The 112,833-nt window shown below is 71.5% G+C and carries 108 protein-coding genes and 2 pseudogenes; 56 read left to right on the top strand and 54 right to left on the bottom strand.

The genetic code is table 11. The features are described from left to right. The first annotated feature begins 1 nt into the window (after nt 1). Genes SD460_RS44655 through SD460_RS44640 form a run of 4 tightly spaced genes read left to right on the top strand, consistent with a single transcriptional unit; the run spans nt 2 to nt 4,867 of the window. Nucleotides 2-751 carry an ABC transporter ATP-binding protein gene (locus SD460_RS44655; protein ID WP_290051956.1) on the top strand — a complete coding sequence of 250 codons (750 nt, stop codon included), beginning with the start codon at nt 2-4 and terminating at the stop codon, nt 749-751. Further along, the gene (locus tag SD460_RS44650; RefSeq protein WP_318307714.1) at nt 751-3,195 is read left to right on the top strand and encodes an ABC transporter permease; all 2,445 of its coding nucleotides are present in this window, start codon (nt 751-753) and stop codon (nt 3,193-3,195) included. The genes SD460_RS44655 and SD460_RS44650 overlap by 1 nt, the downstream gene beginning before the upstream one ends. Before the next feature lie 32 nt (nt 3,196-3,227). After that, nucleotides 3,228-4,130: a CPBP family glutamic-type intramembrane protease gene (locus SD460_RS44645; RefSeq protein WP_318307713.1), complete on the top strand. Its 903-nt coding sequence runs from the start codon at nt 3,228-3,230 to the stop codon at nt 4,128-4,130. Between the two features lie 23 nt (nt 4,131-4,153). Beyond that, on the top strand, nt 4,154-4,867 hold the full coding sequence (locus SD460_RS44640; RefSeq protein ID WP_290062144.1) for an alpha/beta fold hydrolase: 714 nt from the start codon (nt 4,154-4,156) through the stop codon (nt 4,865-4,867). Nucleotides 4,868-4,916: 49 nt separating this feature from the next. On the opposite strand, the gene SD460_RS44635 is transcribed toward SD460_RS44640, so the two are convergent. After that, complete coding sequence (locus SD460_RS44635; protein ID WP_318307712.1) at nt 4,917-5,849, bottom strand: AraC family transcriptional regulator; 933 nt, start codon at nt 5,847-5,849, stop codon at nt 4,917-4,919. A gap of 135 nt (nt 5,850-5,984) precedes the next feature. Here SD460_RS44635 and SD460_RS44630 point away from each other — a divergent pair, with 135 nt between their 5' ends. Together SD460_RS44630 and SD460_RS44625 are read left to right on the top strand one after the other, a co-directional pair. Then, the gene (locus tag SD460_RS44630; RefSeq protein WP_290062140.1) at nt 5,985-6,728 is read left to right on the top strand and encodes an SDR family NAD(P)-dependent oxidoreductase; all 744 of its coding nucleotides are present in this window, start codon (nt 5,985-5,987) and stop codon (nt 6,726-6,728) included. 78 nt (nt 6,729-6,806) lie between these two features. Continuing rightward, on the top strand, nt 6,807-7,598 hold the full coding sequence (locus SD460_RS44625; RefSeq protein ID WP_290062138.1) for a hypothetical protein: 792 nt from the start codon (nt 6,807-6,809) through the stop codon (nt 7,596-7,598). Here the strand turns inward: SD460_RS44625 and SD460_RS44620 are convergent. The 5 genes from SD460_RS44620 to SD460_RS44600 all read right to left on the bottom strand — a co-directional run bounded on the left by SD460_RS44620 (nt 7,548) and on the right by SD460_RS44600 (nt 12,683). Further along, complete coding sequence (locus SD460_RS44620; RefSeq protein WP_290062136.1) at nt 7,548-8,555, bottom strand: ornithine cyclodeaminase family protein; 1,008 nt, start codon at nt 8,553-8,555, stop codon at nt 7,548-7,550. The genes SD460_RS44625 and SD460_RS44620 overlap by 51 nt on opposite strands. Then, nucleotides 8,552-9,451 (bottom strand): ABC transporter substrate-binding protein, encoded by a 900-nt coding sequence (locus SD460_RS44615; protein WP_290062134.1) that lies wholly within the window; start codon nt 9,449-9,451, stop codon nt 8,552-8,554. Before SD460_RS44615 ends, SD460_RS44620 begins: the two co-directional genes overlap by 4 nt. A gap of 19 nt (nt 9,452-9,470) precedes the next feature. Then, complete coding sequence (locus SD460_RS44610) at nt 9,471-10,877, bottom strand: MFS transporter (protein ID WP_318307711.1); 1,407 nt, start codon at nt 10,875-10,877, stop codon at nt 9,471-9,473. A gap of 133 nt (nt 10,878-11,010) precedes the next feature. Beyond that, on the bottom strand, nt 11,011-11,646 hold the full coding sequence (locus SD460_RS44605) for a GntR family transcriptional regulator (protein ID WP_290051651.1): 636 nt from the start codon (nt 11,644-11,646) through the stop codon (nt 11,011-11,013). A 62-nt stretch (nt 11,647-11,708) separates the two neighbouring features. Then, nucleotides 11,709-12,683, bottom strand: coding sequence for an NAD(P)-dependent alcohol dehydrogenase (locus SD460_RS44600; protein ID WP_290051649.1), 975 nt, complete (start codon nt 12,681-12,683; stop codon nt 11,709-11,711). A gap of 129 nt (nt 12,684-12,812) precedes the next feature. Here SD460_RS44600 and SD460_RS44595 point away from each other — a divergent pair, with 129 nt between their 5' ends. Both SD460_RS44595 and SD460_RS44590 read left to right on the top strand, forming a co-directional pair. Continuing rightward, entirely contained in the window at nt 12,813-13,133 is a 321-nt protein-coding gene (locus tag SD460_RS44595) for an ArsR/SmtB family transcription factor (RefSeq protein ID WP_290051647.1), read from the top strand. Beyond that, nucleotides 13,130-14,320 (top strand): GNAT family N-acetyltransferase, encoded by a 1,191-nt coding sequence (locus tag SD460_RS44590; protein ID WP_318307710.1) that lies wholly within the window; start codon nt 13,130-13,132, stop codon nt 14,318-14,320. Before SD460_RS44595 ends, SD460_RS44590 begins: the two co-directional genes overlap by 4 nt. 5 nt (nt 14,321-14,325) lie before the next feature. Here the strand turns inward: SD460_RS44590 and SD460_RS44585 are convergent, their stop codons facing one another. After that, the gene (locus SD460_RS44585) at nt 14,326-14,787 is read right to left on the bottom strand and encodes an ArsI/CadI family heavy metal resistance metalloenzyme (protein WP_290051643.1); all 462 of its coding nucleotides are present in this window, start codon (nt 14,785-14,787) and stop codon (nt 14,326-14,328) included. Nucleotides 14,788-14,860: 73 nt separating this feature from the next. Here SD460_RS44585 and SD460_RS44580 point away from each other — a divergent pair, with 73 nt between their 5' ends. The 3 genes from SD460_RS44580 to SD460_RS44570 are packed head-to-tail and all read left to right on the top strand — an operon-like array spanning nt 14,861 to nt 16,678. After that, nucleotides 14,861-15,223 carry a metalloregulator ArsR/SmtB family transcription factor gene (locus SD460_RS44580; RefSeq protein WP_290051642.1) on the top strand — a complete coding sequence of 121 codons (363 nt, stop codon included), beginning with the start codon at nt 14,861-14,863 and terminating at the stop codon, nt 15,221-15,223. Continuing rightward, entirely contained in the window at nt 15,220-16,287 is a 1,068-nt protein-coding gene (gene arsB / locus SD460_RS44575) for an ACR3 family arsenite efflux transporter (RefSeq protein WP_290051640.1), read from the top strand. Before SD460_RS44580 ends, arsB begins: the two co-directional genes overlap by 4 nt. Continuing rightward, on the top strand, nt 16,271-16,678 hold the full coding sequence (locus tag SD460_RS44570) for an arsenate reductase ArsC (protein WP_290051638.1): 408 nt from the start codon (nt 16,271-16,273) through the stop codon (nt 16,676-16,678). Before arsB ends, SD460_RS44570 begins: the two co-directional genes overlap by 17 nt. On the opposite strand, the gene SD460_RS44565 is transcribed toward SD460_RS44570, so the two are convergent. Together SD460_RS44565 and SD460_RS44560 are read right to left on the bottom strand one after the other, a co-directional pair. Further along, on the bottom strand, nt 16,675-17,193 hold the full coding sequence (locus SD460_RS44565; RefSeq protein ID WP_290051636.1) for a DinB family protein: 519 nt from the start codon (nt 17,191-17,193) through the stop codon (nt 16,675-16,677). The genes SD460_RS44570 and SD460_RS44565 overlap by 4 nt on opposite strands. Before the next feature lie 364 nt (nt 17,194-17,557). Then, complete coding sequence (locus SD460_RS44560; RefSeq protein ID WP_290051634.1) at nt 17,558-18,505, bottom strand: LysR substrate-binding domain-containing protein; 948 nt, start codon at nt 18,503-18,505, stop codon at nt 17,558-17,560. A 110-nt stretch (nt 18,506-18,615) separates the two neighbouring features. Between SD460_RS44560 and SD460_RS44555 the strand changes: the two genes are divergently transcribed. The 6 genes from SD460_RS44555 to SD460_RS44530 are packed head-to-tail and all read left to right on the top strand — an operon-like array spanning nt 18,616 to nt 25,488. Next, nucleotides 18,616-19,422: a cyclase family protein gene (locus tag SD460_RS44555; protein ID WP_290051633.1), complete on the top strand. Its 807-nt coding sequence runs from the start codon at nt 18,616-18,618 to the stop codon at nt 19,420-19,422. A 2-nt stretch (nt 19,423-19,424) separates the two neighbouring features. After that, nucleotides 19,425-21,068, top strand: a complete 1,644-nt coding sequence (locus SD460_RS44550) for a thiamine pyrophosphate-binding protein (protein ID WP_318307818.1) — start codon at nt 19,425-19,427, stop codon at nt 21,066-21,068. Then, complete coding sequence (locus SD460_RS44545) at nt 21,041-22,216, top strand: thiolase family protein (RefSeq protein ID WP_290051629.1); 1,176 nt, start codon at nt 21,041-21,043, stop codon at nt 22,214-22,216. Before SD460_RS44550 ends, SD460_RS44545 begins: the two co-directional genes overlap by 28 nt. Further along, nucleotides 22,213-22,524, top strand: coding sequence for a zinc ribbon domain-containing protein (locus tag SD460_RS44540; protein ID WP_318307709.1), 312 nt, complete (start codon nt 22,213-22,215; stop codon nt 22,522-22,524). The genes SD460_RS44545 and SD460_RS44540 overlap by 4 nt, the downstream gene beginning before the upstream one ends. Continuing rightward, complete coding sequence (locus SD460_RS44535; protein ID WP_290051626.1) at nt 22,521-24,122, top strand: ATP-dependent acyl-CoA ligase; 1,602 nt, start codon at nt 22,521-22,523, stop codon at nt 24,120-24,122. Before SD460_RS44540 ends, SD460_RS44535 begins: the two co-directional genes overlap by 4 nt. A gap of 46 nt (nt 24,123-24,168) precedes the next feature. Then, on the top strand, nt 24,169-25,488 hold the full coding sequence (locus SD460_RS44530; RefSeq protein WP_290051624.1) for an MFS transporter: 1,320 nt from the start codon (nt 24,169-24,171) through the stop codon (nt 25,486-25,488). 29 nt (nt 25,489-25,517) lie between these two features. Here SD460_RS44530 and SD460_RS44525 read toward each other — a convergent pair whose 3' ends face one another. The 4 genes from SD460_RS44525 to SD460_RS44510 form a co-directional block, all read right to left on the bottom strand. Continuing rightward, nucleotides 25,518-25,871: a hypothetical protein gene (locus SD460_RS44525; RefSeq protein WP_290051623.1), complete on the bottom strand. Its 354-nt coding sequence runs from the start codon at nt 25,869-25,871 to the stop codon at nt 25,518-25,520. 77 nt (nt 25,872-25,948) lie between these two features. Then, the gene (locus SD460_RS44520; RefSeq protein WP_290051622.1) at nt 25,949-26,062 is read right to left on the bottom strand and encodes a GP88 family protein; all 114 of its coding nucleotides are present in this window, start codon (nt 26,060-26,062) and stop codon (nt 25,949-25,951) included. Between the two features lie 163 nt (nt 26,063-26,225). Next, a complete protein-coding gene (locus SD460_RS44515) occupies nt 26,226-27,134 on the bottom strand; it encodes an MBL fold metallo-hydrolase (RefSeq protein ID WP_290051620.1) in 909 nt (302 codons plus the stop codon). Further along, the gene (locus SD460_RS44510; RefSeq protein WP_290051619.1) at nt 27,131-28,342 is read right to left on the bottom strand and encodes an MFS transporter; all 1,212 of its coding nucleotides are present in this window, start codon (nt 28,340-28,342) and stop codon (nt 27,131-27,133) included. Before SD460_RS44510 ends, SD460_RS44515 begins: the two co-directional genes overlap by 4 nt. A 406-nt stretch (nt 28,343-28,748) precedes the next feature. On the opposite strand from SD460_RS44510, the gene SD460_RS44505 reads away from it, so the two are divergent. Genes SD460_RS44505 through SD460_RS44480 form a run of 6 tightly spaced genes read left to right on the top strand, consistent with a single transcriptional unit; the run spans nt 28,749 to nt 33,948 of the window. After that, on the top strand, nt 28,749-30,221 hold the full coding sequence (locus SD460_RS44505; protein ID WP_290051617.1) for a 2-hydroxymuconic semialdehyde dehydrogenase: 1,473 nt from the start codon (nt 28,749-28,751) through the stop codon (nt 30,219-30,221). Continuing rightward, nucleotides 30,218-31,012 carry a 2-keto-4-pentenoate hydratase gene (locus tag SD460_RS44500; RefSeq protein ID WP_290051616.1) on the top strand — a complete coding sequence of 265 codons (795 nt, stop codon included), beginning with the start codon at nt 30,218-30,220 and terminating at the stop codon, nt 31,010-31,012. Before SD460_RS44505 ends, SD460_RS44500 begins: the two co-directional genes overlap by 4 nt. After that, nucleotides 31,009-31,449 (top strand): RidA family protein, encoded by a 441-nt coding sequence (locus SD460_RS44495; RefSeq protein ID WP_290051614.1) that lies wholly within the window; start codon nt 31,009-31,011, stop codon nt 31,447-31,449. Before SD460_RS44500 ends, SD460_RS44495 begins: the two co-directional genes overlap by 4 nt. Further along, a complete protein-coding gene (locus SD460_RS44490; RefSeq protein WP_290051612.1) occupies nt 31,446-31,973 on the top strand; it encodes a 3-hydroxyanthranilate 3,4-dioxygenase in 528 nt (175 codons plus the stop codon). Before SD460_RS44495 ends, SD460_RS44490 begins: the two co-directional genes overlap by 4 nt. A gap of 4 nt (nt 31,974-31,977) precedes the next feature. Further along, nucleotides 31,978-32,976, top strand: coding sequence for an amidohydrolase family protein (locus SD460_RS44485; protein WP_290051611.1), 999 nt, complete (start codon nt 31,978-31,980; stop codon nt 32,974-32,976). A gap of 30 nt (nt 32,977-33,006) precedes the next feature. Continuing rightward, nucleotides 33,007-33,948 (top strand): LysR substrate-binding domain-containing protein, encoded by a 942-nt coding sequence (locus SD460_RS44480; protein ID WP_290051609.1) that lies wholly within the window; start codon nt 33,007-33,009, stop codon nt 33,946-33,948. Between the two features lie 24 nt (nt 33,949-33,972). On the opposite strand, the gene SD460_RS44475 is transcribed toward SD460_RS44480, so the two are convergent. Next, the gene (locus SD460_RS44475) at nt 33,973-34,875 is read right to left on the bottom strand and encodes an alpha/beta hydrolase (protein ID WP_290051608.1); all 903 of its coding nucleotides are present in this window, start codon (nt 34,873-34,875) and stop codon (nt 33,973-33,975) included. 92 nt (nt 34,876-34,967) lie between these two features. Here SD460_RS44475 and SD460_RS44470 point away from each other — a divergent pair, with 92 nt between their 5' ends. The 3 genes from SD460_RS44470 (at nt 34,968) to SD460_RS44460 (ending at nt 40,126) form a co-directional block, all read left to right on the top strand. Then, nucleotides 34,968-35,375, top strand: coding sequence for a MarR family winged helix-turn-helix transcriptional regulator (locus SD460_RS44470; RefSeq protein WP_290051606.1), 408 nt, complete (start codon nt 34,968-34,970; stop codon nt 35,373-35,375). A gap of 172 nt (nt 35,376-35,547) precedes the next feature. Beyond that, nucleotides 35,548-39,126: a polymorphic toxin-type HINT domain-containing protein gene (locus tag SD460_RS44465; protein WP_318307708.1), complete on the top strand. Its 3,579-nt coding sequence runs from the start codon at nt 35,548-35,550 to the stop codon at nt 39,124-39,126. Next, a complete protein-coding gene (locus tag SD460_RS44460; protein ID WP_290051603.1) occupies nt 39,119-40,126 on the top strand; it encodes a hypothetical protein in 1,008 nt (335 codons plus the stop codon). The genes SD460_RS44465 and SD460_RS44460 overlap by 8 nt, the downstream gene beginning before the upstream one ends. 383 nt (nt 40,127-40,509) lie before the next feature. On the opposite strand, the gene SD460_RS44455 is transcribed toward SD460_RS44460, so the two are convergent. From SD460_RS44455 to SD460_RS44405, 11 genes are all read right to left on the bottom strand, one after another. Further along, entirely contained in the window at nt 40,510-40,686 is a 177-nt protein-coding gene (locus tag SD460_RS44455; protein WP_290051602.1) for a hypothetical protein, read from the bottom strand. 3 nt (nt 40,687-40,689) lie between these two features. After that, nucleotides 40,690-41,955: an ATP-grasp domain-containing protein gene (locus tag SD460_RS44450; RefSeq protein ID WP_290051600.1), complete on the bottom strand. Its 1,266-nt coding sequence runs from the start codon at nt 41,953-41,955 to the stop codon at nt 40,690-40,692. Next, nucleotides 41,952-43,241, bottom strand: a complete 1,290-nt coding sequence (locus SD460_RS44445) for an MFS transporter (protein ID WP_290051599.1) — start codon at nt 43,239-43,241, stop codon at nt 41,952-41,954. Before SD460_RS44445 ends, SD460_RS44450 begins: the two co-directional genes overlap by 4 nt. Next, nucleotides 43,238-44,401 (bottom strand): hypothetical protein, encoded by a 1,164-nt coding sequence (locus SD460_RS44440; protein ID WP_290051598.1) that lies wholly within the window; start codon nt 44,399-44,401, stop codon nt 43,238-43,240. The genes SD460_RS44445 and SD460_RS44440 overlap by 4 nt, the downstream gene beginning before the upstream one ends. A gap of 28 nt (nt 44,402-44,429) precedes the next feature. After that, entirely contained in the window at nt 44,430-45,053 is a 624-nt protein-coding gene (locus tag SD460_RS44435; RefSeq protein WP_290051596.1) for an aspartyl/asparaginyl beta-hydroxylase domain-containing protein, read from the bottom strand. 169 nt (nt 45,054-45,222) lie between these two features. Then, nucleotides 45,223-46,764, bottom strand: coding sequence for a 2,3-diaminopropionate biosynthesis protein SbnA (sbnA, locus tag SD460_RS44430; protein ID WP_290051593.1), 1,542 nt, complete (start codon nt 46,762-46,764; stop codon nt 45,223-45,225). Nucleotides 46,765-46,792: 28 nt separating this feature from the next. After that, nucleotides 46,793-47,578 carry a sulfotransferase-like domain-containing protein gene (locus SD460_RS44425; protein ID WP_290051591.1) on the bottom strand — a complete coding sequence of 262 codons (786 nt, stop codon included), beginning with the start codon at nt 47,576-47,578 and terminating at the stop codon, nt 46,793-46,795. Then, complete coding sequence (locus SD460_RS44420) at nt 47,571-49,352, bottom strand: FAD/NAD(P)-binding protein (protein ID WP_290051590.1); 1,782 nt, start codon at nt 49,350-49,352, stop codon at nt 47,571-47,573. Before SD460_RS44420 ends, SD460_RS44425 begins: the two co-directional genes overlap by 8 nt. Next, nucleotides 49,349-50,350, bottom strand: a complete 1,002-nt coding sequence (sbnB, locus tag SD460_RS44415; RefSeq protein WP_290051588.1) for a 2,3-diaminopropionate biosynthesis protein SbnB — start codon at nt 50,348-50,350, stop codon at nt 49,349-49,351. The genes SD460_RS44420 and sbnB overlap by 4 nt, the downstream gene beginning before the upstream one ends. Then, nucleotides 50,351-51,562 (bottom strand): MFS transporter, encoded by a 1,212-nt coding sequence (locus SD460_RS44410; protein WP_290051586.1) that lies wholly within the window; start codon nt 51,560-51,562, stop codon nt 50,351-50,353. A gap of 67 nt (nt 51,563-51,629) precedes the next feature. Next, nucleotides 51,630-52,892, bottom strand: a complete 1,263-nt coding sequence (locus SD460_RS44405; RefSeq protein ID WP_290051585.1) for an ATP-grasp domain-containing protein — start codon at nt 52,890-52,892, stop codon at nt 51,630-51,632. 154 nt (nt 52,893-53,046) lie between these two features. Here SD460_RS44405 and SD460_RS44400 point away from each other — a divergent pair, with 154 nt between their 5' ends. Continuing rightward, complete coding sequence (locus SD460_RS44400; protein ID WP_290051584.1) at nt 53,047-53,955, top strand: 2OG-Fe(II) oxygenase family protein; 909 nt, start codon at nt 53,047-53,049, stop codon at nt 53,953-53,955. A gap of 193 nt (nt 53,956-54,148) precedes the next feature. After that, nucleotides 54,149-55,474, top strand: a complete 1,326-nt coding sequence (locus SD460_RS44395) for a cation:proton antiporter (protein ID WP_290051582.1) — start codon at nt 54,149-54,151, stop codon at nt 55,472-55,474. On the opposite strand, the gene SD460_RS44390 is transcribed toward SD460_RS44395, so the two are convergent. The 4 genes and pseudogenes from SD460_RS44390 to SD460_RS44375 all read right to left on the bottom strand — a co-directional run bounded on the left by SD460_RS44390 (nt 55,471) and on the right by SD460_RS44375 (nt 60,787). Then, the gene (locus tag SD460_RS44390) at nt 55,471-56,076 is read right to left on the bottom strand and encodes an RNA polymerase sigma factor (protein WP_290051581.1); all 606 of its coding nucleotides are present in this window, start codon (nt 56,074-56,076) and stop codon (nt 55,471-55,473) included. The genes SD460_RS44395 and SD460_RS44390 overlap by 4 nt on opposite strands. Before the next feature lie 291 nt (nt 56,077-56,367). Beyond that, a pseudogene (locus tag SD460_RS44385) lies at nt 56,368-57,440 on the bottom strand (IS1380 family transposase); the annotation flags it as partial. 66 nt (nt 57,441-57,506) lie between these two features. Beyond that, nucleotides 57,507-58,631, bottom strand: a complete 1,125-nt coding sequence (locus SD460_RS44380) for a nucleotide disphospho-sugar-binding domain-containing protein (RefSeq protein ID WP_290051580.1) — start codon at nt 58,629-58,631, stop codon at nt 57,507-57,509. Nucleotides 58,632-58,804: 173 nt separating this feature from the next. Continuing rightward, nucleotides 58,805-60,787 carry a WD40 repeat domain-containing serine/threonine protein kinase gene (locus SD460_RS44375; protein WP_290051578.1) on the bottom strand — a complete coding sequence of 661 codons (1,983 nt, stop codon included), beginning with the start codon at nt 60,785-60,787 and terminating at the stop codon, nt 58,805-58,807. 146 nt (nt 60,788-60,933) lie between these two features. Here SD460_RS44375 and SD460_RS44370 point away from each other — a divergent pair, with 146 nt between their 5' ends. Further along, entirely contained in the window at nt 60,934-61,176 is a 243-nt protein-coding gene (locus tag SD460_RS44370) for a hypothetical protein (RefSeq protein ID WP_290051576.1), read from the top strand. A gap of 22 nt (nt 61,177-61,198) precedes the next feature. Here the strand turns inward: SD460_RS44370 and ligM are convergent, their stop codons facing one another. Then, the gene (ligM, locus tag SD460_RS44365; protein WP_318307707.1) at nt 61,199-62,599 is read right to left on the bottom strand and encodes a vanillate/3-O-methylgallate O-demethylase; all 1,401 of its coding nucleotides are present in this window, start codon (nt 62,597-62,599) and stop codon (nt 61,199-61,201) included. Nucleotides 62,600-62,708: 109 nt separating this feature from the next. Between ligM and SD460_RS44360 the strand changes: the two genes are divergently transcribed. The 8 genes from SD460_RS44360 (at nt 62,709) to SD460_RS44325 (ending at nt 69,102) form a co-directional block, all read left to right on the top strand. Beyond that, nucleotides 62,709-63,518 (top strand): methylenetetrahydrofolate reductase, encoded by an 810-nt coding sequence (locus SD460_RS44360; protein ID WP_318307706.1) that lies wholly within the window; start codon nt 62,709-62,711, stop codon nt 63,516-63,518. Next, a complete protein-coding gene (locus SD460_RS44355; RefSeq protein WP_318307705.1) occupies nt 63,515-63,859 on the top strand; it encodes a protocatechuate 3,4-dioxygenase in 345 nt (114 codons plus the stop codon). Before SD460_RS44360 ends, SD460_RS44355 begins: the two co-directional genes overlap by 4 nt. Further along, nucleotides 63,852-64,697, top strand: coding sequence for a class III extradiol dioxygenase subunit beta (locus tag SD460_RS44350; protein WP_290051572.1), 846 nt, complete (start codon nt 63,852-63,854; stop codon nt 64,695-64,697). Before SD460_RS44355 ends, SD460_RS44350 begins: the two co-directional genes overlap by 8 nt. Continuing rightward, on the top strand, nt 64,694-65,392 hold the full coding sequence (locus SD460_RS44345) for an alpha/beta hydrolase (RefSeq protein ID WP_290051571.1): 699 nt from the start codon (nt 64,694-64,696) through the stop codon (nt 65,390-65,392). Before SD460_RS44350 ends, SD460_RS44345 begins: the two co-directional genes overlap by 4 nt. A gap of 10 nt (nt 65,393-65,402) precedes the next feature. Further along, nucleotides 65,403-65,696, top strand: a complete 294-nt coding sequence (locus tag SD460_RS44340; RefSeq protein WP_318307704.1) for a muconolactone Delta-isomerase family protein — start codon at nt 65,403-65,405, stop codon at nt 65,694-65,696. A gap of 99 nt (nt 65,697-65,795) precedes the next feature. After that, the gene (locus SD460_RS44335; protein ID WP_290051568.1) at nt 65,796-67,130 is read left to right on the top strand and encodes an MFS transporter; all 1,335 of its coding nucleotides are present in this window, start codon (nt 65,796-65,798) and stop codon (nt 67,128-67,130) included. Between the two features lie 53 nt (nt 67,131-67,183). Beyond that, nucleotides 67,184-68,449, top strand: a complete 1,266-nt coding sequence (locus SD460_RS44330; RefSeq protein WP_290051567.1) for a GAF domain-containing sensor histidine kinase — start codon at nt 67,184-67,186, stop codon at nt 68,447-68,449. Beyond that, the gene (locus SD460_RS44325) at nt 68,446-69,102 is read left to right on the top strand and encodes a response regulator transcription factor (protein WP_290051566.1); all 657 of its coding nucleotides are present in this window, start codon (nt 68,446-68,448) and stop codon (nt 69,100-69,102) included. Before SD460_RS44330 ends, SD460_RS44325 begins: the two co-directional genes overlap by 4 nt. Nucleotides 69,103-69,107: 5 nt before the next feature. On the opposite strand, the gene SD460_RS44320 is transcribed toward SD460_RS44325, so the two are convergent. The 6 genes from SD460_RS44320 to SD460_RS44295 all read right to left on the bottom strand — a co-directional run bounded on the left by SD460_RS44320 (nt 69,108) and on the right by SD460_RS44295 (nt 75,073). Next, complete coding sequence (locus SD460_RS44320) at nt 69,108-70,052, bottom strand: fumarylacetoacetate hydrolase family protein (RefSeq protein WP_290051565.1); 945 nt, start codon at nt 70,050-70,052, stop codon at nt 69,108-69,110. Continuing rightward, the gene (locus tag SD460_RS44315) at nt 70,052-71,002 is read right to left on the bottom strand and encodes a VOC family protein (protein WP_290051563.1); all 951 of its coding nucleotides are present in this window, start codon (nt 71,000-71,002) and stop codon (nt 70,052-70,054) included. Before SD460_RS44315 ends, SD460_RS44320 begins: the two co-directional genes overlap by 1 nt. After that, entirely contained in the window at nt 71,002-72,012 is a 1,011-nt protein-coding gene (locus tag SD460_RS44310; protein ID WP_290051562.1) for an amidohydrolase family protein, read from the bottom strand. The genes SD460_RS44315 and SD460_RS44310 overlap by 1 nt, the downstream gene beginning before the upstream one ends. Further along, nucleotides 72,009-73,133: an FAD-dependent monooxygenase gene (locus SD460_RS44305; protein WP_290051560.1), complete on the bottom strand. Its 1,125-nt coding sequence runs from the start codon at nt 73,131-73,133 to the stop codon at nt 72,009-72,011. Before SD460_RS44305 ends, SD460_RS44310 begins: the two co-directional genes overlap by 4 nt. Further along, nucleotides 73,130-74,062, bottom strand: a complete 933-nt coding sequence (locus SD460_RS44300) for a fumarylacetoacetate hydrolase family protein (protein WP_290051558.1) — start codon at nt 74,060-74,062, stop codon at nt 73,130-73,132. The genes SD460_RS44305 and SD460_RS44300 overlap by 4 nt, the downstream gene beginning before the upstream one ends. Before the next feature lie 105 nt (nt 74,063-74,167). Beyond that, complete coding sequence (locus SD460_RS44295) at nt 74,168-75,073, bottom strand: LysR substrate-binding domain-containing protein (RefSeq protein ID WP_290051557.1); 906 nt, start codon at nt 75,071-75,073, stop codon at nt 74,168-74,170. Nucleotides 75,074-75,160: 87 nt separating this feature from the next. Here SD460_RS44295 and SD460_RS44290 point away from each other — a divergent pair, with 87 nt between their 5' ends. After that, entirely contained in the window at nt 75,161-76,090 is a 930-nt protein-coding gene (locus SD460_RS44290; protein ID WP_290051556.1) for an MBL fold metallo-hydrolase, read from the top strand. A gap of 11 nt (nt 76,091-76,101) precedes the next feature. Here the strand turns inward: SD460_RS44290 and SD460_RS44285 are convergent, their stop codons facing one another. Then, nucleotides 76,102-77,310, bottom strand: a complete 1,209-nt coding sequence (locus SD460_RS44285; RefSeq protein ID WP_290051555.1) for an FAD-dependent oxidoreductase — start codon at nt 77,308-77,310, stop codon at nt 76,102-76,104. Between the two features lie 109 nt (nt 77,311-77,419). Between SD460_RS44285 and SD460_RS44280 the strand changes: the two genes are divergently transcribed. Next, nucleotides 77,420-78,058 carry a TetR/AcrR family transcriptional regulator gene (locus SD460_RS44280; protein WP_290051554.1) on the top strand — a complete coding sequence of 213 codons (639 nt, stop codon included), beginning with the start codon at nt 77,420-77,422 and terminating at the stop codon, nt 78,056-78,058. Nucleotides 78,059-78,257: 199 nt separating this feature from the next. Next, on the top strand, nt 78,258-81,671 hold the full coding sequence (locus SD460_RS44275; protein WP_318307703.1) for a S8 family serine peptidase: 3,414 nt from the start codon (nt 78,258-78,260) through the stop codon (nt 81,669-81,671). Between the two features lie 61 nt (nt 81,672-81,732). On the opposite strand, the gene SD460_RS44270 is transcribed toward SD460_RS44275, so the two are convergent. Beyond that, nucleotides 81,733-82,389, bottom strand: coding sequence for a TetR/AcrR family transcriptional regulator (locus tag SD460_RS44270; protein WP_318307702.1), 657 nt, complete (start codon nt 82,387-82,389; stop codon nt 81,733-81,735). Between the two features lie 50 nt (nt 82,390-82,439). On the opposite strand from SD460_RS44270, the gene SD460_RS44265 reads away from it, so the two are divergent. Together SD460_RS44265 and SD460_RS44260 are read left to right on the top strand one after the other, a co-directional pair. Beyond that, a complete protein-coding gene (locus SD460_RS44265) occupies nt 82,440-83,570 on the top strand; it encodes a glycosyltransferase (protein ID WP_290051549.1) in 1,131 nt (376 codons plus the stop codon). Continuing rightward, on the top strand, nt 83,567-84,016 hold the full coding sequence (locus SD460_RS44260) for a nitroreductase family deazaflavin-dependent oxidoreductase (RefSeq protein ID WP_290051548.1): 450 nt from the start codon (nt 83,567-83,569) through the stop codon (nt 84,014-84,016). Before SD460_RS44265 ends, SD460_RS44260 begins: the two co-directional genes overlap by 4 nt. A 215-nt stretch (nt 84,017-84,231) precedes the next feature. Here SD460_RS44260 and SD460_RS44255 read toward each other — a convergent pair whose 3' ends face one another. From SD460_RS44255 to SD460_RS44245, 3 genes are read right to left on the bottom strand one after another with little or no spacing between them, the layout of a single operon-like run. Next, entirely contained in the window at nt 84,232-85,257 is a 1,026-nt protein-coding gene (locus SD460_RS44255) for an alpha/beta hydrolase family protein (protein ID WP_318307701.1), read from the bottom strand. An 11-nt stretch (nt 85,258-85,268) separates the two neighbouring features. Then, nucleotides 85,269-85,619: a hypothetical protein gene (locus tag SD460_RS44250; protein ID WP_318307700.1), complete on the bottom strand. Its 351-nt coding sequence runs from the start codon at nt 85,617-85,619 to the stop codon at nt 85,269-85,271. 14 nt (nt 85,620-85,633) lie between these two features. Further along, nucleotides 85,634-86,134, bottom strand: coding sequence for a TetR/AcrR family transcriptional regulator (locus SD460_RS44245; protein ID WP_318307699.1), 501 nt, complete (start codon nt 86,132-86,134; stop codon nt 85,634-85,636). A 161-nt stretch (nt 86,135-86,295) separates the two neighbouring features. Here SD460_RS44245 and SD460_RS44240 point away from each other — a divergent pair, with 161 nt between their 5' ends. From SD460_RS44240 to SD460_RS44220, 5 genes are read left to right on the top strand one after another with little or no spacing between them, the layout of a single operon-like run. Next, complete coding sequence (locus tag SD460_RS44240) at nt 86,296-87,642, top strand: RraA family protein (RefSeq protein WP_290055587.1); 1,347 nt, start codon at nt 86,296-86,298, stop codon at nt 87,640-87,642. After that, nucleotides 87,642-89,063 carry a TRAP transporter large permease subunit gene (locus SD460_RS44235; RefSeq protein WP_318307698.1) on the top strand — a complete coding sequence of 474 codons (1,422 nt, stop codon included), beginning with the start codon at nt 87,642-87,644 and terminating at the stop codon, nt 89,061-89,063. Before SD460_RS44240 ends, SD460_RS44235 begins: the two co-directional genes overlap by 1 nt. Before the next feature lie 16 nt (nt 89,064-89,079). Then, entirely contained in the window at nt 89,080-89,346 is a 267-nt protein-coding gene (locus tag SD460_RS44230) for a hypothetical protein (protein WP_290055589.1), read from the top strand. After that, nucleotides 89,339-90,316 (top strand): cyclase family protein, encoded by a 978-nt coding sequence (locus SD460_RS44225; protein ID WP_290055590.1) that lies wholly within the window; start codon nt 89,339-89,341, stop codon nt 90,314-90,316. The genes SD460_RS44230 and SD460_RS44225 overlap by 8 nt, the downstream gene beginning before the upstream one ends. Nucleotides 90,317-90,347: 31 nt before the next feature. After that, entirely contained in the window at nt 90,348-91,094 is a 747-nt protein-coding gene (locus SD460_RS44220; protein ID WP_290055591.1) for an IclR family transcriptional regulator, read from the top strand. A 25-nt stretch (nt 91,095-91,119) separates the two neighbouring features. Here SD460_RS44220 and SD460_RS44215 read toward each other — a convergent pair whose 3' ends face one another. Next, nucleotides 91,120-91,509, bottom strand: a complete 390-nt coding sequence (locus SD460_RS44215) for a Rossmann-fold NAD(P)-binding domain-containing protein (protein ID WP_290055592.1) — start codon at nt 91,507-91,509, stop codon at nt 91,120-91,122. A 20-nt stretch (nt 91,510-91,529) separates the two neighbouring features. Between SD460_RS44215 and SD460_RS44210 the strand changes: the two genes are divergently transcribed. Beyond that, nucleotides 91,530-91,859, top strand: coding sequence for a DUF8817 family protein (locus tag SD460_RS44210; protein WP_318307697.1), 330 nt, complete (start codon nt 91,530-91,532; stop codon nt 91,857-91,859). A 564-nt stretch (nt 91,860-92,423) separates the two neighbouring features. Then, nucleotides 92,424-93,266: a hypothetical protein gene (locus SD460_RS44205; protein WP_290062449.1), complete on the top strand. Its 843-nt coding sequence runs from the start codon at nt 92,424-92,426 to the stop codon at nt 93,264-93,266. Nucleotides 93,267-93,327: 61 nt separating this feature from the next. On the opposite strand, the gene SD460_RS44200 is transcribed toward SD460_RS44205, so the two are convergent. The 4 genes from SD460_RS44200 to SD460_RS44185 form a co-directional block, all read right to left on the bottom strand. Next, nucleotides 93,328-93,594, bottom strand: coding sequence for a DUF6510 family protein (locus SD460_RS44200; protein ID WP_290062447.1), 267 nt, complete (start codon nt 93,592-93,594; stop codon nt 93,328-93,330). 1 nt (nt 93,595) lies between these two features. Continuing rightward, nucleotides 93,596-94,318: a ferredoxin reductase gene (locus SD460_RS44195; RefSeq protein ID WP_318307696.1), complete on the bottom strand. Its 723-nt coding sequence runs from the start codon at nt 94,316-94,318 to the stop codon at nt 93,596-93,598. Further along, on the bottom strand, nt 94,288-94,884 hold the full coding sequence (locus tag SD460_RS44190) for a sulfite oxidase-like oxidoreductase (protein WP_290062442.1): 597 nt from the start codon (nt 94,882-94,884) through the stop codon (nt 94,288-94,290). Before SD460_RS44190 ends, SD460_RS44195 begins: the two co-directional genes overlap by 31 nt. Nucleotides 94,885-94,997: 113 nt before the next feature. Continuing rightward, a complete protein-coding gene (locus tag SD460_RS44185; protein ID WP_318307695.1) occupies nt 94,998-98,411 on the bottom strand; it encodes a S8 family serine peptidase in 3,414 nt (1,137 codons plus the stop codon). Between the two features lie 174 nt (nt 98,412-98,585). Between SD460_RS44185 and SD460_RS44180 the strand changes: the two genes are divergently transcribed. Next, on the top strand, nt 98,586-99,554 hold the full coding sequence (locus tag SD460_RS44180; RefSeq protein WP_290058408.1) for a helix-turn-helix transcriptional regulator: 969 nt from the start codon (nt 98,586-98,588) through the stop codon (nt 99,552-99,554). Between the two features lie 8 nt (nt 99,555-99,562). On the opposite strand, the gene SD460_RS44175 is transcribed toward SD460_RS44180, so the two are convergent. The 3 genes and pseudogenes from SD460_RS44175 to SD460_RS44165 form a co-directional block, all read right to left on the bottom strand. Further along, entirely contained in the window at nt 99,563-99,799 is a 237-nt protein-coding gene (locus tag SD460_RS44175) for a hypothetical protein (protein WP_290058434.1), read from the bottom strand. A gap of 49 nt (nt 99,800-99,848) precedes the next feature. Continuing rightward, nucleotides 99,849-100,340 (bottom strand): annotated as a pseudogene (locus SD460_RS44170) (aminoglycoside phosphotransferase family protein); the annotation flags it as partial. A gap of 162 nt (nt 100,341-100,502) precedes the next feature. Further along, entirely contained in the window at nt 100,503-101,231 is a 729-nt protein-coding gene (locus SD460_RS44165; protein WP_290058409.1) for a mycothiol-dependent nitroreductase Rv2466c family protein, read from the bottom strand. A 77-nt stretch (nt 101,232-101,308) separates the two neighbouring features. Here SD460_RS44165 and SD460_RS44160 point away from each other — a divergent pair, with 77 nt between their 5' ends. After that, nucleotides 101,309-102,106 (top strand): TY-Chap domain-containing protein, encoded by a 798-nt coding sequence (locus SD460_RS44160; RefSeq protein ID WP_290058410.1) that lies wholly within the window; start codon nt 101,309-101,311, stop codon nt 102,104-102,106. An 11-nt stretch (nt 102,107-102,117) separates the two neighbouring features. Here SD460_RS44160 and SD460_RS44155 read toward each other — a convergent pair whose 3' ends face one another. Both SD460_RS44155 and SD460_RS44150 read right to left on the bottom strand, forming a co-directional pair. Then, on the bottom strand, nt 102,118-102,951 hold the full coding sequence (locus tag SD460_RS44155; protein ID WP_290058411.1) for a hypothetical protein: 834 nt from the start codon (nt 102,949-102,951) through the stop codon (nt 102,118-102,120). 151 nt (nt 102,952-103,102) lie between these two features. After that, nucleotides 103,103-104,026: a LysR family transcriptional regulator gene (locus SD460_RS44150; protein ID WP_290058413.1), complete on the bottom strand. Its 924-nt coding sequence runs from the start codon at nt 104,024-104,026 to the stop codon at nt 103,103-103,105. 83 nt (nt 104,027-104,109) lie between these two features. Here SD460_RS44150 and SD460_RS44145 point away from each other — a divergent pair, with 83 nt between their 5' ends. The 5 genes from SD460_RS44145 to SD460_RS44125 are packed head-to-tail and all read left to right on the top strand — an operon-like array spanning nt 104,110 to nt 109,035. Then, nucleotides 104,110-105,264 (top strand): acyl-CoA dehydrogenase family protein, encoded by a 1,155-nt coding sequence (locus SD460_RS44145; RefSeq protein WP_290058414.1) that lies wholly within the window; start codon nt 104,110-104,112, stop codon nt 105,262-105,264. Continuing rightward, complete coding sequence (locus SD460_RS44140; RefSeq protein WP_290058415.1) at nt 105,261-106,049, top strand: HpcH/HpaI aldolase/citrate lyase family protein; 789 nt, start codon at nt 105,261-105,263, stop codon at nt 106,047-106,049. Before SD460_RS44145 ends, SD460_RS44140 begins: the two co-directional genes overlap by 4 nt. 24 nt (nt 106,050-106,073) lie before the next feature. Next, nucleotides 106,074-107,219 (top strand): CaiB/BaiF CoA transferase family protein, encoded by a 1,146-nt coding sequence (locus SD460_RS44135; RefSeq protein ID WP_290058416.1) that lies wholly within the window; start codon nt 106,074-106,076, stop codon nt 107,217-107,219. Continuing rightward, complete coding sequence (locus SD460_RS44130; protein WP_290058418.1) at nt 107,216-108,013, top strand: HTD2 family dehydratase; 798 nt, start codon at nt 107,216-107,218, stop codon at nt 108,011-108,013. The genes SD460_RS44135 and SD460_RS44130 overlap by 4 nt, the downstream gene beginning before the upstream one ends. Next, nucleotides 108,010-109,035 carry an alcohol dehydrogenase catalytic domain-containing protein gene (locus SD460_RS44125; protein ID WP_290058419.1) on the top strand — a complete coding sequence of 342 codons (1,026 nt, stop codon included), beginning with the start codon at nt 108,010-108,012 and terminating at the stop codon, nt 109,033-109,035. Before SD460_RS44130 ends, SD460_RS44125 begins: the two co-directional genes overlap by 4 nt. Here the strand turns inward: SD460_RS44125 and SD460_RS44120 are convergent, their stop codons facing one another. The 3 genes from SD460_RS44120 to SD460_RS44110 are packed head-to-tail and all read right to left on the bottom strand — an operon-like array spanning nt 109,036 to nt 112,673. Continuing rightward, a complete protein-coding gene (locus tag SD460_RS44120) occupies nt 109,036-110,322 on the bottom strand; it encodes an MFS transporter (RefSeq protein ID WP_290058421.1) in 1,287 nt (428 codons plus the stop codon). It abuts the gene before it with no gap. Nucleotides 110,323-110,334: 12 nt separating this feature from the next. Next, nucleotides 110,335-111,477, bottom strand: a complete 1,143-nt coding sequence (locus SD460_RS44115; RefSeq protein ID WP_290058422.1) for a M20 family metallopeptidase — start codon at nt 111,475-111,477, stop codon at nt 110,335-110,337. After that, nucleotides 111,474-112,673 (bottom strand): dipeptidase, encoded by a 1,200-nt coding sequence (locus SD460_RS44110; RefSeq protein ID WP_290058423.1) that lies wholly within the window; start codon nt 112,671-112,673, stop codon nt 111,474-111,476. Before SD460_RS44110 ends, SD460_RS44115 begins: the two co-directional genes overlap by 4 nt. Nucleotides 112,674-112,833 lie beyond the last annotated feature (160 nt).

Below are 112,833 nucleotides of genomic sequence, written 5' to 3'. Positions count from 1 at the left end.
GATGACAGCGATCGCGCACGGGCTCGAATTCGCGGTGCGAATGGAATCGGTGGCCAAGACCTACGGCAAGGGGGACGCCGCCGTCCACGCGCTCAAGGGCGTCACGCTCGATCTGCGGCGGGGGAGCTTCACCGCGATCATGGGCCCCTCCGGGTCGGGCAAGAGCACGTTCCTGCACTGCGCCGCCGGTCTGGACCGGCCGACGTCGGGCCGCATCACGCTCGGCGACGTCGAGCTGACCGGACGCCGCGAGTCCGAGCTGACCGCGTTGCGCCGGGAACGGATCGGGTTCGTCTTCCAGGCCTACAACCTCCTGGACGCATTGACGGTCGAGCAGAACATCGTGCTCCCGCTGCGCCTGGGCAACCAGCGGTTCGACCCGGCGTTCCTCGCCGAGATCGTCCGCTCGGTCGAGCTGAACGTCCCGCTCGACCGCCGCCCGAGCAAGCTCTCCGGTGGCCAGCAGCAGCGCGTCGCGATCGCGCGGGCGCTGGTCACCCGGCCCGAGGTGGTGTTCCTCGACGAGCCGACCGGCGCGCTGGACACCCGCACCGCGAGGCAGGTGCTCGGCACGCTGCGGCAGGCGGTGGACCGCTGGGGCCAGACGGCGCTGATGGTCACGCACGACCCGGTCGCGGCGTCCTACGCCGACACCGTGGTGTTCCTGGCCGACGGCCGGATCGTCGGCGAGCTGACCGGCGCGACGCCGGAGCGCATCGCCGAACGCATGACGCACCTCGGGGAGTGGTGATGAGCCTGTTCGCACTGGCGCGGCAGAACATCCGCGCCCGCAAGACGACGTTCGCCGCCGCGTTCGTCGCGGTCTTCGCCGGGTCCGCGCTGATCACCGCGAGCGGTGTCCTGCTCGACTCCGGTCTGCGCGCCGGGATCCCGCCGCAGCGCTACGCCCCGGCCGCGGTGGTCGTCACCGCACCGCAGACGGAGTCCACATCGGACGACGTCGACCAGCGGTTCACCGAGCGTGTCCCGCTGGCCGTGGCGAGGGCGGGCGAGATCGCCCGCGTGCCCGGGGTCGCCGCGGTGGTGCCCGACGTGAGCGCGACAGTCGTGCTGCGCGGCCGCGGTCCGCTCGTCGCCCACGGCTGGTCCTCGACGCGGCTCGAGGCCGTCACGCTGACCGCGGGCCGGGCGCCGGAACGTCCCGACGAGGTGGTGCTGGACGGGGCGCGCGTCGGCGACGTGGTCGACGTCGCGGTGGGCGGGGTCGCGTCCCCGTACCGCGTGGTCGGCACCGTCACGACCGGGCAGCCGACGGCGTTCCTCACCGACGAGCAGGCCCGCGTCGTCGCCGGGCGGCCGGACGCGGTGGACGCCGTCGCCGTCCTGGCCGAGCCGGGCGCCGACGCGGCCGGTCTCGCCCAGCGGATCGGGCAGGCCGTGCCGGGCGTCGCGACGGCCACCGGCGACGACCGGGCCGGCGCCGAGCTCCTCGACGTCGGTGCGGCGCGGTCGTTCCTGACGCTCGTCGCCGGCTCCTTCGGCGGCACGATGCTGGTGATCGTGCTGCTGGTGGTGGCCAGCACCCTCGGCCTGGCCAACCAGCAGCGCCGCCGCGAGTTCGCGCTGCTGCGGGCGATCGCGGCCGGGCCGGGGCACATCTACCGCCTGATCGGCATCGAGACGGCGCTGGTGGCCACGGTCGCGGCGGTGCTCGGCGCGATCCCCGGGGTCGGCCTGAGCCTGCTGCTGCACGGGGTGTTCGTCCGGCTCGGCTCCATCCCCGCGGGCTTCAGCTTCGTGCTCGGCCCGGTGCCGGTGCTCGCCGCGGTCGCCGGATCCGTGGTGGCGGCGGTGGCGGCCGGGCTGATCACCGCTCGCCGCGCGGCGCGGATCAGCCCGGTCGACGCGCTCGGCGAGGCCGCGGTGGAGCCGCCCCGGCTCGGCCGCGGGCGGGTCGTCACAGGCTGGGTGCTCGCGATCGCCGGGACGGCCGCGGGGATCGCGTTCCCGCTGATGATCGCCGGCACCGCCGGTGCGGCCGGTGCCGCGGGATCGGCGTTGCTGCTGGTCACCGCCTTGGCGTTGCTGGGACCGCGGCTGCTCACCGCGACGGCGTCGGTGCTGGGCAAGCTCGGGTTGAGCCGCCCGGCGTCCGGCTTCCTCGCCGGCGCCAACACCCGTGCCCGGTCCCGCCGGCTCGGCGCGGCGACCACCCCGCTCATCATGGGCGTGGCGCTGGCGGCGGTGCAGATCTTCACCCTGACCACGACCGCCGCCGCGGCGCAGCGGCAGGCCGAGGCCGGTCTGCTCGCCGATCAGGTGCTCGTCGCCGACGGCGGCGTCGCGTCCACAGTGGCCGATGCGGTCCGCCGGACGCCCGGGGTGACGGCGGCGGTTTCCGTGGTGCACACCCAGGTTCTGGTGACCGCGCCGATGTTCGGCGAGCCGGCGACCGAGGCCTACGCCGCGCAGGGCGTCACCGCCGAAGGGCTCGGCCGCGTCCTGAACCTCGACGTCCGCCGGGGTGACCTGGCCGGCCTCACCGGCGACGCCGTCGCCCTCAGCGAGAGCGCCGCCGGGACGTTCGGCGTGGACCTGGGCGGGACGGTGGCGATGCGCCTCGGCGACGGCACCCCGCACACCGCCCGCGTCGTCGCGGTCTACGGCAACGGCCTCGGCTACGGGGACCTGACGCTGCCCCACGAGGCCGTCGCCGGCCACACCACGAGCGGGCTCGACGACGAAATCCTGGTCGCGGGGAAGGTAACCGTCGCGTTCCCGGAAGTCCACGTCACCGACCGGCGGACGTTCATGACGGCGCGCGACGACGCGGCGGGCGCGCAGTCGGCGGTGACCCTGGTGCTCAACCTCGTGCTGATCGCGTTCATCGCGATCGCGGTGGTGAACATCCTGGTCCTCGCCACCGCGGCCCGGGTGCGCGAATTCGCGCTGCTGCGGCTGGTCGGGGCGAAACCCCGCCAGGTCCGCGCCATGACGCGCGCGGAGGCCGCCGTCGTGGTCGTGGCCGCGATCGTGCTCGGGTCGCTGGCCGCGCTGCCGCCGCTGATCGGAGTCAGCCTCAGCCTCACCGGAACCGCGCTGCCCACCGTGCCGCCCCTGATCTACGCCGGGATCCTCGCGGCCGCCGCCGTCGTCGGCTGGGGCGCGATCGCCATCCCGGCCCGGTTCGCCCTGCGCCCGGCCGCCGTCACCGCCATGCGCGTCGGCGAATGACCGTTCGCGTTCAAGAAAGGAAAGTCCTCACCATGCAAGAGAAAACCGGGGTGCGAGGCCTGATCGCCCGCTACCCGCTTTCGAGCTTCTTCGTCCTCGCGTTCGCGTTGAGCTGGATCGCGTGGACACCGTACGTCCTGGGCCGCAACGGTCTCGGCGTCGAGCCGGAGTTCTCCTTCCCCGAGATCGCGGGCACGACGCAGCTGCTGGGGGTGCTGCCGGGCGCCTACCTCGGCCCGATCCTGGCCGCGTTCCTCGTCACGGCGGCCGCCGAAGGCCGGCCGGGTCTGCGGCGCTGGGCGCGCCGGCTGCTGAAGTGGAACGTGAACTGGCGCTGGTACGCCGGTGCGATCCTGGGTGTCCCGGCGGCCCTGATCCTGACGGGCGCGATCCTGAGCGGCGGTGACGTCCACGTCCCGGGTGCTGCGGTGTTCGTCGCGCTGGTGCCGGGCCTGGTGTTCCAGATGGTGACGACGGGCCTGGCCGAGGAGCCGGGCTGGCGTGACTTCGCGCTTCCTTATCTGCAGCCGAAGTTCGGCCCGCTGCGCGGAACGCTGCTCCTCGGCCCGCTGTGGGGCCTGTGGCACCTGCCCCTGTTCTTTTCGGAGTGGGGGCACTGGCCGGACGTGACGGTCTGGACGATCGTCACGTTCGTCGCGACGACCACGCTGTTCAGCATCCTGATGACGTGGGTGTTCAACCGCAGCGGCCAGAGCCTCCCGATCGCGATGCTGGTCCACACGGGCGTGAACAACACGATTTCGGTGGCGTGGGCGGACATGTTCCCCAACGCGGGCGTGAACGACGTGGCCCTGGTGTTCCTGGTGGCTGCCGGCATCGCGGCGGCGGTGGTGCTGATCGCGACCCGTGGGCGGCTGGGGTACCAGCCCGAAACCGTGGCGTCGCCGAGTACCCCGGCGCAGGTGTCCCGATGACCGGAGCAACAGAGGGAGAATCGGTGGACTACGTCTTCGTACCGGGCGCGTGGCACGGCGGGTGGGCTTGGCACGCGGTGGCGCGGCGGATCGCCGGTGCGGGCCACCGGGCCGTCGCGCTGACGATGCCCGGCATGTCGGCGGGGGACGACCCGCGCGAGGTGCGGCTGGCGGACGCCGTGGCGCACCTGGTCGCCGAGGTCGAGCGGCGGGACCTGACCGACGTCGTCCTGGTGGGCCACAGCTGGGGTGGCATCCCGATCGCCGGCGCCGCCCGAAAGCTGGGCAAGCGGCTGGGCGCCATCGCGATGGTCAGCGCGTTCGTGCCGCGGGCGGGGGAGTCGATGGCCGAAGCCATGGGGCCCGAGGTCGGCGCCTACCTCCGCGCGACGATCGAGGCGTCGGCGAACTTCGCCTTCGAGCTGGACTTCGCCGCGTTTCGCGAGTCGCTCATGCAGGACGAGCCCGAGCCGGTGCAGCGGCTCGTCCACGAACTGCTGGTGCCCCAGCCAGGCGGCTACATGCTCGACGCGCTCGAAGAGGTCGGTTTCGCCGGCCTCGACGTGCCGATGACTTACCTCCTCGCCGAGCGCGACCAGGCACTCGCCCTCCCCGGCGCGGACCTGGCCGCCCGGCTCGGCGTCGAGCCGGTACTGGTGCCGGGAACGCACGAGGCGATCATCACGCACGCCGACGACGTCGCGAAGGCACTCTTGGCCAGGTCCTGGGTGCGGTGACCGCTTCGCGTGCCGAGCTGCACATCGGCACCGCGTCGCGCGCATCCGGTCAGCCTGGTGTCGAGCCGATCAGCCCCCGTGCACCGGCTCGCACGCGGTAGCGGCCGGGGGAGCAGCCGCGCGCGCGGACGAACGCGCGGCTGAAGGCGGCCACGGAGCCGTAGCCGACCGCGGCGGCGACCGCGTCGAGGGAGTCCTGCGTGTCGCGCAGCCGGGCGGCCGCGAGGTCCATCCGCCACTGCGCGAGGTAGGTCGCCGGACCCGAACCGATCGCCTGCACGAACCGGCGCGAGAGCGTGGCGCGCGAGACCGCGGTCGCCTGGGCGAGCGACTCGGTCGTCCACGGCCGGGCCGGATCGCGGTGGATGAGCTCGAGGGCGGCGCGCACGAGCGAGTCGTCCAGCACACCCAGCCAGCTCCGCTCATGCGTCGACGGCCGGCTGGGCAACCAGGCGCGCAGGATCTGGATCAGCATGATGTCGATCAGGCTGTCGAGGACGGCGGTCGTCGCGATCTGGGGATCGGACAACTCGCGGCCGAGCATCCGGACGGTGTCGTCGAGCGACGGCACGCCGTTCCTCGGGCCGACGTGCACCAGGTCCGGCAGAGCGTCGAGCACCTGGGTGTGCGCGTCGTGGTCGCAGTCGTAGTGGATCACCATGATGCGGGTCAGCCAGGGGGGAGTTCCCAGCCGGAGCACCTGGCCGTCCGGCTCGGCGGGCCCGGGACGAGTCCGGAGGTCAGGAGCGCCGGCCAGCCTGTGCTCCTGGTTCGCCGGCAGCAGCACGACGTCCCCCGCCGCGAGCTCGCGGGGATCGCAGCCGGGCCGGTGGAGCCAGGCCCGGCCCGCTGTGACGACGTGGACCGTGGCCCCCGGGTGGTCGCCGCAGTCCCTCTCCCAGTCCTCGCCCGCCTCGATCAGCGTCCCGAGCGAGGTCCGGACGCCGGAGACCCGCAACACCTGGCTGACGAGATCGACCATCCGGCGACCGTAGCAGCGGGGTGGATCAGGTGAGTCATACGGTCAACAAATCGCGCCTGATAGTCATCGACCGAGTCAGGTGCCGCGCCGTACGGTGGGGTTATCAAGTCTGGAACCGCGAACGACTGGAGAATCATGAAGCTGCACGGAGCCACCGCCCTCGTCACAGGAGCCGGCGGTGGCGGTCACGGGCGTCACTTCGTCGAGCAGCTGATCGAACGCGGCGCCGCGAAGGTGTACGCCACCGCGCGCCGCCCGGAACTCGTCGAGATCCCGGGAGCGGAGGTGCTGCGGCTCGACATCTCGGATTCCGCGTCGGTCGCCGCCGCGGCCGCCCACGCCGGCGACGTCGATCTGCTCGTGAACAACGCCGCGGTATCGCCGGGGGTGAACCTCGTCGACGGCGACCCGGACACGATCCGCTCCACAATGGACACCAACTTCTACGGCACCCTCGCCATGGCGCGGGCCTTCGCTCCCGTCCTCGCCGGCCACGGTGGCGGCGCCATCCTCAACGTCCTCTCGGTCATGGCCTGGTCGAGCTACGACGGTGCGAACGCCTACGCCGCGAGCAAGGCCGCCCAGTGGGGGCTCACCAACGCGCTCCGCCTCGAGTTGGCCGGCCAGGGCACCCTGGTGAGCACGCTGATGATCGGCATGGCCGCGACTCCGACGATGAAGGCCTACGCGGCGGCCACCCTCGGTGCCGGGATGCTGCCCGAGGGCCTCCTCAGCGACCCGGCGGACAACGTCAGGGCCGCGCTCGACGGGATCGAAGCCGGAGAGATCGAGATCCTCGCCGACACGATGGCGATCGAGGCCAAGGCCGCCCTCGCCGGCGCCCCTCGCTCGTTCGACCCGTTCACCGGGGTGGCGTGAGAGCACACGGACGTCGGTGCGACGATTCGTGCTCGTCGGACGCACGATCCCCTTTCCGGCCCGAGGATTGGATGCGCAGTGGGACGCTCGTCGGTGTTCACCTTCCAGTACATCGCCATCGACACCGAGGCCGGTGTCACGCCGGAGGAGTTCGAGGCCTTCGTGCGTGGTGAAGGCGTGCACCTGCCCGTGTACCCGGGGTGGCGGTGGACTCTGCTGCGCGGGTTGCGCGGCGAGCGGACCGGGCAGTACCTGATGTTGTACGAGATCGACAGCGCCGAGCAGCGCGACCGCTACGTCACGGCCCGGGGTGAGCAAACCGAGCTGGCCCAGGCGTTCTGGGCGGCGCACCCGGAGGCGGAGGCGGTGCTGGCGCGGTGGCGGCGGCTGGGCACGTTCGCTGAGCTGCCGACGTTGTTCACCGACTACCGGCTGCTGGCCGACAACCCGCGGAGCACGGTCACACCCGGCCCCCGCTACCGCGACCGTCCGGGGGAGGAGCCGGTCGCGCGGGTGGTCGGGATCCACAACCTGGCGTTGCGCGCGGGGGTGACCGAGGAGGTGTTCGACCGGTTCATCGCCGAGAACCACCACCGGATCGACGACTACCCGGACTGGCGGTTCCACGTGCTCAAGGGCGAGCGGGGCAACCGCCTCGACCAGTACGTGATGATGATGGAGATCGCGAGCCTGGACGCGCTGGACGTCTTCTACCCCGAGCCCGACATCGCCACGGGTGAGGCCGCGGTGTTCGCGTCGGCTCATCGTGACACCAAGCAGATGTACGAGGAGTGGAAGCAGCTGGCTTCGTTCTCCGGTTCACCGCAGATCTACACGGATTACCTCGCTGTCGCGGAGAACCCGGCGTGAGCCGGCTTGCAGGGCCAGCGCGGCGAAGGCCAGGTCCTGCAGGGCGATACCGACCGAGTTGAACAACGTGATCTGTCCGCTTCCGGCCCGGCCCGGTATCAGCCCGGCCAGTACCGCCCCCAGCTCCTGCCGGAAATCGTCTTCGGTGGTCGTGCCGTCCTGCACCGACAGCACGGCTTCGCCCGACTTCCGCAGCTGGACGGCGGTGCTGTCGACGAAGACCGTCGCGCGGGCCATTCCGGCGGAGTCGATCTCGCGGTGGTCGGGCCGGGGTGGTGCGCCGACGGCGTTGACGTGCAGCCCCGGCCGGAACCACGCGCCCTCGACGACGGGGACGCGGGACGGTGTCAGGGTGCAGAGCACGTCGGCCGCTTCGACCACGCCGCGCGGTCCGAGAGCCGTGGTCACGGCGAGGGCCGGGACGCCGTCGGCGTGTTCCCGGCGCCGCAGCGCGCGGCGGAACTCGGCGACGCGGGCGGCCGAGCGGGACCAGACGACGACCTCGCCGATCGCCCGGACCGCCCGGATCGCGGCGACGTGCTCGACGGCGAGCGGTCCGGCCCCGACGAGCCCGAGGACCCGGGAGTCGCTGCGGGACAAGGCATCCGTGGCGACCGCGCTGGCGGCGGCCGTCCGCATCCGGGTGCCCGTCCCGCCGTTCATGACGGCCAGCCGGGCGCCGGTCCGGGCGTCCAGCACGACCAGGGTGGACTGCTGGACGGGGACACCGGAGTTGCCGGGCGCGTCGGTCAGCACCTTGACGACGGTCAGCCCGAGGCGGTGGGAGGTCGCCACCATCGGCAGCACGATGGTGGCGCCCGCCGTGGGGGTGATCGCCGGGACCGGCTGTTCGGCCCGCCCGAGGGCGAGGTCGATGTGCGCGGTCCGGACGGCGTCGATCAGGTCGCCGAGGTCGACGAGTTCGGCCAGGGCGTCGTCGCGGAGCACGAAAGTCACCGGTAGGCCTTCATGAAGCTGTCGTCGGCCAGTTCGTCGTAGGCGGGGACGCGCGTGAGCATGGCGCTTTCGGCGAGCATCCGCATCCACCGGTCGCTGCCCGCGGGGTCGATCGCGACGGTCTCCCAGACCGCGCTTTCGGTCATCTGCCGGGTGGCCTCGCGCAGGATCCCGAGGTCCTTGCCCGGCCAGCGGGCCGTGAGGATCCCGTCGATCGCCGCCGCCGGGGTGGCGGGAAGGTGCGTCATCGCCGCGTCGATGCAGCCGACGAAGCGAGTGAAGCGCTCGCGCAGCTCTTCTACGCGGTCGGTGCGGCAGTAGTAGACGCTGTTGGGCATGATCCCGCCCTCGTCGAGGTTGTGGAACACGATCCGTCCTCGGCCGGTGGCTTCGAGTTCGAGCGCCGAGACCAGGTCCAGGATGATCGCGTCGCCGAGCCCGGCGCCGAACAGTTCGACCAGCATCGGTGTCGAGAGGTCCCGGACGAAGGTGACGTCGCCGGGGTCGGCGCCCGCCTCCCGGAGCAGCCCGGCGGTGACGGCGTAGGGTGCGCTGCCCCCGATGCCGGGCGCGAGGACGACCTTCCCCGCGAGGTCGCCGAGGGTGAAGGTGCCCGGGGCACCGCGGTGCACGATCGCTTTGGGCGCTTGGTGGTTGAGCTGGCAGACGACGGTCAGCGCGCGGGTGCTGCCGGCGTACATGCCGGGCACCCAGAGCCCGCCGAGCGCGAGGTCGGCGTCGCCGGAGGCGAGGTCGTCCAGGACTCCGGTCCACGGGTCGCAGGCGCGGGCGGTCACCGACAGGCCCGCGTCGGGGAAGAGGCCGGTCGTGCCGGCGAGGTATTCGGGCAGGTAGTTGAGACCGTTGGCGGTCGCGGAGATGCGCAGGGTTTCCAAGGGGTCCTCCGATTCGTGGTCAGGCGTCTTCGTTGATCTGTTCCAGCGTCCGGGCGCGGGTCTCGGGAGCGAACCGCGAGGCCAGCACGAGCAGGGCGTACATGACCGCGGCCATGCCGAACACCCCGGCGAGGCCGAACGCGGCGAAGAGGGCGACGGCGAGGAACGGCATGACCGCGCCGGCGATGTTGCCGATGCCGTTGACGATCGAGGTACCGGTCGCGCGGATCGACGTCGGGTACAGCTCCGGCGACCAGACCGCGAGCGTCGTGTTGGTGATCATCGTGAAGAACTGGAACAGGGCGCCGAGGGCGAGGATCAGGGCCGTCGAGTCCCCGAAGGCCGCGAACGCGGCCGCGGTGACGCAGCCGAGCGCGCCCGCGCCGCCCACCACGCCGCGCCGGCCGACCCGGCCGGCCAGCCACGCCGCGGCGCAGGCACCGAGCAGCGAGCCGGCGTTCATGATCATGGTGAACAGCAAGCTGTCCGAAATGGAGTAACCGCGCTCCACGAGCAGGGTCGGCATCAGGAAGTTGAGCGTGACCTGCGCGCCGAAGGCCATCCAGGACGCGGCGCCGATCGAGAGCGTGCGGGGCAGGACGGCGCGGGCGAACACGGCCGCCGGGGAGGACTTGAGCTGCCGTGCGGGGATGTCCGCCGCCGTCAGCGGCCCACCGATCGCGGTCGTCGGCGACGGCTTGAGGGAGCCCGACGCCAGGATGGCCAGCGACCGGTTGGCGTCCTCGACGCGGCCCTGGGAGAGCAGGAAGCGCGGGGTTTCCGGGAGGCGGCGCCGGTAGAGGATGACCAGCAGCGCCGGGAGCGCGAGGAACAGGAACGTCCAGCGCCACACGAGGTGGTCGCCGCCGAGTACCGGCGCGAGCGGGCCGAGGAGCAGGAAGAACAGCCCGTAGGAGAGGAAGTTGCCGACACCGCCGGAGCCGATGTTGAGCGTCGCGACCAGCGCGCCGCGGTGGCGGGTGGCGACCATCTCGGCGAGCATGGCGATGCCGATGGTGAACTCGCCGCCCAGCCCGATGCCGACGACGAAGCGGCTGGCCAGCATCATGTCGTAGTTCACGGCGACGGCGCTGAGCAGGCCGCCGAGGGTGTAGAGCAGCAGGTTCAGCGACAGGGCCGCGCGGCGGCCGTACCGGTCGGCGAGCCACCCGCCGGCGAGCCTGCCGACGAGCCCGCCGAGCACGGTGGCGGTGTTGATCGCGGTCAGCTGGGTGTCGGTGATCGCGAGCGCGGCCTTGAGGTTCGCGCCCATCGCGCCGACGGAGTTCTGTTCGAGGGTGTCGAAGAACATCCCGGCGAGGATGAGCATGAGCACCCAGAACTGGGCGCGGGTGAAGCCGATGCGGTCGAGGTGGCGGGCGAGGGTGCCGGAGGCGGTGCGCTCCGGGGTGTGGGCCGAGGTCATGGGCTGGGCTCCCATCGGGAGAGGCGACCAAGCAACGAACCTCTGTTTTGTATACGAGAAGTGTTGCTTCGACGTTACCAGTCATGCCAAACACGTGAACAGCCCAGGACGGTGTCGATCTTTTGTATACGAATCAGCGTGCTGGGGACGCTTGACGCCGGTAGATCAGTTCGTCCTTGAGGATGTGCTCGCCCATCAGGTAGCCCGCCTGCACCGGGGAGCCGCCGAGGATCGCGGTGGCGATCGCGGCGTGGTCGGCCCACGAGGTGTCGATCCGGTCCTCGATCTCGAGCTCGAAGCCCCACGAAATCCGGCGCAGCAGCCCGTCGAGCACGCGGGCGAGCTCGGTGTTGCCCGATGCGCGGGCGACGACCTCGTGGAACTCCATGATCAGCGGCGGGAGGTCGGCCACGGCGCCGTCTTCGCCGGCCTGGCGACCGCGCGCGACGACCGCCCGCAGGGCGTCGGCCTGGTCACCCCCGTGCGCCTCGGCCGCGAGCGAGGCGGCGAGGACCTCCAGGCCGCGCCGGATCTGCATCAGCTCGACGACGTCGTGCTGCGAGCGGGCGGAGACGGTCGCGCCCTTGTACTTCTCGGTGGTGACGAAGCCTTCGCTCTCCAGTTGCAGCAGGGCCTCCCGGATGGGCACCCGGGACACCCCGAAGCGGGTGGCGATGGCCTCTTCCTTCAGGCGTGTCCCGGCCGGGATCGCGCCGGCGATGATCTCCGCACGCAGCTCCGTCACGACCGAGTTCGACTTGGCAACCACGATGGGAGGATATGGCAACCACCGGGTGCGCGCGGCCGAGCAGCACCGCCGCCCGGCGTTGATCACTCACGAACCTGCGCGATGGTGACCACGACGTTGCCGATTTTCTGTCCGCTCTCCACGTACCGGTAGGCGTCGACGATTTCGTCCAGTGCATACACGCGGTCGACGACCGGGGTGAAGTCCCCGGACTCGATCAGCTCTCGCAGGTGGCGCACGACGGCCTGGTTGTCGCGCGGGAACGCGAACTTCACCTTTCTGCCGCGCAGCAGCGGGGTGACCAAGGCCAGCACGAGGTTCTGCGCCCAGGGCCCCAGCTCCGAGGACAGGTACACCCCACCGGGTTTGAGCAGTCGCTTGCAGCGGCCGAACGTGCTCTTGCCCACCGCGTCGAACACCGCGTCGTAGGTTTGCTCGTCCTCGGTGAAGTCTCCCGCCGTGTAGTCGACGACCCGGTCCGCGCCCAGGTTTTCCACCATTGCCAGGCTTTCCGTGGCGCACACCGCGGTCACGGTGACGTCGAGACTCTTCAGCAGCTGCACCGCGGCCGAGCCGATCCCGCCGGTCGCGCCGTAGACGAGGACGTCCTGTCCGGCCCGGGTCCCCGCGTGCCGGATGCACGCGAGCGCGTAGTGCGCGCCCTCGGTACCGGGAGCGACCTGTTCGAAGGTCATGCCCGGCGGCACGGTCGCGATCGAGCCGCCCTCCGGCACCGAAAGGTACTCGGCGTGCGCGCCGAACGCGCCTTCGTTGTACCCGAACACCCGGTCGCCGATCGAGAAGGACGTGACACCACGGCCGACCGCCTCGATCTCGCCGGCGAACTCGGTGCCCATGATCGTCCGCCGAGGCCGGGTAATGCCGGTGAGCAGTCGCATGAAGAAGGGCCTGGCCGCGCGGTAGGCACAGTCGGTCCGGTTCACCGTCGTCGCGTGCACCCGGACGAGCACGTCCCGGTCCCCGACCGCCGGCCGGTCGACCTCGCGGATGTGAACGACCTCCGGCGGGCCGTACCTGGTGTGCACCGCAGCTTTCATCCGAGGCCCCCCTTACTGTGTAAGGTAACCATGGATTGCGAGGTGCCGGCAAGGGTTGAAGAACGTCCCTCGTAACTTCCGTCGAGCGGCTCCATCGTCTATCGTCGATGAGCGATAGAAGGGGCTGAAGTGCTGGATCGAGAGACCGCCAAGACCTACGCCGAGTGGTTCCGGACGCTCGCGGACCCCACGCGGGTGCAGATCCTCAACCTGCTCGCCGAGGCCGGCGACCCGATGGCGGTGGGGGAGATCGTCGAGCGGGTCAGTGTGGGGCAGTCGACCGTCTCCGCCCATCTCAAAGTCCTGGCCGACACCGGGTTCGTGCTGGTCGAACCGCGGGGGACCGCTCGGCTCTACCGCGTGAACGAAGAATGCGTGTCCTGCTTCCCGAGCGCGGCGGACGTCGTCATGGGGCGCGGGATCCGGTCGTTCGCCGAGGAGGCGCGATGAATCCCGATCGTGACGCCGTCCGCGACCGCTACGCCACCGCCGCTCGGCGGGCTCTGGCGGGGGAGGGGACCGGACTGCTGGCCGGCGAAGGGGACGCCGAGCGGCTCGGCGCCGTCCACTACGCCGGCGCGGAGGTTCCGGTCGAGGTGACCGCGACCAGCCTTGGCTGCGGCAACCCGGTGGCCGTCGCCGAGGTGAAGGCCGGTGAGACCGTTCTCGACCTCGGGTCCGGTGGTGGGCTGGACGTTCTGCTGTCCGCGCGCCGCGTCGGGCCGGGTGGGCGGGCCATCGGGCTGGACATGACCGACGACATGCTCACCCTCGCCCGCCGGCACGCCGAGCGGGCCGGCGTGACCAACGCCGAGTTCGTCAAGGGCACCATCGAGCAGATCCCGCTGCCGGACGCCTCGGTCGACGTCGTCATCTCCAACTGCGTCATCGCCCTGTCGTCGGACAAGCCCGCGGTGTTCGGCGAGATCGCTCGCGTTCTACGACCCGGCGGCCGCCTTGGCATCACCGACATCCTCACCGACGCCGAACGGGCGGCGAGGGCCGGATCGGTCGAGTGTCTCGGCGGCGCGCTCACCGCCGAGAGCTACCGGAAGCTGCTGCGGGACGCCGGACTCAGCGGTGTCGAAGTTCAGCTCACGCACCAGACCGGCGACAAGCTGTACTCCGCGATCATCCGGGCCACCAAGCAAGTCGTGGCCATGACGGCCGAGCACGCCGGCCAGGTGCTCGCGATCTACCAGGCCGGGCTGGACACCGGCCAGGCCAGCTTCGAGACCACCGCTCCCGCCTGGGAGGCCTGGGACGCGGCGCACCTGCCGGAACATCGACTGGCCGCCGTCGACTCGGCCGGGCGGGTCATCGGCTGGGCCGCGGTCTCCGCGGTGTCCTCGCGGTGCGTGTACGCCGGGGTCGTCGAGCACAGCGTCTACGTCGATCCGGCGGCGCAAGGCCGTGGCGTCGGGCAGGCGTTGCTCGCCGCGCTGATCGCCTCGACCGAGGACGCGGGGATCTGGACGATCCAGAGCGGCGTGTTCCCCGAGAACACCGCGAGCCGGGAACTGCACCGACGCGCCGGGTTCCGGGAGATCGGAATCCGCGAGCGCGTCGGGCAGCACCATGGTCTCTGGCGCGACGTCGTCATGATCGAGCGCCGCAGCTCGCGAGCCGGCGCCTAGAAGGCTCAGTTGCAGCAGCCCTCCGGCTTGGCGGTCTCGGCGTCCGGCGTGCAGCACGTCGCCGGGGTGGCCTGCGCGGCGCTGTCGGTGCCGAACGTCGTCGAGTCGCCCTTCACCGTGTAGACCTCCCACGGCTCCTTGCCCGGCCCGTGCACCCACACCTTGTCCTGCACCGCGTAGCAGCACGTGGTGTCGTCCTCGGTGAGCGTCTCGAGTCCTTCGCCGGTCAGCCGCTGCGTTGCCGCGTTGACCTGGTCGGTCGACTCGACCTCGACGCCGAGATGGTCCATCACCGTCTCCTGGCCCGGCTCGCCCTCCAGCAGCACCAGCTTCAACGCGGGCTCCTCGATCGCGAAGTTCGCGTAGCCCGGCCGGAGCTTCGCCGGCTCCGTCCCGAACAGCTTCGAGTAGAAGTCGATCGATCCCGCCAAGTCCCCGACCCGCAGGGCCAGCTGTACCCGTGACATCCCCGCCACCTCCTTGAATAGACGTTGGTCTAAGCAGATTGCCGTCTATATGTGAATCTGTCAATATAGAGAGATGTCGAAGCAACTGCCGCTCGTCGCGATGGACGCCTGCTGCGCGCCCCTGGCTCGGGAGCCGCTGACGCAGGATCAGGCGGTCGAGCTGTCGCACCTGTTCAGGGCGATGGCCGACCCGGTCCGGCTGCGGCTGCTCTCGCTGATCGCCTCCCACGCCGGCGGCGAGGCGTGCGTGTGCGACCTGACGGACGCCTTCGACCTGACCGGCCCGACCATCTCCCACCACCTGAAGGTGCTTCGCGAGTCCGGGCTGATCACCGGCGACCGGCGTGGCACCTGGATCTACTACCGCGTGCACCCCGAGGTGCTGGCGCGGCTTTCGGCGGTGCTCACGACCACGGGCGAAGCGGTCACCGCGTGACGACGGTCGAAGCGCCGCCGCGACTGTCCACTCTGGACAAGTTCCTGCCGGTCTGGATCGCGGCCGCGATGGTCGCCGGGCTGTTGGCCGGGCGAGGGATACCCGGTTTGAACACCGCGCTGTCCGCGGTGCAGATCGACGGGATTTCGCTGCCGATCGCCCTCGGACTGCTGGTGATGATGTACCCGGTCCTGGCCAAGGTCCGCTACGACCGGCTCGGCACCGTCACCCGCGACCGTCGGCTGCTGTGGCCGTCGTTGGTGCTGAACTGGCTCGTCGGCCCGGCGCTGATGTTCGCCCTCGCCTGGCTGCTGCTGCCCGACCTGCCCGAGTACCGGACCGGGCTGATCATCGTCGGCCTCGCCCGCTGCATCGCGATGGTGATCATCTGGAACGACCTCGCCTGCGGTGACCGTGAAGCCGCCGCCGTGCTCGTCGCGCTGAATTCGGTGTTCCAGGTGCTCGCGTTCGGGCTGCTCGGCTGGTTCTACCTCTCGGTCCTGCCGGGTTGGCTCGGTCTTCCGCAGGCCGACCTCGCCGTGTCCGGGTGGCAGATCGCCAAGAGCGTGCTGATCTTCCTCGGTATCCCGCTGGTCGCCGGCTACCTGACCCGCCGCATCGGCGAACGCGCCCAGGGCCGTGACTGGTACGAGAACAAGTTCCTGCCGAAGGTCGGGCCGGTCGCGCTGTACGGGCTGCTGTTCACCATCGTCATCCTCTTCGCCTTGCAGGGTGACCAGATCACCAGCCGCCCCCTCGACGTCGCGCGGATCGCGGTGCCACTGCTGGTCTACTTCGGACTGATGTGGGCCGGCTCCTACGCGCTCGGCAAGGCCGTCGGGCTGAACTACGAACGGACCACCACGCTCGCCTTCACCGCCGCGGGCAACAACTTCGAACTCGCCATCGCCGTGGCCATCGCGACCTTCGGCGCGACGAGCGGGCAGGCGCTCGCCGGGGTCGTCGGCCCGCTGATCGAAGTTCCCGTGCTCGTCGCCCTCGTGTACGTCTCCCTCGCGCTACGGCGCCGCTTCACCAGGAGCACTCGTGACGCCCAAGCCTGAAGTTCTCTTCGTCTGCGTGCACAACGCCGGTCGCTCGCAGATGGCCGCCGCGCTGCTCGCCCACCACGCCGGCGGCGCGGTCGACGTCCGCTCGGCCGGCTCCGCGCCCGCCGACAGCATCAACCCAGCCGTGCGCGAGGCGATGGCCGAGATCGGGCTCGACCTCTCCCGCGAGGTGCCGAAGAAGCTGACGACGGACGCGGTTGAGGCCGCCGACGTCGTGATCACGATGGGCTGCGGCGACGCCTGCCCGATCTTCCCCGGCAAGCGGTACCTGGACTGGCAGCTGGACGACCCCGCGGGCAAGGGCGTCGAGGCCGTCCGGCCGATCCGGGACGAGATCGATCGCAGAGTGCGGGAACTGCTCACCGGGCTCTTGGCTGGGTCCTAGTCGAGGGGCACGGTCAGCTGGCCGCGGTGGAAGTCGAAGTGCCGGGTGGGGAACCGGTACACGTCGGCCAAGGTCATGTAGTCCTGGAAGAACGGGTCCCACCGGGTCGGGTAGTGCATCCCGCGGGCGAGTTCGACGTCGCTCTCGCCGTCCAGCCGGCGGTGCAGTGCCGCGATCGTCCGGTCGAACAGCGCCAGCATCCAGGAACGCGGCATCACCGTGCCGCCGAGCCAGGAACCGGCGAAGTTGACGGCGTCGAACGGCACGGTGCCCGCGTTGAGCAGCCGGGCATACCTGCGGCTGGCTCCGTCGGGCAAACGGCCGAACACCCGCACCAGCCTGAGCAACGCGCGGATGATCAGGTAGCCGAGGAGCATGTGGAACAGCAGCTGACGGTTGTTCCACCGCGTGCCGGCGCTGGCACGCCGAAGGTCGCTTTCGCTCGCCGCGTCGAGCAGCTCGTGGAAGCTTTTGCGCGCTCGCTCCATCTCCGCGTGAACGGCTGCTTTGTCCACCGTCGAAGTGTCCGCCAAAGGTTTCGGGAACGCCATCCCCGCGTGGTCGGTCAAGAATGAGTTTGCGGAGGCAGATCACGGAGCAGGCCGGGGTGAGGATGGCTCGGTGCACGTCGGCTCGTCGTTCGGTCCGGATGCCCAGGCGGCAGTATTCCGCTGACGGGTCGATATGGGTTCGCATGTCAGTCCGGGACAATGGGTTCGACACCGTCTCGCAACTCGTGGACATCGCGGTCAGCAAACAAAAAGCCTACTCGTCCGACGGCTCCCGTGAGCTGATGATGTGCCAGGCTGATGCTCCCGCACTGCCAAGTCGCTGAGCCCACGCAGCTCGATCCAGGACGGGCAGACGAGCACGCTCCCCTCACCGCTGTGCCTCCAGCAGCACGGGGTCGGTGCCCCGGGCCACCGCGACGATCTCCTTGATCAGGAGCCGGGTGCTCGCGGACGGCGGCCGGTCGGCGATCGTGGTGATGCCGATTTCGCGCGGCACCGTGTCGAGCCCCAAGGGCAGCACGGCGAGCTGCGGGTCCCGTGCGCCGATCAGCATCGGGAGTGGGGCGACGGCGTCGGTTTCCACCAGGACCGCCCGCAGCGTGAGGATCGTCGAGCACTCGATGATGTTCGCGGGGAGGGGCAGGCCCCGGCGGTCGAAGAGTTCGTCGATCTCCTGACGCAGCTGGCTGTTGCGGCCCGGCAGGATCCACGGCAGGTCCATGAGGTCCTCGATGCCGCTGGTGGGTGTGTCGAGGCAGGGGTGCTCGTGCCGGACGACGAGGCGGACCGGTTCCTCGTAGAGCCGTACGTGACGCAGAGTGGCGCGCGAGGTCGACGGCTGGAGCCGGCCGACCAGTACGTCCACCTCACCTCGGGAGAGTTGCAGGCCGAGTTCCTCGGGCATCGCCTCGACGACCGAGACGGTGAGGTGCGGGTGGGCCTTTTTGAGCCGGATCAGGGTCTGCGGCAGCAGGGAGTACGCGCCGGCGAGGATGGTTCCGACCCGTACCGGCTCCATGCCGAGACGCTGGAGCCCGTCGATGCGTCCGGCCGCGGCTTGCAGAGTGCCCACCACCGCGCGGGCGTGCTCGATGAGGATGTCGCCGTACTGGGTCGGGCGGACGCCGCGGGGGCCCCTGGCGAAGAGTTCGACGCCGATGATCGCCTCGATCTCCTGCAGGCTCCGGGTCACGGCCGGCTGGGTGACGTGCATTGCCTTGGCGGCGCCGACCAGGGTGCCCTCGTCGGCCACGACGGTCACGAGAACGAGGTGACGCAGCTTCAGCCTGCCGTCCAGGATGTGGTCCACGTTCATGTCTCGACATCTCTCTGTAACATAGCGTTGGGCCCCGGTATACCCAATCATGCATAGCGCCGACCGGAGAAGCATTAGTCAAGGCCGGATCTCTGCCAAATGATGTGGCCATGTCTTGGACACCCACCGCAGAGAGCCCGCTGGGCGGCCTGACGTCCGCGCTGGCGTCCGGCGGCGTCGAGGTGGTCGACCTGACCGCCCTCTTGTCGCCGTCGACGCCGGTGCTCGACCTCCCACCGGACATGGTGCCGATCCCCCGCTTCGAGCTGGAGGAGCTGGCCCGGTACGACGAGCGGGGGCGCACGTCCTACCAGAACGCCATCCACACCGGTGAGCACGTGGGCACCCACTTCGACGCGCCGTGCCACTGGATCACCGGCGCCGAGCAGGGGGACGTCGCGCACGTACCGGTCCGGCACCTGGCCGCTCCCGCCGTCGTGATCGACAAGTCCGCCGAGTGCGCCGCCGACCCGGACTTCCTGCTGACGGTCGAGCACCTCGAGGAGTGGCAGCACCACCACGGCCCGCTGCCGGAGGGCGGCTGGCTGCTCTACCGGACCGGCTGGGCCGCGCGCTCGCACGACCAGCAGCTGTTCCTCAACGCCGACGAGAGCGGGCCGCACACGCCCGGCATCACGGCCGGATGCGCGCGCTGGCTGGCGGACGAGGCACCGATTGTCGGGCTCGGGGTGGAGACGGTCGGGACCGACGCCGGGCAGGCGTTCACCTTCACCCCGCAGTTCCCGGTGCACCACCACCTGCTGGGCGCGGGCAAGTACGGCGTCACCCAGCTGCAGAACCTCGACCGGCTGCCCGTCACCGGCGCCGTCCTGATCGTCGCCCCGCTCCGCATCGCCGGTGGGTCCGGCAGTCCGGCGCGAATCCTGGCCCTCGTAGAGAACGGAGACGTCCAGTGACCATGCTCGTCCACGAGGCCATCGGCCGGCAGCTCACCGACCTCGGAGTCCGTGCGGTCTTCGGGGTGGTCGGCAGCGGCAACTTCCACTTCACCGACGCGATGGTGCGCGGCGGCGCCCGCTTCGTCGCCGCTCGTCACGAAGGCGGCGCGGCCACCATGGCGGACGCGTACGCCCGGATGTCCGACGAGGTCGCCGTGCTCTCCCTGCACCAGGGCTGCGGTTACACGAACGCCCTCACCGGCATCACCGAGGCCGCGAAGAGCCGGACGCCGCTGCTGGTGCTGACCGCCGAAGCCACCGACCCCAAGTCGAACTTCGCGCTCGACCAGGCGGCGATCGCCGTCGGGATCGGGGCGGTCGCCCTGCGCGTCCGGTCTCCCCGGACCGCCCTCGACGATGTGGCCCAGGCCTTCGCGATCTGCCGCAACCAGCGGCGCACGGTCGTCCTCAACGTCCCGCTCGACGTGCAGGACGCGCTCCTGGAAGCGGAGGGTTCGGCCCGGGAGCACCGCCGGGTCGTCGAACCGCGGCCCGACGACAGCGAGATCGCCACGTTCGCGCAGCTGCTGGAACGCGCCGAACGGCCGGTCTTCGTCGTCGGACGCGGCGGCCGGTCCCCGGGCTCCCGGGACGCCGTCCGCGAACTGGCCGCTGAAGCGGGCGCGCTCCTCGCCACCTCCGCCGTCTCGCGCGGGATGTTCAACGGCGACGACTGGAACATCGACGTCTCCGGTGGCTTCTCCTCGCCACTGACGGCCGAACTCATCTCCGGCGCCGACCTGCTGGTGGGCTTCGGTTGCGCACTGAACATGTGGACCATGCGGCACGGCAGGCTCATCGCGCCGGACGCGACCGTGGTCCAGATCGACCTCGACCCGGAGGCCATCGGCGTACACCGGGACGTGGACCTCGGTCTGTGGGGCGGGGTCGCGGGAACGGCACGGGCGACGGCCGCGTGGCTGCGGGCGAACTCGCCCGGCGGGCGCACGGGTTACCGCACACCGGAGGTGGCCGAGCGGATCCGGTCCGGCCTGCGCTGGAACCAGATCGGCTTCGAAGACGCGTCGGGGGACGGGCGGGTCGACCCGCGCGGCCTGACCGCCGCGCTCAACGACATCCTGCCCGCCGAGCGGATCGTTTCCGTGGACTCGGGCAACTTCCTCGGCTACCCGAGCATGTACCTCGACGTGCCCGACGAGTACGGGTTCTGCTTCACCCAGGCGTTCCAGTCCGTCGGCCTGGGCCTGGCGACCGCGATCGGGGCCGCGCTGGCGCGGCCCGACCGGCTGCCCGTGGCCGGCTGCGGTGACGGCGGCTTCCTGATGGGCCTCTCGGAGCTCGAGACCGCCGTCCGGCTGGGTCTGCCCATGGTGATCGTCGTCTACAACGACGCCATGTACGGCGCCGAGGTGCACCACTTCGGGTCCGACGCGAGCGGCGTCGACTCGGTGACCTTCCCCGACGTGGACATCGCGGCGCTCGCCCGGGGACACGGGTGCGAGGCGCTGACCGTCCGGCGGCCCGAGGACGTCCACGCGGTGAAGGAGTGGCTGTCGGCCGGTCCCGTCCGTCCCTTGGTGCTGGACGCCAAGATCACCTCGGATGGGGGGTCCTGGTGGCTGCAGGAAGCCTTCGGGCACTGAGGCGTCCCGACGGCGTCTCCGTCATCGGCGCCGGGGAGTCGCCCTACACCCGGCATCCGGCGTCCGGTACGACCACGGACGGGGTGCTCGCCGACGCCGTCCGCCGCGCTCTCGCCGATGCGAACATCCAGGCCTCCGAGGTCGACGGCTTCGGGGCCTGCAGCTTCACCCTCGGTCCGGACCACGCCGTCGACCTGGCCTGGCGGCTCGGTCTGCGGCTGCGCTGGCTGATGCAGGACACCAACGGCGGGGCGAGCGCGGGCACGATGCTGCAGCACGCCGTGCGGGCCGTGGAGTCCGGCGACGCCTCGGTCGTGGTGCTCGTGGCCGGCGACCTGATGGACCAGCAGGTGCACCTCAAGATGGTGGCCGAATACAACCGGGCGACCGCCGAGCAGCTGGTGCCGCTCGACATGCTCGGCCCGAACGCCCTCTTCGCCCTGCTGACCCAGCGTCAGATGGCCGCCGAGGGGCTCACCCGTACCGACTACGGGCGGCTCGCGGTGGCTCAACGGGAATGGGCATCGCTCAACCCCGGGGCCGTCTACCGCCAGCCACTGACGCTCGACGACTACCTGAACGCGCCCATGGTCGCCGAACCCCTCGGCCGGTACGACTGCGTCCCGCCGGTCACGGGTGCCGACGCCGTGGTGGTCGCGGCCGACGAACGGGCCGCGGGCATGCGACGAGCCAGGGTGCTGGGCGTCTCGGCCCGCTACAACACCGATGACCAGACCGGCGACGGACTGGTCACCGGCTTGGCCGACTGCGCGCCCGAGCTGTGGGCGGCCGCCGGCCGTGGGCCCGCCGACGTCGACGTGGTCAGCGTGTACGACGACTACCCGGCCATGGCGCTGGCCCAGCTCAAGGATCTCGGCCTGGTCGCCGGGGGTGAGCTGCCGGCTTTCGTCGCCGAGCGGCTCGCCACCCGCGAGCTCGCGGTCAACACCTCCGGCGGGCAGCTCTCGGCGGGCCAGCCGGGTTCCGCGGGAGGCATGCACGGACTCGTGGAGGTCGTGCGACAGCTGCGCGGCCAGGCGGGGGAGCGGCAGGTCGCTGCCCGGCTCGGTCTGTTCAGCGGATACGGGATGGTGCTCTACCGCTACGGCGCGTGTGCCACCGCCGGGCTCCTGGAGGCAGCCGGATGAGCGTGCTCGTGCAGAACTGCCGGACGTGCGGTGGCCGATGGTTCCCCGCCCGCCTGATGTGCCCCCGCTGCGGGGGCGCCGACCTGGTGCCGGTCAGCGTCGAGCGCGGGGTGGTCGAGCAGCTGACCCACCTCGGCGACGTCGTCATCGCGTCGGTGGCCTGTGACCCCGAACCGCTGCTCGTGGCCAGGCTGCACGGCGCGGTCGAGCCCGGGGACGTCGTGGAGCTCACCGACGACCCCGGCGCGTCCGGCCGTCCCGTCGCCTTCGTACCGCCGATCAGCCTGCCCCGAGAGGAGATGTCATGAACCTCAGCCGTGCGAGCGTCTCCGGACTGCTGCGCTGGCGCGCGGAGTCCACCCCGGACAGCGTGCTGCTGCGCTGCGGGGACACGCAGCGGACCGCCGCGCAGATGCTGGAGCGCGTCGCCGTCGCGGGCGGCCTGCTGCGCGACCACGGGGTGGAGCGGGGAGACCGGGTGGCGCTGATGGCGTCCAACCGGGTCGAGCTGCTGGATCTCATTCTGGGCTGCGCGTGGATCGGGGCCGTCGCGGTGCCGATCAACACCGCCGCGCGGGGCGAGCAGCTCCACCACATCCTGAGCAACTCGCAAGCGGAACTGCTGGTGCTGGAAAACCCTTTCCTCGCCCAGGTGGAGGCGCTGCCGGGCACCGCCGAGCTGCGCCAGATCTGGCTGCTGGACAAGAGCGAGGTCGCCTCGGTGCTACCGGTTCCCGTCGACCTGATCCCGGACGGCGACCGCGCCGTGGAGCCGGCGGCGGTCGGCCCGGGCGATCCCGCGGTGATCCTCTACACCTCGGGCACCACCGGGGTCTCCAAGGGAGTCGTCTGCCCGCACGCCCAGTTTTACTGGTGGGGCCGCAACGTCACCGCGCAGCTCGGCATCACCTCGGCCGACGTGCTGCACACCTGCCTGCCGCTGTTCCACACGAACGCGCTCAATGCCTTCAGCCAGGCGCTGGTCAGCGGGGCCGAGTACGTCATCGGCCCGCGCTTCTCCGCCTCCGGCTTCTGGTCGGACGTGGCGGCCAGTGGGGCGACCTTCACCTACCTGCTGGGTGCCATGATCAGCATCCTGGCGGGCCGGGCGCCCGGAGAGCGCGACCGGGCGCACCGGGTGACCGCGGCACTGGCGCCGGCCACCCCCGCCGGGCTGCTCCGGGAGTTCGAGGAGCGGTTCGGTGTCGTCCTCATCGACGGCTACGGCTCGACCGAGACCAACGCCGTGATCTCCGCGAGCCGGACCGAACAACGGCCGGGTTTCGTCGGACGCCTCCAGGAGGGGTTCTCCGCCCGGATCGTCGACGAGCACGGACTCGACGTTCCCCCCGGCACACCGGGGGAACTGCTGCTGCGCAGCGAACAACCCTTCGCCTTCGCCTCCGGTTACCACCGCATGCCCGAGGCCACCGTCGCCGCGTGGCAGGACCTGTGGTTCCACACCGGCGACCGGATGGTGATCGAAGCGGACGGCTGGATCAGGTTCGTCGACCGCATCAAGGACGTGATCCGCCGTCGCGGCGAGAACATCTCCTCCGTCGAGGTCGAGAGCGTCCTCGCGCAGCACCCCGGCGTCCGTGACGTCGCGGTGTACGCGGTGGACTCCGAACTCGGCGAGGACGAGGTGATGGCCGCCGTGGTCCCGGCCGAGGGGCAGCAGATCGACTTCGCCGAGCTGGTGTCCTTTTGCGAGCCCCGGCTGGCTTACTACGCGATTCCCCGTTTCGTGGCGCTGTGCCCGGAACTGCCGCTGACCGAGAACGGCAAGGTGCGCAAGACCTTGCTGCGGGAGTGGGGAGCCGACCGCGCCGACTGGGACCGCGAGGCGGCCGGCGTCGTCCTGCGGCGAAACCAGCACACCGCGGGCCCCGTTCCCGGCCCTTGATATCCGCCACCGAACCTGACCACCGTCTTCATCCAGAGGTGACGAGATGAGCCCCACCGCACCGCAGTCCATCCGCAAGGTCGCCATCGCCAGCCTGACCGGAACCGCACTCGAGTGGTACGACTTCTTCCTCTACGGCACCGCTTCCGCCCTGGTGCTCGGCACCCTCTTCTTCCCCCATGCCAGCCCCCTCGCCGGCACCCTGGCCTCCTTCGGCACCTTCGCCGTCGGCTTCGCGGCCCGCCCCCTCGGCGGGATCATCTTCGGTCACTTCGGCGACCGGCTGGGCCGCAAACCCATGCTCGTGATCACGTTGATGGTCATGGGCTTCACCACCTTCCTCATCGGACTCCTGCCCACCTACGCGCAGATCGGTGCGTGGGCGCCGATCCTGCTCATCCTGCTGCGCCTGCTCCAGGGCATCGCGGTCGGCGGCGAGTGGGGCGGAAGCGTCCTCATGATCACCGAGCACGCCCCCGCGGGACGCCGCGGCTTCTATTCGGCCTGGAGCCAGGTCGGCATCAACCTCGGCTTCATCACCTCCGCCGCGGTCTTCGCCGCGGTCCAGACGCTGCCCGACGAGGCGTTCCTGTCCTGGGGCTGGCGGCTGCCCTTCCTCCTCGGAGCCGTTCCCGCACTGGTCGGCCTCGTCATCCGCCTGAAGATCGAGGAGACACCGGAGTTCCGGAGCGTCCAGCACAAGGGCGACAAGCAACGGCTGCCGATCCTGCACGCCCTACGCACCCACCCGCGTGCCATCCTGATCACGATGGGCGCCCGCCTGGCGGAGAACGGCTCCTCGTACATCTTCCTGGTCTTCTCCCTCGCCTACGGCAAGCACATCGGGGTCGGCAACGGCCTGCTGCTGACCGGGATCATCGTCGCGAACATCGTGGAAGCCGCCTCGATGGTCGGCTTCGGTGCGTTGTCCGACCGCATCGGCCGCCGCCCGGTCTACATGGCCGGAGCGGCGACCCTCATCGTCTTGGCGTTCCCGTTCTTCTGGCTGCTGGACACCGGAACCCCCGCGCTCGTCTGGCTGGCCTTCATCACCGCCATCGGCATCGGCCACGGAGCCATGATCGGCACCCAGCCGAGCTTCTTCACCGAGCTGTTCGGCAAGACGTCCCGCTACAGCGCCATCGCCCTGGGCCACGAGTTCGCGTCGGTCTTCGCCGGCGGCCTTTCGCCGCTCATCGCGACGGCGCTTTTGGCGGCCACCGGCGCCTCCTGGCCCATCTCGCTGTACCTCGTTTTCCTGGGCTGTATCACGCTTGTCTCGGTTTACTTCGCCCGCGAGACGGTGCGGCGGGACGCCGTTTCTACGCCGGACCTGAAGCTGCCGTCGGCCGGAGTACGCGAATAGCGCTCACCCGGTGCGCCGGTGCTCGTCGGTCACCTGTTGGTGGCCGACGAGCGGTCTGCCTGATGGAGGGAAAGGCCGGGGCTCCCTCGGTCTGGCGGTGCCGGCCCGAGCGGGGTGAGCTCATCCTCGACACGGGCGACATGCACTTCAGCGGCAACGTGGTTGACCGCGATCCGGTTGACTTGCGAGGTCTCGTGCGGCTCGTCGAACAGGACGGACCGCGGCACACGCGCAGGAGATACCACCGCCTGGCGGGCATTGAAGTGCGCGATGTCGTTCGCCGGGAGCCGAACGGGTGCCGGCCCGAGCACGCGCCGGCAGATCGAACTGCTCTTGCGAATGCCAACCGGCGGCGGCGATGGAGTCATCGTCAGGAAACACATCGGTTCGATGCGGAGTCCTGGGTGTCGCCGTCGGAGTAGACCCAGTGGAAGTTCCGCGGCGGGTTCGGCTCGACCAGCTACCGGAATGCCACGACTTCCTCGGTGTAGGCGTAGAACCGGGTGCGCATGATCTCCAGCCACGCGGAGAGTAGGGGGCGGCAGTAGAAGCCGCTGCTGTCGTGGATCCGCACCCACGTGTCTAGGAACTGCCAGCATTCAGTCCGTCCGTCAGCGCGCGGCGGCGGGACGACCACCTCGGCGATATACATGGTGGCGGGTGGCCGACGAGCGGATCGCCCGTGAAGTCAGGCCATCGAGGTGGCCAGGCACTCAAGGCGGTTCCGCGGAGGCGGGTTACCCGGCCGCGGGCCCGCCGGCCACCACGTACCGGCCCGGGCGGTGGAGATCGACCGCGGGGGCGAAGGTGAATCCGGAGCCCTCGCGGTCGACCCGGCCGGCGGAAGGGGCGGCGAAGTGCGCGGGGATCATCGCGGTTCCGGTGTCGGCCAGCCAGTCCAGCGTTCGCCGGCGGGTGCGTGCCGAGAGCGCCGGGTCGACGCAGTACCGAGTGCTGGCGTCCGGGTCCATCAGCTGGAGCGGGTGGTGCAGGACGTCGCCGGTGAGCAGGAGGCGGGCCCGGGAGCCGGTGACCAGGACGGCCGTGTTGCCCGGGGTGTGGCCCGGGGCCGGGTACAGCCGCACGTGGGGGCTGAGGTCGGCGTCCGGGGGCGTCAGGTCCAGCAGTCCCGCCTCGGCGACCGGTTCGATGCTGTCGGCCAGGTAGTCGCCGGTCCGGGTCATCGCCGCGGCGCCCGCCGCGGAGCGCCAGTAGTCGTACTCCGGGGCGGTCAGCACGTGCCGGGCCTTCGGGAAGGCCGGGCGCCAGTGCCCGGCCGACCACCGCGTCGCCCAGCCGATGTGGTCCACGTGCAGGTGGCTGAAGACCACTGTGGACACATCGGCGGCGGACAGCCCGGTCGCCGCGAACCGGTGCCACCAGCCGCTGTCCAGGCGGTCGAACTCCGGCCTGGCGCGGTGTTTCCCGTCGCCGACGCAGGCGTCGACGAGGATCCGTTCGTGCGGCGTGACGACCAGGAACGCCTGCATGGTGAAGACCAGCCGCCCTGGTTCGGACCACGGCTCCTCGGCGGCCCAGCCGGAGAGGACGTGCCCGGGGAAGAACTCCGCCGGATCGATGAGCAGCCGCGGGGTCTCCACGATCGGCACCACCGCGACGTCACCGAGATCGAACCAGCCACTCATCGCCGCGCCACCTCCTTGGCCTCGACGGCCGCGCGGGGCAGGCGCCACAACACCGCCGCGCTCACGGCCGCCACGACCACCGGAATCGCGGTCAGCAACACGATGTCTTCGCCAGGCAGCGAGAGCGCGAGCAGAACACCCGCCGTGGCCGGGCCCACGATCGAGCCGACCCGGCCCAGCGCCGCGGCCCAGCCCACTCCGGCGGTCCTGGTAGCCGGGGAGTACATCGCCACCGCGAGGGTCAGCTGACCGATCTGGCTGGCCGTGACGCCCGCACCGGAACCGGCGAGGGCGAGCAGCAGCGCGGTGTGGTCCGTTCCGACCGTGGCCGCGACGACCATCGACACCGCCCCGATCGCCGGCATCACCATCAGGGCGAACGTGATTCCCTTGCGGGCAGCCAGCAAGAGGAGTACGACGCCACCGATGACTCCGCCGAAGCTCAGGAAGGCGAGGCCGATCGGGGCCTGCGACGGGGAGAAGCCGTACCCGGTCAGCAAGGTGGGCACCCAGGACTGGAGCGTGTAGCTGGCGATGAAGACCAGGAAGGCGAAGGTCCACAGCAGTAGGGTGGCGGCGCGCAGTCCGGGAGCGAACAGCGCGCCGACGCGCGCCGCGGACGCGGCCACGGACGCCGGTGCGGCCGGCAGCCACCGGCCCATCACCACGGCCAGCAGCAGCGGCAGTCCACCGCCGATCCAGAACACCCCGGTGGCCCCGACCGACGCCAGCAGGCTGCCGCCGAAGACACCGGCGACCGTTCCGCCGAAGGCGAGCCCGAGGGTGACCGTGACGGAGACCGTCTGCCGTCGCCCGTCCGGGTGGTGCGCGGTGGCGAGGGAGACGGCGCCGGGCAGCACCACGCCGAGTCCGAGCCCGGTGATCAGCCGGACCGTGCTCAAAGCGGTCAGTGACTGCAGGGGAAGCACCAGGGCGGTGGCCAGCGAGCCCGCGGCGAACAGCACGGTGCCGGCGATCAGCATCCGCCGCAGGCCCAGCCGCACCGCGAGCCGGCCCGAGGCGAGGTAGCCGAGCACCACGCCGATGTTGGTCAGCACCACCGCCGGGGTGAACGCGGCCGAGGTGACGCCCCACTGCCGCGCCAGGGACGGCAGCACGAAGGAGAGCGACGCGGAGTCGAACCCGTCGAGCAGCACCGCGAGGAAGGCGAGGCCCACCACGCCGAAGCGCATCCCGTTGCCGGTCATCGGGTGCCTCCGAAAACGACCTGGTGTGCGGCTCCGAACAGCTCCGACGTCGGGTCGGCGAAGGCGGTGGCGGTGCCGGTCAGGGCACCGGCGGTCGGCCCGGCTTGCCGACAGAAGCCCGGCCAGTCAGGGTGGTAGTCCTCCGGGCGCTGACAGGTGAAGAACTCACTGCTGTCCGCCGGACGGACGGCATGACCTGCGGCCATGGGTCCTCCTCGTCATCGCCGGGCGCCCTGGCGGCTCCGGTCGTGCAGTGATCATCACCAGGCCCGCGGCACCTCGGGTAATGCCTACTTCGTCGGCACCCATCGCCGTCCGGTCATACCGGAGGCTATGCCCATTCAGCTATAACCCGAGCCCGGATCGGCATTGGACGGGCATGGAAAGCCGACCGTACGGTGCCCTCATGAGTGCCGATCCGCCCCCCGTTCAGCTCCGGAACTTCGTCGACGGAAGCTTCGTCGACGGCGCGGACACGTTCGACAAGATCAGCCCGGTCGACGGGGCCCGCGTCGCCGTGGTGCACGAGGCCGGGCGGGAGACGGTGGACGCCGCCGTCCGGGCCGCGCGCCGGGCCTTCGACGGCCGCTGGGGCCGCAGCACCGACCGGGACCGAGCCGCCCTGCTGAGGCGGATCGCCGACGGGATCGAGGCGCGGTTCGAGGAGTTCGTGACCGCCGAGATCCGTGACACCGGCAAACCGGTGGCGCTGGCCCGCGAACTGGACGTGGCCCGTGCGGCGGCGAACTTCCGGTCCTTCGCCGACACGATCTCTTCCGCCGGCCTCGATTCGTACCTGACCGACACGGGCGGGGGCCCCAGTGCCCTCAACTACGCGGTGCGCCGTCCGCTCGGCGTCGTGGCCGTCATCGTGCCCTGGAACCTTCCGCTGCTGTTGCTCACCTGGAAGGTCGCCCCGGCGCTGGCCTGTGGCAACGCCGTGGTGGTCAAGCCGTCCGAGGAGACCCCGTCGACGGCGACCCTGCTGGCGGAGGTCATCGCGGAGGCGGGCGCGCCGAACGGCGTGTACAACGTCGTTCACGGCTTCGGCCCGGGCTCGGCGGGGGAGTTCCTCACCCAGCACCCGGGGATCGACGGGGTCACCTTCACCGGTGAGTCCTCGACGGGGGCGACGATCATGAAGGAGGTCGCGCCGCGCGTGGTGCCCGTCTCCTTCGAACTGGGCGGAAAGAACGCGGCCGTCGTCTTCGACGACTCCCCGCTGGAGCGGACCCTCGACGGGCTGACCCGGTCGCTGTTCCTCAACACCGGCCAGGTCTGCCTGTGCACCGAGCGGGTCTACGTCCAGCGCGGTCTCTTCGACGAGCTCGCAGCCGGGATCGCCGAGCGGGCCCGGGGACTGCGCCTCGGCCGCCCGCACGACCCCGGCACGACGACCGGCCCGCTGATCTCCCGGGGCCATCGGGCCAAGGTGCTGTCGTACCTCGACCTCGCCGTCCAGGAAGGCGCGAAGGTCCTCGCCGGGGGCGGCATCCCCGATCTCGGCGAGGACCTGGCGGGCGGCGCCTGGATCGAACCGACGGTGTGGACCGGCTTGGACAACTCCTGTCGCACCGTGCGCGAGGAAGTCTTCGGTCCGGTCGCCGCGCTGATCCCCTTCGACACCGAAGAGGAGGCGATCGGCCTCGCGAACGACACCGAATACGGGCTGGCAGCCTCGGTGTGGACCAGCGATCTGACCCGGGCCCACCGGGTGGCGCAGGCGATGGACGTCGGCCTCTCCTGGGTCAACACCTGGTACCTGCGCGACCTGCGCGCCCCCTTCGGGGGGACGGGCCGCTCCGGCATCGGCCGCGAGGGCGGGAAGCACTCGCTGCACTTCTACACCGAGACGACGAATGTGTGCGTGGCGCTATGACTCTTTCCCGATACGCCTCGGCCCTCGACGAGGCCGTCACCGCCAAGCGGGCCATCGCGCAGCTGAGCCGGACCGCCACCCTCACCCTGGACGACGCTTACCGCGTGCAGGCCCTCGGCGCCGAGCTGCGGGCGGCCCGTGGTGACCGCCTCGCCGGGGTGAAGCTGGGGTTCACCAGCAAGGCCAAGGCACGGCAGATGGGCGTCTCCGACGTCATCTTCGGCCGGCTGCACGCGCGCGGCGAGTACGCCGACGGCGGCTGCGTCGCCCTGGCGGACTACATCCATCCGCGCGTCGAGCCGGAGGTCGCCTTCCGGCTCGGCACGCGGTTCGACGCGCGTGCCTCGGCCGACCCCGAGGCCGACCTGCGCGCCGCCGTCGACGCGGTCGCCCCCGGCCTGGAGATCATCGACAGCCGCTACGCGGACTTCCGGTTCTCCCTCACCGACGTCGTCGCCGACAACACCTCGGCGGCCGGGTTCGTGACCGGAGCCTGGCAGCCGGCCGATCTCACCGCCGCCGGCGTCCGGTTCGACGAGCGGCCGGTGACCCTGGAGATCGACGGCGCGGTCGTTGCGACCGGGAGCACCAGCGACATCCTCGGCGACCCGGTGCTCGCCCTGCCGGCGATCGCCCGCATGGCCGCCGCCCACGGAGTCGTCCTGCCCGCCGGTTCCGTGCTGCTGGCCGGGGCCGCGACCGCCGCGGTCGCCCTCCCGGGCGGGGTCACGGTCCACGCGACCGTCGCGGGTCTCGGCTCCGTCCACGTCACCACCACGGAGGAGCGATGAGCGACGAGTCCCTTGTGGTCGAAGGGAAGGCCACGCCCCGCGGCCGGTTCCCGCACGTCAAGGTCGTCGGTGACCTGGTGTTCGTCTCCGGGACCAGCAGCCGCCGCCCCGACAACACCTTCGCCGGGGCCAGTGCCGACGCGATAGGGGTGACCGACCTCGACATCGAGGCGCAGACCCGGGCCGTGCTCGAGAACATCCGCGACGTCCTCGCCGCCGTGGACTGCACGCTCGACGACCTGGTCCAGGTCACCTCCTACCTCGTCAGCATGAACGACTTCGGCGGCTACAACCGCGTCTGGGACCAGTACTTCGACGCCTCCGGCCCGACGAGGACCACCGTCGCGGTCCACCAGCTGCCCCACCCGCACCTGCTCATCGAGATCCAGGCCGTCGCCGTGCGCCGGCCCGGCCGCACCGCCAAGGAGAACTCATGACGTCGTCCCTGCCGCCGGTCTTCAACTTCCCGAAGTGGCTCGCCGAGCACGAGCACCTGCTGAAGCCGCCGGTCAACAACAAGGCGATGTGGGACACCAGCGGCGACTTCATCGTGCAGGTCGTCGGCGGCCCCAACCAGCGGCTCGACTTCCACTTCGAGCCGTTCGAGGAGTACTTCTACCAGGTCAAGGGCTCCATGCACATCAACGTGATCACCGACGACGGTCCGCAGCGCGTGGACATCGGCGAAGGCGACATGTGGCTGCTGCCCGGCAACACCTGGCACTCGCCGCAGCGGCCGGAGGAAGGATCCATCGGCATCGTGGTGGAGCGCGTCCGCCCCGAGGGGACGACGGAGCAGTTCGGCTGGTTCTGCCGGGAGTGCGGCACGAAGGTGCATTCGGTGGAGCTGCAGGTGCGGGACATCGTCGCCGACCTGCCGCCGGTGTTCGAGGCCTTCCACGCGTCCGTCGAGCAGCGCACGTGCGGGAACTGCGGCGCGCTGCACCCCGGTAAGGGCTGATCCGGTGTCCGACTTCATCGACGTGCACACCCATTACGTCCCGGCCGGCTGGCCGGACCTCGGCCCCGGGCAGCCCTGGCTGCGGGTGGAGTCCGAGCGCCAGGCGATGATCATGGTGGGAGAGACGGAGTTCCGGGCCATCGATTCGTCCTGCTGGGACGCCTCAGCCCGGCTGGCCGACATGACGGCCGACGGGGTGCAGGCTCAGGTCGTCTCGCCGACACCGCTGTTCTTCGGGTACGACCTGAGCGGGGCCGAGGCGGTCAAGGTCTGCCGGATCTTCAACGATCTCGCCCTGGAGATCTGCGCCCCCGACCGGGAGCGCTTCATCCCGTTCGCCCAGGTGCCGTTGCAGGACCCCGACGCGGCCTGCCGCGAACTCGACCGCTGCCTGGACGCCGGGCACGTCGGCGTGGAGATCGGCAACCACGTCGGCGACCAGGACCTCGACTCCGAAGGCGTCGTCACCTTCCTCCAGCACGCGGCCTCGCGCGGCGCGCCGGTCTTCGTGCACCCCTGGGACATGCCCACCTCGCCGCGGCTGGACCGCTGGATGGCGCGGTGGCTGACCGGGATGCCGGCGGAGACCCACCTGTCGGTGCTCGCCATGATCCTCGGCGGGGTGTTCGACCGGGTGCCGGAGTCGTTGCGGATCTGCTTCGCGCACGGCGGCGGGTCGTTCGCGTTCTGGCTGGGGCGCCTGGAGAACGCCTGGCACCGCCGCCCGGACCTCATCGCCACCTCGCAGCGGCCGCCCTCGGCCTACGTCGGCCGGTTCAGCGTGGACAGCGTCGTCTTCGACCCGGTGGCGCTGCGCACGCTGGTCGACACGCTCGGCGCGGACCACGTGATGCTGGGCAGCGACTACCCCTACCCGCTGGGCGAACGGCCCGTCGGCCAGGTGCTCCGGAAGGCGGACTTCCTCAGCGCCGCGGAGCGCGAGGCGATCGCCGGCGGCAACGCGCTGCGCTGGGTGGGGCGCGACCAGCAGGTATGTCCGTAGTAGGGAAGCAAGGCGGTCTACCGTCCTCGTATGGAAATACCGCGGATGCTGGACGGGCGGCTGAAGTTCCGCCACCTCCTCCTGGTCGAGGCGCTCTCCGGTCAGGGGAGCGTGGTCGGCGCCGCGGCGGCGCTCCACGTCACCCAGCCCGTGGTCACCCGCAGCCTCCAGGACCTCGAACGCATCCTCGGCGTCACCCTCTACGAACGCGGCCCGCGGGGGATCCAGCCCACCGAGTTCGGTGACGCGTTCACCGAGTACGCGCGCTCGGCGCTGGCCCAGATGAACCAGGCGAGCCGGCACCTCCAGGAGATCGCCGACGCCACCCGCGGCCACGTGGTCATCGGCACCCACCTCGCGGGCTCCAACCTCCTGCTGCCGCGGGCCATCGCCCACCTCAAGCAGGACCGCCCGGCCCTGCGGATCGTCGTGCGCGAAGCGACGCCCGGGGCGCTGCTCGAAGACCTCGTCGCGGGCAAGATCGACTTCATCGTCGGCCGCCTGGCGACGGTCCCGCCGGAGGGAACGGTCCAGCAGACGCTGCACGCGGAGACCATCCGCGTGACCGCCCGCAGCGGCCACCCGCTCGCGGCCCGCACCGAGATCCCGCTCGACGAGCTGATCGCCTACCCGTGGATCCTGCCGGGGGTGGAGACGGCGCTGCGCACGGAACTCGAGGAGTTCTTCCACCGCAACGACGTCCCCCTGCCCCCGAACCGCGTCGAGACGACCGCGTTCCTCACGATTCGCCAGCTCCTCGTGGAGACCGACATGGTGGCCGCGCTCCCGGAACTCATCGGCGCGAGCGATCCTCGGCTCGCTGCGCTGCCGATCTCGCTCGACCTCGTCGGCGCCCGCGTCGGGATCACCCTCGCGGCCGGACGTCGGCTGAGCCCGGCTTCGGAGGCGATGATGCAGTCGCTGGTCGCGGTCGCGGATTCCGTGCAACCGCGGCCGGCTGGATCCGGCTGAGTTCCGGCCGCGCCCCGAGCCGGCTCAGAGGTGGTCGGCGTAGAAGCCGGCGAGCCGGTCGGCAGCGGCGTCGACGTACTCGGGCACGTCGTACATTTCGTAGTGCCCGGCGCCGTCGATCACCATCAGGTCGACCGGGTTGGGGGCCAGCTTCCAGAGTTTCATCCCGGCTTCGTACGAGCCGGTGGAGCCGATCCGGCCGGCGAGGATGACCTGCAGGGGCTGGGTCATGAGCTCGTCGACCAGGTGGAAGGCGTCGTAGCCCAGCAGCAGCGCGTCGCCGCGGGAGAGGCGGCGGTTGGTCGAGTTCTCGTGGCGGCCGCGTTCGGTGCGGTAGTAGGTGATCGCCTGGGTGGTGTCGAGGTCGGTGGGGCTCGCGTCGTCGAGGGTGTCGGGGAGCCAGTTGTCGCGGTGCAGCGCTCCGGTGAGGTTCTCCTCGGTGCGCGCGGCGGCCATGGCGTCGAGCGCGGCGGCCGGGCCTTCGGGCTGGAAGCCGCGGAACGAGGTGCCCATGTTGCCCGGCACGACGGTGCCGACCGCCTTGATGCGGTGGTCGGTGCGGGCGGTGTGCACGGCGTAGCCGCCGCCGGCGCAGATGCCGAGGACGCCGATGCGGTTCGGGTCGATGCCGGGCATCGTGTCGAGCGCGTCGATGGCGTAGGAGATGTCTTCGCCGCGGCGGTAAGGATCCTCGAGGTCGCGGGGTTCGCCGCCGCTCGCTCCTTGGTGGGCGGGGTCGAACACGAGCGCGGCGATGCCTCGGGCGGCGAGGCGGGACGCGTAGTTGGCGCCGATCTGCTCCTTGACGCTGCTGCCGGGGGTGGCGAGCACGACCGCACGCAGCGGCTCGCCGGTGGCGACGTCGGGCAGGTGCAGTTCGGCGGCGAGCTCGATCGGCCCGCGGGGGATCGTCAGGTGCTGGCGCACGCAGGTGACCACCTCTCGCGTAGAGTTTGTTCGATGACCCAGCTAGTACGAAACTAAACTAGTTCCGAACTGTACCATCCGAGGAGAGTCGCGTGCCGGTTGACGCCGCCCAGCTGTGGACGCTGAACCACCGCTTGCTGACCGTCGTGCTGGACGCCTGCGGCGGTGAGCTCGGTGCGCTCGGGCTGGATCCGAAGGAGTTCTTCGTGCTCGCCGAGGTCCCGGCTTCGCCGTATCCGGCCGAGCTGGCGACGGCGCTGGTGATCCCGAAGGCGAGCGTGACGGTGTACGTGCGCAACCTTGTCGCGAAGGGGTTGGTGCGCCGTGAGATCGACGACGCGGACCTGCGACGCCACCGGCTCGTCCTGACCCCCGAGGGGGAAGTGGCCCGTGCCCGCGCGCTGTCGGCGCTGGCGGCGGAGTTCGACCGCCGGCTGGCGAAGATCGCGCCGGGTGACCGCGTCGAGCTGCAGCGGATCCTGCTGGAGCTGCTCGGCTAGGTGTTCTGTCCGGGTGAACCGGAAATTCTTTTTTGAAACGCCCGGTGGCAGCGGCGGTGACGGTCGGACAACGGCGTGGTGATGCGGTGCGTGAAATGGTGTCCGGTTGGTGGCTGAGTGAGTGTCCGCGGACGGGGGTGCGGACCGTGCGGCGATCGGGGAACTGGTTGAGATGCTGGTGCCGGCGAAAGCTCCGAGATCGTCATCGCCCGCCCTGGTGATGGCACCCGCTCCGGCGGTGGCAGGGACGCGGGCACGGGGTGTGCAAAACGCAGGATCGGACCGCGAACCAACTCGGAAAAAGGATGCCGGTGCGGACCGGTTGCCAGCCGGGAACGCGGCGACCGGGGCGGTGCTGAGTGGGTCGCTGCCGGGTTCGTCGATGCTGGCGGACCAGGTGCTGGTGACCGGCCAGAACATGGTGGGAAACGCTGCGGTGGCGAGTCGCGCGCTCAGCCGTCCGCCTGTTCCGCTGGCGTCGAAACAACCGGCGAGGCCGGAAGCGGGCCGGACCGAGCCACCGCTCACCGGGGGAGCGCCGGGCTCAGGACCGGCGCTGATAGCAGCGGAGGGAGCGAGGGCTGCGCCGCTCGCGGTGCCCCCGCCCAGCAAAGCGGTGGCTGAGACCCGGCACGAGGCGGTGCACGGCGGAGCCCTCGATGACACCCGTGGAACCGCGCCGGCTGAGAGCGAGACGCCCGCGGGGTCGGCGAGTCCGGCCATACCGAATCTCGCGTCCAAGAAGCTCACCGCGGCCGCCAGGCAGATTCAGCACGTGGCGAAGACGCAGAAAGCGATGATTCGCGCGTCGAGCCGAAGTCAGCAGCGCGAGGTCAGCACCGAGGCGAATCGGAAAGCCGCGGCGATCCAGCAGGCCGGTTCGGCGAAAGCCGCCGCTTTGCTGCTCATGATCGCGCGGAAGCGTACGGCGATCTCGAGGGCGTTCACCCAAGCGCGTGCCCAGGTCAAGGCCAAGGCTGCCGCGCAGAGGAGGGTCGCCCAGGACGCGGGCACCAAGGCGCTCGCCGATCTGCGCACGTTGATCGACGCCAAGAAAAAGGCCGCCAAGGACGGTGCCGAGAAGCAGGCCGCGGCGCTCGAAGCCACCGGCCGCACCGAGGCCGGCCGTGCGCGCACCGAGGCGGAGACCACGGTCACCGCGATCACCAACGCCGCGAGCGCCGCCGTCGGCAGGGCCGGCGACGATCCCGAGGTCCGGTCCGCCGTCGAGAAGGCGGTCGATGACGCGAAGACCGACGCGATCGGCAAAGCACGGAAACAGGGCGGGGACGTCGCCGCCAAAGCCGAGAACGACGCCAAGGACGCGGCGCAGAAGATCCGCGACGGCGGCACCAAGCTGGCCGACGAGGTCGGCGGCAAGAGCGCCGACGTCGAGAAATCGATCACCGACGCGACGAACGCGACGAGCCGGCGGATCGCCACGATCGAGCAGACCAACGTGCGGCAGCTCGATCAGCTGGAGCGTCAGAGCCTGGCCGGACTCGGCCGGCTCAAGGCCAGGGTGACGCCGCCGATCACCGCGGCCGCGCGTTCGGCGGCGAAACGGGTGCGGCGGGCAGGCCGGCAGACCTCCGGTGCCGTGCGGAAAGCCGGTGCCGCGCGGTGCCGCGCGATCGACGACGCGGCTCGTCAAGCGCACCGCAAGCTGGCGGCGTTACCCAAGCGGAGCAGCGTCGACGATGCGAAGCTCAACCGCGCCGTGACGGCGATTTCGGCATCGTTGACGCGGATCCACCGCGAAGGATCGGCGGCGGTTTCGGCCGAAGTGCGCAAGGTGCGGACCCGGTTCGGGCGGCTGCACCAGGGGTTGACCACGAATCTGAACCGGGTGGCGGCCCGGATCACGTCGCAGGTCGACCGCGCGGTGTCGAGCGCTCACCGGGGCGCGGCGCAGGCCGTGACCACGGCCGGCGAGGACATCGAGACCGCGCTGACCGACCTGCGCCAGGCACACACCAAAGCCCTCGGTGATTTCGGGAAGCAGCTGCAGGACAAGATCGACGCTGGTGACAAGCGCTGGGTCGATCAGCGCACCGATCACGAAACCACGATCCGCGCCGACGTCGACCACGGTCTCAAGGGTGTCATCGACGTGCGCGGTGAGATCGGCCCCAAGCTCGACGCCATCGCCGACAAGGCCAAAGCCGAAAAAGAAAAGCCGTGGTGGAAGAAGGCGCTGTCGGGCATCTGGGAAGGCATCAAGAGCTTCGCCGTCGGCCTGCTGGTGTTCATCGTGGCCGTGCTGATCGTCGCGCTGATCGTGCTGCTCTTCGTCAGCGGGATCGGCGAAGCGCTCCTGATCGCGGCCGAGATCGTCGGCGTCATCTTCCTGGTCGTCGGGTTCGTCATGGCCTTGGTCAGCCGATGGGGCGAACTGATGGCGCGGCTCGGCGCCGGGGACTATCCGTGGTACGCGGCGTTCGGGCTCGGCGCGCTGACCGTGCTGGCGGCCGCGGGCGACGTCTTCGGCGTGACGCCGCTGGTCGAGTCGATAGTCGGCTACGACGCCGTGAGCTGGCAGCCGCTGTCGGCGGAGGAACGCTGGAAGCGCGGCACGGTCGGCGCGCTGACGCTGATCACACTCGGCCTCCTGCGGCGCGCCGGGTTCGGTGAGCGAGGCACCGCCGGCGACGAGGTGCCCGGCGGGGGCAGGCCGCCGGGCGGCGAAAAGGTGCCGGGCGAAGAGACGACACCAGGCAGCGAAAAGGTGCCGGGCGAGAAAAAGACGCCGGGTGAAGACCCGGCTCCGGGCAAGGGCAAGACACCGGGTGGCGGCAAAACACCCGGCGGGGACAAGACGCCGGGCGAAGACACCACTCCAGGCGAGAACAAGACACCAGGTGAGGACAAGAAGCCCGGCAAGGACACGACACCGGGTGAAGACAAGTACGTCGCCTGCTTCCTGCCGGGCACCCCGGTCCTGACCGTCGACGGGCCCCGGCCCATCGAAACCGTCGTGCCGGGTGACCAGGTGTACGGCCGCCCGGCCACCGGGCCGGGGGCGGCGGCACCGCGCCGGGTGACCGACGCGTTCGAGGGGTCCGCTTACCGCGCGCGGCGGCTCCGGGTGGCCGGTGGGGACCTGCTGGTGACCCGGGCCCACCAGTTCCGGCTGGGGACGGGCGCTTGGAAGCGGGCTCGCGACCTGGTGGCGGGGGACGAACTGGAGACGTTCGACGGCGCCCCGGCCTACGTCGAATCGGTCACGGACCTGGTGTGGCCGGACGCGGTCGCGACCCACAACCTGACGGTCCCGGAGGTCGCCACGTACTTCGTGGCCGTCGGCGACGTCGCGGTGCTCGTCCACAACGCCGACCCGCCCAAGCCGCTGCCCGACTTCGAGCGGGCCCTGTTGTGGATCTTCGGCAACAAGCCCCAGGTCCGGCCGACCGACACCGATGGCAAATCGATGTGGAGGACGAACTCCAAGGCCGACGTGGACAAGATGTTCGAGGCGCGGGTGAACGTCGACGGTCGTTCGCAGAGCGACGCGCACATCTTCTACGACCACGCAGATGTGGAACGTGCCGGTATCCACCTACCGGAGACGCCCGGCCAAGGCGGTGCCGCCGATGCCGGCCTCACGCACATCAGTGCCCGGCCGCCGAGTGCCGACCCGAACCCCGCGGTCAACCTCACCCCGGCACAGCAGGCCGAACTGCAGACGAAGCTCGAAGGACTGTCCAGTACTAAGGTGACCCCGAAGATGCTGAAAGGAACCTGTGGCTGAGAAGACTGTGCCCGGCGTGGACATCGCCGTTCTCGGTCAGGCGGACGCGCGGCTCACCGCACTCGCGGCGGCCGGCGACGTCCTGGCCACCTGCGTGGGCCGGCGCGTGGAGGTCAGCACCGGCCTGGACGCCGGCCGCCTGGTACCGAACAGCTCCTGGGTGCAGCCGGACGATGTCGGCACACTCTCCGTCGCGCCCTCCGGCCGGTTCCTGCTGCTGCGCTCTGCGGCCGGCGATGCGATCGAGGTCCGGCCGACCGACGGAGCCCCGCCGCTGGTCCGGCTCGCCGGCGACCTTCCCGGCCGGCCGACCACCGCCGCCGCGATCGCCGCGACACCCGACGGCGAACTGCTGATCTCCTCGACCGAGCGGAATCGCCTGCAGGTCCGGAGGCTGGCCACCGGCGAACTGCTGCGCGACGAGCTGGTGCGGGAACCCCGCGGGTTCTTCTTCAGCTCCCTGGTTCCGATGCTGGACGGGGACACCGTCATCGCGATCGGTTACTACGCCGACGAGACGAAGGACTCGCTGGTCGCGTTGTCCCTGCGGCGTCTGCTCACCGAGGACGGCTACCTCTTGCCCACGTTCCACCGCCCGGCGCTGCAGGACTACGCCTACCGGCTGGCGGCCGGCCCGTGCGGTCCCGCCGTAGCGGCGTTCTACCGGGATCCCGAAGACGACGAGGACCCCGAGGACGACGACGAAGACGATCCGAACCGGCTCGACGTCGCCGGCATCCGGGGCCTGTACCTCCGCCGGCTGAGCGACCGTGCTGTTCTCGGGACCGCTCCGGTCGATCTCGCCGTGCCGACCGGCGTCACTCTGGCCGGCACCGAGCACCACGTCGTGCTGGCGCTCTCCGAGGGCGCGCTCGTGGTGCCTCGGTCCGGTGCGGCCGGCACGCTCGTGCCCGCCGCACACGTAGCCGTGGACCCCCGGAGCGGGCGAAGTGTGTTGGCCGCCACGGACGGCCGGCTCAGACTGCTGACTCTTTCCTGAGCCCCGCACTCGGCGGGACGTGCGCGGGGAACGAGCATCCCGAGGGGCATGGCAAGCCGCCGGTGCGGCGGTTCTGATCGGTCCGGGGAAACCAACCGCTCCGGTCTTCCCGAGCGACGAGCACGAGCCGAATCGGTCCTCGATGGGCAGAGAGCACGATGACGCCCGAATGGCTCACCGCGGTGGTCGTCGCCTACCTGCTGCTGCTGATCACGCTGGTCGCGGCGATCGCCGTGCTCGACCGCGATCACCGCCGCGCCGACCGCGCCGTTCGTGTCCGGCGAATGCGCGGCCCGCGTACTTCGGATCGTTCCGCAACGTCTGTTCGATCTCGTCGAGGGCCTGGTTGTTACCCGTCTGCCCCGTGCGTTCCGGGTTGTTGTTCACATCGTCACGCAGTTCGTCCCAGGTCCACTTTCCCGTTTGCCCGGCGGGACGTCCTCGTGCAGGTAGTTGTCGCGGATGTCGCCGCCAGGCGTTTTGTTTTCGTTGTTCAGGACGTTGTGGTCGAGGATCTTGTTTTCGGTGTTGTCCGCGCGAATACCGTGCTCCTCCTGCATGAATCAGTACGAAACGGTCAACTGGGCCCGGGCGGCTTCAGCGCGTGCCGACGCCTCGGCCGGTGTGCCGCCCACCGCGATGACGTGGCCGATGCGGTGGTGGCTGTTGCTCGGCCAGCTCGTGCTGTCGCCGGGGCCGACGCGCAGTGCCACCTCGGCCACGCCGGCCACCCGGTAGGCGTCTTCCACGCCGCAGACCGCGGTGACCACGCCTTCGCGTGCGGTGAGGAACCGGATCGCGGCGGCGCGGGTGGTGGTCGGGGTCAGCTGCGGCGTGGCACCCGCGTGCATGGCCACGTACTGCTCGAGCAGGCCCACCCCGGTCGCGTGCCGGACCAGGGCCGGGATGTGGTCCCCGGGAGTGCGCGGGTTGATCTCGATCAGCACCGGGCCGTTCGCGGTGAGCTTCACCTCGGTGTGGGCGGCGCCGAAGTCGAACCCGATGGCGTCCAGTGCGGCCACCGCGACCGCCGCGGCCGGTTCGGTGACCGGCGCGGGCAGCGCGGACGGAAAGGTGTGGCCGGTCTCGACGAACCACGGGACTTGGCCGACCGACTTGTCGGTGACTCCCAGCACGGTGTGCCTGCCTCGGTGGGTCACGGTTTCCACGCTGATCTCCGGGCCGAAGACGCACTGCTCGATCAGGCCGCCCGGCACGTGCGCCTGCCCGCGCGAGTTGCGGTCCGACGACGCCAGCTCCGCGACCCGGGCGGCCACCTCCTGCTCGGTGCGGCACAGGGAGACGCCGACGCTCGCCGACTCGTCGGTCGGCTTGACCACACAGGGCAGCCCGGTCTCGGCCAGCACCGCGGCCGTCGTGGCCTCGTCGACGGCGAACCCGAACGCGGGCACCGGCAGTCCCGCGGCGGCGCAGGCGTGCCTGCTGTCGAGCTTGTCGCGCGCCAGGCGGGCCGCCGACGGCGACAGACCGGGAAGGCCCAGCCGTGCGGCGACCTCGGCGGCGACCGGCACGTAGTATTCGCCCACGGTGAGCACGCCGACCAGTTCGTCCCGGTAGTCCAGCAGCCGCTTCTCCACCAGGTCCGGGTCGATCGTGCCGGGGCACTCGACGATCACGTCCGCGCATTCGGCGATGACCTTCGCCGCCGCCGCGTCCCTGGTGTACGTACTGATGTCCGCGGTGACGAACAGCGTGCGCCAGCCGGACCGGTGCGCGAACCGCAGCGCCCGCATGCCGGTTCCGGTCAGGTTGCTCTCCACGAACGCGAGGCTGCCCCGCACTTCGCGGCCGTCGATTCCACCGATCATGCCGAGCTCTCCCTCTTGCCGCTTCCCACCAACGATTCGGTCTGCTCGCGCAGCTCCGGTGCCGCCTTCAGCAGAGCCCGCAGCCGCGTTGCGAAGACGGCCCAGCCGGCCACCAGCGCGGCCACCGCGATCCACAACGTCGGTTCCAGGCCCAGCCACTCGCCCAGGCCACCGCCGACCAGCGCACCGACCCAGATCGTGCCGAACGCGACGAACCGGAACGTCGCGGTCACCCGGCCGAGCCGGTCCTTCGGAGTGATCAGCTGGCGCATCGACACGCTGAACACGTTGAACACCGCGAGGCCGAAGCCGTACAGCACGAACGACAGCCCGGCGATCGCCGCCGGCGCGCGCACCACCGCCGCCGCCGCCGGGATCAAGGCAGGCGCCGCGCTCGCCGCGAACATCCCGGCCACCAGAACGCGGCGCATCCCCAGCGCCCGGCCGAACCGGCGGGCGAGCCCGGAGCCGAGCACCGCGCCAGCCGCGCCGACGCCCATGCTCGCGCCGAGCTCGACGAGGGACAGGTGCAGGGTGCGCACGGCGAACACGAGGTAGGCCGTGACAACGGCCTGCTCGAACAGGTTGAACCAGGCCGCTTCCGCCGCCAGCAGCCGAAGCATCGGTGTCCTGGCGAGGAACCGGGCGCCGGCCACGGTGTCCCGCACCAGCCGCCCGCGGGTGTTTTCGGGGCGGATGAAGCCCTCCGGCGTCCTGATCAGGAACACCGCGGCGCCACCGGCCAGGTACAGCACGCCGGCCAGCGCGACCGACCAGGTGCCGCCCAGCGTGCCGATCAGCAGGCCGCCGAGGCCCGGTGCGGCGACCTGGGTGAGCGAGCTGACCACCTCGAGCCTGCTGTTGGCCGCGACGAGGTGGGCAGGCCCGACCAGCGTCGGCACGTACACCGGGTACGTGACGTCCGCCAACGCGGTGAGCGTCCCCGCCGTGAACGCGATCGCGCTGAGCAGCCAGACTCCGGAGCCGCTGCCGTCCGCGAACGCCAGCACCGGCACGGCCAGCAGCAAGGCCGCGGCCCGCGCGTTGTGCGCCACCAGCAGGTTCGGCCGCCGCGCGTGGGTGTCGAGCCAGGCGCCGGAGAGCAGCGTGAAGAGGAACAGCGGTACCGCCTGGGCGGCGTTGACCAGCCCGACCTGCCCGGGTGTCGCGTCGAAGGACACCACGGCGAGCAGCGGCAGCACGATCGCCGTGCTCTTGGTCGCCGTCTGGGTGATCGCGTGGCTGAGCCAGATCTTGGCGAACGCCGGTGGCAGGCCCGCTGTCATGACGGCTCCGCCGCGGACGGGACGCCGAAGTCCTCGCACTCCGGTCCCGGCTGCCACGCCGTGCGCACGGCGGGGGCCGACCCGACGATCTTCGCGGTCTGCCCGGCGTTCGCGGCGCGGACCGCGTCGTCCTGGCCGTCGAGCACGCTGTCCGCCGACAGGTCCAGCATCCACAGTGGACGGAGCAGGGCGCCGCGCAGGGCTTTCGCCTCGCTTGCTTCGACACCGGCGTGGATCCAGCGCGCACCCGCGGCGGCGGCGATCCGCACCGGCAGGTAGTAGACGAGGTTGAAGTACTCGGCGGCGTTGCGCAGCCGTTCGTAGTCGAAGCCCGCCGACCGCAGGAAGAGCGTGTCACCCCAGAGGTAGTAGAGGCAGTAGCCGAGCGGTGGCTCGCCGGGCGGCGCGCACAGCAGCACGCGGGCCGCCGGGCCCAGCCGCTCGGCCTGCCTGCGCAGGAACGCCCGGCGCCCGGCGGGATCGGGGGAGTGCCCGTACCGCGCCTCGGTGTTGCTCAGCAGCCGGCCCGCGACGTCGGTCCAGCCGGCCAGCGAGTGCTCCGTCACCTCGTAGCCCGCCTTGGCGAACTTGCGCACCTCCCGGCGCACCAGCTCCGCCCGGCCGCGGCTGGGCAGCGACGCCAGCCACGTGTCCCAGTCGCCCTCGGGCACCGGGAGCCACGCGTCCGGACGCAGCAGCACGGGCATCGCGGCAACACCCGCCGAGCGCAGCGCCACCACGGACGCGGTGTCGAGGAACATGGCGACTCTCGGTGCGCCTGCGTCGATGCCGTCGAGGTCGGCGAGTCCGGCGAGCACCGCCTCGGCCGCGGCCACCGGGTCGGCGCCCGGTGGGGTCAGCAGATGCGTCTGGTAACCGCGGCGCGGCCCCGCCAGCACCCCGGACGGTGCCGGCGAGGCGAGCCCGCGTGCGGTCAGCTCGTCGTGCCAGCGGTAGAACGGGTTCGGCTCGTCGGCGACGACCGTGACCGGCATCGCTGCGAGCTGTCCGCCCGGCGTGTGGCCGTGCACTGCTCCCGTCGCCGTCCCGTCCTGGGCGAGCAGGCCGAGCCACTGGTGCGACGAGTACAGCCGGTTCGCCGAGATGCCTTCCCAGTCCATTGCGGACAGTCCGCCCAGTGCGTCTTCGAACGCGCTCATCCCACCCCTTCCCGCCGGCACGCCGCGGTCAGCGTGGCGTCGATCCCGCCACCGGCACGGTCAGCTCCCGCACCGAGCGGCCCTGCCTGGTCCGCAGCACCACGCCGGCGCCACCCGGCAGGATCTGGATCGTGCGCTCCTCGGTCCACCCCGCGAACCGGAACTCCCCGTCCCCGACGTGGGTCAGCGCGAACCGCGGCGACCGCCCGACGGTGAGCACGAGCCTGCCGCCCGCCGCCTCGACCGCGACGCGCACGGTCGGCTGGGGGAGCAGGAATTCCCCGTCGGCCTCTTCCCAGTCGGTGAAGGCGACGGGGACGTCGAACGCGCAGCGGTACGGCCGGAGGTCCGCCACCGGGACCTCCGGTCTGATGAACAGGACGTCGTCGCCGGACAGCCGGTCCAGGAACGACCGCGGGAACAGCTTCAGCAGGTCCGCGGTGAGGAAGCTGTCGATGATCAGGTGGATGCGGACCTGGTCGCCGTCGTTGGCGACCTGGTGCCAGCGGGAGAAGTCGCCGAACCAGAACGAGCCCGGCTGCCACCGGTGCACGACGTCGTCGATCATCAGCGTGGCACCGGGGTTGGTGATGATCGGCACGTGCAGCCGGACGTTCGCCCACGGCAGGCCGATCTTGGTTTCGAAATGCACCTTGCTCCGCGCGCCGGCGCCGAGCGCGAGCAGCCGGACCGTGCGCAGCGGCCGAAGCTCGGCGGTTCGAGCACCTGCCGGTACGCCGGGGGCTGGGTCTCCACGTCACGCCTCGCTTCCGGATTGTTGAAGTCCTCTGTGGACAGAGTCCTGTCGGTGGCGGGCCGCGTCACAGCAGGCCCCAGTTCTTCATCTCCGCCAGCAGGCGGGCGGTGGAGCCCTCGATGCTTTCCTCGTGCGCGTCGAGCTTCAGGTCGGGATCGCGCGGCACCTCGTAGGGGTCGTCCACCCCGGTCAGCCCGCTGATCACGCCGTTGCGCTGCTGGGCGTACAGCCCTTTCACGTCCCGCGCGGAGCAGACCTCTACGGGCGTGGCGACGTGCACCTCGCGGTACGGGGTCCCCGCGTTGAGGTGCTGTTCCCTGATCGCCGCCCGTGCGTCGGCGTACGGCGCGATCACCGGCACGAGCACCGTGACGCCGTTCCGCGCGAGCAGCTGGGCGACCCAGCCCACGCGGTAGACGTTGGTGTCCCTGTCCTCGCGGGAGAACCCCAGTCCGGCGGACAGCTTGGCGCGGAACTCGTCGCCGTCGAGCACTTCGACGCGATGACCGGCGGCCCGCAGCCCGGCGGCGGCCGTGCGCGCGATGGTCGACTTGCCGGAGCTCGGCAGGCCGGTCAGCCAGACCGTCGCGCCGTGGTGCCCGGCGGGCGCGGCCCGAACCTCGGTGCTCATCTTCTTTTCCTCCCATGGGTACCGCGGTGGCGAGAGGCAGCCGGGGAACCGTTCCTCGACCCAGGACCGGTCGTAGAGCGTGTCGAGGTAGCGGTCACCGAGGTCCGGCGAGATCGCCACCGCGGTCACGTCGTCCGGCAGGTCCTTCAGGTAGCGCTCGGCGGCGCTGAGCACCGTCCCCGTGGAGGCGCCGAACAGGAACCCGCTTCCGGCGAGGCGGTGGCACATCCGCACGGCCGAGGGCTCGTCCTGCAGGACGACGTCGTCGACCACCGACTCGTCGAAGAGTTCGGGCCGTCGGCTGGTGCCGAGACCCGGCAGGAACCGGGGCCGGGGCTCACCGCCGAAGGTGACCGATCCGACGCTGTCGACGGCGACGACCTTCGCCTTGTGCCCGGTGTCCTTCAGATAGCGGGCGCACCCCATCAGCGTCCCGGTGGTGCCCGCGCCGATGAACACGTAGTCCACCGAGGGGAACTGCCGGACCAGCGCCGGAGCGGTGTGCCGGTAGTGGGCACGCCAGTTCTCGTCGTTCGCGTACTGGTTCAGCCAGAGATACCCGGGGTTGCGCTCGCACAGCTCCTGCACGGTGCGGATCCGGCTGCGGAGGTACCCGCCGGTCTCGTCGAGCCGGGTGACCACGACGACCTCGCCGCCCATGCTCTCCACCAGCCGCCGGACGCCCGGGTTCGCGCGCGGATCGAGCACGCAGACGAACCGGTGGCCACGGCTGGCGGTGAGCATCGCGAGTGCGATCGCGAGGTTGCCCGACGACGACTCCACGATCACGGAGTCCGGCGTGACGACGCCCGCGCGCTCCGCCGCGTCCAACATGGACCGGGCCGCCTTCAGCTTCACCGATCCGGCGAAGTTGAAGTTCTCGCACTTGAGGTAGAGCTCGCGGCCGAAGAACGGCCGCAGATCGACGTAGACGTCGTCGACGACGAGGTCCTCGGCCGCGGTGACGATGGGCACGGCATTCCCCCAATACCCCTGGGTCCGGTCAGGTGCGGGCGCTACCGGCGCCGGTGGGGACGAACTGCCGCCCCTGGCGCAGGCGCTCGTACTGCTCCAGCGCCCAGCGCACGTGGTCGCGCAACCCGCCCGTCTCCGGGAAGTCCGCCACCGGCAAGGGGACCTCGACCGGCAACTCGAGGCCCGTGCTGTTCAGCACCCTGGTGAAGAAGTGGTCGACGCCCCCGACGCGGTAGTTGCTCAGCTCCAGCCGGGGCCGCGGCTCCCAGCTCAGCTGCGACTCGTCGAACGCGAGCCCCCACGCGGCGAACATCCGCTCGAAGATCGGCGCGGGCGTCACCCGGAAGTCGAAGCTGTCCAGCACGAGATGCGGGATGTCGTTGGCCTGGCAATAGCCGATCTGCTCGACGAGCGCCTGCCAGCCGGTCTCCGCCAGCGGGAAGTCGAGAGGCCGGCCCTGCCGTTCCCTGACCCGGCGGCGGGAATCGATCGCCAGCCGCGGGTCGCGCAGCAGGAACACCACGGGGTGCGCGGTCCGCGTGAGCAAGTGCGGTAGCCGCTCGCCCAGCTGGAAGCTGATTTCCTTGACCAGCAGGCCGGTTCCGGCCTTGGCGCCCACCACGGCGGAGAGGTCGATGGGGTGCCGCATCGCCGCATCCGCCTCGGTGGTGCCGAGTCCCTTGAAGTAGGCCGACTCGTACGGCTCGTGCGAGTAGTAGCGCACGCCGGGGTGGTTCCAGATGACCCGCGACAGCGCGGTCGACGCGCTGCGGGGCGGACCGACCACCAGGTAGGTGTGCTGCGGATCAGTCATTCGTGCCTCCTCCGGCAGGCTTGGTGCGCGATTCCGGTGCGTCGGCTCGGCGGTCGGACCCCGCCAAGGCCGCTCGGACGACCCGGTCCGCGTCGGCCGTCGCGCGGGATCGGGCACCGGGAGAAGTCACGTAGTGGTTGTAGTAGCTGGAGCCCTCCGCCAGCGGGCCGAGAACGGCGAGGGTCGGCTGCACGGTCCCGCGCACGTCGACCGCGTACCCGTCGCCGTCGACCTCGGCACCCAGCTCGGTGCCACCGCAGACGACCGGCCGCACCCTGCCCGCCGCGTGCAGCCGGCGCAGCACGGGGTTCGCCGAAGCGCTGATCGACGGTGGCGGGAAGTACCCGCACACCACCCGGTCGAGCACGGCCGAGCCGGGTTCCGCGAGTGTGGTGGACTCGAGCAGCCAGCGGCCGTCCGACCAGGTCAGCCTGCTCGCCGGGCCGAAACCAGGGCTCAGCAAGCCCGCGCGGACCAGCGCGACGAGTTCCTCGTTGCGTTCGAGCTGCGGCCCGATGACGTTGCGGTTGACGGCCGCGGCGAAGGTGCCGAAAAACTCCGCTCGCGATTCCCGGTCCATTCCGCGACCGTCGACGGCCCGGCGCAGCACCTGGCGCAGATCGCGGTGGACCTCGAACGCGGCCTTGAGCGGACTCCCGTCGAGCCCGAGGTGGGCCTCGGCGAGATCCCGCTCCACCTGCCGCACGAACCACTCGTGGTAGGAGTCCGCGCAGCGCAGTGCCTCGACGGGCACGGCACCGTCCCACGCCGCGAGGACCCGTCGGGTGACGCGGCGCGCATCGCGGGGGTCGGGCACCATCGAGCCGATCCGGTGCCGCATTTCGGCCCGCACCAGCGGGAGCACGTCCTGGCGGAAGTCCAGCCTGCCGTCGGTCTTCCCGGCGCGGATTTCCCGCAACGCCGTCGCCGTCAGGTGCCGCGGCGCGATCTGACCGGACCGGTAGGGCCGCGGACGGGCGCGGGACGGCAGGCCGGTGCGCGTCACGAGCACGATCTTCGGCTCGGTCCCGCCGGGCAGGTAGCGCAGCCCGTCCCCGCTCCGGGCGTAGCGGCCGCCGCGCCCGACAGTGAGCTCGGCGATCACGTCCATCGCGGTCAGCCCGCCGCCGAGCACGCCGACCACGTCGGTCGCGCCGATCCTCGCCAGTGCGCCCGCCGGGTACGGGTTTCCGACCCAGGCGAAATCCGGCGCGGCCGGATCAGGGGCCGGTGGCGCCGGCGTGCCGGTGTGGCCGACGCACAGCAGCACCGCGTCGACGTCGACGGTGGTGCCGCCTTCGATCGCGACCTGCTCGCGTCCGTCCGGCAGGGGGTGCACCGCGGTCGCGGCGCCCGCGTGCGGCCGGATCTCCAGCCAGGGTGGGCAGACCTCGAGCAGCCGGCCGAACGCCCAGGCCAGGTACTCGCCGAGCAGCCTGCGCGGCAGGTGGTCGGCCGGCCGGACCGCCCGCACCTCACCGGTGTTCGAGGTGACCCGGACACCGCGCCGCAGCGCCCATTCGTACAGCGAAGGTCCCCGGACGCCGCCGCTCTCGATCATCTCCTCGTCGACGAACGTGGTCAGCTGGGACGCGATCGTGTTGAGCAGGTGGTGGTCCGGGCTCGCCGCGTGGATGCCGGGGCCCGCCGGGCCGGGATCGACGACGTGCAGGACGACCGGCCGCCGGTGCGGGTCCCGGTGCGCGTGGAAGACGAATCGCTCGAGCACGTTCATCCCGCGCGGTCCGCAGCCGATCAGCGCGAACGCGGTCACCAGCGGGCCTCCTCGCCGATGAAGTTCTCCACCGCGATGGCCGTGCCGGCTTCCCTGGCCCTCTCCAGCACGAACGCGCCGACCGCTATGTCGAGTACGCCGAGCCCGAACGGGGAAAATATCGTGGCTTTGCCGGGGTCCAGCCCGACTTCGCCGCGCACCACGCCGCCGATGGTGCCGTCGACGAACTCCCGGCCACCGGAAAGACGTTCCGCCAGATGGGGTGAAGTGCCGGCTTTGAGGCAGTGGTCGATGTCGTCGAGAACGTTGTTCGAACGCAGCAGGACTTCCGGCGCGATGTCTCGCAGCGAAATGTTGAGTACCAGTTGTCCGGGCCGGAATTCCCGGGCCGCCGTCACATACGGAGTGGAGGCGGTGGTGGCGAAAACGACGATGTCGGCGTCCAGTGCCTCGTCGAGTGCGCCGGTGAACCTGGCGGCCAGGGAATGTTCCTCCTCCGCGTACCGGACGAGATGCGCGCCGCTTTCCGCCACGAGGTCGTGGACGATCGCCTCTTCGAGTTCCGGGACCGCGGTCACGAGGTAGCCGGCGATGGTCCGGGCGATCACGCCGGCCCCGACGAAGGAGACCGTCCGGGGCGCGGCCGGCTTCATCAGCGTGGCCGCCAGCGCCGCCGAGGCGGCGGTGCGCGCGGCGCTGATGCCCGCGGCCTCGAGGCAGGCGAGCGGGTAGCCGGTCGCGTAGTCGTTGAGCAGCAGTACGGCCGACGCGCGCGGCTTGCCCGCGGAGACGTTGCCTGGGAAGCCGGCGATCCACTTCAGGCCGATCTTGTCCACGCAGCCGCCGAGGTAGCCGGGCAGCGCGATCACCCTGGAGCCGGGCTTTTCCGGGAAGCGGAGGAAGCAGCTGTCCGGGTTGACGCTGCCGCCTGCCTCGTGCAGCAGGTACGTGGCGCGCACGAGCTCCGAGACCCTGGCCCGGGACGTGCGCAGGACCTTGTCGGCCGCGGCACCGGGTACGACGAAGAACTGAGACACCTACCGGCCTCCTCGCTCGGATGTGCTGCATCGAGCCCGCGATCGCGTGCGCCCGACGGTGACGAGCCCCGTCGCGCCGGCCAGCAGCAGCATCGCGCCCAGCGGCCAGAACCACGTCCGGCCGGTGCTCGAGCCGTCCAGCAGCAGGCCGGACAACAGGCCCGCCACTACCGCGCCGAAGCCCCAGGACATGGTCATGTAGCCCAAGTAGACGCCGGTCGCGCCGTCGGGAGCCAGCTCGGACGCGACGACGTCGGCCGCCACGATCAGCGCGAGCTCGCCCAGCGTGACCACCAGCATTCCGGCGTAGAACCAGGGCGTGCCCATCGGCAAGCAGAGCAGGCAGCCGGCTGCCATCGCCAGCGACCCGGCGCCCAGCAGGACCCACCGCCGGGACATCGGCCAGCCTTCCGTCAGCCGGCCCGCCACCTGGCCGAGCGCGACGACCACCAGGGCGTTCAACGAGTTGATCACCCCGACGTCGAAGTACTGCAGCCTGCGGTGTTCGGCCTCCAGCGGCACCGCCGAGACGAACAGGGAGACGCCGAACCACATCGGGACCGTCAGCGCGCAGTGTCCCAGGAAAAGCTTGTCGCGCAGTGGTTCGGCGAACGCGGTCCACAAGGTGTTCGGGCGGCGGGTGGGCGGAGTCCGGTCGACCGTGCGGTACCGGAGGAGCGCCCCGGCCGCCGCGCCGGAGTAGGCCACCGCCGACAGGACGAGCACCAGGCGAGGCGAGCCACCGGTGCTGACGACACCGGCGGCCAGCGGCCCGATCAGCGCACCGAGCTGTGTCGCGACGTAGAAGCCGGCGAAGGAACGGGCGCTGCTGCCGTCGTCCCTCGACACCTGGGCGAGGACGACCCGGCCGGCGGAGTTGTACGCGGCCCCGCCGGCCCCGTCGACGACCAAGGCGGCCAGCCAGACCGGGAACGTGATCGAGGACGCCAGCAGCGCGTAGCCGCCGGCCTCGGCCAGCAAGCCGAGCACCAGCACGCGCTCGGCCCCGTGCCGGTCGCAGATCACCCCGACGGGCAGGGCCAGGCAGCGCCGGAAGACCGCGTGCACGGCCACGAGGGTGCCCACCTCGAACGGGCTCATCGCCCCCGCGCGGAGCGCGACCACGCCCAGCAACGGGATCGTGAGGTAGTAACCCAGGCTCGTGACGACCCTGGTGACGCCGATGAACCGCTTCGTCGAACGCGTGCGCATGGACCGTCCCTTCCCGGCGCGGGCTCGGGCGGCCCACGGGATCGCCGGGGCCGTCCGAGGTCTGGGGTCAGGCGATCTCGAGCCGGATCGTCTTGACGAGCCGGTCGAACACGTCGCCGAGGCCGGACACCGTGTCCGCCGTGAAGACGACGTGACCGTGTGCCTGCCCGGCGTCCGGCGGGACGTCGACCACGTCGCCGACGGAGCGGTACAAGGCGAGCTCGCGCACGCAGGGATCGCCGGTCGTCTCGTCCACACCGTGGATGGCCTTGATCCGCCCGGCTTTCTCCGCGAAGAACAGGTAGAAGCCGGTCGGGGTCGGCTCCGGCCGCGGGGTGAGGTCCGGCTGCTCGCCCCGCGCCAGATCCAGCACGCCCGCCACCATGTCCACGCCGGTGCTCAGCAGCAGCGACTGGTAGACCGGGCCGCCACCCAGCCGGGCGCCCGTCTCGAGGATCATCGGCTCCGCGCCGTCCTGGATGCGGAATTCGGTGTGCGTGGCGCCCATGCGGATGTCCAGGGCCCGGTGCGCGAGGGCGGTGATCTCCCGGACCCGGTCCTCGACCTCGGCGGGCAGCCGGCTCGGCGTGGTGTAGCAGACTTCTTCGAAGTACGGGCCGTTCATCGGAAGCGGCTTGTCGTGGATGGCGACCACGTGCGTCTCGCCGCCGACGACGAGGGACTCGACGCTGAACTCGGAGCCGTGCTGGTAGGCCTCCAGCAGGATGGCGCCCCGGTACTCCGCGAGTGCCGATTCGTGGAGCGGGTCGTAGCCGAAGGCGTCCCACGCCCCCTGCTTGATCGGTTCGAAGTGCTCGGCCAGCTCGGCGACGTCGTCGACCCGGCGCACGTACATGCTCCCGCCGCCGATCAACGGCTTCATCACGAGCGGGAAGCCGATGCGCCGCGCCGTGGTCCTGGCCTCGTCCAGGGTGGCGGCCAGGCCGAACGCCGGCTGGGGCACGCCCCAGGCCGCGAACGCCCGGCGCATCGCGTACTTGTCCCGCGCGACTCGCGCGGTCCGCTCGCTGACGAACGGCAACCCGAGGGCCGCGGCCACCGCGGCCGCGGCCGGCACGCTGTGTTCCACGAACGTCACCACGCCGCGGAGGGCCTCCTGCTCGTCTTCGGCGAGTGCACGTGCGGCGGCGACGATCGTGGCGATGTCCGAAGTGTCGGCGGCGACCACGCGGTCGGCGAATTCCCTCTCCCAGCCCGGGTTCTCCATGATCAGGATCAGTCGTTCGCCGTGCTGCTTCGCGTACGCGGCCGCGCGGGCCAGATGCCTGCGCCGGCTGGCGTTCGACGTGTGCAGGATCAAGATGCTCATACGTCGTGTCCCCTCGGATGGTCCCGTGCTCCTTCTGCAAGAGGACGCCGGCCGCCTCGGCTGATACCCGGCCCACCGGGTATCAGGCGAGACGGCCGGATTCCTCTTGGTGGTGACGAGTGCGTTCGAAAGGCCTCGCGATGGGAGACGCAGAGTGCTCGACAAGCGATTTCACCTGGAGGAAACCCAGGTTCGGGAATTCAGGGAGAAGGGCTTCACCCTGCTGAGGGGGTTCTACAGCGAAGACTTCACGGACTACCTGCAGCGCACCATGGGGAACATCCTCGAGCGCCCGACCGACAAGTACCAAAGCGGGTTCAACCGGCTGGCGTTCGACATGTACGACGGGGACGAAACGCTGATCTCCCTGCTGAGGTGCGAGGAGTTCAGGGCTGCGATGCACCGCCTGACCGGGTGCGGCATGTTCTTCGCGCAGGCGCTGTCCTTCGAGCTGCGGAAGCTGAAGGACAAGGGCTTTCCCTGGCACATCGGGACCCAGAGCTTCGGCTACCAGCACGCCGACGACTACGGCTGCACCATCTGGGCGCCACTGGCGCCGATCGACTCGAGCGGCCAGCGAGGAGGCATGGCCTACGTCCCGAAGAACGTGATCTCCGGCAGCTTCATGTACGCCGACGTCGATCCGGCTTCGTTCCGCCTCCTGAAGGAACACGTGGATGCCGACGCCGACATCACGCTCGAAGAGTTCGTCCAGCTCAGGGACGGCCCGCTGAACGATCCGGCGATGAAGCGGCTGCTGGACCACTTCTCCGTGGAAGACGACTTCGAGATCGGCGACGCCCTGATCTTCGACAAGAACGTCATCCACCGGAGCGTCCTGCTGGAGGACGGCCCCCTCGACAGCCGGATGGCGTTCGTCATGCGCTTCTTCTCCGGCGAGAGCACCTACGACAAGACCCGGGCCCACGACCTCGAAGTGCCCAGAAGGCGATTCTCCTATGCCGGGCCGACCACCTTCCACCTGGAGGTCGCCGAGGAAGACGGCGAACTCCTTTCGGAAAGCCCGCTCTTCGCCGGACAGGACTACCGCGCACTGAAATAGGTGCCGGAGTCGTCTGCCGATCCAGCCGGTGCACCGTCCGGCTGGATCGGTGGAACCGATTTCCGGCCCCCTCGCCGTCATTCCGCACCCAGGAGTCGAACGATCGATGAAGGCAGCCGAATCCCGCGAGGCGCTCCGGAGAGAACCATCAGGTCCGCCGCGGCGCGGTGCGCCACTACGCACTTTCGCCGCCGTGGTCGTGATCTCGGCGCTGATCGCACTCGGCCTGGTGCACGCCGTTCCCCAGGTCGGGAAACTGGGAAAGCTCGCGGACGGGGGCTGGTTCCGCGTCGCCGGATTCCTCGTCGCGATCGCGGTGATCGTCGGCGCAGGCCGCCTGGGTGGCTGGGTCGCGGCCCGCTGCCGCCAGCCACGCGTCGTCGGTGAGATGGCGGCGGGAATCTTCCTCGGTCCCGCGTTGCTCGGCCAGTTCGCACCGAAGCTGCAGCGCACGTTGTTCCCGGCGGACCTGGTCCCGCACCTCAGCCTGGTCGCCCAGCTGGCGATCGTCTGCTTCGTGTTCCTGCTCGGCGCGGACCTGCCCGTGGAACTCCTGCGCGGATCGGGCCGCCGGGTGACCGCGCTGGCGGCGGGCATGGTGGGCGTGCCGCTCGCCTGCGGGCTCCTGCTCGGCGCGGGCTTGGCCGGGACGTATCGGCCGGCCGGAGTGACCCTCGTGCCGTTCGTGCTGTTCATCGGTACTTCGATGAGCGTCACCGCGTTCCCGGTCCTGGTCCGGATCCTCGCCGAACGCGATCTGATCAGAACGAGGATCGGCACGCTCGGCCTGGCCACCGCCGGCACCGGCGACGCCGTCTCGTGGTGCCTGCTGGTCGTCGTCGTCGCGACGGCCCGCGGCGACTCGGCCGCCGCGGCCATCCCGACCGCCGCGTTGCTCATCGCGTTCGCCGCGGTGACCTTGATCGTTCTCCGCCCGGCATTCCGCCGCATCCTTGCGCTGGCCGGGAAAAACACCGCACTGCGCCGGTGCGTGACCGCGATCGTCCTGCTCAGCGCCGTGTCCGGTGCCTACATCACCGACTGGATCGGTGTTCACGTGATCTTCGGGGCGTTCATGGTCGGCCTGGCCATGCCGCGGGACAACGCGGTGGCTCACCGCCTCGGGCGCACCATCGGACGCGGGGTCACCGTCGTGCTTCCCCTGTTCTTCGCGGTGATCGGATTCAGCCTGCAGGTCGCTTTCCTGCGGAATCCGCGGGATCTCCTCCTGGCCGCACTGGTGATCGGCGTGGCCACGACCAGCAAACTGGGCGCGACGACACTGGTCGCCCGGCTGACCGGACTGAACTGGCGGGAGTCCGCGGGCCTCGGCGTCATGGTCAACTGCCGGGGCCTGACCGAGCTCGTGGTCGTTTCCGCGGGGTTGTCTCTGGGCATCATCGGACCGGACCTGTTCGCGGCGTTCGTGGCGATGACCCTGGTGACGACCATCATGACCGGGCCGCTGCTCCGACGGCTCAAGCTCGAGCCGGCCGTCGAAAGGGGCGGCACCGCTTAGGAAACCATGGCCAGATCGAGCCCACGCTCCTCGATCATGCGCCGGAGCTGCCGCAGGGCACGCGTACGTGTCGGACCGATGCTTCCGGTGGGAATACCGAGGTCTTCGGTGATTTCCGAGTAGGACCGCGGGACGTCGATGTAGAGCGCGTTGACGAGGCTGCGCCAGCGCGGCGGCAGTTCCTCGACGAGGGACCGGATCGCCTGCGCGTTGTCCGAATCGATCACCCGCTCGTCGACGCCGCTCGCCGGATCGGCGGAATCGCCGAGGTCTTCGACGCTGTCCGGAAGACGCGCGGTACGCCGCGAGATGCGCAGGCATTCCCGTCGAGCCGTCGTCTTCAGCCAGCCTCCCAGCCGTTCGGGGTTTTCGATGTGGCTGTGGTGCTCGATCAATCTCAGCCAGGTCAGCTGTACCGCGTCACCGGCATCGGCCGGTTGCAGCCGGAAGGAACGCGCGGTGGCCCAGAGAAGGCCGCCGTATCTCCGTACGATCTCTTCCCACGCCCCGGTATCCCCGGCACCAGCCGCGCGGAGCGGCTCGACGCTGACGGCTGATTCCTGGCTCGGACCGATCCCCGGCGGTAGTTGCAGCTCATCCATACGTTAGGACTATCGACGAAACCGTCGACAGTCGGTCGACAATGCGTCAACACCGCAGCTCGTCAACAGGCGCGTGGTCGCGCGGGTGAGGGCCTCGCCCGCGCGCCGCGGCGTTGGCGGCTCGGTGACCTCTTTTTTGTGTCCGGGGTAGGCGGGTTTTGCCCCTCTGTCGACTGGGGTGTCGCCGAGTTCGACGTGTCCGGTGGTGGTGCTTGTCGGTAGGGACGGTTTCGGGCTGGTCAGGTCGGTGCGGGCAGGGTGGTCGGGCGCTGGTGGGCGGTGAGGGCCAGGTTGGTTGTGGGCGAATCCGTGCAGGGGCAGGTTCGATAGTCCGGTGGCTTTGGCGGCGCGGATACGGTCCTCGGCGCGGGCGCGGCGGCGGTGCCGTAGTTCGAGGTCGGCCAGTTGGCCGCGGCCGGTGTTGGTGGCGAACGCGGTCAGGCGGTTGCCGTCGGCGTCGGTGAACCGCAGTTGCGCGCCGGGATGCGGCCGTTCCTTGCGCACGATGACCCGCATGCCGGATGGCCGGCCGGCGAGGTCCAGCACGCCGGTGGCCTCGGCCACCCAAGCGCCGTCGCGGGGTGTGCGCTCGTCGTCGTAGGCCGGGGTCCACGCCTGGTCGGGGATCTGGGCGATGCGCTGCACCGCGTCATCGGGCAGGGGGAACCCGAGCGAGTAGCCCAGTTTCCGTGCGTGCAGCCAATCCACGAACTCGTGGGTGCCGCCACCGGAGTCGGCGCGGATCAGCACCTTGCGGCCGATCCGGCCGCCCTTGCCGGTGAACGGCAATTGCCGCAACGCATCCCGCGCCACGCTGATGTGATCTGCCGTCGTGTTCGAGCCGGCGTTACCCGGTCGCAGCAGGTTGGATAGGGGTTCCCCGGTGCCCTCGGCACCGTGATCGACAAACGCGCACAGCGGGTGGAAGCCGTAGCCCCGCTTGAACGTCGGCGCCGCCTTCTCCTTGTCCGAATGCGCGGTCACCAACGTCGCGTCCACATCGACGATCACCGGATGATCGCCACTGATGTCACGGTCCGGGGCGTGCGCACCAGCCAGCTTCCACGCCCCGGCACGTGCCCTCGCACGGGCGGCGGCGATCGCGGCCAGCGCCCTATCAATCAGCCGCGACACCGTCGGATCCGAGGCAACCAGGCCGAACACCGCCGGCTCCGCCCGCACGGTCGCGATGTCGGCCAGGCAATCGCCGCCCCGGCCACCGCGATCGCCAGAGCACCGACGATCTTCCCCGGGTCGTGGATCGCGGTCGGCCGACACCACCGGCCCAGTGCCGCCGACAACGCACGATCAAGCCCGACCCTGGCCATCGTCGCCACCAGCAGCCTCGCGCCCGCATTCGACACCCGTCACACCAAACCGTCATGGATGCGGCGGGTTAGTGCACGCCACGGTGTGCACCCCTGGCAAAGTCAGGCGAGGCCGGCGATTTTCGGCACGAGGTCGGCGGGCCTCGGCAGCGTCGCGATCTCGTCGGCCACCTCGGAGGCGGCCCGGCCCAGCCCCGGGTCGGTGAGCAGGCGGTCGATCAGCTCCGCGTCCACCTGATCCGGCTCCGAACGCAGACCGAGCCCGCGCCGCGCCACGGCGTCCGCGTTCACGTACTGGTCGGCGCCGTGCGGCAGCACCAGCTGCGTGACTCCGGCGTCGATCGCGGTCAGCGTCGAGCCGGCTCCGCCGTGGTGCACCAGCGCCGCGCAGGTCGGCAGCAGCGCGGACAGCGGCACCCACCCGGCCGCCCGCACGTTGTCCGGCAGTTCTCCCAGTGGCGACGGGTCCGCGTCGCCGAGGGCGAGTACGAACTCGACGTCCAGATGCCGTGCCACGTCGACGAGTTTGGTCAACGACGTGAGCGCGCCGACCTGGGTCAGCACTGTGCCGAGTGTCACCGCGACGCGCGGGCGCGCGGGCCGTTCGAGCACCCACTCGGGCAGCACGCCGCCACCGTTGTACGGCACGTACCGCATCGGCCAGCCGCGCACCGGCCGGTCGACCATGCTCGGCGGCGCCACGTCGATCGACTCGCGCACCTCGGGAAACCCTTGCACGCCATGCCGTTCGCGTTCCTCGACCATCTTCTTGAAGATCACCTCGGTCATCGACGCCTCGTCGGCGAACCCGAAGCCGTGCGACACGGCAGGCACGCCGAGCTTCGCGGCGACCAGTGGCCCGGTGCCCTCCATCGACGAGTACACGACCACGTCCGGCCGCCACGATTCGGCCGCCGACACGGCCAGGTCCACCGACACGCCGGACAATTTGGCGAAGATCGCGCCGACGAACTCCAACCCCTTCTCGGTGTCGACGTCCGTGCTGTAGTCGAACTCCTCGGATTGCTCGCTGGCCGCCTGCTGGAACACCGCGCCGATGTCGACACCCGGCGCGGTGTCCACGACGTGCAGGCCGGCGTTCGCGGCCTCCTTGCCGCCCGCGGTCGCCACCAGCACCTCGTGGCCGGCGGCACGCAGCGCATGTGCCAGGGAGATCGTCGGGAACACATGGCCAAGACCGGGGGAGGTCGCGAAGAGTGCGCGCACGATTCCCACTTAACACGCGATCGGCGATGTTGTCGAACGTGACGGAACGGTGCTCCTCAAACTACGAGCGATACGACCTTCGACAAGCCGTATCATCGCTCAGAGCACCATTCTCCTTTCACGGCACGCCGTCAGACCCGCACCGCCGTGAAAACCCCGGGCTGGTCCGCCGGTCAGGCGGGTGGGTGCCAGAGGCGGACGGGGCCGTCCGTCCCCAAAGTGGCGATGGTCCGTCCGTCCGGGCTGAACCTCGCCCAGTGAACACCGGCGAGAGTGGCGATCACGTGGTCGTCGGCCGTGTCGGTGAGCGTGAGCTTGGCGTCGGACAATGTGACCAGCTGCTTGGCGTCCGGGCTGAGCTGCGCTTGGTTGTCCGCGGCCGGCGGGATCGTGAACGGGGTGCGGGTCTGGTTGTGGGTGACCGGGTCCCAGAGCCGGATGTAGGTGGTTTCCGCCGTTCCGTCGACTGTGACCAGGTATCGGCCACCCGGGGCGAAGGAAACCCAGCGGTACGTGTCGTCTTTCTGCAGCGTGATGGCGGACCCGTGTTGCTGCCGGGTGGTGGCGTCCCACAGGGTGAGTGGGGCGGAGGCGCTGTCGGCGGCCCAGTCCCGGATGGCCAGGGTGTGGCCGTCCTCGCTGAAGGCGACCTGCTCGACGTTGGGCGAGGTGTCGACGAACCAGGTTTGGCGGCGGCCGGGGATGTCCCAGAAGTAGACGCCCGACTTGTAGTCGGTGTCGTCGTCGGCCACGGCGAGGGTGCGTCCGTCGGGACTGAGCGTCGGGTACAGGATCCGGGTGTCGACCCGGCCGGCGTCGAGCAGCGGGGCCGCCGGACTGCCGGTCGCCACGTCCCACTGCTGCACGACCGCGTGATCGCCGTCGATCTTCGTGGTGACGAGGGTGCGACTGTCAGCGGTGAAGGTGAAGTCACCCGGCCCGTTCTCGCCGAATGGGCCGAGGAGCTGGCCGATCTGACGGCCGGTGCGCACGTCCCGAAGCTGCAGGGTCCCGTCGGTGTTCTCGACCGCGAGCACCCGGCCGTCCGGGCTGAACTGTCCCCAGCGCGCCCGCTCGGTCCCCGCGACGGTCCCGGCCAGGACGAGCTGGGGTGGGGCCGGCGGAGGTGTCGGCGAGGGCGTTGTCTGTGGCCAGAGCCTCCAGGCCGTGACGCCGCCGACGGCGAGCACGACGACGATCGCCGCGGCGACCAGGCGCCGCCGGGGCGGGGCGAAAACGGTGGTGGCCTGCCTGGTCGGTGCGGGCGGCGCAACGCGGGTCGTCGCGTCCGGAGTTCCGCCGGCCAGCCTCGCGACGACGGCGTGCCGTTGCCGGATGAGCTCTTCCACCTCGGGCGGCCACGGGCGCGGTGAGGGTGCCTGCGGGCCGATCGACTCGAGGACTTCCGCCGCGGTGGGCCGCTTGCCGGGGGTGGCGGCCAGGCACGGCCGGACGATCTCCCGGATCGACGGTGGCAGCGGGCTGAGGTCGGGGTCGGCCAGGACAACATTGTTCAGGGTCTGCAACGTGTTCCCACCGGCGAACGGGCTGGCGCCGGTCCAAGCGGCGACGAGCACGGCGCCGAAGGAGAAGATGTCCCCGGCCTGCGTCGCCGGTTCGCTGCGCGCCTGTTCCGGCGACATGAACGCGGGCGAGCCGATCAGCCAGCCCGACCGGGTGATGCCGGGCCGGTCGTCGGTGGCGCGGGCGATGCCGAAGTCGATGACACGCGGCCCGTCGTCGGTGAGGAGCACGTTGGACGGCTTGAGGTCTCGGTGCACGAGGCCGGCGCGATGGATCTGGCGCAGAGCGCTGGCGAGCCCGGCGGCCAGCCGCAGCACTGCGGCTTCGGGCAGCCCGCCGAGCGCGACGAGGGTCTCGTCCAGCGACGGCCCCGGGATGTGAACGGAAGCCAGCCACGGGGTCTCGGCATCGGGATCGGCGTCGACCACAGCCGCGGTGTAGGCACCGGACACTGCTTGCGAAGCACGGACTTCTTCGCGGAACCGGGCGCGGAAGCCCGCGTCTTCGGCGAGGTGCCGGTGCACGAGCTTGAGCGCCACAAGCCTGCCGTCGGGCCCGCTGCCGAGCACGACCCGGCCCATGCCGCCACTGCCCAGCTCGCCGAGGATCCGGTATGGCCCGATGGTGCGCACTAGCTGCCCGACCGGGCGGCGCGGTGGTCGATGGTGTCCTCCAGAAGCCGTGATCACGCCGACCTTGGCACATCGGCGGTGGCTGGTGGAGTCGTTGGCAGGAACTGGTCACCTGCCGGTCTCGCGGCGCGCAGGCCGGGCCGGACTTGGGTGAAGGCTTCGCCGGGCTGGAGGGGGCGGTCCGATCGATCACGGCCGGCGCCTTCGACCTTCCCTTGACGATCACCCGGCCCGAGCCTGTGGCGACTCTCGGCACGTTCGCCGGGGAGTGGGGCGGGCATACTCGCTCGCTGACCATCACCGCCGACGGCCGCGCAACCGAGCACGTCGACGACCGCGTGATGAAGTCGTCGACGCGACACCAGTCTGGCTCGTGGCCGGTGGAGTGACCCGCCGCCGGGTGCGAGGACTTCAGATCGTCGCCGTGCGCCAGCCCTGGTGGTAGGTCTCGCGGGCCGTGACCGAGTACGGGGCCGGGCTCACCACCGCGCGGACCGGGAACTGCTCGTGCGGCTCGACCGTCGTCTTGCGGCTGCCTCCGCCGGGCTCGCCCCACAGGACCCGGACCTCGGCGCCGAGCGGGACGTCCGGGTTCACCGTGGCGAGCGACAGTGCCCGGCGCTCGTTGGCGCTGTAGCCGGTGAACAGGGACAAGCCGACCAGGGTGCCGCCGGCGTCGAGGACCGAGTCGAAGTTCGACGATCCGTAGTTGGCGTTGGGCAGGTCGAAGAACTGGTACTGCGGGCCGTCGAGGTCGACCGGGTTGGCCAGCAGCCTGCCGACGTCCTCGGCGTTCCAGGCCAGGGTGACCTTGCGGCGCTGGGTCGCCGGGTCGAGGGCGGCCAGTGCGTCGCGGCCGACGAAGTCGTGGTCGAACTTGACGAACGAGCCGTAGCCGAGCTCCCACGGGTTGAGGTAGTAGTCCTCGATCCGGTCGGCCACGAAACTGCCCGCGAGCGCGTTGTTCGCCTCGTACCCCTGGGCCGGCAACCACTCGCGGTAGGCGCGCAGCTCTTCGCCCGTGTAGACCGCGGGCAGCGGGGACGGGATCCAGCCGGATTCGAGGGTGTTGCAGGAATACGCCCGGGCGCCCGCCGGCTCCAGCCCGAACTCGCGGCCGGCTTCGAGGATGGTGTCGCGGACCTTGTCGTAGGTCTCGTACGGGCCCCACAGCTCCAGGCCCGGGGCGCCCGCCATGCCGTGCCGGAGGGTGCGGACGCGCTCGCCGCCGACGTTCAGGTGACCCATGCGGAAGAACCGCACCTGCTCGACCGGGCCACCGTTGACCTCCTCCAGCACCGGCCACGCGTTCGGGCCCTGGATCTGGAACCGCCACAGCTCGCGGGTGACCGGCTTGCCGTACGGGCGAGACGGCGAACGCTCGTCGCGGCGGATGTCGACGTCGTAACCCTGCCCCGCGCGGAAGGTCAGCCAGTTCGCCGCCGGGGCGCGGCCGACGAACACGAACTCGTCCTCGGCGAGCCGGAACAGGATGCCGTCGCCGATCACGCCACCGCCGGGGGACACCGGGACGAACTGCTTGGCCGAGTCGACCGGGAACTTGGCCATGCTGTTGATCCCGGTGTCGGACAGCAGCTTCAGCGCGTCCTTGCCCGAGACGAACAGGTTGACCATGTGGTGGGTCTGGTCGAACAGCACCGCGGTGCGCTGCCAGGCCTTCACCTCGCGGCGGAAGTTGGTGAACTCCGCCGGGACGACCGGGTAGATGAAACTGCCGAGCTGGGAGCCGCGGAGCAGCTCGACCGTGGTGTCCGCGTGGTCCAGCACGTCCTGGAGGGTCTTCGCGTTCATCGCTGCGACGCTAGGAGCCCGCGGGCCGGGCCGGATCGTCGTGACGTCGGGTCCCGGCTACGTCATTCGTCGCGGGGAAACCCGGGCCCGGCTCGGCTCTACTGGTGGGGTGAGCAACTTCGCCGAGCTGGTGCGGAACATCAGCTACGAGGTGATGCCGTTGCGCGGCACCGAGGACGCCGTGCTCGCCGACGTGCCGGCCGACGTGCCGCTGACGGTCACGGTGACCGAGTCGAAGGGCCTCGACGCGACCCTGGAGCTCAGCGAGCGCCTGCACGGGCACGGGTACGCCGTGGCGCCGCACCTGGCGGCCCGGCAGTTCGCCGACGCCCGGCACGTCGAAGACGTGGTGGCCCGGCTGCGCGAGGCCGGCCTGCGCTCCGTCGTCGTCGTGGGCGGCGACGCGCCGCGGCCCGCGGGCCCGTTCCCCGACGCCTTCACGCTGCTGCAGACGATGGAGGCGCTCGGGCACCCGTTCGACCGGATCGGCGTCGGCGGCTACCCGGAGGGGCACGCCACGATCCCGCGCGACGCGCTCGACCTGGCGCTGAAGCAGAAGGCGCCGCTGGCCACCCACGTCATCTCGCAGATCTGTTTCTCCGCCGCCACGACGTCCTCGTGGGCGGCCGGGGTGGTGGGCCTGCCCGTGTACGTCGGCCTGCCGGGGCCGGTGAACCGGCAACGGCTGGTGCGGATCTCGGCGAACATCGGGCTCGGCCGGTCCGCGCGGTTCGTCCGCAAGCAGCGCGGCCTGCTGTGGCGGCTGCTGCTGCCGCGCGGTTACCGGCCGACGCCGCTGGTCAGGCGGCTCGGTGCGCGGGCGCCCGCGAACGTCGCCGGGCTGCACATCTTCACGTTCAACGAGCTGCGCCGGACCGAGGCGTGGCGGCAGCGTCTGCTGGCCACGGTGACCTCATGACCAGGGCGCGCGACGACTACCCGCTCGACCTGGCGGCGGTCCGGCGGGGCTACCGGCTCAACCGGCTCTGCGGTTCCCTCGCGGACGCGGCGAACCGGCGCCGGTTCGCCGAGGACGAGGCCGCCTACTGCGACGCGTACGGCCTGACGCCGGCCCAGAAGACAGCCATCTTGACGCGGGACTGGATCGCCATGCTCGACCTCGGCGGCTCGATCTTCTACACCTACAAGCTCGCGATGGTCGACAAGCTGTCCATGCAGCACCTCGGCGGTGTCTTCACCGGCATGACGGTCGAGGAGTTCACCGCGGTGATGCGCTCGGGAGGGCGGAAGCTTGGCTGAAGTCAGCTGGGGCCTGGCCACCTCGCACGTGCCCTCGATCGGCGCGGCGATGGACCACGGGCAGACCGGCCAACCGCACTGGAAACCCCTGTTCGACGGCTACGCGCCGGCGCGGGAATGGATGGCCGCGCATCCGCCGGACGTGGCCGTGGTCATCTACAACGACCACGCCAACGCCATCGGGCTGGACCTGGTGCCCACGTTCGCGATCGGCACCGCCGAGTCCTACCCGGTGGCCGACGAGGGCTGGGGCCGGCGGCCGGTGCCGGACGTCGACGGCGCGCCGGAGCTGTCCGAGCACCTCGTCACCGAGCTGGTCGACGCCGGGTTCGACATCGCCACCTGCCACCGGCTCGACGTCGACCACGGGCTGACCGTGCCGCTGTCGGTGTACTGCCCCGATCCCGGTGACGCGTGGCCGTGCGCGGTGGTTCCCTTGCTGGTCAACGTGATCCAGTACCCGCAGCCCACCGCGGCGCGCTGCTACGCGCTCGGGCGGGCGCTCGGCCGGGCGATCCGCTCGTTCCCGCCGGCGCTGAAGGTCGCGGTGTTCGGCACCGGCGGCATGTCCCACCAGCTGGCGGGCTCCCGCGCGGGGCTGATCAACACCCCGTTCGACCGGATGTTCCTCGACGCGATCGAGCACGACCCGCAGCGGCTGGCCGCGTTGTCGCGGGAGGACTACATCCGGCAGGCGGGCACCGAGGGGATCGAGCTGATCATGTGGCTGGTGATGCGCGGCGCGCTGAGCCCCGGCGTCAAGCGGATCCACGAGACCTACCACGTGCCGGCGTCCAACACCGCCGCCGGGCTGGCCCTGTTCGAGGACCTCGGATGACCACGTTCGTGCTGCTGCACGGCGCCTGGCACGGCGGCTGGGTCTGGCAGCGTGTCGCCTCCCTGCTGCGGGCCGCGGGGCACGAGGTCCACACGCCGACGTTGACCGGCGTCAGCGAGCGCGCCCACCTGCTGACCCCGTCGGTCGGGCTCGGCACGCACGTCCGGGACGTGGTGGCGCACCTCGAGGCGTACGACCTGGCCGACGTGGTCCTCGTCGGGCACAGCTACGCGGGACAGGTCGTCACTGGCGTCGCCGACCTGGTTCCCGGCAGGCTGCGGACGCGGGTGTACCTCGACGCGTTCGTCGGCGACGACGGCGACGCCGCGATCGACCTGCTGCCCGAAACGGTCGCCGGGCACTACCGGGAGTCGGTCGCCGGGCCCGGTTTCGGCTGGCTGATCCCGGTTCGGTCGCTGACCGTGCTGGGGGTGACCGAGGACGCCGACCTCGCCTGGCTCGCGCCGCGCCTCACCCCGCACCCGTGGCTCGCCTATACCGAACCGTTGCGGCTGCGGGGATCCAGCGACGTGGCCGCGGTCTTCGTCGAGTGCACCGACTGGTTGCGGGTGTTCCGCCCCCACGCCGAGCGGGCCGCCGCCCGGGCCTGGCCGGTGCACGAAGTCGCCACCGGCCACGAGGCGATGGTGACCGCGCCCGGGGAACTGGCGGACGTCCTGCTCGCCGTCACGTGAAGGAGAGACGATGGAGTTCCTGGTACGCACCGAAAACCGGCTGCCCGCCGACACTCCGGACGTCACCCGGCAGCGGCTGCGCGAGGCCGAACGCAAGCGCGCGGGAGAGCTGCGGGACGCCGGGGTGCTGAAACGGCTGTGGCGCGTGCCCGGCCGCAACGCCACCATCGGGCTGTACGAGGCGGCTGACCCGGCCGCGCTGCACGACGCCATCGCTTCGCTGCCGATGTGGCGGTGGCTGGACGTGACCGTCGAGGCGCTCGCCACCCACCCGCAGGAACGACAAGCGGGACAAATGACGTAGGCCGAGCAGGCCCACCCGCCGGTGCCGCGCCGCCGCTCTGGGTGATGGGATGGATGCCGATTGCGTCGAATACGTGCTGCGCCCGAAGGAGTACGCGCCATGGCCGATCAGTCACCACCGCAGTCATCCGCCCCCCGCCCGTCCGGACCGAGCATCCTGGCCGCGAGTCTCGTCGGCACGTCGATCGAGTGGTACGACTACTACATCTTCGGCACGGCCGCCGCGCTGGCGTTCGGCACGGTCTTCTTCTCCGCGGCGTCGCCGGTCGCGGGCACGCTCGCCGCGTTCGCCACCTTCGCCGTCGGGTTCGCCGCGCGCCCGCTCGGCGCCGCGATCATCGGGCACTTCGGCGACCGGATCGGGCGCAAGTCGATGCTCGTGCTCACCCTGCTGCTGACCGGGGGCGCGACGACCCTGATCGGCGTGCTGCCCACGTATGCCGCGATCGGCGTCGGCGCGCCATTGCTGTTGGTGCTGCTGCGGATCATCCAAGGTTTCGGGGTGGGCGGCGAGTGGGGTGGGGCGGTTCTCATCGCCACCGAACACGCCTCCGCCGGCCGCCGGGCCCTCTACGGCAGTTTCGCGCAGTTCGGCGTGCCGATCGGGGTGCTCACCTCCAATCTGGCCTTCCTCGCCGTCTCCGGACTGTCCAATGAGGACTTCCTGGCCTACGGCTGGCGGATCCCCTTCTTGATCAGCGTCGTGCTGGTCGTCGTCGGCCTGCTGGTGCGCACGCGGCTGCGGGACGCGCCGGAGTTCGCGCGGGTCAAGGAGAGCCGGGAGGTGACGAAGGTGCCGTTCGCCGAGCTGGTCCGGACCGAGCCGAAGGCACTGGTCCTGGCCGGCCTCGCGGCGATCGCCCCGCCCGCGATCGGCTACACGGTGATCGTCTACCTGCTGTCCTACGGCACGAAGGTCGTCGGCTACACCCGGCCGACCCTGCTCACGCTGATCCTCGTCTCGACCGCGCTGTGGATCGCCGCCATCGCGGCCTCGGCCGTCCTGAGCGACCGGTACGGCGCCAAGCGGGTCTACGTCTGGGGCGCGGTGACGACGGTGGTCTGGCCGGTGCCGATGTTCGCGCTGGTCGACACCGGGAACGTCGGCCTGGCGCTGGTCGCGGTGCTCGTCGCCGCGGTCGTGCAGGGCCTGATGGCCGGGGCGCAGGGCGGGTTGTACACCGAACTGTTCCCCGTGCGGGTGCGTTACAGCGGCATCTCGATCGCCTACACGGTGGGCGGCGTGATCGGCGGCGCGGTCACCCCGCTCGTCGCGACCGCGCTGCAGGCGGCGGGCGGATCGATCGTCGTCGCGCTCTACCTCACCGCGCTGTGCCTGGCCGGCCTCGTCGCCGCGATCATGCTGCCGGCCAGGGGACCGGGGCGGGCCGGGGCCGGCGCGCCCGAACCGTCCGCCGCCGAAGCGGCACCTTGATCACCTTCGCGTTCAGCATCGGGATTTCGGCCGGAGCGCGGCATACTCGTGCCGTGGACCAACGGCGGGACCAGCGCGCGAGCACCTCGGCACGGGGTGCTCCGCCGGACGCGTCGGAGGTGCTGGCCGAGCTCCGCCGCCAGCAGCGGCGGCTGACCGCGATCGCCAGGGCCGCCTCCAGTGTGGCGGGGTCGTACTCGCTGCCCGTGACGCTGGAGGCGGTCGCCCAGGAGATCGTCCGGACCGCGGGCATCGCGGCCGTGCAGATCATGGCCGTCGACGATCCCGCCGCCGACCTGCGGATCCTGGGCATGGCCGGCTTCGGTGAGGCACCGGATTTCGTGGCCCGGCTCTCCGCCTGCCGCAAGCGGGGCGCGCACGTCCGCTTCCTCGACGCCTTCCTGTCCGGCGAGCCGGTCGTCGATCCGCACCGCAAGCCGCTGATCATGGCCGATCCTGCGTGGGAGCCGCTCAAGGAGATCATGGACCGGCCGGACTGGGACGCGTTCGTGTCGATGCCGATGGCGGTGCGCGGCCGGACGGTCGGCGTGGTCAACGCCTACTACCGCCCGGGCGAGGACCCCGGCCCCGGCTCGCTCGCCTTCCTCGAAGCGATGGCCGACCAGGCCGCGGTCGCCATCGACATGGCCGAGCTGCTCGCCCAGACCCGCACCCGGGCCCAGTCCGACGAGCGCCACCGGCTGGCTCGCGACCTGCACGATTCCGTGGTGCAGCAACTGTTTTCGATGCGCATGCAGGCCGAGGCGCTGACCCGGCGGCTCGACGGCCTGGACACCGGTGACGAGGGCGTCCGGCGGACCGCGGGGGAGCTGGCGGCGCTGAGCGCCGGCGCGCTGGCCGACCTGCGGCAGCTGGTGTTCGAGCTGCGCCCGCTCGAACTCGCCGAGCACGGCCTCCTCGGCGCGATCCGCGCGCACGCCGCGAGCCTGCGGGCGAGGACCGGCCTCGAGATCGAGGTGCGGGCGACCGACGACCTGCGGATCGGCGGCGGGCTGGCCTTCCAGGAGGACCTCTACCGGATCACTTCGGAGGCCCTGCACAACGTCGTCAAGCACGCCAACGCCACCTCGGTGGAGGTGCGCATCGCCGAGCAGGAGTTCGAGCTCGTCATCCAGGTGCTCGACGACGGCGCCATGGACGGCAACGCCGGGGACGGCGAGCGGCTCGGGCTGCTGTCCATGCGGGAGCGCACCGAGCGCTGGGGCGGGCGGTTCGAGGCCGGCCCGGCCGGGAGCCGTGGCTGGGCCGTCCGGGTCGCGGTGCCGCTGGACCGGCTTGACGGGGGACGGCTGCGATGACCATCCGCGTCCTGCTGGTGGACGACCACGCCGTGGTCCGGCGTGGGTTGCGGGCCTTCGTGGAGACCGAGCCGGAGCTGTCGGTGCTCGGTGAGGCGGCCGACGGCGCGCGGGCGCTCGACCTGCTGGCGCAGTGGCGGACCCTCGGCGAGCCGCTGCCGGACGTCGTGCTGATGGACCTGCGCATGCCGGTGCTGGACGGGATCGGGGCCACCGAACGGATCGTCAGCCGGTTCCCCGGCATCCGGGTGGTGGTGCTGACCAGCTTCGGCGAAGTCGAGCGGGTCCACAACGCACTGGCGGCGGGCGCGGCGGGCTACCTGCTCAAGGACGCCGAGCCGGCCGAGGTGGCCGCGGCGATCCGGGCCGCCGCGCGGGGCGAGGTGCACCTTGACGCCGCCGTCGCCGGGCAGCTGGTCCGCCGGATTTCGGCGCCCCGCATCGGGTTGACCGCCCTCACCGCGCGGGAACGGGAGATCCTGACGCTGGTCGCGCGCGGCTACCCCAACCGCGCGATCGCCGAGCGCCTGGTGATCAGCGAACGCACGGCCCGCACCCACGTCAGCAACGTGCTCGGCAAGCTGCAGCTGGCGTCACGCACACAGGCGGCGCTGTTCGCGATCCGCGAGGGGCTGATCCCGCCGCCCGGCTGACCGGGTCATGGGCGCGTGCGGGGGCGGGGCCGGGCGTACGCGATCGGGTGCGGTTCGCCTCCGGCCACGACGGTGTTGCGGAGGGTGCCGAGCCCCTCCACCGTCATCGTGACCACGTCTCCGGGCCGCAGCGGCGGGAGATCGGTGCGGCCGCGGCCCCACAGTTCGGCGAGGCAGCCGCCGTTGCCGCAGGTGCCGGAGCCCAGCACGTCGCCGGGACGGACCTCCGTTCCGCGGCTGGCGTAGGCGACCAGGTCCTCGAACGGCCAGCCCATGTTCGAAAGCAGGTCACGGCCGATCTCCGTGCCGTTGACCGCGACCGTCATGCCGAGCGCGAGGAAGCCGTCGGCGTCGCGGTACGGCTCGAGCTCGTCGGCCGTCACGAGGACGGGGCCGAGCGTCGTGGCGAAGTCCTTTCCCTTGCAGGGCCCGAGGCGCACGGCCATCTCGCGGACCTGGAGGTCGCGCGCCGACCAGTCGTTGAAGATCGTGTAGCCGGCGATGTGGGCGGTCGCGTCGGCGGGGGCGATGTCGGCGCCGCCCCGGCCGATGACCGCCGCGACCTCGCACTCGAAGTCCAGCCGGGAGCAGCCGGGCGGCACGGCCACGTCGTCGTGCGCGCCGACGAGCGCGTACGGGTTGGTGAAGTAGAACGTCGGTGCCTCGTACCATTCCGCGCCCACCCCGGCCCCGGCCGTCATCCCCTCGACGTGCTCCTCGAACGCGACGAAGTCGCGCACCGTCGGCGCCTCGACCGGGGGTAGCAGCCGCACGCCGGCCAGCGGGACGGCGTCGCCGTCGGCCACGGCACGGGCTCCGGCGTCGGCGAGCCCGTCGGTGCGGAGCAGGTCGAGCACCGTGGTCCCGGCCGGGAGGCGCAGCAGCGTGTCGTCCCGCACGACCCCGCACCGCACCTGCCCGCCGGCCCCGGCGACCGTGGCGAAGCGCATCAGACGGGCGGGGCCAGGAACAGGCCCTGGTCCGGGTCGTTGAACGACTTCCGCGCGACGAACTCGTCCATCCGGTTGGCGGTGCCCCACTGGTCGGACACCTCGGGATCGCTGAAGTCGTGCAGGCCGGGGTGCCAGGTGTCCTCGTCCAGGCGCTCGAGTTCGGTCGTGTACTCGACCGTGTTGCCCTGCGGGTCTAGGAAGTAGGAGAAGGTGTTGTTGCCCGCCTTGTGCCGGCCCGGCCCCCAGATCTTCTCGACGCCCGCCCGCAGCAGCCGTCCGGTGCCGCGCATGTACTCGTCGATCCCGCGCAGCTCGAAGCTCGCGTGGTGCAGGGACGGGTGCGGGCCGCGGGCGACCGCGAAACTGTGGTGCCACGGGTTGCACCGCAGGAACCACATCATGTTCCCCATGCGCGGGTGGGTGAGGACGTCCGACAGCGCGAACCCGAGGTGGCGCTCGTAGAACGCGACGGTGCCCTCGGGATCGGCGGAGTTGACCACCACGTGCGACAGGCGCACCGGGATCGACTCGCCTTCCTCGACCCTGCGGTGGGTCCGCTCGGTGACGTCGGCGGAGATCTCGACCGTGCGGCCTTCGTTGTCGAAGAACCGGAACCCGTAGCCGCCGCCGGGCGTCGCCAGCGTGCCCGGCTCCGACACGAGCGTCACGCCGTCGCGCGCCAGCCGGACGGCGAGTGCGTCGACGTCGGCCGGGGTCGCGGCGCCGAACGCGATGAGGTCGATGCGCTTGTCGGCGGACTGGCGCAGGCGCACGACGTACTGCTCGGGCGAGCCTTCCGCGGCGAGGAAGGACAATCCCGAGTCCGTGGCGACTTCCGTGAGCCCCCACTGGCCCGTGTAGAACGCCTGCTGGACGGCCAGGTCGGGCACGGCGATGTCGACGTGCCGCAGGTGCGTGATCAGGCGTGGTGCCGCGGTGTCCGGCATCAGGATTCCTTTCCGGGGACCAGCCCCAGCTTCCGCGCGGTGCCCCCGGCGATCGCGGCGCGGTCGGCCGCGCCGAGCCCGGCGGCGTCGAGGCGGGCGACCGGATCGGGCACGCCCATGTCGAACGGGTGGTCCGAGCCGAGCACGACCCGGTCGGCGCCGACGGCGGCGACCAGCGCGCGCAGCGCCTGCGGGGTGTGGACGAGCGAGTCGAACCAGAGCCGGCGCAGGTACGCCGAAGGCGCCTCGGCGCACTGCCGGGCCTCACTGCGCACCTGCCAGGCGTGGTCGGACCGGCCGAGGTAGGTGGGCAGGTAGCCGCCGCCGTGCGCCGCGACCACCCGCAGGTCCGGGTGGCGGTCCAGGACTCCCGAGAAGATCAGGTGCGAGAGGGCGACGGCGTTCTCGACCGGTTGCCCGACCGTGTTGGCGAGGTAGAACCGGTCGAGCCGCTCGTCGAGCGAGCAGCCGAAGGGGTGCAGGAACACCACGGCGGCCGTCTCGGCGGCCCGCGCCCAGAACGGGTCGAGCCGGGCGTCCGACAGCTCGACGCCGGGGGCGAAGGAGGAGATCTCGACGCCCTTGAGGCCGAGACCGAGGGCGTCGTCGAGCGCGGCGACGCACAGATCGGGGTGCTGCAAGGGAACCAGCCCCAACCCCGCCAGCCGGTCGGGAGCCTCGCCGACGACGGCCGCCACGCCGCGGTTCGCCGCCCGGCACACGGCGGTCGCGAGATCGGGGCGGGCCCAGTAGTGGTAGTGCGACGGGGACGGCGAAACGACCTGCACGTCCACGCCCGCCGCGGCCATGTCGGCGAGACGCTGACCCACGGTCGTCAGCGCGGGCAGGGCCGCCCGGACCATCTGCCCCGACACGGCCATCGACTCCGCGCCGTGGCGTCGTGCTTCGAGGGCGCGGAGCTCGGCGAGCCCCGGCTCGCCGTCGACCAGCGCCTCCACCTCGGCGACGAGGCAGTGGGCGTGCACGTCGATCACGAGGTCCGCGTTCACGGCAGCTCCTTGAGGAGGGAATTGACGCGGCCCAGCAGCCCGGGCAGGTCGCCCCGCTCGCCGGCCAGCAGCCAGCGGCACATCTGCACCGAACCCTCGACCACCGTGCGCGCGCGGTCGAGCCGGCGGGCGGTGAACGCCGACCACAGGTCCTCGTCCAGTGCGTCGCGGGTGGTGAGCAGCTCGGCCAGGACCAGCGCGTCCTCCAGCGCCTGAGCGGCCCCCTGGGCCAGCGTCGGCGGGCAGCAGTGGGCGGCGTCGCCGATCAGCACGGTGCGGCCGCGGTGCCACGGCCCGTCGAGGAGGTGCCACTCGAACCACGTGTAGTTCACCCGGGACGGGTCGGTCAGGTTCTCGCGGATGTCGTCCCACGCGCCGTGGTAGTGCTCGGCGAGCCCGCGCATGGTGGCGAGCCGCTCGTCGGGGGAGAGCGTGCCGCGGTCCTGGGCGTTCTCGACGAGGTAGGCGTACAGCGTGTCCTCGCCGGTCGGGCAGTACCCCGCGATGTAGGCCGTGCCGCCGTAGACGAGGTCGGTGCGGGTCACCGACGGGGGCCGCCGCGCGAACGCGCGCCAGATTCCCATGCCCACCGGCTCGGTCCTCAGTGGAACGCCGAGCGCGTCACGCGTCCACGACCGCACCCCGTCGGCACCCACGACGAGGTCGTAGCGAGCGCGGATGCCGTCGGAGCATTCGACGTCCACCCCGTGGTCGTCCTGCTCGAGCGAGACGGGCCGGATCCCGGTCCGCACCTTCGCCCCCAGCTCGACCGCGCGATCGACGAGCAGGCGCGCCAGGTCGGGGCGGTAGATCCCCACCGTGGCGGGTAGATCCGGTCCGCCGGTCCGGACGTCGGTCATCTCGGCCAGCAGGGTGCCGTCCGGCGTGCGCAGGCCGGCCGAGCCGAACGCGTACCCGGCCCGCTCCACCCCGTCCCACACGCCGAGGCGACGCAGGACGCGCAAAGCGTTGCCCTGCAGGGTGACTCCCGACCCGAGGGCACCGACCTCCGCCGTGGTCTCGATGACGTCCACCGGCACACCGGCCTCGGCGAGGAGGATGGCGACGCCGAGGCCGGCCATGCCGGCGCCGATGATCCCGACGGACTCCACCGCGGTCACGGCGCGACCACCCGCGTGCGCTGGCCACCCAGCCCGGTGATCGTCCCGGTCATGACGTCGCCCGCGCGCAGCAGCCGGCCGTGGGCGATGCCGTTGCCGGCCGGGCTGCCGGTGAGCAGCAGGTCGCCGGGTCGCAGCGGGATCGTCCGCGACGCGGCGGCGATGATCGCGGCGACGTCGCAGATCATGTCCTTTGTGGACTCGTCCTGCATGACCTCTCCGTTGAGCTCGAGGCGGATCCGCGGATGCGCCGGCACGAACTCCGCGGGCACCAGGTAGGGGCCGAGCGGGGTGAAGCCGGGGGCGTTCTTCGCGCGGAACCAGTCGGAGCCGATCGCCGGCATGTCCCGGCGGAACACCAGGTCGCGCGTGGTCAGGTCGTTGGCGATCGTGTAGCCGGCGACGTGGTCGAGTGCGTGGGCGCGATCCACGCGGAATGCCTCCCGGCCGATCACGACGGCCAGCTCGAGCTCCCAGTCGTGTTGCTCCGAGTAGGCGGGCAGCACGACGTCGTCGTAGGGGCCGGTGATGGCCGAAGGCAGCCCGATGAACAGGTACGGCTCGCTGTCGGCGGTGCGGCGCTCCATCGCCGCGACGGCCTCGGCCCGCACCTCGGCTTCAGGCCGGTCGCCGGGGGCGTGCTTGACCGCGAGCTCGACGACGTGCGTGCGGTAGTTCGCGCCGGCCTGCAGAACCTGACCCGGCACGAGCGGAGGCCGGACCTGTGCTCGCGCCAGCGGGCGGGTGGCCTGGCCGGTCAGCGTGTGCAGCTTCCGCAGCACCGCATCCCAGTCCTGCAGCAGCGCGTGCACGGACGGCCCGAGATCGGAGAGGTCACGCCAGGCGGGTTCCCCGTCGAGGTCGACGACCAGCGCGGGACGCTCCGCGGTGCCGTCGGTGACGGTGGTGAGAGCGAAGGGGGCAACCACGGGCGGTCCTTCCGTTTGCTGTGACGACCACCACTATCGGTGTGGGCCGCCGCATCAGGGAAGGCGAAATCACTGATGTCCCGCATCAGCCGGACGAATGTCGCTTCAGAGGCGCCGGGCCGTCTCGGTGATGACCGACCGCAGCCACGCGTGACCCGGGTCGCGGGTGTGCAGCGGGTGCCACCACAGCGTTTCCACCACCGGCACGACGTCCCAGGGACAGGCGAGCACCCGGAGCCGGTTGCCGGGAGCCAGCAGGTCCGCCAGGTGGCGCTGGACGAGCCCGAGCCGGCGGGTGCCGGCGATGTAGAACGGCAGGGCGAGGAAGCTCTCGACGACCGCCTCGACCCTGGGCTCGATCCCCAGCTGCTCCAGCTGCCGCACAGCGCCGAGAAAACGGGCCGATCCGTGGTAGGTGAGCACCCAGGGCATCTCGGCGATGTCCGTCATGGTCAGCGCCTCGCCGACGGCGTCGTTGTCCTGGTCCGCCACGCACACCCATTCGTCGGTGAACAGGTCGATGGCGGGGAGGTCGAACACGAAGCCGCGCGGCAGGATCATGCCGTCCACCCCGCGCAGCAGGTCGGCCGGGCTGTCCGTCGCGGTGCTCGAATGGGTCTCGAACCGCAGCATGACCCCCGGCGCCTGGTCCGCCAGCACCCGCGCGATCCGCGGACCGAGCACGGCCATGGCGTAGTCCGAGGCCTGCACGGTGAAGGTGCGCCGTGAGGCCGCGGGGGTGAACACGGCCTCGCTGGCGAACACGCGCTCGACCTCGTTTAGCGCGTGTGACGTGCGAAGCCGCAGCGCCTGGGCGAGCGGGCTCAGCTCGGACGTGTTGCCCGAACGGATGAGCAGGGGATCGTCGAAGTGCCGTCGCAGCCGGGCGAGCGCGCCCGAGAGCGCGGGCTGGGACAAGCCCAAGCGCGCCGCGGCGCGTGTCACGGACCGTTCCTCCAGCAGGACGTCCAGCGAAACCAAGAGGTTCAGATCCAGGTTCGACAGCTGCACGGCGGCCTCCAGGTCATCAGTCTCATCGATGACGGGTATACGCGAAATCAGCTTCCCGGGGGAACCACCGCGGACGAGGGTGAACGCATGAGTGACGACGCTGTGGGCGATCCCCGGGTCGAGGACCTGGGTGGCGGCATCTACGCCTACGTGCAACCCGACGGCGGCTGGATGATCAACAACACCGGGATGCTCGTCGGGCGGTCCGGCACGGTCGCCGTCGACACCTGCTCGACGGAGCGGCGCACCCGCGCGTTCGCCGCCGCCATGCGGGCCGTGTCGCCGGGACCGGTGCACACCCTCGTCAACACGCACAGCCATCCCGACCACACCGCAGGCAACGGATGGCTGCCCGGGGCCACGATCGTCGCGCACGAGAACACCCGGTCCGAAATGCTCGCCATGGCCGCCACGCCACCACTGACCGGGATCTTCGAGGAGATCGACGAGGGCTCGCTCCCGCCTGCACCCCCGTTTTTGACCTACCGCGAGGGCGTCACGTTGTGGGTCGACGACCTGCGCTGCGAGGTCCGCCACGTGGGCACTCCGGCGCACACCACGAACGACTCGGTCATCTGGGTGCCGGAGCGGTCCGTGCTGTTCGCCGGCGACCTGCTGTTCGCCGGCGGAACACCGTTCCTGCTCTCCGGTTCGGTTTCCGGCTCGATCGCGGTCCTCGAGGACGTGATCCCCGCGTTCGGCGCCACGACGATCGTGCCCGGCCACGGTCCGGTGTGCGGCCCCGAGGTCATCGACGACGCGCTGGGGTACATGCGTTTCGTCCAGGAGGTCGCGAAGCAGGGTGTCGCGGCCGGGCTCTCGCCGCTGGAAGCCGCCCGTCAGTGCGACCTCGGTCCGTACGCCGGCTGGCTCGACAGCGAGCGCATCGCCGGCAACCTGCACCGCGCCTACGCCGAGGAGAACGGTGCCGCGCCGGGCGCCCGCATCGACGTCCCGGGCGCGTTCCGCGACATGGTCGCCTACAACGGCGGCCGCCCGCTGACCTGCCGGGCGTGACGGGGTGAACGTCAGTCCTCGATCAGGGCCAGTTGCTTGCTGATCTCGCCGTGGTTGGCGTCGCCCACGACCTTCTGCAGGAACGGGGTGTGGTCGAAGACGAAGTCCCGGAGGGGCCGCAGGGGCGCCGGGGCGTGGTGGAAGACCTTGCCGAGGATCCACGCCTGCTGGACCTGACGGGCAGTGTGGGGTTTGCGCGGGTCCTCGTAGCTCCGCAGGCACCGCTGTACCGCGGTGAAGTCGCCGAGGTCGACGCCGCGCAGGGCGCGGCCGAGGAAGTAACCGTCCTCAATGGACATCCCGGCGCCGTAGGCCGCGTACGGTGAGGTCGGATGGGCCGCGTCGCCCACGAGGGTGGCCCGCCCCCGGGACCACTGCTTCAGGCGGGGCCGATCCCGCAGGACCCAGTGCTGCACGTTGCCCGGCTCCGTCCGGTCGATCAGGCCGGGCAGGGGAGCGAGGAACCCCTCGGCCAGCGCGGCGGCCGCGGCCTTGAGGTCGGCCGGCGCCGGGGCTCCGGGATCGGTGGCGGCGAGCACCCACCACTGGAAGCCGTCGCGGCCCTTGTACCGGATCGAGGTCCAGCTTCCCTGCACCGTCGCGCTGTGCGTCAGGACGGACTTGTGGGGTTCGGTGCCGGCGACGTCGTCGAAGGTGAAGCCGCCGAAGATGTGCAGCCGGTGCTCCCGCCGGGGCGCGTCGCCCCACAGCGTGCGCCGCACCAGCGAGTCGATGCCGTCGGCGCCGACGAGCAGCTCGTGGTCTGCCGTGGTGCCGTCGGCGAAGTGCAGGGTGACCGCGCGGTCGTCCTGCTCGATGCGGCTCACGTGCTGGTTGAACCGGATGGTGCCCGGCGGGATGGCGGCGAGCATCCGCTCGTACAGTTCCGGCCGCAGCAGCCCGATGAACCCGCCACCGTAGGCGCTCTTGGTCTCCGGGTCCTGCTCGACGTGGACGCGGACGTGGCCGTGGATGTTGCGGAACTCGGTGTTCGTCGGCGAGCCGAAGTCGTCGATGTCCACGCCGAGCGCGCGCAGCGCCTTCAGCGGCGGCGGCCACAGGTTGAGGATGTTTCCCGCCGGGCGTGCCTCGCGGTAGCGCTCGTAGACGACGACGTCGTGCCCGGCCTGAGCGACGGACAGGGCCGTGGCCATGCCGGCCGGACCGGCACCGAGGATGGCGACGCGGCCGCGGGGTGGGTCAGAGTGCGGGACGGCCATGGGAGACCTCGCGACGTCGAGCGGAAACAATAGCGAGCGCTACTGTTTCGTCAGTTTGTAGCGTGCGCTACGGTTCTGTCAAGGTCCGGGACGGCGGGAGGGCGGCGACATGGGCGAGGAGGACCTCGAGATCCGGCCGCCCAAGCAGCGGCGCAGCCGCGAGGCGTGGAACCGGGTGCTCGACGCCGGGGTGGCGCTCCTGGAGGACGGCGGGTACGAGGCGTTCACCATCGCCGCCGTGTGCGAGCGGGCCCGCGTGGCGCCGCCGGCGATCTACGCCCGCACCGCCGGCAAGGAGGCGCTCTTCCTCGCCGTCTACGAACACCGCATCCAGAGCATGCGCGCGGAGCACCAGGTGTTCGCCGACGACCGCCGCTGGAGCGGCCTGCCGGCGGCCGAACTCGTCCGGGCGGCGGTGGCCGAAACGGTCGGCATGTTCTTCCGCCACGAACGGTTCCTGCGGGCCGTCATCCTGATCTCCGCGTCACACGCCGAAATCCGCCGCCGGGGTTCCCGCTACAGCCAGGAGCTCGGGAGCGGATTCGCGCACGTGGTCCTGCGGCTGGCGGACACCATCACGCACGCCGACGCCGAGACCGCGGTCAGCTCCTGCTTCAGCACCGTGTTCGCCGCATCGGTCATCCGGGTCGCGTACGGCCCGGAATTCGCCAGCCCCCTGCCGATCGACGACGACGCGTTCGTCGCCAACCTGCAGGAGACGGCGGTGCGCTACCTGCTGTCCGCCTGACAGCGCCGCGCCCGTCGTCGGTCAATGCGGATTTACCGCCCTTTGCGACACGGATTTCGTGAGCGAAATTGCCGACCATTGTTGCTTGTGTACAAGACGTGAAACGGCAATAGTCTCCTGGCGGCTAAATCGGCCCTCCGGAATACGTCCGATTTGGCCGGGTCTGATTGTTGTGTGCCCTACGACCAGGGAGCTGCATATGCGGCGTTCGTCGCTGATATTCCGTCCCGTCGTCCTCGCCGCCATCGGTGGTTTGGTGCTGGCCGGATCGACTCAAACGGCGGCGCTGGCCGCTCCCGTGGCGAGCGCCGACAGCGCGCCGCAGGCGGTGATCGTCGTGCTGGGGGACCAGCTCGCCGCCGCGCCACCGACGAAGGCCGCCTCCGGGAGCAGACGCGACCAAGCGACCAGAGCGCAGAATGCGGTCCTCGGCAAACTCACCGGACCGGCGCCGTCGAACGTCAAGCACTTCGCGGTCGGCAATGCCTTCTCCGCGACCGTCAGCCCGGCGCAGGCGGCCGCGCTCGCGCAGGACCCCGCGGTGGCCTCCGTGCTGCCGGACAGCAAGGTCACGCTGCCCGCGCCGACCACGCCGGCGGCCGGGGCGAACGCGACGGCGCCGAACGCGCAGCCCGGAACCCCGCAGGCGCCCGGCGCCATCTGTCCTTCCGATCCCGCGAAGCCGCTGCTGGAGCCGGAAGCGCTCACCTCGATCCACGCCTTCAGCACCGACGGCTCGAAGAGCGCGTCCGACCTCGCCGACGGCTCCGGCGTGAAGGTCGCGTTCCTCGCCGACAACATGGATCCGAACTACGCCGACTTCATCCGGCCGGACGGGTCCAAGGTGTTCTCGGACTACCAGGACTTCTCCGGTGACGGCCCGGCGACCACGGACTCCGGCGCCGAGGCCTTCGGGGACGCGTCGTCGATCGCCGCGCAGGGCACCGTCGTGCACGACCTCTCGAAGTTCGTGAACCAGGCGCACCCGCTGCCGCCCGGCTGCAATATCGTCGTCAAGGGCGTTTCGCCGGGCGCGAGCCTGGTCGGGCTCAACGTGTTCGGCTCGACCGCGACGAACTCCGCGATCCTGCAGGCCATCGACTACGCGGTGACGGTCGACCACGTCGACGTCATCAACGAGTCGCTCGGCCTCAACCAGTACCCGGACACCAGCTCGCGCGAGCTGTTCCAGGTGTTCAACGACGAGGCCGTCGCCGCCGGCGTCACGGTCACCACCTCCAGCGGCGACGCGGGCACGACGTCCACCATCGGCAGCCCGGCCACCGACCCGCTGGTCATCTCCGCCGGCGCGACCACGGACAACCGGCTGTACGCGCAGACCGCCTACGCGGCTTTCCCGTTCTCCAACGGAAAGTGGATCAGCGACAACATCTCCGCGCTGTCCTCCTCGGGCATCACGCAGAACGGCCGCACGATCGATCTGGTCGCACCCGGTGAGGGCAACTGGGCCGATTGCGAACCGAATTTCGCGGAGTGCCGGACGTTCCAGTCGCCGACGCAGGGCGCGGACCTGGAGTCCTTCGGTGGCACCAGCGAATCGGCGCCGCTGACCGCGGGCGTCGCGGCGCTGGTCATCCAGGCCTACCGCGGCACGCACCACGGCGCGTCGCCGGCGCCGGCCCTGGTCAAGCAGCTGATCACCGGCACCACGCGCGACCTCGGCCTGCCGGCCGACGAGCAGGGCTCCGGCCTGCTGGACGCGCGCGCGGCCGTCGAGGCGGCCACGACCGCGCCCGGCACCACCGGCGTCCCGGCCGGGGTCTCGTCGAACATCGCGCTCTCGACCGACCAGCTGACCCTCGAAGGCGCGCCCGGCAGCACCCAGACGGCGACGGTCAAGGTGTCGAATGTCGGCACCAAGCCGCTCACGGTGTCCACCGGCACGCGCGGGTTCGCGCCGCTGTCGACGCAGACGCAGACCGTGCCGTTCGACTCGGCCACGCTGCCGGCGTTCACCTACTACAACGGCGCGCAGTGGGCGCGGAAGACGGTGAAGTTCAGCGTCCCGCCGGCCACCGATCGGCTGCTGACGAGAATGGCGTGGCAGGGCAGCCCCAAGACGGTCAACGGCGCCCCGGTCACCCCGGTGGTGCGGCTGACGCTGCTCGCGCCGGACGGCACGTTCGTCGCGAACAGCCGCCCGCAGGGTGGCGCGGCGACGGCGAACTACGCCAACGTCGACGTCCGGCACCCGGCCGCGGGCACCTGGACGGCGGTGCTGTACTCCGCCGCGGGCGCGTCAGGCTACACCGGTGACATCCAGCTGGCCGCGGACGCGCAGCGCGCGGTGTCCTACGGCCAGGTCTCGCCTCCGGTCCTGAACCTGGCGCCCGGCCAGACCAAACCGGTCAAGCTTTCGTTGCAGACTCCGGCTTCGGGCGGCGACGCCGACTACTCGGTGACCTTCGGCAGCTCCGACGGCCACCAGACGTCCGTGTCGGCGGTGCTGCGCTCGCTCATCCCGACCGGGACCGGGACGGGCACGTTCAGCGGCACGATCACCGGCGGCAACGCCCGCGCGGTGTCTCCCGCGCAGACGTTCAGCTACGAGTTCGACGTGCCCCGCGGCAAGAAGGACCTCGACGTCGCCGTGCACCTGTCCGACCCGGGCACGATCGTCGACGCCGTCCTGGTCGACCCGAACGGCGAACTCGGCGACGTCAACAGCAACATTTCCCTCGCTTCGCCGACGACGGTGGCGCAGGGCCCCGCGGTGCAGCTGACCGACGCGAACCCGCTGCCCGGGCGCTGGCACCTGGTGCTGGTGGTGCAGAACCCGGTGACGGGCAAGGAACTGCGGCAGCCGTTCACCGGGACCGTCGCCTTCGACCGGGCCTCGGTGTCCGCGCCGGCGCTGCCCAGCGGCGGCAAGCTGGCCGCGGGCCAGGCGGTCACGGTGCCGGTGACCGTGCGCAACACCGGTGTCGAGCCGATCGCGGTCGGCGTCGACGCCCGCACCGACACCGCGCAGACGCTGCAGCCGGTCGCGATCGGCGGGCAGACCGAGGTCGACCTGCCCGAGCCGGGGTCGATCGCGCCGGTCTACGAAGTGCCGCCGGACACGACCAAGCTGTCGGTGGCCACGTCGTCGACCGTGCCGGCCCAGGTCGAGCTGCAGGGGTCGGCCGCCGGCATCGACGTGTTCGGCGACCTGAAGAAGGCGCAGGGCGGCAGCACCGTCTCGGTCGCCACGATCGGGGAGAAGAAGGGTTACGTCACCAAGGGCATCTGGTTCGCCGACGTGCAGGAGCTGGGCCCGTTCGGGCCGGCCGGCACCCCCGCCGGGCACGCGAGCTACACGTCGTCCTTGGTGACCGCGGGCTTCGACCACGCCGTGACGTCGTCCACCGGAGACCCGTACGACCAGGCGATCGACCCGGCGGGCACGGGTGGCACGCCGGTGATCATCCAGCCGGGCCGGAGCGCGGTCATCCAGGTGACGATCACCCCGTCCGGCAGCCGGGGCACCGACATCGCCGGCCACCTCAACCTGGCGACGGTCCCGACCCTGCCGACCGGCGCGACCGGCCTGCCGGAGGAAGGCACCGGCGAGGTCATCGCGACCCTGCCGTACCACTACCGGATCGGCTGACGTCGGTGGCGGCCGCCGGCTCCGGTCGGGAGCCGGCGGCTCGCCGCGGCGGATAAGACGCTTACTGCGCGGATTCGCTCGCTTCGGCTTGACGCGCGTCGCCGAGGTGGTCGATCCGGAGCGTCTCCGCGATCCGGGCGACCAGCCACGTCTCCGCGGCCGGATAGCTCCAGCCGAAGTCGCCAACCAGGCGGCGCCAGGACGGGTAGCCGAGGAAGTACGCCAGCACGTCGACCGCTTCGCCGGTCGATCCCGGGAGCGCGCCCAGGTCCCGCAGGCGCGCGGCGACCACGCCGAGACCGCCGCGAAAGCCCTGGTCGGCCTTGGCCGCGGCGGCCGCGGCCCCGTCGTCGGCGCGTCCCGTCGTGAGCATCAGCTCGAAGACGTCGGCGTACTCCTGAGCGCCGAACCGGGCGGCCGCCACGCAGCCGCGGAGGACTTCGCCCGGGTCTTCGGTCTCGGTGACGCGGTCGGCCGCCTCCCGCAGGCGGGTGTCTGCCGCGGCGCTGGAGACCAGCTCGTCCAGCAAGCGCGGCTTTCCGCCCACGCTCGCGTAGACCGTCGCCGCCGCCACCCGTGCGGCCGCGGCGATCTCCTGGATCGTGGTCGCGGCGTACCCGCGTTCGGCGAACCGCCGGCGCGCCGCGTCGAGGATGGCTTGCCGGGTCTGGGCGGCGGCCTCTCGGCGGCGCGGCGAGTTGTACGAGGTAGCGGGCACGGCAATGACTATAAGGCACGTTAGTTGACAAGAACGCTACTCTGATCAATATGCGAATCCTCTTGTCGACCGTGCCCGCGCACGGCCACCTGATCCCGCTGCTGCCGGTGGGGCGGGCCTTGGCGGCACGTGGTCACCAGGTCGGCGTGCTGACCGCGGGCGCGCTGGCGCCCGCCTTGGAGAACGAGCCTCTCGAGCTGGTCGCCTCGGGGCCGACGATGGACGTGGTGTTCGCCGAGTCCGCGCGCCGCAACGGTGACGACGGCTCGACGGTGCCCACGTTCGCGATGGTCGCGACCTTGTTCGCCGACGTCCGGGTCGGCCTGGCCGGCGCCGAATCCCTGCACGCCGCGCGGGAGTGGCGGCCGGACGTGGTGGTGCACGAAGCCACCGACCTGGTCGGCCCGCTGGTCGCGGCCGCGCTCGACGTCCCGCTGCTGACCCACGCACTCGGTCCCGGCCATCCACCCGAGCTGCTGAAAGCCTTCGCCGAGGCCGCCGCGCCGCGCTATGCCGAACTCGGCGTCGACGCTCCCGTCGAGGCGGTCGGCGGGAAGTACCTGGACATCTGCCCGCCCACGCTGCAGTTCCCGGGCTGGCAGCCGCCCGCCGACCGGGTGCCGCTGCGCCCCGAGCCGCACACGGTTTCGCCGGCCGCGCCGCCGGTGTTCGACGCACCGGCCGAGGGCCGCGGGCGAGTGCTGGTCACCTTCGGCACGCACTTCACCGCGCCCGAGATCGTTTCGCCGGTCGTGCGCGGACTGACCGGGCAGGGCTTCGAGATCGCGGTCACCGTCGGTCTCGGCCGGTCCGCCGCCGACTACGGCCTCGCGGACGACGTGCGGCTGGTCCCGTTCACCCCGATGGCCCGGCTACTGTCCCATGTGGACATCATGGTCACGCACGGCGGCGCCGGCAGCGTGCTGTCCGGTCTCGCGCACGGGCTGCCGCTCATCGTGGTGCCCCAGGCCGCGGACCAGTTCATCCAGGCCGAGCTCGTCGCCGCCTGTGGAGTGGGTGTCGCCGTCCGCCCCGGCGAGGACCTCGCTCGGGCGCTCGATCGGGCCGCCGATCCGGTGGTGGGCGAGCGCGCCCGGGCGGTGGCCGCCGAAATCGCCGCGCTGCCTGACGCGGCCGCGCTGGCCGAATCGTTCCCCGCCCTGGTGGAGGCGCTCCGATGACCGACCGGTACAGCGACCCGGACATGGCGTCGTGGAACGCGAAGATCATGGCCGAGTTCCGCGCGAATCACGGCAAGGTCGGCGGGGTGTTCGCCGACGTCCCGCTGCTGCTGCTCACCACCGTCGGCGCACGCAGCGGCCGCGAGTCGACCACGCCGCTGGGCTACCTGCCCGACGGCGACCGCCGGATCATCTTCGCCACCAATGGCGGCCAGGCCCGCAACCCGGCGTGGTACCACAACCTGCTGGCCCAACCCCGGGTGCGCATCGAAGTCGGCACCGGAACCGGCATCGAGGAGCAGGTCCGCACCGCCTCGGTGCTGACGGGCGCCGAGCGTGACGCGCTGTGGAACGACCAGGAGTCCCGCGCGCCGGTTTTCGCCGAGTACAAGAGCAAAACGGATCGGCTGATCCCGGTCATCGCCTTGGCACCACCTGATCACTGACCCGTGCGGTGCCCGCCGGCCGTTGACCGCGACCGGCGGGCACCCTGCTCACGTGCTCGACGTCAGCACCTTGCCGACGAGCTTCTCGACCTGCTTGACGCCCGGCCGGCGTGTCGACCAGCGGCGGAAACCCGCTGGCGGCCGGAGGTCGGCGAGCCGGATCGGCATCGAGATCAGGGTGGTGCGGGCACCATCCGGCGGCCCCGGGGTCGTCCTCAGTGCCCCGCGAACCGGTGCAGGGCGTCGAGCACGGCCGGGGCGGGGGTGGCCGGGTGGTCGGCGTCGTGCAGCAGGTGGTCCACTCCGGGCAGCGGCACCCGGCCCGGTCCGCCGGTGTGCGCGCGGCGCAGGGCGGCGGTCAGGGCATCCGTGGTGGCGCACGGGACCTGGGTGTCGTTCGTGCCGCAGGTCAGCAGCACCCGGGTTCCCGGGCGCAGGGCCGCGGCGGCGTCCGGTGGGTAGACGGCGTCATCGCTGTCGACGAACCGGCCGCTCGGCCCTTGGAAGGCCGTGAAGAGCTGGGCCAGTGCGGGCGGCAGGCCCGTGGTGTCGACCGGCCGGTGGGCACGCAGGGCGGTGACGGCGGCGTCGATCGCCGCGTCGACGGCGTCCTGCTGTTCCGTGGTGAGCTGGCCCTGCCGGGCCGCCTCGGCGGTCTGGGCGTGCAGCTGCAGCGCGACCAGGTCGAGCAGGCGGATCGCCTGCGGTTGCAGCAGTCCCACGCCGGCCGGGCGCGGGCGGACCGTGCCGCCGAGCAGCAGCGCGGTCATCCCGCCTTCGCTGTGCCCGATGACCAGTAGCGCGTGCGGGTCGGTTTCCGGCTGGTCGCGCAACGTCGCGTAGGCGGCCTTCGCCTGCCGGACGAAGGCGGGGTAGTCGAGGGTTTCCGGGTGGTCGCGGTAGGCGCCGAGCCCGGTTTTTCCGGTGCCGTACTTGTCGAAGCGGAGCGTGGCGACCCGGTCGGTGCCGAGCGCGCCGGCCACCAGCGCCAGGGTGTTCTGGGCCGCGGGCGGCTGGCTGCCGTCGCGGTCGGTGGGACCACTGCCGGGCAGCAGCAACGCGGCACGCAACCGTTGCCCGGCACGGTGTGCGGGCACGTGCAGGGTGCCGTAGGTCGCCGTCCCGTCGACGGTGAAGACGACTTCGCGGTCGGCGGCCGGCACGAGGCAGGGGGCCGCCTCGGCGGGGGTGGCGGTCACGGCGGCCAGCGACAGCACGGCCGCGGCGAGGTGGGGGAGCATCGGTTTCCTCTTCAGCGCAGGGCGTTCTCGACGAGCGCGACGGTCGTGCGCGGGTCGTCGACTTGGAGGACCAGGCGGGAGTAGCGCTCGTCGGCGAGTTCGATCACGACGGCCTTCGACGCGTCGCGGACGTCCCAGAAGACCTTTTCGCCGTCGAGGTGGAACGTGCCCGCCGTGATCACGCCGGGCAGGTGGGCGCCCGGGGCCCGGATGCCTTTGGGGTCGGCGGCGATGCCGGGGTCCGCGGTCGCGCCGCGGACGTTGGCCAGCGGGATGGTCAGGCTGCTCTTGAAGGCCCAGAGCTTGTCGAGACCCTCCATGACGACGACGAGCTCGCCGCCGTCGATGCGGACCGTTGCCATGTCGGGTTTTCCTTTCAGTCAAGGGGATCGAGGTGCCGGGCCAGCGCGGCGCCGACACCGTCGGGGTTGCCGCGCAGGCGGATGCCCAGTGCGGCGGCGGTGAGGGCGGCGGCCAGCGCGGCGGGAACGCCGAGCGCATCGGCGATCGCCTGGTCGAGGGTGGCCAGCGCGGTAGCCACCTCGGCGGCGACTTCCTCGTCGGCCGGCGCCCGGTCGACCGCTGCGAGCACGAGCAGCCCGAGGTCGGCCGACGTGACCAGCCGCAACGCGTCCGCGGCGTCCGCCGCCCCGGCCAGCGCGTCGGCCAAGGGGCCGACGTCGTCGGCGAGGTGGCGGCGCAGGGCGACCAGGTAGAGGCCCCGTTTGCTGCCGAACGTCTTGTACAAGCTGTTGCGGTGCACGCCGAGGTGGGTGACGAGGTCGTTGACGGACACCCCGTCGTACGCCCGTCCCCCGAACAACTTCACGGCGGCGTGCACCACTTCGTCCTCGTCGAACGCCCGTCGCCTGCCCATGCCAGGACGATAGCCGTTTGAGGAACGATCAGTCAAGAACGACCGTTCCTCAAAATTCGCACTCGCTGCGAACTCCGTCGTTGACTCTCGCACTACCTTGTGGCAATACTATCCGCACTACGGAAGACTTTACCACTGTATGGAAAACGCAAGGAGGCGGCATGCGGGTGTCGGTGCTGGGACTCGGCGAGGCCGGATCCCTCTACGCGACCGGCTTGGTCGAGCACGGCTGGACCGTCGCGGGGTTCGACCCCGCCGACAACGCGACCCCGGCCGGGGTGCAGCGGGCCGCCACGCCGGAGGAGGCCGTGCGCGGTGCCGAGCTGGTGCTGAGCCTGGTCGGTGGCCGCGCCGCGGAAGTGGCGGCGCGCTCGGCCGCCGGGTCCCTCGACCCGGACACGGTCTACGTGGACATGAACGCGACCGCGCCGGACGTGAAGCGCGTCATCGCCGAGCTGGTCGGTGCCGCCCGGTTCGCCGATGTCGCCGTGATCGGCTCGGTCCCCGCGCACGGCTCCGCCACGAGCGTGGTCGTCAGCGGGGCGGGCTCGACGCGGGCCGCCTCGATGTTCCGCCTGCTCGGCGCCCCCGTGGAGGACATCGGCGGGGAGCCGGGGGCCGCGTCGGCGCGCAAGCTGCTGCGCAGCATCTTCATGAAGGGCATCGGCGCGCTGATCGTGGAGTCGGTCCTGGCCGCCCGGGCGGCCGGTGCCGAAGACTGGGTGCGCGCGCAGATCGCCGGTGAGCTCTCCGGCGGGGACGCGGCGCTGAACCGCTTGTACGACGGCACGCTCAAGCACGCGTCTCGGCGCGCCGGTGAAGCCGACGCCGCCGCGCGGCTGCTGGATTCGCTCGGGGTGCTCCCGTCGATGACCCGGGCGACCGCCGAGGTGCACCGGGGCCGCGCGGACGCCGCCCTCACCCCCGCGGAGGACCTGCTGGGCCAGTTCGAGGGCCTGGCGGTGGCCAACCTCGGCGACGCGCGCGATCGTATGGGGATGCTGGACGGCGGGGTCCGCGCCCTGTGGAAGGGCGCGCGGGTGGTCGGGCGGGCCCGCACCGTGTGGGTCCCCCGAGGGGACAACCTCGCCCTGCACCGGGCCATCGCCGTCTCCCGGCCGGGGGAGGTGCTCGTCGTCAACGGCGGCGGCGACACGAACCGGGCCCTGCTGGGCGAGCTGATGGCCGAGCGCGCGAAACGCCGTGGCGTCCTGGGCATCGTGGCCGACGGCGTCCTGCGTGACGTCGGCGAGCTGGAGAAGATCGGCTTCCCGGCGTGGGCGCGCGGCGCCTGCCCGGCCGGCCCCTACAAGAACGGTCCCGGCCAGGTGGACGTGCCGGTCGCGGTCGGCGGGGTGGTGGTCCGGCCCGGCGACCTGGTCGTCGGCGACGACGACGGCGTCATCGTGATCCCGGCGTCCGAGGCGGCCTCGAGCCTGCTGGGCGGCCGGGCCGTGGAAGCCGACGAGGCGCAGCGCCGCGCCGCGATCCTCGCCGGGACCGCGTGATGACCGGGGTGTGGGCGCTGCTGGCGTTCGTCGCCGTGATCATCGTGTGGAACGCGGTGTTCAAGAGGAACATCGGCGAGGCGATGATCCTCGGCTTCGTCGCGGTGGGCGCGTTCGCCGTGTTCGGCGGGATCGAGGACGGCGGATCGCCGTGGTCGGTCATCGGCGAAGCGGTGGCCGACGCCATGCAGGAAGAGGTCACCTTCGCCGGGCTCGCGTTCGTGTTCATGTCTTACCTGCTGACCAAGACCCCGGTGCTGGACAAGCTGATCGACCTGCTCAACTCGGTCCTCGGCCGGCTGCGCGGCGGACCCGTCTACACCGCGACCGTCGCCGGCGGCATCTTCGGGGCGATCGCCCACGTCGGCGCCGCGGTCACCGCGGCGGTCGGTTCGGTGACCGTGCCGTGGATGCGCCGCTCCGGCGTCAAGCCGGAACTCGCCGCGACTGTGGTCGCCGGCGGCGCCGGGATGGGCGTCAGCTTCCCGTTCTCCGCCACGATGTTCATCCTCGTCGGCGGGCTCACCGCGCAGGGCATCATGCAGGCGGACGAGATCGTCAAGCCGCTGGCCATCGCGGGCCTGTGGTGCCTGGGCTACCGGATCGTGCTCGCGTGGTTCCTGGTGCGCCGCAACGGGATCGAGCCCATCGCCGAAGGCGACCGCGTCCCGTTCGGGCGCAGCCTGCGGTCCGGGTGGACGTCGCTGACGCTGTTCCTGCCGATCCTGATCCCGCTGCTGCTCACCCGCGGCCCGCTCGCCGAGGCGCTGGGCACCTACTCCGGCGTCGGGGACGCGCTGAAGAAGCCGGTCGCGCTCGCCGACGGCACCAAGCTGCCCGCCCAGCCCTACGAGATGCCCGACGTGGTCAGCCTGATCACCTGGATCCCGGTCCTGATGATCGCGCTGGTGCTGTTCCTCGGCCGCAAGCACCTGCCGCGCACCGCGTCCGGCTGGTGGTCGACCATCGGCAAGGTCGCCCCGTCCTTCGGCGTCATCGGCATCACGATCGTCGCCGCGTTCTCCGCCTCCAACGTCCTGGCCGAGCTGGGCCTGGCCGACCAGCTCAAGAGCGTGCTGTCCGGGCTCGACGCGCCGGGGTGGATCATGGCGATCGCCATCGGCGTGATCGTCGTGGCCATCGCGATCCCGCTCACCGCCAGCGCCACCATGGCCGCCGTCGGGCCGGTCGCGGTCGCCGCCCTCGTCGGTGCCGGCATCTCCGCGCCCGTCGCGGCCGCCGCCGTCCTGATCTTCGCCTCCACCGAAGGCGCGTCCCCGCCCTCGGGTGCACCGATCTACGTCGCCGCCGGCATCGCCAGGGTCGACCCGGTCAAGACGTTCCTGCCGCTGCTGAAGTACTACTGCCTGCCCATCCTCGCGCTCGGCGTCCTGATCGCCGTCGGCGTCCTCCCCACCTGACCGGAAGAAGAGGTCCATGAGTTCAGCGTTGAACCAGTCCACGCACCCGCCCGCCACGGCGACCCGCGTCGCCACCTCCCTGTTCGCCCTTTCCGTGGTGTTCTTCCTCCTCGCCGGCCTGGCGATCGTCGTCGGGCAGATCGGTGCCCTCGCCGCCGGCGACGCGACGGCCGCCCGGCACTGGGCCTCGGCGCTCGCTCCCTACGCCTTCGGCGGCGCTTCGGTGTCCGGGCTGCTGTCGTTCGCCCTGTCCTACCGCCGCGAGGACCCCGACCGTGACTGAGCTTCGCCGGGACGTGCCCACCTACGCGGAACTGGGTGCGCACGTCCCGCCGGGCTCCAGCTGGCACGTGTTCGACCAGCACCCCGAACGCGGCACCGCGAACTTCGCGGGACCGGCGCACGTCGCCGCGGCCGCGGCGACGGTGACCCGCGGCGCGGTGTTCTCGCTGGACTTCGCGCTCGACGCCTTCGACCCGCCGATGGCCCGCGCCCGGTCGGCGCCCCGCCACGAGCTGCTCGCCGCGCACGCCGAAGCCCGCGACGACGTCCTGCACGGCTTCTACCTGCAGGCCACTTCGCAGGTCGACGGCCTGCGCCACCGCCGCGCTTCCGGGTACGGGTTCTACAACGGCGTCCCCGACGAAGACATCCGCGCCGGGCAGCCCGCGCTCGGGGTGCAGCGCTGGGCCGAGCACCCGATCGCCGGTCGCGGCCTGCTCATCGACGTCGAAGGGCTCCTCGCCGCCGAGGGCGCACCGCTGGACCACCGGCGGGGACCGGCGCTGGACGTCGACGTCCTCGACCGTGCCCTGCGCGCGCAGCACGAGCGGGTCCGGCCGGGCGACCTGGTGCTCGTCCACACCGGCTGGGCACGCTGGTTCCTCGACGCCGATCCGGCGGTGAGAAGCGAAGTCCGCGACGCCCGCCGCGCCACCGGCTTCCGCCAGACCCGGGAACTGCCGGAATGGTTGTGGGACAACCAGGTCGCGGTGTTCGCCACCGACACGTTCGCCGTCGAGGTGCTCCCGGTCGCCACCGACACCTACCTGGCCAGCGCGCCCGAAGACGCCGGGATGATGCACCAGGAGCTGATCGCCAAGCTCGGCGTGCCCCTCGGCGAACTGTGGAACCTCACCGCCCTGGTGGCCGACAGCCGGGCTCACGACCGCTGGGACGCGCTGGTCACGGTCAAGCCGCTGCACCTCGTCGGCGGCGTCGGGTCCCCGGCCAACGCCACCGCCCTCCGGTGAACGTTCACCACTGTGTGGAAAGATGTGGCACATGGTGGAGCAGGCGAAACCCGCGACCAGCATGCGCTCGCTCGAGCGAGCCATCGACATCCTCGAGGTCATGGACTCCAGCCAGCACACCCTGCGGCTGACGGAGGTCGCCCGCCGGGCGGACCTGCCGATCGCCACGACCCAGCGCATCCTCGGCGTGCTGGAGGCGCGCGGGCGGGTCGAGAAGGACGACAAGGGGTACCGCGCCGGCGCCGGTCTGCTCTTCGGCGCCCACGCCTACCTCACGACCAGCCCGCTGCTGGCCGCGGCCCAGCCCGTTCTGCAGGACCTCGCCGCCGCCACCGGCCTGACGGCGTCGCTGTTCAAGCGCATCGGCTGGTCGCGGGTGGTGCTCGCCCGCGTCGGCGGCGCGACCCCGCTGCGCTACGAGCTGCCGATCGGCGAGCGCCTGCCCCTGCACCTCGGCGCGGGCAAGGCGCTGACCGCGCAGATGGACGGCGGGGAGCTCACCGATTTCCTGGCGTACCTGGAGAAGAACTCCGTGGCCGTGGACCGCGAGCCGTTCGTCGCGGAGCTGGAGAGCATCCGGGACCGCGGCTATTCCGAGGCCCGCGGCGAACGCGAGCCCGGCATGGCCTCCGTGGCCACGCCGGTGACCGATCGGGGCGGAGCCGCCGCCGCGGTGCAGGTCACCGGCACGTTCGCCGACCTGCCGGAGGACCGAGTGGCCGACCTCGGCGTCGAACTCCAGCGCGCCGCCCTCGCGATCAGCCGCCGCATCGCCTGAAGCGGGCTCGTCGACGCGGATCAGGTCATGCGGTCACCGCCGGCTTGACGGTTTCCGCGGCGAATTCGCGGAAAGTGGTGGGGGTGGTGTTCTCGGGAGTGCGGGGCGTGGCGTTGTTGATGCCGCGTTCGGCCGCGAGGTCCATGTCCACCATGGACTGGGCCATCGCCTCCGAGAACCCGCGGTCGGCGAGGAATCGCTTGACGGCGGCGCGTTCTCCCGGCTCGTACCGGATGGGCGTGCCGAGCACCTTGGTGAGGATTTCGGCGACGTCGTCGTGGGAAAGGTCGTCACCGCCGAGGGACTCGACCGAGTCCTGCCCGGTCCAGGTGCGGTCGAGCACGCCGAGGAGGTGCCGGACCGCGCTCGCCTGGACGCCGACGTCGACCTCGACCGGATCCGGCGGCATCTCCATCGCGTCATGCCGCCACCGGCGTGACCGGGGGACCGGGCTGTTCGCGTGAGCAGATAGCCTCCATCGACGAGATCGCGTCGTTCTACGAGATGCTCGGCTTCGAGATCACCTATCGGCAGACGCGGCCGAACTGGATCCGGATCTACACGGCCGCCCAGGCAGCCGAGGCGCGGACCAAGCTCGCCAGAGCCCTGGAGAACGCCGCGAGGCAAGCGGACGCCCGCGGCGACGAACGCCAGGGGCTGAAGATCCTGGAAGGCGCGTTGAAGCGGGCGACCGGCGACGAACCGGAGCTGCCGGCGGCGCGGGAGTACCGCGACGAGCTCGTCGAACGGATCAAGGGGTCCTAGCCTCACGGGAGAGCGGCCGACGGATTTGCCGCGGCGATCCCCCGGCGTGAGTTTCCGCGGCAGAGACAGAAAATCAGACAAGTTGCGGGAAAAGTCTGGACCACGCGGTCGGCCGGTTCTCACACTTGTGGGTGAATATCCCCCCCGTCCCCGGAGGTGGCACCCAGGATGCGGCGAAGGAACGTTCGTGGGCGCAGTGTCGTCGGCCTCGCCGCTTCGGCTCCGCCCTGACCCCGCTTTTCCTTGCTGGACAACGACTACTGCCGTGCCCGCGGCCGCCGCGCGGTTCGACCACGCATCGGCGGTGTGGTACTGAAACCCCTCGGCAAGACCGTCGACGATATTCCGGCGCGGTGCCTCGGCTGAACCACACCTCGGTGTGCGCGCCGGGGAAATCCGTTCCCCGCCGGGCGAAAAAGGTCCGCTGACGCCCGTCCCCCCGCTGATCCGCGCGCGGCCCCGCGCGCTCTTTTTCGTGCGCCCCGAGTCGGTCCTGGGGCCGGCAAACCCTGCCCTGGCGTCGGATCCGGTGCCGGTCGATGCCTTTTGAGGCAAGGAGTTCCGATGCGAAAAACCCTTAGTGTGCTCGCCGCCGCGGTGTTTCTGAGCGTGCCGGCCACCTCGGTCGCCACGGCTGCCCCGATGGCGGTGGAAGGCACCGCCGTGGTCGGTGCGGTCGACGGCACCACCCAGGTCGCCGCCGCCGACCGGTTCCGGGAGATCCGGACCGGCCACGCCGCCCGCCGCGCCCCGGACGTCAACATCCACGACGACTGGGGCGTCTACACCGGCGGCAGCGCGGTCACCGGGCAGGACGCCATCCAGTCGGCCTACAGCGACCTCACCGTCTCCGGCGACACCCTTTACGCTCCGACGATGAAGGCCCCGAGGTCGTGCGTGGAGCTGGTGACCGCCTACAACAACGGAGCCAAGCAGGTCTGGGCCTGGGACTGGTGCGTCGGCGTGAACGTCGCCAAGTCGGTCAACATCGACGCCACGTTCCGCACCACCTACGTGGCCTCGGTCAACGGGCACGATTCCTACCACGGCAAGGTGGAGCAGACCGACGCCGGCACGAACACGTGGACGGCGTCGCTGTTCAACTACCGCGCCAACCGGTGGGACACCCTCTACACCCAGCGCGGCACCGACCAGTCGCAGGACAACCGCAGCTGGAACATCTTCGAGATCTACGCCGGCGGCAGCACCACTGCGGCCTACTGCACCGCGCTGGGCAGCCGGACCATCGAAAGCAGCAGCTACAAGATCAAGCTGAACGGCTCCTGGCAGGCCGCGGGCACCGGCAACACTTCGGTGATCTCCAACTCGTCGACGGCGAACTTCCTGTGCCCCAACCTGTCCCGCACCGTGGTGCACGCCAACGATCAGTGGCAGGTGCACCGCTGACCCTCCGCTGTCGCGGGTGTCGAGGACCCGGCCGGTCAGGCTTGGCCGCGGGCGGCGTGCGTCAGTCCGCCGTGGTCAACCGCAGCGTCGCGATGCCGCGCATGTCGAGCGTCGTGCCGGCCGGGGCTTCGGCGTAGCGGAGCAGGACCTGGTCGCAGCCGGGGCAGCGGGCCACGTAACCCATCGGGGCGCCGTACACGCGGGCCGCCGCCAGGGGGCCCGAGCGGCCGCAGCCCGCGCACGCCGCGACCGCCGTGGTCACCTCGGCGGTGAACACGGTGCTCAGCGGCCCGGCCAGGGCGTTGCCGTCGAGGTGTCCGTCGGTCATCTCAGCCTCCGAAGCGTTCGGCGCGCACGCGGGCCGGGTCGTGGCCGGCGTCGATCAGCAAGCCCGTCACCGTCTCGACGAACGACGTCGGGCCGCACACGTAACAGGTCGGTTCTTCTGCGGCCGGCAGCCCGTACGCCGTCAGGTCCGCCGCGTCGATCCGGTGCGGCGTGCGCTCCACGCCGTCCGGTGCTTCCCGCGTGTACAGCAGGGTCACGTCCGGGCTGTCCAGCTCACCGGCGAAGTAGACGTCCGAAGGGGTGCGGACCGAGTAGAGCAGCCGGAACGGCGGGCTCGCCGCCGAGCGGGCTCGCAGCATCGCCCTCAGCGGGGCGATCCCCGAGCCGCCGCCGATCAGCAGGACCGGGCCGGGTTGCTCCGGCCGCCACACGAACCAGCCGCCGAGCGGGCCGAGCAGCTCGACCTCGTCCCCGACCTCGATGTCCCGCACCAGGTACGGCGAGACCTCGCCGTCGGGGACCAGCTGCACGGTCAGTTCGACGAACTCGCCGTCGGCGGGGGCGGACAGCGAGTAGCTGCGCTGCGCGGTGTAGCCGTCCTCGGCCGTCAGCCGGACGTCGGCGTGCTGCCCGGCGAGGTGTCCCGGCCACCCCGGCACGGCGAATCGCAGGGTGCGCGCGGTGGCCGTCTCGTCGCGGGTCTCGACGAGCCGGGCGGTCAGCCGGCGGTGGCCTAGTCGCCGTCGTAGCGCTGTTCCCGCCACGGGTCTCCGTAGTTGTGGTAGCCGAGCTCTTCCCAGAACCCGGGCTGGTCGTCGAGCATCAGCTGCAGCCCGCTGATCCACTTCGCGGACTTCCAGAAGTACAGGTGCGGCACGAGCAGCCGGACGGGCCCGCCGTGCACCGGCTCCAGGGGCTCGCCCTCGAACTCGAAGGCGAGCCACGCCTTGCCGTCGAGCACGTCCTCCAGCGGCAGGTTCGTGGTGTAGCCGCCGTGGCTGTGCGCCAGCACGTAGTCCGCGGCGGTGTCGACGTCCTCCAGCAGGACGTCGAGCGACACACCGCGCCACGTCGTGCCGAGCTTCGACCAGCGGGTGACGCAGTGGATGTCGACGGTCGGTTCCTCGGCGGGCAGCGCCATCAGCTCGGCCCAGGTCCAGGCGTGCCGCTCGCCGCTCTCCGCGGTGACGGTGAACGACCAGTCGTCGGCCGAGACCGGCGGGGTCGGCCCGGCGGAGAGGACGGGGAAGTCTTCGGTGAGGTACTGACCCGGCGGCAGGGCGGGGTCCTGCTCGCGACGCCCGTGGAACGCCCGGCTGAACACGGCCACGCCAGCCCCTTTCGTCGGGCGCCCAATCTAACCCACCCACCGGCGGAGCGGGACCCACCCGTTCGTGCGATCCCCCGGCCGGGAGGACACCACCCTCCCGGCCGGGGGCGCGCTCAGCGGCGCACGGTCACCGAACCGGTGAGCGGGCCGAGCCGCACGGTGTGCGTGCCGCGGGCCAGACCCGGCAGCTCGAAGGTGACGCACGCGGTCTGGCCCGGCCGGACCGGCACCGGCCGTTCGGCGGTGACCACGCCGTCGACCCACAGCACCGCCTGGTAGGACCCGGCCAGTTCACCGACGTCCTTCACCGACGCGCTGATCTGGGCGGGCGACCGCCCGTGGGCGTCCTCGGTGCGGAGGTCGGACAGGGCGAAGCGCGGCGCGGGACCGGGGGCCCGGTCGCGGACGAAGATGTCCGAGCGCCCGTTCGTGTCGTCCTCGACGAGGTTCGCCGCCTCGCTTTCGAACGCCACGTACTTGCCGTCGGTGCTGATGGCCGGGAAGTCGCTGTAGGAGTCGCCTTCCTGGCCGCCGAGCGCACCGGAGACCTTGTCCGTCTTCGCCGTGCGCAGGTCGCGCACGAACACGTCGGACGCCCCACCGCCGTCGCCGGGCACGAGGTTGCCGGCGAAGCTGAAGAACGCGACCGCGGTCCCGTCCCCGCTGATCCGCGGGCTCGCCGTGTAGGAATCGGCCCCGCCGGTCCCGGTCGCCGCCTGCGACACGAGCGTGGTCGTGCGCCCCTGCCGGTCGTAGACGTAGACCTGCGAGGGCCCGTCGGCCGGGCTGACCGCGTAGGCCACCTTCCGGCCGTCCGCGCTGAGCGACGGCTGCGTCGCCTCCGCCCCGCCCGGCGCCGGGATCACCTCCGTGGTCCCGGTCTTGCGGTCGCGCACGAACACGTCGCGGTGGGCGTTGCCGCCCCCGGCCACGAGGTTTTCCGCGCCGCTCTCGAACGCGACGAACCGGCCGTCGCCGCTGACGCTCGGCTCGAGCGAGTCGCCGTCCGCCCCCGCGCCGCCGAGGCCCGCCGAGACGAGCTCGGTGGTCCCGGCCACCCGGTCGCGCAGGAAGATGTCCTGCTTGCCGTTCGCGTCTCCCGGCACCAGGTTCGTGGCCTGGCTGACGAAGACCGCGTACCGGCCGTCGGTGCTGAACACCGGCTGCCCGGACAGCCCGTCGGCCGGCTTCTCCTCCGAGGACACCGAAACCAGCTCGGTCGTGCCGGTCCGGCGGTCGCGGGCGAACGAGCCCGGGATCCCGGTGCCTTCGCCCGGCACCAGGTTCGTCGCGCCGCTGAGGAAGCCGACGTACCGTCCGTCGGGGCTGACGGTCGGGCTGATCGACCACGCGTTCGCCCCGGTGCCGTCCGAGGCCACCGAGATCCGTTCGATCGCCCCGGTGCGCCCGTCCCGCGCGAAGATGTCCATGTCGTCGTTGGTGTCACCGGGGACGAGTTCGCCGGACGCGCTGGCGAACGCGATCACCCCGGCGTCCCCGCTCATGGCCGGCCAGAAGGTGTGGTCCCGGATCTGACCGCCGTCCCGGGTCACCGAAACCAGCTGCGTCGCGGGCGGCCGGGGCAGCGCGAAGTCGGCCGTGGCGGGCCGGTGGCCGCCGGTCACGACGACCTGCCGCGGGGCGGTGGCCGAGATGCCCGCCGCCGAAGCGGCCACCCGGTAGCTGCCCTCGGGCACGTTCTGGACGGTGTAGTGGCCGGTGCCGTCCGAGACGGCGGTGAGCTCGTCGAGCACGTCGAGCACCCGGACCGTCGCGCCGGGCACCGTCGAACCGGTCGGCCCGTAGGCGACGCGGCCGCTGATCGTGCCCCGCGGGGTCGGTTTCAGCGTGACGCGCAGCGCCGTCTGCTTCCCGGTGGCCACCGCCACCCGCACGCGCTGGTCGTGGTACCCGAACCGGGACAGGGTGAGGTCGTAGGTGCCGGCGGGCACCCGGATCTTGAAGTGCCCGTCGGCGTCGCTGGTGTACGAGCGGCCGGTGGCCGCGACCGTGATCGTGGTCTTGGCCAACGGATCCTTGCCCGCGGTCACCGTGCCGGTGATGCCGCTCGCGAGCCGCGCTTCGGCGACGGCGGCGGCCGCGTCGATCCGGCCCGCGCCGAAGCGGGTGTTCGGCCGCGCGCCGTAGCGGTCGTCGAAGAACGACGTGCCGGTGAGGATTTCCAGCGTGTCGTCCGGGGTCAGCTTCGGGTTCGCATGCAGCATCAGCGCGACCGTGCCCGAGACGTGCGGGGTCGCCATGGACGTGCCGCTCAGCAGCCCGTACTCGCCGCCGGGAAGGGAGGACAGCACGTCCACACCCGGCGCGGAAAGGTCGGGCACGACGTAGCTGTCCGGCCAGCTCGCCGGCGCGTCCGCCCAGTCCTTCTTGCGCACGACGCCGCCGCACGAGAAGTCCGGCACGTTGTCGCCGTCGTCCGTCGCGCCGACCCCGGTCGACTCGAAGACGTTGCCGGGCGCGGCCGAACCGCCGGGGACGCATTCGTTGCCGATGGCGAACGCGGGGAACGCGCCGGCCAGGTAGATGTTGCGGGCGGGCTCGACCATCTCGCTGCTGTAGCCCTCTTCGCCGAGCGACATGCTCACGACGTTCGCGGGCTTGCCCGCCGGTTTGCCGTCGGCGTCGTACGGCGCGATCGCCCACTGCATCCCGGCGATCACCTGCGTCAGCGTGCCGGAGCCGCCCGGGATGACGAGCCCGGCCATCAGCTCCGCGCCCGGGGCGACGCCGATCTGCGTGCCCGAGCTGTGCCCGCCCGCGATGGTGCCCGCCACGTGGGTGCCGTGGTAGGAGCTGTCGTGGGGCGTGGAGTGCACCGGGGAGCCGTCGGCGGCGAACTCGAGCCAGCCACCGGGGTGCTCCGGGTTCGCCGGGTCGGCGCTGACGAGCTTGCCCGCGAGGTCCGGGTGCTGCGTGTCGATGCCGGTGTCGAGGATCGCCACCCGCACGCCGGCGCCGGTGGTGCCGTCGGCCTGGACCCGGTCGGCGCCGATCTTCGAGACGCCCCACGCGACGGCGGTCTCGGCTTCGGCCTTGGCCTGCTTCCGCTGCGGCTCGGTCGGGGTCTTCAGCGTGAAGTTGGGGATGACGCGGTCGACCAGCGGCAGCGCGGCGACGGCGTCCAGGGTGGCCGGGGTCGCCCGGACCAGCACCATGTTCTTGAGCCAGAAGGTGTTCACCACCTGGTCGCGGCGGGCGCCGACCAGGTCGGTGACCGGCGCCTGCATGGCCTTCGCCGAGTCGGTGAGCGTCCGGCGCGCGGCGTCGGGGGAGGACGGTGCGAGGCCCCGGTCCTTCAGCACGACGACCGCCTCGAAGCGCGTGCCCGGACCGGACCGGGCGCCGGCGATCCGGTCGAGCAGCTCCTGGGCGATCTTCTGGTGCGCGGCCGGCGGGGGCGCGGCCGCGGCGGCGGTCGCCGCCGGCAGGGCGCCGAGTGATCCGGCGGCGACGAGCACCGCCAGGACCAGTCGGCGGCCACGCGTCCGCGAGGCGGACAGGGACATGGGAGACTCCTTCGTTCCGTCAGGGTTCCGGCGGACAAGCGAGACGGCGCGCCCCGAGTGAGGTTGCGCGCCGTCGACGTCAAAACGGTGCATCAGTGATCAACACATGACAAGGTCATGGCGGCGGCGGATTCCGGTCAGCTGTCCGGAACCCGACAGGGAAGGGGGCAGCGGGTGCTGGAGCCGATCGGGCTGGGCGACGCGGAAGAAGCGACCTACGACGCGCTGGTCCGGCGCACCCGGGCGACGGTCCCCGAACTCGCGCAGGACACCCGCTCTTCACTGCCGGTGACGCGGCGCGCGGTGCGGACGCTGGTCGAGCTGGGCCTGGCGACGCAGTCGGCCGGGCGGCCGTCGCGCTACGTCGTCGTCCCGCCGGACCGGGCCATCGAGGCCGTGCTGCGCGAACGCGAGGCCGCGCTGCGTGACACGCGCCGCCACATCGGCACGCTCATGGAGATGTACCGCGCGAGCACGCGGTTCGCGCACCCCGGGGAACTGGTCGAGGTGATCACCGGACGGGACGAGGTCAACGAGCGCTGGGGGCGGATGCAGCAGGACATCCGGGTGCAGATGCGCGGGTTCGACCGCCCGCCGTACGCCGCGCCACGCGGGGCCTCGGACTCGAACGAGGTCGAGCTGGGGCTGCTCGGACGTGGGGTGAAGTGCCGGGTGGTCTACGACAAGAGCGCGCTCGAGCTGCCCGGGCGCATCGACGACATCGAGCTCGGGATGCGGCACGGCGAGCAGGCCCGGATCGACGGCGACGTCCCGATGAAACTCGCGATCGCCGACGACCGGCTCGCGATCATCCCCCTGATGCGGCCCGGCGACCCCGCGCTCACCGCGTCGTACCTCATCCACCCGTCACCGTTGCTGGACGCCCTGATCGCGTTGTTCGAGGCGGTGTGGAGCCGCAGCGTGCCGGTGCGGTTCGGCTCCACCGAACCCGGCGAGCTGTCCGCGGACGAAGCGAAGCTGCTGATGTTGCTGGCCTCCGGCGCGACCGACCGGGCCGCCGGGCGGGCGCTGGGCTGGAGCGAGCGGACCGTCCAGCGCCACGTCACCAAGCTGATGACCCGGGTCGGGGCGCAGACCCGGTTCCAGATCGCGATGGAGGCCACCCGGCGCGGCTGGATCTGAGCACCTGCCTAGTCGGCGTCGAGCCGGTTCAGTGCGGCGCTGAGGAAGGCGTCCCGCCGTTGTCCGAGGAGGTCAGCGTCGAGGTCCGACCGGCCCTGGTCGTGGAGCGCCGGCACGCAGAACGCCATGTCGGCCAGGGTGCCCAGCGCCGCGACGACGTCCCAGTAGGCGACGTGCGCGGCTCGCCGGCCGGCCGCGAGCTGCCAGCCCGCCAGGACCTCCTCGGCCGCGGGTGGCCCGAACATCAGGGGCCGCGTCGAAGCGTGCGCTGCCGAGATCGATTCCCGGCGATCCGGTGCCGGCGCAGTCCCAGTCGACCAGGCCGGTGCAGTGGTCACCGGACCAGAGGGTGTTGCCGAACCACAGGTCGCCGTGCACGAAGACGGTCGGGCCGCCGGGCACGGGCACCTGTCCGAGGCGTTGTTCCGCGGCCGTCAGCAGCGCGGTGGTGCCCTTTTCCCGCCGTTGGGCCGCGAAGTCGACGTCGGCGATCGAGCGGGTCCGCAGTGGCAGCGCAGCCCGGGGCGTCAACGGAACTGCCTGCAGAGCGGCGGCCGCGGTCCCGAGGCCCCGGAGCCGCTCGGGGGAGGCGACCGAGGGGATCCGGCTGCGTCCGGGCAGGACGGTGGTCAGCACCGCGAGAGCGCCTGCCGCGGAACCGTCGAGATCTTCGGCGATCAGCCTGGCCGCGGGCAACCGGTGGGTTCCGGCGACGCGCAGTGCCGCGACCTCGGTGGCGAACCGCTGGCGGTGGTCGGGATCGGTGGGGTCCCCGAGCCGCAGCACGGCCGCGTCGACGCGGCTGCCCGGTTCGAAGGTCAAGGACCAGGGATTGGCTCCCTGGCGCAGGCCGGTGGCGGTGGCCACTCGGGCGCCGCCTCCCACCGCGTCGCTCAGCCAGCGCCGGACCTCGTCGGGCAGTTCGTGCACCGTGCTCACACCCTCCGGCTACTTCTTGAGCCGGCGGCTGCCGGCGTGCCAGTCCTCGGTCTTGCCCGTCTCGCTCGCGGAGACGCCGAAGGACGGCAGCTGCGGTTGTTCGCGCAGGCTGCGCTTCAGCTCGGCGAAGCCGGGGAACCGGGCCAGGCCGACGACGTGGTCCCACAGCTGCGTGGCCTGCCCCTCGTCCGGCAGCCGGCTGATCACCGGTCCGAAGAAGGCGACGCCCGCCGGGGGTTCGAAGTGGAGGATCGGCGTGCCGACGTCCTTGCCCGTCAGCGAAAGCGCTTCGTCGGACTCGGCCTGGATCTCGGCGTCGCGCGAGGTGTCGTCGAGCGCGTCGGCGAGCGACGTCGGCAGGCCGGCCTCGGCGAGGGCGTCGGCCGCGAGGTCGGGAGTGCCCTGCCAGCCGGGAGCCCGGCCTTCGTCCGGGCCTGCTTCGAAGATGCGCTCGCCGAAGGCGGCGTACAGCGGCCCGATCGCCTCCCGGCCGTGCTTTTCCCGGGCCGCCGAGGCCACCCGCAGCAGCCGCAGGCCCGCGGTGTGCTGGGCGGGGTACTCCGGCGGGAAGTGCGTGTCGTAGTCGAGGTGCGCGTTGATCAGGCGCAGGGAGATGAACCGCCAGTCGACGGAGTAGTCGCGCTGCGCCTGGACCAGCCGGATCCACTTGCTCGTCATCCACGCGAAGGGGCAGATCGGGTCGAAGTAGAAGTTGATGTCGGCGTTTCCGGTGCTCATGTCACGATCCTAGGCAGCCGAACCCGGCCTCATCGCGTCCTGTGCCGTGAGACGATCAAGGGGTGAGCGGGAAGGCGATGACCGGACGATTCGTCCGGTACCACGGTGCCGACTACCGGCTGCGCCACTCGGCCGGGAAGTGGTGGATCGCGGCGGACCACGCGGTCGACGAGTCGTTCACCCAGCGGGGGCGCCGCTACTTCGTGCGGCCGATCACCCACGACGACGTGCTGGACTGCTACGACGTCGCCCGCCCCGGTACCTACCGCGGTCTGCCCGTCGAGGTCGGGCAGGGCGCCCCGGGCGGCTACTGGGTGACCGCGCGCGACTCTAGCGCGGTCGACGAGGGTTTCGAGCGGGACGGTCACCGTGGTCCGTTGCAGAAGCTGGTCGCCTTCGAGGACGCGGAGCTGCGGTTCACCACCACGGTCACGCCGGTGCCGATGCCGTGGAAGGTCGCGTACGACTGGGAGCTGTTCACCGAACGGCTCACGGACGCGGTGCGCGACGTGACCGATCGGGTTTTCCTCATCGTCCACGCGGCGGCCGATCCGAGGCGGTACGTGCAGTTCGCCGGCTCGGCCGACCGGCTCGACGCGGAAGCGCCGGGGACGGACGTCGTGGCGGATGCCGAGGAGTTCCAGCTGCGCAGGTTCGCATGGGTCGAACCGGGCGTCGCGCAACCCAACTGGACGTCGTCGCTTCGGCGGCCCGCGCGCACGGCCGAGTACGCACAGCTGGCGCAGCGCTGTGTCGCGGCCCTTCGCCAGGCGTACGGAATCGCCGGCCCGGACGAACTCCGGTACCGGGCGTGGCGCGAACCGGCCGGCGCCGAGGCCACCGCGGTGGAGTTGCCCGGACTCGGGCTCGGCTGAGCCGCCGGCGCTCAGGTGGTGGCCGGCTGGTGGGCGGCCGCGTAGTGGGCCGTGCCGATCGCTCCGGCGACGGCCAGGACGAAGCCCGCGACCGCCGCGGTGGTGAAGCCGGCCCGGACGTGGTCGTTCAGCAGCGTCACGCCGATGATCGAGGACACCGCCGTGTTGGTGGTGAACATGATGGCGGTGACCGCGGTGGCGCGGCCGCGTTGCAGGGCCAGCGCGAACGCGATCGCCGCGACGAGGCCGTTGGCGATCATCGCCCAGATCGCCGGCTCCAGCACGAGGCGCCAGGCCGGGCCGGACGCGTCGAGCGTGCGGGCGGAGACTCCGACGGCGCTGAACCCCAGTCCCGCGCAGAACCCCAGCACGACCGGTGGCCACCGGCCGTCGAGGCGCTGGACCGTGAACGCGACCGCCGCGATCACGACGGCCACGCCGACCAGCAGGAGCTTCCAGCCGGTCGGCAGCAGCTGCGCCGGCCCCGGATCGGCGGACAGGCCGAGCAGGACCAGGCCCGTCGCGCCGACGCCGAGGGCGGCCCAGCCGGCGCCGGCCAGCCGGACGCCGAGGATCGCCGAGATCGTCGCGGTGACGCCGACGCTGAAGGCGAGCACCGACTGGACGAGGAACAGCGGCAGCCGGTGCAGCGCGGCGGCGGCGAAGACGAACCCGAGCAGGTCCACCCCGACCCCGAGGAAGTAGAGCGGTTGCCGGCGCAGCGCGACCAGGTCCTGGGGCGAGCCGCCGTAGGCACCGGCCCGGCGGACGCCGGCGGACTCCAGGATGGAGCCGCTGCCCGAGGCGACGGCGGCCAGCACGGCGAGGACGTATCCGAGGATCACGGCCCGAGTCTTCCAGCTCGCCCCGGAGCGACCTCACCTCGGCGGCCACTTCGGACGGCCATCGGGCACTCGGCAACCTCCGTGGCGCCCGAGCTGCTGTGGTCGGCGAGGTGCGGGCTTCCGGACCGTTCCCGTGCCCGGCCGGTTTGTGTCACCCGGCCTGGGCCACGGTGGCGGTCGGCCAGGTGCCGTCCTCGACCAGCCGGTGGGTGACCCGGACGATCTCGGTGGCGGCGACCTCGGCGGCGGGCGGGATGCGGCCGGCTCGGGGCAACGCCAGGACGATCGTGCGGGAGATCGCGGGATCGACGATCGGGCCGCCCCGCAGCCGTCCGGCTGCCACGTCTTCGGCGACGCCGGCAGCGGGAAGGACGCTCCAGCCGGTGCCGACGGCCACCAGCTTCTTCTGCACCGGCATCGAATTGGTCTGGCACGCGATCCTGGGCGCGACGCCGAGCGCTTGGTCCACGAGGGTGCGCAGGCCGTGGCCCGCGACCGGCAGGATGAGCCGGTGCTCGCACACCCGGTCCCAGGTGAGCGCTTCGTGGCCGAGTTCGGCGTCCGGGGGAGCGATCGCCCACAACGCTTCGCGCAGCAACGGGGTGACGGCGATCGACGGCGTCGAGTTCACGTTGTACAGCAGGCTCATGTCCACTTCGCCGTCGTCGAGCCACTGCCGCAGGTGACCGGAAAACGCGCTCAGGATCCGCACCTCGATGCCCGGGTGCCGGCGCCCCAGTACCTCCACCAACGGCGCGGCCACGAGTTCGACGGTGCTTTCCAGCAGCCCGATCGTCACGATGCCGCGCACGTGCTCGCGGTCCGGGCGGATCTCGGCGCGCGCCCGGTCCAGTTCGAGCAGCGCGCGTCTCGCGCGCTCGGCGAGGACCTCGCCCGCCGCGGTGAGGGTCATCCCCTGGCGGCTGCGCTCGAAGAGCGGGACCCCGACCTCGTCCTCGAGGGCGCGGATGTACCGGCTGACCGCGGGCTGCACGACGTGGAGCAGGCGCGCCGCCTTGGTGACACTCCCGGTATCGGCCACGGTCACCAGGGCCAAGAGCTGCTTGAGTTCCACTCGTCCTCCTATGCCGGACCGCTCTAGGGATATCACGAATCAGCATTTCCCTCGACTTGTCATAACGAGTCAGGATGACGGTCATGTACGAACTCAGCGCAGACGAGACAGCGATCGTCGACGTCGTCCGCGAGTGGGTCGACCGTGAGGTCGAGCCCGTGGTGCAGGACCTGGAACACGCCGACACCTACCCCGAAGCCCTGATCGAGCAGATGAAGCGGATGGGCATCTTCGGGCTCGCCGTTCCGGAGCCGTGGAACGACGCCGGGGTGTCCACGCCGTGCTACGCGGCGGTGACCGAAGAGCTCGCCCGGGGGTGGATGAGCCTGGCCGGGGCCATGGGCGGGCACAGCGTCGTCGCCAAGCTCCTGCTGCACTACGGAACCCCGGCGCAGCAGGACCACTACCTGCCGAAGCTCGCCACCGGGGAAATCCGGGCGACCATGGCGCTCACCGAGCCCGGCGGCGGATCCGACCTGCAGGCCATCCGCACCGTGGCGCGAAAGGACGGTGACGACTACGTCATCAACGGCTCCAAGACGTGGATCACCAACGCCCGCCGCGCCCAGCTGGTCGCGCTGCTGTGCGTGACCGACCGGAGCGCCGAGCCGAAGCACCGCGGGATCAGCATCCTGCTGGTCGAGAAGGGGCCGGGTTTCGAGGTGTCCCGCGATCTGCCGAAGCTGGGTTACAAGGGCGTGGAAAGCTGCGAGCTGTCCTTCACCGACTTCCGCGTGCCCCGCAGTTCGTTGCTGGGCACCGTCGAAGGCGAGGGGTTCGCGCAGATGATGCGCGGGCTCGAGATCGGCCGCATCCAGGTGGCGGCGCGAGCGCTCGGCGTCGGCGGGGCCGCCCTCTCGCGCGCGATCCGCTACAGCCAGGAACGCGAAAGCTTCGGGCAGCCGATCTGGCAGCACCAGTCGATCGGCAACTACCTGGCCGACATGGCGACCGGGCTGACCGCGGCCCGGCAGCTCGTCCAGTACGCCGCCCGCCGGTACGACTCCGGCGAGCGCGCGGACATGGAGGCGGGGATGGCGAAGCTGTTCGCGTCGGAGACGGCCATGAAGATCGCGCTCGACGCGGTGCGGATCCACGGCGGCTACGGCTACTCGACGGAGTTCGACGTCGAGCGCTACTTCCGCGACGCGCCGCTGATGATCGTCGGCGAGGGCACCAACGAGATCCAGCGGAACGTCATCGCGCGTCAGCTCATCAAGCGGAACCCCGTCCGATGAGCCCCGCGGCCACCTGGCTTTTCGTGTCCGGCAACGTCTCCGGGCGCTTCGCGAAGGCGGCGGCCGCGGGCGCGGACGCCGTCGTCGTCGACCTCGAAGACGCGGTACGGCCCGAGGATAAGGACGCCGCCCGGGCCGAAACGCGCCGCTGGCTGACCGGCGGCGAGGCCTGGGTTCGCCTCAACGCCGTCGGGACGCCGTGGTTCGACGCGGACGTCGAGGCCGTTGCCGGTGCGACCGGGCTGCTCGGCGTGCTCGTGCCCAAGGCCGAAGACCCGGCGGCCTTGGCCGCAGTGTCGGCGCGGCTGGGCATCGCGGTGGTGGCGCTGGTCGAGACGGCGGCCGGGCTGCACCGCGTGCACGACGTCGCCACCGCGCCCGGGGTGACCCGGCTGGCGTTCGGCTCGCTCGACCTGGCCGCCGACCTCGGAGCCGACGACACCGCCGAGGCGATGCTGTTCGCGCGAAGCACGATCGTGCTCGCCTCTCGCGTGGCCGGCCTGCCGGCGCCGATCGACGGCGTCACGACGGTCGTCGACGACGCCGACGCGGTCACCACGGCGGCCCGTTACGCCCGGAGCCTCGGCTTCCGCGGCAAGCTCTGCATCCACCCGGCCCAGATCGCGCCCACGGCCCGAGGCCTGGCGCCCGGCGCGGACGAAATCGCGTGGGCCCGTGCGGTGCTTCAGGCGGCCGAGGGATCGGCAGGCGCTGTCACCGGTCCCGACGGGCGAATGATCGACAAGCCGGTGCTCGACCGGGCCCGTGCCCTCCTCCGGCCCTGAAGTGCCGGGTACGAAAGGCTTTCCATGCTCCCTCTCGAAGGCACGACCGTCGTCGCGCTGGAACAGGCGGTCGCCGCTCCCTTCGCGACCCGGCAGCTCGCCGACCTCGGCGCCCGCGTCATCAAGGTCGAACGTCCCGGTGCCGGGGACTTTTCCCGCGGCTACGACCGGACGGTCCACGGCGACTCCAGCTACTTCGTCTGGCTCAACCGCGGCAAGGAGTCGATCGAGCTCGACATCAAGGACCCGGCCGACCGCCGGGTGCTCGACGCGATGATCGCGGCCGCCGACGTCGTGGTCCAGAACCTCGCGCCCGGCGCGGTGGACCGCCTCGGCCTCGACGCCGCGACCCTGCGAGCCGCCCGTCCCGACCTCGTCCACTGCTCGATCTCGGGCTACGGCCCCGGCGGCCCGTATGAGGCGAAGAAGGCCTACGACCTGCTGATCCAGTGCGAAGCGGGGCTCGTCGCCGCCACCGGTACGCCGGAGCAGCCGAGCAAGGCCGGGATTTCGATCGCGGACATCGCGACGGGCATGTACGCCTACTCCGGCATCCTCACCGCGCTGCTGCGCCGAGCCGCCACGGGTGTCGGCGCGACCGTCGAGGTCGCCATGCTCGATGCGCTGGGGGAGTGGATGGTGCAACCGGCGTACCACGCGGTCTACGGCGGTTCGGAAACCCGCAGGACCGGGGCGAAACACGCGTCGATCGCCCCCTACGGTCCATATCGGACCGGCGACGGCAACCAGGTCTTCCTCGCCGTCCAAAGCGACCGCGAATGGGTTCGCCTGTGCCAAGAGGTGCTTCGGTGCCCGGACCTGGCCGGCGACCCGCGGTTCGTCCACAACCCGGAACGCGTCGCCCACGACCACCTGATCGGGCCGCTGATCGAGGCGGCGTTCGCCGCGTCCGACGCCGACCAGGCCGTCGCACTGCTCGGCGAGGCCGGGATCGCGTGCGCCCGCCTGCGTGGGCCGGGTGAGCTCCTCGACCACCCGCAGCTCGCCGCCCGGGATCGCTGGCAGCGGGTCCGGGCCCCTGGTGGTGCCGTCCGTGCTTTGCTTCCGCCGGTCGACATCGACGAAGTCCAGCCGGTGCTGGGCTCTGTGCCCCGGCTCGGCGAGCACAACGACGCCCTCCGCACCGAATTCAAGGAGGTCATCCCGTGACCGAACACACCGAAGTGCTGCAACCGGAGCCCGCCGTGGCGCTGGCCCGGCTGCTCGGCGTCGACCTGCCGGACCTGGAGGAGGACGGGCTGCCGCTGCTGTGGCACTGGGTCTACCTGCTCGATTGGCCGCGCCAGGCCGATCTCGGGCCGGACGGGCATCCCGTGCGCGGGGTCGTCCCGGCGCCGGGCCGCCGGCGCATGGCGGCCGGGGGCCGGGTCGCCCGGACGGGTTCACTGGTCGTCGGCCGGGCCGCGACCCGGCGCACCGAAGTCGTGTCGACGACGGACAAGACGGGCCGCTCCGGCCCGCTGACCTTCGTCGTCGTCCGGCACACCATCAGCCAGGACGGCGAGGTGAAGGTCGTCGAAGAGCAGGACATCGTCTACCGCGACGCCGCAGCCGCGCCCACCTCGGCGACGACGTCGGCCCCGGTGCCGCTCGAAGCGGGCGAGCGGGCGTTCCCGGTCGACCCGACCGTCCTGTTCCGTTTCTCGGCGTTGACCTACAACGCCCACCGCATCCACTACGACCGCGACTACGCCCGAGACGTCGAGGGCTACCCGGGGCTGGTCGTCCACGGACCGCTGCAGGCGCTGGCGATGGCGGAAACCGTCCGGGGAACCGGGGCCACGGCCACCGCGATCGAGTACCGCGTCGTCGCGCCGCTGTTCGACCACCAAGGTCTGGTGGTGCGCGCCACCGGCGGCGGGGTTTCCGTTCGTGACCACAGTGGCCGGATCACCGCGACCGGCCAGGTCGAAACGCTTACCGGAGAAGGGAAAACACCATGAAGGCCGCCATCGCCCGGCAGGCCGGCGTCGTCGAGATCGACGACGTGCCGCGTCCCCCGATCGGCGAAGGGGAGGTCCTGGTCCGGCTGCGGGCCGCCGGGCTCAACCGCGCCGACGTGCTCGTCCGGGACGGGCGGTTCGCCGAACAACCGCCGTTCCCGATCATCCTCGGTGTCGAAGGTGCCGGAGACGTCGCGGCGGTCGGCAGCGCGGTCACGAACGTCGAGGTCGGGCAACGCGTGGTCGTGCTGCCCATGCTGGGTTGCGGCGTCTGCGATGCCTGCCGGTCCGATGTGGACAGCCGCTGCCGCGAGCTGAAGTTCTTCGGCGAGCACACGGACGGCACCTACGCCGAATACCTCGCCGTCCCGGCCCGCAACGCCGTTCCCGCACCCGAGTCCCTGACCTACGTCGACCTGGCGGCGAGCCTGCTCGCGTACCTGACGGCCTGGCACATGCTGGTGACGCGCGGCGGCCTGCAAGCCGGCGAAACCGCGCTGGTCGTCGGCGCCGGGAGCGGCGTGGGCACGGCCGCGGTGCAGTTGGCCGCGGCTCTCGGCGCGCGGGTCATCGCCACCACCGGCACCGAAGACAAGCGGGACCTGTTGCGGGAAATCGGCGCCGGCGAAGTCGTGAACTACCGGCAGGTGCCCGGATTCGGCGCCGCGGTCCGCTCGCTGACGGACGGGCGGGGCGTCGACCTCGTCCACAACTCGGCGGGCGGGGCGACCATCCAGGAGTCCATCCGCGCGCTGCGCGCCGGTGGCCGGCTGATCGGCATGGGCTCGCACTCCGGTCCGCACGCCGATATCGACCTGTACAGCCTCTACCGCCACGAGATCGACTTCCGCGGAGCACACGCCGGGGACCTCCGCGAAGTCCCCGACGTCCTCGCCCTGCTCGCCGCGGGGAAGGTGCGGCCCGTGGTCGACTCGGTGTTCGGCCTGGACGACCTGGCCCGGGCCCACGAACGCCTGGTGAGCCCGGACCGCTTCGGCAAGGTCGTGGTGACGATCGGCTGATCAGCCGATCGCCTTGTCCTTCGTCTCGGGCATCGTCAGGTAGACGACCAGGCCGATCGCGGCGGCGATCGCGCAGTACAGCCACACCCACGTCCCGAGCCCGTGGGTGGTCAGCCACGTCGTGAGGTACGGGACGGTGCCGCCGAACACCGCGACCGACAACGCGTAGGGGAGACCGATGCCGGTCGCCCGTACCTCCGGCGGGAACTGCTCCGCCATGACGGCCGCGACGTTGGCCGAATAGCCCAGCAGCAGGACCAGCCCGGCGATCTGGATGAGGAGCAGCAGCCGGAAGTCACCGTTCAGCAGCCGGAACGCGGGCCACGCGAGCAGCAGGAAGCCGCCGGCGAACGCCACCAGGGTGGGCTTGCGGCCGATCCGGTCGGACAGCAGCCCGGCGAACGGCAGGAGGACCACGAAGGTGACGAGCCCGATGACGTTCGCCAGCAGCGCCTGGTTGAGCGGGATGTGCGTGGCCACGGTCGCGTAGGTGGGCAGGTAGGTCAGCCACATGTTGTAGAGCACGACGCCGGCGATGTTCAGGCCGAAGACGCGCAACGCCGCCTTCGGGTGCTCCCGGAGCATCGTCACCAGGGCGTTGCGCCGGGGGCCGCGGGCGCGGTGGAACGAAGCCGTTTCCTCGACCGAGCGGCGCAGCCAGAGCCCGATGAGCCCGAACAGCGAGGCGACCACGAACGCCAGGCGCCAGCCCCAGCTGTCCACCGCCTGCCGGGGCAGCGCCGACGTGACGATCGCGCCCATGCCCGAGGCGATGAGGATGCCGGCGCCGACCGACACCTGCTGCCACGAGCCCGCGAACGCGCGGCGGCCGGGGCCGGCCGACTCCACCAGGAAGGCCGACGCCGAACCGAATTCGCCGCCGGCGGCGAAGCCCTGGGCCATGCGCGCGATGACGAGGATGATCGGTGCCGCGAGACCGACCTGGGCGTAGGACGGCGAGACGCCGATGACGAACGTCGCCGCGGCCATCAGGCCGATCGTGAACACGAGGCCCTTCTTGCGGCCGTGCCGGTCGGCGTACGCACCCATGATCGCGGCGCCGATGGGCCGCACGACGAAACCGACGGCGAAGATGGCCAAAGTGGACAGCAGCGCCGCACTGTCGTTGCCCGGCGGGAAGAAGTGGTGCGCGAAGACGGACGAGAACGTCGTGTACACCGCCCAGTCGATGAACTCGACGGCGTTGCCGATGCTGCCGGCGACGAGCGCCCGGCGGTTGCCCCGGCCGGTTGTTTCCGCCTCCGTGCCAAGCCGAATGGATTCCATGGTCGTTCTCCCTCAGTTCCCGGAGGCCGTCAGCCGGGCCCGGATCGGCGCGGACCGGGCGACGTCCGCGATCGTGAGCGCCATCGCCAGGCCGCCGTCGCGGACGAACCGGTCGCCTTCTGCGCCACCGGCCGCGGCCGCGAAGGCGGCGGTGTGGTTCCCGTCCTCCGCCGGGAGGTCGAACGACAACATCGGGTGCAGCGCGGGAATCACCTGCGAGACGTTGCCCATGTCGGTCGAGCCGAAGAGCTTGTCCGGGTAGTCCGGGAACGTGCGGCCCAAGGTCTTCGCGTGGGTCTCGAACAGCGCGGCCAGGTCCGGGTCGTGCCGGAACTCGCGGTACAGCGACGGCTGGGTAGTGAAGTCCACGGTGGTCCCGGCCGCGAGCGCGCCGGCTTCGAAGCACCGGCGGACCCGGGCCCAGACCTCGTCGACTTCCGCGATGGTGTCGCAGCGGATCATGCACTCGGCCACGACCCGGTCGGGGATGACGTTGACGGCCGAACCGGCCTCCGGCACGACGCAGTGGACCCGGACGCCGTCACGGAGCTGCTGCCGCAGCAGTCCGATGGCGGTCTGCGCGACCACCACCGCGTCGGCGGCGTTCAGCGCGTTCCACGGTCGTGACGCGTGGCCGCCCCGGCCGGTGTACTCGATCCGCCACGACCGCGAGGCCCGGAACTGGGGACTGACGACGTCCTTCAGCGACGGGTGCACCATCATGGCCGCGTGCGTCCCGGTGAAGACGCCGCGGTTGACCATGATTTCCTTGCCGGTGCCGCGTTCCTCGGCTGGAGTGCCGAACATCTTGAGCGTCAGTCCCAGCTCGTCGGCGAACGGCGCCAGGGCCAGGGCCGCGCCCACGGCCGCCGCGGCGATCGTGTTGTGCCCGCAGCCGTGCCCGATCCCGGGGAGCGCGTCCATCTCGGCGCAGATGCCGAACACCAGGTCACCCGAACCCACCGAGGCCACGAACGCCGTGGGCAGGTCGGCCACCCCCTTCTCGACGGCGAATCCGTGCCGCGCCAGGACGTCGGTGATGGCCGCGGAGGTCCGGTGCTCCTCGAAGGCGAGCTCCGGGTCGGCGTTGATGACGTGCGACAGCGCCAAGACGTCTTCGAGGTGCCGGGCGAAAGCGCTTTCGATGTCGGTCATCGCCACACCTCGCCCAGCAGCCGCAGGATGTTGCCGCCGAGCACGGCGGTGATCTCGTCGTCGCGGTACCCGTGTTCGACGAGCCAGCCGGCGATGTGGCGGAAGTTCTCGGTCGGGTTCTCGAGCCCGTCGACGTGGCCGACCCGCTCCCACTCGAGGTCACCCGCGTCGAACACGGTGGAGGAGCCGATCACGTCGCTGATGGCCTTCTGGAAGGCGGCGTGGTCGCCGTAGAGCGTGTCCGGGCCGAACGCGACGTGCTCGATGCCCATCAGCTCGACGGCGTGGGTGAAGTGGTCCATCACCGACTCGATCGACTGCGCCCGGTGGTCGTAGGACAGGGTCGTGTGCGGCGCCGCCTCGATGCCGAGGACGCCGCCGCGCTCCGCGCACGCCTTGAGGACGTCGTCCGGTTTCATCCGGGCGATGGGCCAGACGGCCCGCGCGCCGGCGTGCGTGATCGCGATGGGCTTGGCCGACGCCTCGATCGCGTCCAGGCTCGTCCGGTCGCTCGCGTGGGAGACGTCGATGAGCATGCCCACGGCGTTCATGCGTTCCACCGCGCGCCTGCCGAAGGCGGTCAGGCCGCCGTCGAGCCGCTCCTTCTGGCCACTGCCGAGCGTGTTGGCCTCCGCGTAGACCAGGCCCATCTGCCGGATGCCCAGTCCGTAGAGGACGTCGATGCGGTCCAGCTCGTTCTCGATCATGCCGGCGGACTCGGTGCCCATGACGAAGGCGACGTGCCCGTCGTGCTGGGCGTCGAGGATGTCTCCGACGGTGCGGGCGACGACGACGCCGTCCTGGTGGGCGAGGTCGGCGAGCCGCAGGCCGAGCGTCGTGATCAGGTCGTCCCACTTCCAGCCCGCCCGCCGGGTGCTGCCGATGACGCCGAACCAGTTGTCGAAGACCGCGGTCAGGCCGGCCCGGCGCAGCTCGGCGAACGCGGTGAACTCGTGCTTGGCCCGCAGGAAGTCGGCGGTGTCCGCGAAGTCGGCCGGCAGCAGCTGCGGGTGGTCGTGGAAGCTGATCGTGACGTTGTCCGCGAGCAGGCGCTCGACCCGGGCGTCGTCCGAACCGGCGGTGAAGCGGCTCCGGCGGGCGCTCGGATCGGCCAGTTCGACGGCGGGGAAGTCGGTTCCGCGCCGGAGGTAGGGGAAGGACTCGTAATCGCCGGGTTTGGCGGCGGGGCTGTACATCGGAAACACTCCTCTGCGGGCTTGGGTAGGTGGCCGGGGGGGGGGGGGGGGTTTTTTGGGGTGTTAAAAAAAAAAAAAAAAAAAAAACACACCCCCCCGCCGCGGGGGGGGGGGGGGGCGCAGAGGCGGCGGGGGGAGGACACCCCACCCGGGCGGGGGC

It is taken from the genome of Amycolatopsis solani (genome assembly GCF_033441515.1).
GTDB classification, from domain to species: Bacteria; Actinomycetota; Actinomycetes; order Mycobacteriales; family Pseudonocardiaceae; genus Amycolatopsis; species Amycolatopsis solani.
The sequence above is the reverse complement of the archived record's forward strand: the minus strand, read 5'-3'. Positions and strand labels throughout refer to the sequence as shown.

Excerpts from the sequence above, each read along its gene's own strand:
- SD460_RS44635 (WP_318307712.1), bottom strand. The coding sequence starts at position 5,849 with ATGGTCGATCTCGTCAGCCAGGTGTTGCGGGTCTCCGGCGTCCGGACC.
- SD460_RS44445 (WP_290051599.1), bottom strand. The coding sequence starts at position 43,241 with ATGACAGCGGGCCTGCCACCGGCGTTCGCCAAGATCTGGCTCAGCCAC.
- SD460_RS44540 (WP_318307709.1), top strand. The coding sequence starts at position 22,213 with ATGAGCGTGCTCGTGCAGAACTGCCGGACGTGCGGTGGCCGATGGTTC.
- SD460_RS44465 (WP_318307708.1), top strand. The coding sequence starts at position 35,548 with ATGCTGGTGCCGGCGAAAGCTCCGAGATCGTCATCGCCCGCCCTGGTG.
- SD460_RS44345 (WP_290051571.1), top strand. The coding sequence starts at position 64,694 with ATGACCACGTTCGTGCTGCTGCACGGCGCCTGGCACGGCGGCTGGGTC.
- SD460_RS44560 (WP_290051634.1), bottom strand. The coding sequence starts at position 18,505 with ATGAACGTGGACCACATCCTGGACGGCAGGCTGAAGCTGCGTCACCTC.
- SD460_RS44215 (WP_290055592.1), bottom strand. The coding sequence starts at position 91,509 with ATGGAGATGCCGCCGGATCCGGTCGAGGTCGACGTCGGCGTCCAGGCG.
- SD460_RS44525 (WP_290051623.1), bottom strand. The coding sequence starts at position 25,871 with ATGTGTTTCCTGACGATGACTCCATCGCCGCCGCCGGTTGGCATTCGC.
- SD460_RS44240 (WP_290055587.1), top strand. The coding sequence starts at position 86,296 with ATGCGGGTGTCGGTGCTGGGACTCGGCGAGGCCGGATCCCTCTACGCG.
- SD460_RS44285 (WP_290051555.1), bottom strand. The coding sequence starts at position 77,310 with ATGGCCGTCCCGCACTCTGACCCACCCCGCGGCCGCGTCGCCATCCTC.
- SD460_RS44185 (WP_318307695.1), bottom strand. The coding sequence starts at position 98,411 with ATGTCCCTGTCCGCCTCGCGGACGCGTGGCCGCCGACTGGTCCTGGCG.
- SD460_RS44275 (WP_318307703.1), top strand. The coding sequence starts at position 78,258 with ATGCGGCGTTCGTCGCTGATATTCCGTCCCGTCGTCCTCGCCGCCATC.
- SD460_RS44315 (WP_290051563.1), bottom strand. The coding sequence starts at position 71,002 with ATGCCGGACACCGCGGCACCACGCCTGATCACGCACCTGCGGCACGTC.
- SD460_RS44590 (WP_318307710.1), top strand. The coding sequence starts at position 13,130 with ATGAATCCCGATCGTGACGCCGTCCGCGACCGCTACGCCACCGCCGCT.
- SD460_RS44245 (WP_318307699.1), bottom strand. The coding sequence starts at position 86,134 with ATGGGCAGGCGACGGGCGTTCGACGAGGACGAAGTGGTGCACGCCGCC.
- SD460_RS44120 (WP_290058421.1), bottom strand. The coding sequence starts at position 110,322 with ATGGAATCCATTCGGCTTGGCACGGAGGCGGAAACAACCGGCCGGGGC.
- SD460_RS44325 (WP_290051566.1), top strand. The coding sequence starts at position 68,446 with ATGACCATCCGCGTCCTGCTGGTGGACGACCACGCCGTGGTCCGGCGT.
- SD460_RS44490 (WP_290051612.1), top strand. The coding sequence starts at position 31,446 with ATGACGTCGTCCCTGCCGCCGGTCTTCAACTTCCCGAAGTGGCTCGCC.
- SD460_RS44125 (WP_290058419.1), top strand. The coding sequence starts at position 108,010 with ATGAAGGCCGCCATCGCCCGGCAGGCCGGCGTCGTCGAGATCGACGAC.
- SD460_RS44335 (WP_290051568.1), top strand. The coding sequence starts at position 65,796 with ATGGCCGATCAGTCACCACCGCAGTCATCCGCCCCCCGCCCGTCCGGA.
- SD460_RS44455 (WP_290051602.1), bottom strand. The coding sequence starts at position 40,686 with ATGCAGGAGGAGCACGGTATTCGCGCGGACAACACCGAAAACAAGATC.
- SD460_RS44550 (WP_318307818.1), top strand. The coding sequence starts at position 19,425 with ATGCTCGTCCACGAGGCCATCGGCCGGCAGCTCACCGACCTCGGAGTC.
- SD460_RS44600 (WP_290051649.1), bottom strand. The coding sequence starts at position 12,683 with ATGAAAGCTGCGGTGCACACCAGGTACGGCCCGCCGGAGGTCGTTCAC.
- SD460_RS44495 (WP_290051614.1), top strand. The coding sequence starts at position 31,009 with ATGAGCGACGAGTCCCTTGTGGTCGAAGGGAAGGCCACGCCCCGCGGC.
- SD460_RS44535 (WP_290051626.1), top strand. The coding sequence starts at position 22,521 with ATGAACCTCAGCCGTGCGAGCGTCTCCGGACTGCTGCGCTGGCGCGCG.
- SD460_RS44280 (WP_290051554.1), top strand. The coding sequence starts at position 77,420 with ATGGGCGAGGAGGACCTCGAGATCCGGCCGCCCAAGCAGCGGCGCAGC.
- SD460_RS44165 (WP_290058409.1), bottom strand. The coding sequence starts at position 101,231 with ATGAGCACCGGAAACGCCGACATCAACTTCTACTTCGACCCGATCTGC.
- SD460_RS44500 (WP_290051616.1), top strand. The coding sequence starts at position 30,218 with ATGACTCTTTCCCGATACGCCTCGGCCCTCGACGAGGCCGTCACCGCC.
- SD460_RS44140 (WP_290058415.1), top strand. The coding sequence starts at position 105,261 with ATGAGCCCCGCGGCCACCTGGCTTTTCGTGTCCGGCAACGTCTCCGGG.
- SD460_RS44255 (WP_318307701.1), bottom strand. The coding sequence starts at position 85,257 with ATGCTCCCCCACCTCGCCGCGGCCGTGCTGTCGCTGGCCGCCGTGACC.
- SD460_RS44220 (WP_290055591.1), top strand. The coding sequence starts at position 90,348 with ATGGTGGAGCAGGCGAAACCCGCGACCAGCATGCGCTCGCTCGAGCGA.
- SD460_RS44115 (WP_290058422.1), bottom strand. The coding sequence starts at position 111,477 with ATGACCGACATCGAAAGCGCTTTCGCCCGGCACCTCGAAGACGTCTTG.
- SD460_RS44440 (WP_290051598.1), bottom strand. The coding sequence starts at position 44,401 with ATGAGCGCGTTCGAAGACGCACTGGGCGGACTGTCCGCAATGGACTGG.
- SD460_RS44515 (WP_290051620.1), bottom strand. The coding sequence starts at position 27,134 with ATGAGTGGCTGGTTCGATCTCGGTGACGTCGCGGTGGTGCCGATCGTG.
- SD460_RS44510 (WP_290051619.1), bottom strand. The coding sequence starts at position 28,342 with ATGACCGGCAACGGGATGCGCTTCGGCGTGGTGGGCCTCGCCTTCCTC.
- SD460_RS44110 (WP_290058423.1), bottom strand. The coding sequence starts at position 112,673 with ATGTACAGCCCCGCCGCCAAACCCGGCGATTACGAGTCCTTCCCCTAC.
- ligM (WP_318307707.1), bottom strand. The coding sequence starts at position 62,599 with ATGAACGCGAAGACCCTCCAGGACGTGCTGGACCACGCGGACACCACG.
- SD460_RS44390 (WP_290051581.1), bottom strand. The coding sequence starts at position 56,076 with ATGGATGAGCTGCAACTACCGCCGGGGATCGGTCCGAGCCAGGAATCA.
- SD460_RS44645 (WP_318307713.1), top strand. The coding sequence starts at position 3,228 with ATGCAAGAGAAAACCGGGGTGCGAGGCCTGATCGCCCGCTACCCGCTT.
- SD460_RS44230 (WP_290055589.1), top strand. The coding sequence starts at position 89,080 with ATGAGTTCAGCGTTGAACCAGTCCACGCACCCGCCCGCCACGGCGACC.
- SD460_RS44450 (WP_290051600.1), bottom strand. The coding sequence starts at position 41,955 with ATGATCGGTGGAATCGACGGCCGCGAAGTGCGGGGCAGCCTCGCGTTC.
- SD460_RS44200 (WP_290062447.1), bottom strand. The coding sequence starts at position 93,594 with ATGACCGACGGACACCTCGACGGCAACGCCCTGGCCGGGCCGCTGAGC.
- SD460_RS44235 (WP_318307698.1), top strand. The coding sequence starts at position 87,642 with ATGACCGGGGTGTGGGCGCTGCTGGCGTTCGTCGCCGTGATCATCGTG.
- SD460_RS44145 (WP_290058414.1), top strand. The coding sequence starts at position 104,110 with ATGTACGAACTCAGCGCAGACGAGACAGCGATCGTCGACGTCGTCCGC.
- SD460_RS44480 (WP_290051609.1), top strand. The coding sequence starts at position 33,007 with ATGGAAATACCGCGGATGCTGGACGGGCGGCTGAAGTTCCGCCACCTC.
- SD460_RS44260 (WP_290051548.1), top strand. The coding sequence starts at position 83,567 with ATGACCGACCGGTACAGCGACCCGGACATGGCGTCGTGGAACGCGAAG.
- SD460_RS44135 (WP_290058416.1), top strand. The coding sequence starts at position 106,074 with ATGCTCCCTCTCGAAGGCACGACCGTCGTCGCGCTGGAACAGGCGGTC.
- SD460_RS44630 (WP_290062140.1), top strand. The coding sequence starts at position 5,985 with ATGAAGCTGCACGGAGCCACCGCCCTCGTCACAGGAGCCGGCGGTGGC.
- SD460_RS44290 (WP_290051556.1), top strand. The coding sequence starts at position 75,161 with ATGAGTGACGACGCTGTGGGCGATCCCCGGGTCGAGGACCTGGGTGGC.
- SD460_RS44160 (WP_290058410.1), top strand. The coding sequence starts at position 101,309 with ATGACCGGACGATTCGTCCGGTACCACGGTGCCGACTACCGGCTGCGC.
- SD460_RS44405 (WP_290051585.1), bottom strand. The coding sequence starts at position 52,892 with ATGAGCATCTTGATCCTGCACACGTCGAACGCCAGCCGGCGCAGGCAT.
- SD460_RS44555 (WP_290051633.1), top strand. The coding sequence starts at position 18,616 with ATGTCTTGGACACCCACCGCAGAGAGCCCGCTGGGCGGCCTGACGTCC.
- SD460_RS44610 (WP_318307711.1), bottom strand. The coding sequence starts at position 10,877 with ATGACCTCGGCCCACACCCCGGAGCGCACCGCCTCCGGCACCCTCGCC.
- SD460_RS44175 (WP_290058434.1), bottom strand. The coding sequence starts at position 99,799 with ATGTTCGGGCCACCCGCGGCCGAGGAGGTCCTGGCGGGCTGGCAGCTC.
- SD460_RS44250 (WP_318307700.1), bottom strand. The coding sequence starts at position 85,619 with ATGGCAACGGTCCGCATCGACGGCGGCGAGCTCGTCGTCGTCATGGAG.
- SD460_RS44410 (WP_290051586.1), bottom strand. The coding sequence starts at position 51,562 with ATGCGCACGCGTTCGACGAAGCGGTTCATCGGCGTCACCAGGGTCGTC.
- SD460_RS44655 (WP_290051956.1), top strand. The coding sequence starts at position 2 with ATGACAGCGATCGCGCACGGGCTCGAATTCGCGGTGCGAATGGAATCG.
- SD460_RS44580 (WP_290051642.1), top strand. The coding sequence starts at position 14,861 with ATGTCGAAGCAACTGCCGCTCGTCGCGATGGACGCCTGCTGCGCGCCC.
- SD460_RS44505 (WP_290051617.1), top strand. The coding sequence starts at position 28,749 with ATGAGTGCCGATCCGCCCCCCGTTCAGCTCCGGAACTTCGTCGACGGA.
- SD460_RS44320 (WP_290051565.1), bottom strand. The coding sequence starts at position 70,052 with ATGCGCTTCGCCACGGTCGCCGGGGCCGGCGGGCAGGTGCGGTGCGGG.
- SD460_RS44530 (WP_290051624.1), top strand. The coding sequence starts at position 24,169 with ATGAGCCCCACCGCACCGCAGTCCATCCGCAAGGTCGCCATCGCCAGC.
- SD460_RS44650 (WP_318307714.1), top strand. The coding sequence starts at position 751 with ATGAGCCTGTTCGCACTGGCGCGGCAGAACATCCGCGCCCGCAAGACG.
- SD460_RS44265 (WP_290051549.1), top strand. The coding sequence starts at position 82,440 with ATGCGAATCCTCTTGTCGACCGTGCCCGCGCACGGCCACCTGATCCCG.
- SD460_RS44425 (WP_290051591.1), bottom strand. The coding sequence starts at position 47,578 with ATGACTGATCCGCAGCACACCTACCTGGTGGTCGGTCCGCCCCGCAGC.
- SD460_RS44355 (WP_318307705.1), top strand. The coding sequence starts at position 63,515 with ATGACCAGGGCGCGCGACGACTACCCGCTCGACCTGGCGGCGGTCCGG.
- SD460_RS44585 (WP_290051643.1), bottom strand. The coding sequence starts at position 14,787 with ATGTCACGGGTACAGCTGGCCCTGCGGGTCGGGGACTTGGCGGGATCG.
- SD460_RS44205 (WP_290062449.1), top strand. The coding sequence starts at position 92,424 with ATGCGAAAAACCCTTAGTGTGCTCGCCGCCGCGGTGTTTCTGAGCGTG.
- SD460_RS44340 (WP_318307704.1), top strand. The coding sequence starts at position 65,403 with ATGGAGTTCCTGGTACGCACCGAAAACCGGCTGCCCGCCGACACTCCG.